This window comes from Pseudomonas sp. ADAK2 TE3594, from assembly GCF_053628675.1.
In genome coordinates, this window is the sequence record NZ_JBRJGV010000001.1 from 5,356,445 (window position 1) to 5,471,787 (window position 115,343).

The following is a 115,343-nucleotide window of genomic DNA, read 5'->3' on the forward strand; positions in this document are numbered from 1 at the left end:
CTGTAGAGCCGCCCACCCTGGCCGCCTTGCGCACGTTGCTGCATCACCCGCAACTGGCTGAGAAAGTCGAGGATGCGGGGCACTTCGCTGCCGAGGATCATACCAACACGCAACTGTTGGTAGCCCTGCTCGAAGCCGTACAGAAGAATCCCAAGCTAAACTCATTTCAACTGATTGCGCGCTGGCACGGCACCGAACAAGGCCGACTGCTAAAAGCGCTGGCAGAAAAGGAATGGCTGATTGATGGAGATAACCTTGAACAACAGTTTTTCGACACCATTACTAGCTTGTCAGCCCGCCAACGCGAGCGGAACCTGGAACAACTTCTTCGAAAAGCACGTCAAAGTGAATTGAGCGCCGAAGAGAAAAATCAACTGCGCGACCTTTTAAGTCGCAATGTTTCCGTATCAAGCCCGACCTCAACTGGCGCGTGAGGTCATAGCTCAGGTATAATCCTCGGCTTGTTTTTTGCCCGCCAAGACCTTCAGTGGATAGGGTGTTATGTCCGGAAAAGCGCAACAGCAGTCTCGTATCAAAGAGTTGATCACACTTGGTCGTGAGCAGGGCTACCTGACTTACGCGGAGGTCAACGACCACCTGCCGGAGGATATTTCAGATCCGGAACAGGTGGAAGACATCATCCGCATGATTAATGACATGGGGATCAACGTATTCGAGGTTGCGCCAGATAAGGATTCCCTTATGCTGGCCGACGCCGATACCGACGAAGCCGCGGCCGAAGAGGCAGCAGCAGCGTTGGCAGCGGTCGAGACCGACATTGGTCGCACCACCGACCCAGTGCGCATGTACATGCGTGAAATGGGTACGGTAGAGCTCCTCACACGTGAAGGCGAAATCGAAATCGCCAAACGTATTGAAGAGGGCATCCGCGAAGTGATGGGCGCAATCGCGCACTTCCCTGGCACGGTTGACCATATTCTCTCCGAGTACACTCGCGTCACCACCGAAGGTGGCCGCCTGTCCGACGTCCTGAGCGGTTATATCGACCCGGACGACGGCATTGCGCCGCCTGCTGCCGAAGTGCCACCGCCTGTCGACCCGAAAGCCGTGAAAGCGGATGACGACACCGACGACGATGACGCCGAAGCGACCGACGACGAAGAAGAAGCCGAAAGCGGTCCGGATCCGGTCATCGCCGCACAGCGCTTTGGCGCTGTCGCCGATCAGATGGAAATCACCCGCAAGGCCCTGAAAAAGCACGGTCGTGGCAACAAGCTGGCAATCGCCGAGCTGATCGCCCTGGCTGAGCTGTTCATGCCGATCAAACTGGTGCCGAAGCAATTCGAAGGCCTGGTCGAGCGTGTTCGCAGTGCCCTGGATCGTCTGCGTCAGCAAGAGCGCGCGATCATGCAACTGTGCGTTCGTGATGCCCGCATGCCGCGTGCCGACTTCCTGCGCCAGTTCCCGGGCAACGAAGTCGACGAAAGCTGGACCGATGCACTGGCCAAAGGCAAAAGCAAATACGCTGAAGCCATTGGTCGCCTGCAACCGGACATCATTCGTTGCCAGCAGAAGCTGACCGCGCTGGAAACCGAAACCGGTTTGACGATCGCCGAGATCAAGGACATCAACCGTCGCATGTCGATCGGTGAGGCCAAGGCCCGCCGCGCGAAGAAAGAGATGGTCGAAGCGAACTTGCGTCTGGTGATCTCCATCGCCAAGAAGTACACCAACCGTGGTCTGCAGTTCCTCGATCTGATCCAGGAAGGCAACATCGGTCTGATGAAAGCGGTAGACAAGTTCGAATACCGCCGCGGCTACAAATTCTCGACTTATGCCACCTGGTGGATCCGTCAGGCGATCACTCGCTCGATCGCCGACCAGGCCCGCACCATCCGTATTCCGGTGCACATGATCGAGACGATCAACAAGCTCAACCGTATTTCCCGGCAGATGCTGCAGGAAATGGGTCGCGAACCGACCCCGGAAGAGCTGGGCGAACGCATGGAAATGCCTGAGGACAAGATCCGCAAGGTATTGAAGATCGCTAAAGAGCCGATCTCCATGGAAACCCCGATCGGTGATGACGAAGATTCTCATCTGGGTGACTTCATCGAAGACTCGACCATGCAGTCGCCAATCGATGTCGCCACTGTTGAGAGCCTTAAAGAAGCGACTCGCGAAGTACTGTCCGGCCTCACTGCCCGTGAAGCCAAGGTTCTGCGCATGCGCTTCGGTATCGACATGAATACCGACCACACCCTCGAGGAGGTTGGTAAGCAGTTCGACGTGACCCGTGAACGGATTCGTCAGATCGAAGCCAAGGCGCTGCGCAAGCTGCGCCACCCGACGAGAAGCGAGCATTTGCGCTCCTTCCTCGACGAGTGATCACAGAACCCCCGGCCCAGGCCGGGGGTTTTGCTTTATACAGATTAAATGCCCCGTACATCCCCCCCGCCGAATAGCCCGTCTACACTCGAAACATTCCCCCCCAGCCATAACGAGACCGTTATGCCCAGATGGCCGACCGTGCTTTTTTTGCTGTCGCTGATGACCTGGACCGCAACGGCTGGTGCGTTGACTCTTACCGACGAAGAACGTAACTGGCTGACGGCTCATCCCGAATTGCGCCTGGGCGTGGACGCGTCCTGGCCGCCGTTTGAATTTCGCGACGAACATGGGCGTTATCAGGGCCTGGCAGCGGACTACATCAACGTTATCCGCCAACGGCTGGCCATCAAACTCACGCCCATCGAGCCGGTCAGCTGGACCGAGGTCCTGAAGCAGGCCAAACAAGGCAAGCTGGACATCTTGCCCGGCATTATGTCGACCCCCGAGCGCCAGACGTATCTGTCGTTCACCCGCCCCTATCTCGACTTTCCGATTGTCATTCTGGCTCACGTCGGAGGCCCCCAACCGCGCAAACTCGGAGACCTATACGGGCTGAAGATCGCCGTGGTGGAAAACTATGCCCCCCATGAACTATTGCGCACCCACCATCCCGACCTGAATCTGGTGGCCATGCCCAACGTCAGCTCGGCGCTGCAGGCGCTCGCCACCGACGCTGTGGACGCCGTAGTGGGCGATCTCGCCTCCAGTGTCTGGAGTCTGCGCCAGCTCAAGCTTGATGGGCTCTACGTCAGCGGTGAAACCCCCTATCGCTACCAATTGGCGATGGCCGTGCCCCCGAACAACAAACTGCTGGTCAGCATCCTGGACAAAGTCCTGGCAGACATGACCCCGAGTGAAATCAGTGCCATCCAGGAACATTGGGTCGGTAATGTCCTGGACCATCGAACCTTCTGGCTGGACGCGCTGAGTTACGGCCTGCCAGGCTTACTGTTTCTGATGATCGTGCTGGCGGTGGTTATCCGGATCAACCGCCGACTCAGTTCGGAAATTGCCCGTCGGGTCGCTCTGGAACAGGAGCTGCGCAGCAGCGAATACCATTACCGTGGGCTGGTGGAGAGTCTTTCAGCCATCGCCTGGGAAGCGCGGATCAGCGATTACACCTACAGTTACGTGTCACCTCACGCTCAGGACCTCCTTGGTTATCCCCTGCCCCATTGGCTGATTCCGGGCTTTTGGCGCAACATCATCCACCCTGCGGATCTGACCCGGGCCCAGACCTTCTGCGACCGCGAAGTGGCGGCCGGACGCGATCACAGCGTCGATTACCGGGTCATCACCGCCGACGGCCGCTGCCTTTGGGTCCGCGATATCGTCAGCCTGATCGAGCACGCCCATGAACCAGTACTGCGCGGGCTGATGATCGACATCAGCGAAGCCAAGCGCACTGAAGAGGCGCTGCGCCTGTCGGAACAGAAGTTCGCGTCGGTGTTCCAGCAATGCCCGGATATTCTGGTGATCGCGCGGCTTTCCGACGGTTGTCTGCTGGAAGTCAATGAAGCGTTCGAAGAGCAGATTGGCCTCAAGGCCGAAGACGTCATAGGCCAGACCGCCACCGACCTGAACATCTGGGGCGTACCCGGCGTGGGGCCGGGTTTGTTGCAGCGATTGCAGGCCGGCAGCATCCGCAACCTGGAGATGCCCTTTCGCCGCAGCAATGGCCAGGTGTTTACCGGCCTGATTTCCGCCGAGCCTTTCGATCTCGATACGACCCCGGCCCTGGTGGTCGTCGTGCGGGACATCAGTCAGCTCAAGGAAACCCAGCAACAACTGCAAACCTCCGAAGAGAAATTCGCCAAGGCCTTTCATGCGTCTCCCGACGGCTTGCTCTTGTCCCGGCAGAGCGACGGTTTGCTGTTGGAAGTCAACGAAGGCTTCAGCCGTATTACCGGTTTCAACAGCGCGATGTCCGTGGATCGATCGGCCCTGGACCTGGGTATCTGGGTCAATCTCAACGAGCGCAAACAGATGCTCGAGTTGCTGCACCGAGATGGTTTCGTCCGTGACTTCAGTTGCCACATCCGCCGCAAAGACGGGCAGATCCGGCTCTGTGAGGTTTCAAGCCGTCCATTGCCCATCGGCGATGAAGACTGCATGTTGACCATCGCCCGGGACATTACCGAGCGGCATCTGATGCAGGAGAAATTGCAGCAGGCCGCCACGGTGTTCGAGAGCACTGCCGAGGGTGTATTGATCACCGACACCCAGCAGCACATCAGCGCGGTCAATCGTGCGTTCACCGAAATTACCGGCTACAGCGAGAGCGAAGCGCTGGGCCACACCCCTCGCCTGCTCGCCTCGGGCCTGCATGACAGCGCATTTTATGCGGCGATGTGGCATCAATTGACCGCCGACGGTCACTGGCAAGGCGAGATTTCCAACCGACGCAAGAACGGCGAGCTCTATCCGAGCTGGCTAACCATCAGCGCAGTGCGCAACCGGGATAAATTCATCACCCACTTTGTTGCGGTGTTCGCGGACATTTCCAGCCTCAAGCACGCGCAGGCCAAGCTCGACTACCAGGCACATCACGACCCGCTGACTGGCCTGCCAAACCGCACACTGTTCGAGAGTCGGCTGTTGACCGCGCTGAACAGCCAACAGGAAAACGGTGGCCAGGGCGCGGTGCTGTTCCTCGACCTGGACCGCTTCAAACACATCAACGACAGCCTCGGCCATCCGGTCGGTGACCTGCTGCTCAAAGGCATTGCCGTGCGCCTCAAGGAGCAGTTGCGCGATATCGATACCGTGGCGCGGCTGGGGGGCGACGAATTCATCATCCTGCTCCCCGGCCTGCAACAATCCAGCGACGCCGACAACATTGCCACCAAACTACTCAATTGCTTCGCCGCCCCTTTCCAGGCCGGCGAGCACGAATTTTTCATCAGCGCCAGCATCGGCACCAGCCTGTATCCCAAGGACGGCTGCGACGTCGCTACACTGGTCAAGAACGCCGATGCGGCGATGTATCGCTCCAAGGCCAAGGGCCGTAACCGAGTTGAAAGCTACACCCGCGACCTCACCGCCCAAGCCAGCGAGCGCGTGGCGCTGGAACATGAACTGCGGCGCGCCATCGAGCGTAATGAGCTGTTTTTGTACTACCAGCCCAAAATCAGTCTGGACGATCATCGAGTGGTCGGCGCCGAAGCGCTGATTCGCTGGCATCACCCCACCTTCGGCGATGTACCTCCCGAGCACTTCATTCCCCTGGCCGAAGAAAACGGCATGATCCTGCAAATCGGCGATTGGGTGCTTGAGACCGCCTGCCGACAGATGTACGAGTGGAATCAGGTCTATGAGTGCCTGGGCCCACTCTCAGTCAACCTCGCGGGTGCGCAACTGCGCCAGCCGAACCTGCTTGGCCGGATCGAACAATTGCTCAAAGACAACCACCTCAAACCCGGCTTCCTGCAACTGGAGATCACTGAAAACTTCATCATGAGCCAGGCCGAAGAAGCGCTGGCGGTGCTGCACCAACTCAAACGCCTGGGTGTGCAACTGGCGATCGATGATTTCGGCACCGGCTATTCGTCCCTGAGCTACCTCAAACGCCTGCCGCTGGACATCCTCAAGATCGACCAATCCTTCGTCCGCGGCCTGCCGGACGACCCACACGACGCGGCGATTGTTCGCGCAATCATCGCCCTGGGCCGCAGCATGCAATTCACCGTCATCGCCGAGGGCGTCGAAACCCAGGCGCAGCAGCAATTCCTGGCTGCGGAGGGCTGTGAACAGATCCAGGGTTACATTGTCAGCCTGCCGCTTCCCCCCGACGAATTCGCCGCGACGTTTCTTCGTACAGCCATATTGGATTTTTCGGATAGCACAGCCGAGAAACCGTCGCTATAATCCGCGGCCTACTGAGGGCCTATAGCTCAGTTGGTTAGAGCAGGGGACTCATAATCCCTTGGTCGTAGGTTCGAGTCCTACTGGGCCCACCAAACTCAAAGCCGCGCATTGCGCGGCTTTCGTGTTTTCTGGTCGGCCACCGCTGATACAATCCTATGGACACCGTCGCGATCCAGGACTGGTGACCCCCTCGCTGTAAAGGCTTGCGTGATCCGCCTTAACTCGATTGGTGAACTCCCTTTCAGCCGGTGCAAGTTCGGGGAACTCCACCAGCAGTGCCTTGTTACCTCTGGCGATGTGTTCCATCACCGCCATGGCGATGTTTTCACGCACCATCCCGATCGAGACGTAATACATGGCCCAGGCTTGTTCGGGCGTGCAGTGGCCGATCTGCTCCTCAATCTCCTTGTAGGCTTTGTATTCGTCCGACTCCAAGTAGCATTGGCAATCACCTTGGTACATGATTTTTCTCCTTCCCTAGAATCTTTGTGACAACCCCTAAGTAAGTCGGCTGATAAGGGCTGCCCCTGCTCCCTACGTGATTACCAGTGCACCAAACAAACGCGGGCTATTGCAGGTGACGCACCCATTTCGCAATAATTTCGCTTTTAATTTCTCTGTAGCATCCACAGCACCCTCACATAAAATAAAGATCCTCATAGAACAACAAAGATCACGTACCACTCTTCACTTTGGTCCAAACTCGAGTGCGGATTCGCTCCAACTTCAATGGCAGCGGCTCAAGTGGAACAAGTGTAGCAACGGTCTTTTTGTCTGGATAAATCCAAGTATTGTCACGCAGTTTCTGCTCAACAAACTCTGTGGCATCTTTATTAGCGTTAGGATACAACGTGTGATTTGAGCTCTTGGCAATAATTTCTGGTCGCAACATATAATTAATAAATGCCATGCCTTCCTTTGGGTGGGGAGCATCTTTTAACAGAACCAAATTTTCTGACCAAACCAGCGCTCCCTCACGAGGAAGACTGTATGCAATCTTGCGTCCAGTATTAGCCTTCTTGTTGATGGCCTGCGCAGCAAGGGCGCCATTGGCCCATCCTACAACTGCACAAATATTGCCATCAGCCAGGTCAGAGTCGATTCTGGATGAGTCGAAATAGAGGACGTAGGGACGGATTTTTAACAACAGGGCTTGGGCTTTCTGGTAATCATCCGGGTTCCTACTGTTGCTAGGGAGCCCAAGGTAATGCAAAGCAATTGAAATGATCTCACTTGGAGAATCGAGCATTGCCACACCGCACGACTTGAGTTTGCTGATGTTTTCTTCTTTGAAGATCAAGTCCCAGCTATTCACCGGAGCATTATCACCCAATGCCGCTTTGACTTTATCAACGTCATAGCCAATGCCGGTGGTGCCCCATAAATAGGGAACAGCGTAGCGATTACCAGGGTCATTGACCGCAACCTGGGACAAGATATCAGGATCGATGTGTGACAAATTACTCAGTTGATTACGATCCAACGGCTGAAGAACTCCCGCCTGGATCAGGCTTGGCAACACGTTGGAGGTAGCCACAACCACGTCGTACCCCGTGCGCCCAGCCATCACTTTACTCTGCATGATTTCGGCACTGTCGAACGCATCCATATGGACGCTGGTGCCGGTTTCCTGCTCAAACTCCTTTGGGGTCTCCGGTGCGATAAACCCGAACCAGTTATACAGATACACCCCTGGCTCTACAGCCCCCACTGATGTGCTTATCCCTGCACAGAGAAGCGAGGCTGCAAAAATGGTTCGCAAAGGTGATTTGCTCATACAACTATCCTTGTCAAGACGACATGCCCTCATGGCCATCGTGAATCCTGATCGTGAATATACCCGGCATTGACGAATAGTAAATACCTACGAATACTTAGCCGCGACCTACGAATCCCTAACCCTAAAGGGGTAGAAAATGCCACTCGACCTTCATAGCCTGGCTTGGCACCGATCGATTGGAAAGCTGATCATGCAGTTGAACCGTCCAGAATTCTGGAGCTCACTTATTCGTACGTTAAATGAATATGTGCAAATTGATAACTGGGTCGTATTAATATTTAGCAATCAGCAAGTGAAAGTTGTTAGTCTTCCTGAAGTAGCAGACACAGAAGAGCTAGATGCATTCATTCATCGCTACGTGAAGGGACTCTATATGCTGGATCCATTTTATATAGCTAATCGAGAAAACCCGCAGAGCGGTTTTTTTCATATGCTGGATATTGCACCGGAGCACTTTCTTGAAACCGAGTATTATCACCAATACTTCGCACAGTATATTTCTGTAGATGAAGCGCAGTACAATGTTCAGCTCGACGCCGATAGAACGCTATGCATTTCCCTTGGCAGCAACGCCCGCTTCAACCAAGAGCAAATAACAATACTTGACATCATCAAACCATGGGTAACTGCATTAATGCATCAACGCATGTGTTTTGAAATTGACATAGAAAAAGACCTCCCCGAACCAACTCTATGGCCAGAAACAATTCTCCAGCTTGGCACACAAATAACAACACGCGAAAAGGACGTGCTCAAGTTATTACTTAGCGGATTCTCTAACAAACAGATAGCAGGAAAACTTTCCCTGTCGGCAGAAACGATAAAAGTTCACCGCCGAAATATTTACGCCAAATTAAACATCAAGTCACAACCCGAATTGTTTGCTCGATTTTTTATGCCAAAACAGGATATCTGCCCTGTAAATTGAAGTCAGCGCTTGGCACTTTTCAGGCCCAAATACTCAACGATGGAATGGCCTGCACTGGCTGTAACCGTTCAAGCATTTCCCTCGTCAACACGACCTCATAAGTATCCGCCGGCCTACCCCATTGCTCCACGATGACCATGCCGTCTACCAGCGCCGCGCCCAGTCCGGTAATCGTATCGGCCAATTCCTCTACGAGTTGTTGAGTCCGCAGCCACACACGATCAGTGATCTCTTTAAGTTCGGCAGTTATGCGCTCGGATGACGCTGGATCCGTATCAGGGTAGGAGATATTTCGCAGCAATTGCCGTAACTCCCTTACTTTTGCGTAATCCTGTTCCGCCCCAAGCTCTCCATTCAGGATGGCTGTCGCTTTCGATTTATCGACGAGTTTCCTGGTTGAATGCTTTGCAGGTAAGGTCTGACTCATGGCTCCTGCAAAGAGGACGATCAGCCGACCTTCCAGATGTTCCTTCATCTCTTCTATCGAGGAGATCGACCGCGTCAAGATAATGGAAGCCCCGGCCTGATGCCTCAAGTCCATGGTGACTTTCAAGGTCACATCACCCGTTTCAAATCCCAAGGCTCGGGCAATCACGTAGTGCCCCATCTCGTGATTCGCAATCTGCAATGCATGTTCCCGTACCGCGGGAGGCATCTTCTTCATCATTCCCATCATCTCCCGTCACAGCCCTCCGTTGCGCATTCGACTATGAGAGTAACGGCTCGTGTCCATGCTATCGATGTAGAACCCGTTCCGCATCATTACTCCAGGCATTCCGCCAGCTTAAATCAACCATTAACCATTTCGTTACATCGGTGTCCTGGTAACCCGACCGAGGCGTTCTGATGATCCGAAAAAGGAAGTTTTATAGTTGATGTCACGCGTCGTTCGCTGATGGGGGGTTGCTGCCGCCCTGCCGTTTTTGGCGCATACACCGTGGGTTCGCGCGCGGATGCGGCGATTTCGCGAGGCGTTTGCGCAGGTCATCCAAGGCTAGTCCAGACAACCGCCACGAGCACCGCGCAGGATGTGCCTGTAACATGCCTGCCCACTGCTCTATACCGCTGGAGATGCCCCTTTGCCTGACACTCGCCCGCCCGCTCTCGACGAAATCGACCGCCAGTTGATCGCGGCCTTGCAGATCAATGCCCGCGAAAGCGTGGCCATGCTCGCCCGGCAACTGGGTATCGCCCGCACCACGGTGACGTCGCGTCTGGCGCGGCTGGAAAAGGCCAAAGTAATCACCGGTTACGGTGTGCGCCTGGGGCAGCGCGTGGTGGATGGCGGATTGCAGGCTTACGTCGGGATCACCGTACAACCGAGGTCCGGCAAGGAAGTGTTGCGTCGTCTTAGCGCCATGGCTCAGGTGCAGCAGCTGTGCGCGGTGAGTGGTGAATTTGATTATGTGGCGTGGTTGCGCACCGATTCGCCGGAGCAGCTGGATCAGTTGCTGGATCAGATTGGCAGTGTGGATGGAGTGGAAAAGACGACGACTTCGATCATCTTGAGCAGCAAGATTGATCGGGGGCAGCCGGTTTGAGTTTCTGCCGGTAGGTCTTCGGTGTCTGGTTGGGCCTCTTCGCGGGCAAGCCTCGCTCCTACAGTGTGTAGCGATATGTCGTCATATTGATCAAGTAATTAGCAAAACGACGACACATTGCGTCTTATTAACGTGTTCTACGCTCTCTAGAATGGCTGCCATCTTTTCCTATACTCAGACGCGCACTCTGCGTCAGGTCGCCAGCAAGGTCAGCCATGAACAAGAACAATCGCCATCCTGCAGACGGTAAAAAACCGGTCACCGTTTTCGGCCCGGACTTTCCTTTCGCTTTCGACGACTGGATCGAGCATCCGGCCGGGCTGGGCAGCATTCCGACGCACAATCATGGCGCCGAAGTGGCGATTGTCGGGGCAGGCATTGCCGGTCTGGTGGCTGCCTATGAGTTGATGAAACTGGGCCTCAAACCCGTCGTCTACGAAGCCTCGAAGATGGGCGGCCGTCTGCGCTCCCAGGCCTTCAACGGCGCTGAAGGCATCATCGCCGAACTCGGCGGTATGCGTTTCCCGGTGTCGTCCACTGCGTTTTATCACTACGTCGACAAGCTCGGCCTCCAGACCAAACCCTTCCCGAACCCGCTGACGCCTGCGTCGGGCAGCACGGTGATCGATCTGGAAGGCAAAACTCATTACGCACAGAAACTGGCGGATCTTCCTGCACTGTTCCAGGAAGTCGCTGACGCCTGGGCGGATGCTCTGGAAGCCGGTTCGCAGTTCTCCGATATCCAGCAAGCCATCCGCGACCGCGACGTGCCGCGCCTCAAGGAACTGTGGAACACCCTGGTGCCGCTGTGGGACGACCGCACGTTCTATGATTTCGTCGCCACCTCCGAAGCCTTCGCCAAGCTCTCGTTCCATCACCGCGAAGTGTTCGGCCAAGTCGGTTTCGGCACCGGTGGCTGGGACTCGGACTTCCCCAACTCGATGCTGGAAATCTTCCGCGTGGTGATGACCAACTGCGACGATCACCAGCACTTGGTAGTCGGCGGCGTGGAACAAGTGCCGCTGGGCATCTGGCGCCATGTGCCGGAACGTTGCGTACACTGGCCTGAAGGCACCAGTCTCAGCTCGCTGCACAGCGGTGCGCCGCGCTCTGGCGTGAAAAAAATCGCCCACGCACCGAACGGGCGTTTTACCGTCACCGACAACTACGGCGACACACGCGAGTACGCTGCCGTACTGACCACCTGCCAGAGCTGGCTGCTGACCACCCAGATCGAATGCGACGAAAGCCTGTTCTCGCAAAAGATGTGGATGGCCCTGGACCGCACCCGCTACATGCAATCGTCGAAGACTTTCGTGATGGTCGATCGCCCATTCTGGAAGGATAAGGACCCGGAAACCGGTCGCGACCTGATGAGCATGACCCTCACCGATCGCCTGACCCGCGGCACGTACCTGTTCGATAACGGCGACGACAAGCCAGGGGTGATTTGCCTGTCGTACTCGTGGATGAGCGACGCGCTGAAAATGCTCCCGCACCCGGTGGAAAAACGCGTGAAACTGGCGCTGGACGCGTTGAAGAAGATCTACCCGAAAGTCGACATCGCCGCGCGTATCATCGGCGATCCGATCACCGTTTCATGGGAAGCCGACCCGCATTTCCTCGGCGCTTTCAAAGGCGCCCTGCCCGGTCACTACCGTTACAACCAGCGCATGTACGCGCACTTCATGCAGGACGACATGCCGGCCGAGCAGCGCGGGATTTTCATCGCCGGCGATGACGTTTCGTGGACGCCGGCCTGGGTCGAAGGCGCGGTGCAGACGTCGCTCAACGCGGTGTGGGGCATCATGAAACACTTCGGTGGTGAAACTCACGCCGAAAACCCGGGTCCAGGAGATGTGTTCAACGAGATCGGTCCGATCGCCCTGCCCGAGTAAGAGGAATCCGAAATGCGCGTAGCCCTTTACCAATGTCCACCGCTGCCCCTGGATGTCGCAGGTAATCTGCAACGCCTGCATCAACTGGCACTGGAGGCCAACGGCGCAGACTTGCTGGTGCTGCCGGAGATGTTCCTGACCGGCTACAACATCGGCATCGATGCGGTCAGCGTGCTGGCGGAGGTGCATAACGGTGAATCGGCGCAGCAAATCGCGCGCATTGCCAAAACGACGGGGATCGCCATTTTGTATGGCTACCCGGAGCGTACCGAAGACGGGCAGATCTACAACGCCGTGCAGTTGATCGACGCCAATGGCGAGCGGTTGTGCAACTACCGCAAGACTCACTTGTTCGGCGACCTCGATCACTCGATGTTCAGCCCCGGGCCGGATGAGTTTCCGCTGGTTGAGCTCAACGGCTGGAAGCTTGGCTTTTTGATCTGCTACGACCTGGAGTTCCCGGAAAACGCCCGCCGCCTGGCCTTGGCCGGTGCCGAGCTGATTCTGGTGCCGACGGCAAACATGATTCCCTACGATTTCATTGCCGACGTCACCGTCCGGGCACGGGCCTTCGAAAACCAGTGTTATGTGGCCTACGCCAACTATTGTGGGCACGAAGGCGACATCCCGTATTGCGGCCAGAGCAGCATCGCCGCGCCGGATGGCAGCCGCATCGCCCAGGCCGGACTTGATGAAGCGCTGATTGTCGGTGAACTGGATCGTCAGCTGATGATCGATTCCCGCGCCGCCAATCGCTACTTCCTCGACCGCCGTCCCGAGCTATACGGCGAGCTGAACAAGCCCTAATCCGCTAGCATTAGCGCTTCTCTGTTCTGGAAGTGCTCATGCCTGCGCTGAATCACCCTCGCCTTCATACTGAAACCCTCGCCAACGGCCTGCGGGTGACGCTGCGTCATGCTCCCGATTTGAAGCGTTGCGCCGCTGCCTTGCGGGTCGCCGCCGGCAGTCACGACGTGCCACTGGCCTGGCCGGGGCTGGCGCACTTTCTTGAGCATTTGCTGTTCCTGGGTACAGAGCGCTTTCCCGCAGAGCAAGGGCTGATGGCCTACGTGCAAGGTCATGGCGGGCAGGTGAATGCGCGAACCAGCGAACGTACGACGGACTTCTTTTTCGAGCTGCCGCCTCAGGCGTTTAACGGTGGGCTGGAGCGTTTGTCAGACATGCTCGCTCATCCGCGTATGAATCCGGACGATCAGCGGCGGGAACGGGAAGTGCTGCACGCCGAATTTGTCGCCTGGTCGCGGGATGCGGCGGCCCAACAACAGTTCGCGCTGTACGATGGACTCTCGGCGGCTCATCCGTTGCGGGCGTTTCATGCGGGAAACCGTTACAGCCTGCCGGTGCCGCAGCCCGAGTTTCAGCAAGCCTTGAAGGACTTCTATCAGCGGTTTTACCAGGCCGGGCAGATGACGCTGAGTTTGGCCGGGCCACAGAATCTCGATGAATTGAAGCAGATGGCACAGGCGTTTGCCGTTGCTATTCCCTCCGGCGAGAAAGTTCCTCAGACAAAACCCACCCTGTTGATGGATTCTTCAGACAATAGTTATCCACAGGCGGGAGAGCGTCGGCTGGATCTGCTGTTCGCCTTCGAAGCGCTGCCCGACTCATCGCCCGAAGCGCTGGCGTTCCTGTGCCACTGGCTGAACGCCAAAAAATCCGGAGGCCTATTCGCGCAGCTGCGAGAGCATGGGCTGACGGACAACCTGAAAGCCGCGCCGCTCTATCACTACGCTGGCCAAGCCTTGCTGCTCGTCGAATTCACACGGCCCGCCCACGCCACGCAACCGGACAATGTGATCCGCGAACGGCTTCTGGATTGGCTGGGCTTTTTTGCCTCCCGTCAGGATTGGGCCGAATTACGCGAAGAGTACGCCGCCCTGCTGCAACGCCAACAGCAAGTCAGTAGTGCCTTGCAATTGGCCCAACGAGACAGCGAACAGCTTGAACACGGACTATCCGAACAGGGCGTCGTCGCCCTCAAGGCAATCCTCAAACAAATCGGCGCTGTGGATAACTTCACTGGCCAGTGGCAACTGCCACCTCCCAACCCGTTTTTGCGCGCCGAGACCCCAGCCCCGAATGCCGGATTGATTCGCGGCCAGACCAGCGCTCACCGCGGCCTGCGGACGTTTGCCCAGGATCGCTCCCGCAGTCGCCGCGAACGATCGCCGATGCAGTTCAGCCAGGCGTTGCCGGATAACACGGATGAAGGTGCGGTTTATCTGCGCTGGCGCCTGGAGTTCGCTCCTCACAGCCGACTTCAGTCGAATCTGGAAAACAACCTGCGGATGTTGCGTGAAGATGCGCGTCAGGCCGGTGTCGGCTTTTCCTTCAGTGCTTCGAGCAACGAGTGGCTGTTGAAAATGACGGGGCTGCAGGAACCGATGCCGACAGTCCTCGAACATGCGCTGAAAGAACTGATAAAACCTGATGCCGATTTCTCACAGGAAGAGCCGGCGGCCGTTGCATTGATGCCGATTCGGCAATTGCTCAAGGCACTGCCCGATCTATGCCTTGAGCACACCGTAGTCTCGGATGACCTACGGCAACTCTGGTCAAGCGCACGCTGGGATGGTCTGGCGACCGGCCTGTCTGCCCAGACACAAGCGGCGATGGGGCTTGCCTTGAGTCGTATTCCCGGCACTGCGGACAGTCAATTGACGCCGCCTCCGTCGATTCGCTCGCAGCATCTCTGGAACTTCGTCGATACCGCCTCCAGCGAACACGCGCTGTTGCTCTTTTGTCCGACAGCAACCCATGACATCGCCGATGAGGCCGCCTGGCGTTTGCTCGCGCACGTGTGCCAGACGCCGTTCTACCAGCGCTTGCGGGTGGAGCTGCAGCTCGGTTACGCCGTATTCAGTGGACTACGCCAGCTAAACGGTCAGACCGGGCTGCTGTTTGGCGTGCAATCGCCGAGCGTTGCGCCTCTGGATTTGCTGGAGCACATCGAACAGTTCCTCAGCGAATTGGAAGGGATGATCGAAAGCATCGATGACGCGACCTTCATCGCTCAGCGCCAAGCCTTGGCCGATCAATTCGACAGCACTGCCCTGCCCAACGCCCAGGCCGCCGAACTGCTCTGGCAAGGCAAACTGGCCGGCCATTCGTCTGATTACCTGAAACATCTGCCTCAGGCGATTCTGATGATCGACCGTGAAGCCTTGCTGGCGGCGGCACTACGACTGAATCGGGCCGAAGGTGGCTGGCGCTGCCTGGCCAGCGGGCCTTGCCCACTACGCTTTGGCAAGTGGCAAAATGATCATTACCGGTGCTGCAATTAGCTTTCTCAAAGATTCGTGGCCAATCGCTCTGTAATTTTGAGTAACATAGCCACCTAACTATCTGAACATCTCCGGCTGGAGGTGGACTATATGTATAGGTCTCAACTGTCCCATCCACCTGAAGGAGCGCTTCTATGTCCTGGTCCAAACCTGCTTACACCGACCTGCGTATCGGCTTCGAAGTCACCATGTACTTCGCAAGCCGCTAAGCTCTGCCGTCTGGTAGAGAATGCAGTGCTACGCCTCGGCTCGCCGGGGCGTTTTTATTTTCAGCTTTCAATGATGGAGCGGCCATGTTTGTCCAGATTCTAGGTTCCGCCGCCGGCGGCGGTTTCCCCCAGTGGAACTGCAACTGCGTGAACTGCGCAGGTTTTCGCGACGGCAGCCTGCGGGCCGAGGCGCGTACCCAGTCGTCCATCGCAATTTCCGATGACGGTGTGAACTGGGTGCTGTGCAATGCTTCGCCGGACATCCGCGCCCAGCTCCAGAACTTCGCTCCGATGCAGCCGGGCCGCGCGCTGCGTGACACCGGCATCAGCGCAATCATCCTGATGGACAGCCAGATCGACCACACCACCGGCCTGCTCAGCCTGCGCGAAGGTTGCCCGCATCAGGTCTGGTGCACCGACATGGTCCACGAAGATCTGAGCACCGGTTTCCCGTTGTTCACCATGCTGACTCACTGGAATGGCGGGTTGAACTGGAACCGTATCGAACTCGATCAGAGCTTCACCGTCCCGGCCTGCCCGAACCTGCGCTTCACCCCGCTGCCCCTGCGTAGCGCCGCACCACCGTACTCGCCGCACCGTTTCGATCCGCATCCGGGCGACAACATCGGCCTGATCGTCGAAGACCTGGGCACCGGCGGCAAACTGTTCTATGCACCGGGCCTGGGCAAGGTCGACGCAGCGCTGCTGAAGATCATGGCCAGCAGCGATTGCCTGTTGGTGGATGGCACGATGTGGGACGACGACGAAATGCAGCGTCGTGGCGTCGGCACGCGTACCGGCCGGGAGATGGGCCACTTGGCGCAGAACGGCCCCGGCGGCATGCTCGAAGTGCTGGAGCAGCTACCCAAACAGCGCAAAGTGCTTATCCACATCAACAACACCAACCCGATTCTCGACGAGGATTCGCCAGAGCGTGCGGAGCTGGTTCGACGCGAGGTCGAAGTGGCGTATGACGGCATGAGTATTGTGTTGTAGCGGATGGCCTCTTCGCAGGGGAGCCTCGTTCCTACAGAGCGATAACGCCGACCTGTAGGAGCGAGGCTTGCCCGCGAAGGCGTCCCACCAGACACACCAGAATCCACCGGTTGTACCCCGGAGAACCGCAATGACTGACACCGCAATGTCCCCCGCCGAATTCGAAGCGGCCCTGCGCGCCAAGGGTGCCTACTACCACATCTATCACCCGTATCACGTGGCGATGTATGAAGGCCGGGCGACGCGCGAGCAGATCCAGGGTTGGGTCGCTAACCGTTTCTATTATCAGGTGAACATCCCGCTCAAGGACGCCGCGATCCTGGCCAACTGCCCGGACCGGGAGATTCGTCGCGAGTGGATTCAGCGCCTGCTGGACCATGACGGTGCCCCCGGCGAAGAGGGCGGCATCGAAGCCTGGCTACGCCTCGGCCAAGCGGTCGGCCTCGACCCGGATCAGCTGCGCTCTCAGGAACTGGTGCTGCCTGGCGTGCGTTTCGCCGTCGACGCCTACGTCAACTTCGCCCGCCGGGCTCGTTGGCAAGAAGCCGCCAGCAGTTCGCTGACCGAGCTGTTCGCGCCGCAGATCCACCAATCGCGCCTCGACAGCTGGCCGCAGCATTACCCGTGGATCGACCCGACCGGTTACGAGTATTTCCGCACTCGCCTGGGCCAGGCTCGCCGGGATGTGGAGCACGGTCTGGCGATCACTTTGCAGCACTACACTACGCGGGAAGGCCAGGAGCGCATGCTGGAAATTCTCCAGTTCAAACTGGACATTCTTTGGAGCATGCTCGATGCCATGAGCATGGCTTATGAACTGAACCGCCCGCCCTACCACAGCGTGACCGAACAGCGGGTCTGGCATAAAGGAATCACCTTATGAGTTTCGATCGCAGCAAAACCCCGACCTGGCGTCCCGGCTACCGTTTCCAGTACGAACCGGCGCAAAAAGGCCATGTGCTGCTCTACCCGGAAGGCATGATCAAACTCAACGACAGCGCCGCGCTGATTGGCGGCTTGATTGATGGCCAGCGGGATGTCGCGGCGATCATCGCCGAACTGGGCGCGCGGTTCCCCGACGTGCCTGAGCTCGGTGACGACATCGAGCAATTCATGGAGGTTGCCCGTGCTCAGCACTGGATCGAACTTGCCTGATTCCGTGTCAGACAAGTTACCGCCCAAGCCCGAAATCGGCCTGCCACTGTGGTTGCTGGCCGAGCTGACCTATCGCTGCCCGCTGCAGTGTCCGTACTGCTCCAATCCATTGGATTTCGCCGAACAAGGCAAAGAACTGACCACCGAGCAGTGGCTCAAAGTCTTTCGCGAAGCCCGGGAGATGGGCGCAGCGCAATTGGGCTTTTCCGGCGGTGAGCCGCTGGTGCGCCAAGACCTCGCCGAACTCATCGCTGAAGCGCGCAAGCTGGGCTTCTACACCAACCTGATCACCTCGGGCATTGGCCTCACCGAGCAGAAAATCAGTGATTTCAAAAAGGCCGGGCTCGATCATATCCAGATCAGTTTTCAAGCCAGCGACGAGCAGGTGAACAACCTCTTGGCCGGTTCAAAAAAGGCCTTCGCGCAAAAGCTCGAAATGGCTCGCGCCGTGAAGGCTCACGGCTACCCGATGGTGCTGAATTTCGTCACCCATCGGCACAACATCGATAAAATCGACCGGATCATCGAGCTGTGCATCGCCCTTGAAGCGGACTTCGTCGAACTCGCGACGTGCCAGTTCTACGGGTGGGCCCAGCTCAATCGGGTTGGCCTGTTGCCGACCAAAGAACAATTGGTGCGCGCCGAACGTATCACTAATGAATACCGCGCCAAACTGGAAGCCGAAGGGCATCCGTGCAAGCTGATTTTCGTGACGCCGGACTATTACGAAGAACGTCCGAAAGCCTGCATGAATGGCTGGGGCAGTATTTTTCTGACAGTCACGCCGGACGGAACCGCTCTGCCTTGTCACGGTGCACGACAGATGCCGGTGCAGTTTCCCAACGTGCGCGACCACAGCATGCAGCACATCTGGTACGACTCGTTCGGCTTCAACCGTTTTCGCGGTTACGACTGGATGCCCGAGCCGTGCCGCTCCTGCGACGAGAAAGAAAAAGACTTCGGCGGCTGTCGCTGCCAGGCGTTCATGCTCACGGGTGACGCGAGCAACGCCGACCCGGTGTGCAGCAAGTCAGAACATCACGGCGTGATTCTCAAGGCCCGCGAAGAAGCCGAACACGCGACCCAGACCATTGAACAACTGGCCTTTCGCAATGAACGAAACTCACGCCTCATCGCCAAAAGCTGAACCCTTGAGCGCCGCCAAGGCTGTCGCGGCCGGCATCGACTTCGCCGAGTTACAAGTCGGGCAACATGGCCTGTTCTGGAACGAATACCGCCCCGAGGACGCCGCCTGCCGGATCTGGCAGTGGCGCGACGGCCAGGCTCGTTGCCTGACGCCGCCCACCTTCAGTGTGCGCAGCCGGGTGTACGAATATGGCGGCGGCGCGTTTTGTCTGACCGATGACGGGCTGGTTTTCGTCAACGAGGCCGATCAGCAGCTGTATCGGCAATCGCTGACGGGTGAGGCACCTGAGGCCCTGACTTCAAATGAATGCCGTTACGGCGATCTGCAATTCGCCAACGGACAAGTACTGGCCGTGGAAGAGAACCGCGATCGACATCGCCTGGTGACTATCAATCTGGCTGACGGCCAACGTCATCTGCTGGCCGAAGGCTCCGACTTCTATGCGGCACCGACCGTGAGCCCTGACGGTCAGCGTCTGGCCTGGATCGAATGGAACCGCCCGGATCAACCGTGGACCGCTACTCGCCTGATGGTTGCCGAACGCCAGAGCGATCACACCTTCGCGCAACCGCGCTGTATAGCTGGCGATAGTGTCCAGGAGTCACTGCAACAACCACGATTCGATGACCGCGGCCGTCTGTTTTGTTTGACGGATCGCGGCGGTTTCTGGCAGCCGTGGGTGGAATCGGGCAACGGTCTGAGTCCACTCCCGAGTGCTGCCGCCGACCATGGACCGGCGCCTTGGCAACTGGGTGGTTGCACCTGGTTGCCGTTGAGCGAAGACTCTTATCTGGCGAGTTGGAGCGAAGGCGGTTTTGGTCGACTGGGGCTTTGTCATGACGATGGTTCCTGTGACGATTTCACTGGCGACTACAGCCGCTTCCGCCATCTCGCACAGGATGAGCACTTCATCTACTGCATCGCCGCTTCGCCGGTCAGTCCATCGGCAATCATTGCCATCGACCGTGAAACACGCCAGGTCAACGTTCTGGCCGGCGGTATTGCACCACTGCCAGCCGAACAGATCAGCCGCCCGCAAACCCTGCGTTATCCAAGCGGTTTGGGCGAGGCCCATGGTTTCTTCTACCCGGCGATGACCAACGACACGAAACCGCCATTGGTAGTGTTCATTCACGGCGGCCCGACTTCAGCCTGCTACCCGATGTTCGACCCGCGAATCCAGTATTGGGCGCAACGCGGCTTCGCCGTGGCCGACCTCAATTACCGAGGCAGCAGCGGCTACGGCCGCGCCTATCGCCAGGCACTGCATTTGAGCTGGGGCGAGGTGGATGTGGAAGATGCCTGTGCGGTGGTGGCCTACCTCGCCGATCAGGGACTGATCGACGGCGACAAAGCGTTTATTCGTGGAGGCAGCGCCGGTGGCTACACCACGTTGTGCGCACTGGCCTTTCACAAGGTCTTTCGTGCGGGCGCCAGCCTGTATGGCGTCAGCGATCCCGTTGCGCTAGGCCACGCCACCCACAAGTTCGAAGGTGATTATCTGGATTGGTTGATCGGCGACCCGGTGCAGGACGCCGAACGCTACGCCGCGCGCACGCCATTGCTGCACGCGAACAACATCAGCGTTCCGGTGATTTTCTTTCAGGGTGAACTGGACGCCGTGGTGGTGCCGCAACAGACCCGCGACATGGTCACTGCGCTACAGGACAACGGCATTCTGGTCGAAGCGCATTACTACGCCGACGAGCGCCATGGCTTTCGCAAGGCCGGCAATCAGGCCCATGCGCTGGAGCAGGAGTGGTTGTTTTATCGGAAGGTGATGGCGCTCGCGGGCTGAAACCGTGTCGCACCCTTCGCGGGCAAGCCTCGCTCCTACAGAACGTAACCCCGTAGGAGCGAGGCTTGCCCGCGAAGGCTATTTACCTGACGCAGCAAAACTCAGCGCTTGGCGATGATATACACCGCATGCACGATCCCTGGAATGTAACCGCACAACGTCAGCAGAATGTTCAGCCAGAATGCCCCAGCGAAACCGACTTGCAGAAACACACCCAGTGGCGGCAACAAAATAGCGATGATGATTCGAATAAAGTCCATGGGATAGCTCCTGATTGAAGTTGGCTCTTGTGAAACCATACAGCTAATCGACCTGCGGCGTTCTTCAGGGTTCATTGCAGCTCTTCAAGCCAGTATCTCGAGACCGTACTTCTGAACGATGCTCAGCAACTTCAACGCCATGCCACTGGGGTGTTTGTCTCCCGCCTCCCATTGCTTAACCGTCGAGGCGCTGGTGTTCAGATAACGCGCGAACACCGGCTGACTGACGTTGTTGCGTTCGCGCAGCGCTTTGATCTGCTCTGCCGGGATCGCGTCCGGCACCCTTGCAAGGCATGACTCATCGAATTCGCGCATGGTCGCCTTGCTGATTGCACCGACGGTAAGCAAGGCACTGGCCGATTCGTGTATCGATTCAAATACTTCGCTTTTGAATTTTTTACTCATGAGGTATCTCCAAAAACTCCTTAATGTCCAGCAAGCGCCAGACTTGCACATCTGTCAGTCCTGCGTAGGACTTAGCCAGCTTGCGTAAATCACTCAGCTCCGTCGGACTGATATTGCTCCGATCCTGCTTGGCAAACAGCATCTGATAAATCCAGTAACGCCCACCCTTGGCCAGAACAATCGACCGATGGCGATTGGCATTCAAACGTTTCTTCCAGACTCCGCCGCCGAGATTATCCGCTTGGCCATTGAGCATCTCGGCGAACGCCTCCCGAAGTTCCTCATCACTGATCCACGCCTTACCGGCTTGTATCGCAAAACTTTTTGTCTTGAATAGCCTTGGTGACATCGGCATCCCTTACCAGAACATACCACCCAGTGGTATAGATTTCAAAATCAGCTCTTCAACAAAGTTGTTCCGCTGGAACCGGCATTCCCTGCCGGTTCCCACTAAAAAGCCATTGATCCAGCAATCACTCAAGCGCCGAGATACGTTTGGCAAAACGCAGCCACAAAAAAACGCCCCACGCCAAAAGAATCAGGCGTAGGGCGCTGCGTTATACCGCGAGACGGTTCTGGAATTCGTGTAGGACGGATCTGATCAGACCGCAATACCTTTGCGGCACTGCAGTTGTGCGGTGCGTACGCGGGAGAAGGCGCGAGCCAGGCGCAGGAGCATTTCGTCGATATTGGCCTTGCTGACGGTGAGGGCTGGGGTAAAGCGCAAGCAATCGGGTTGCGGGGCGTTGAGCAGCAATCCTTCGTACAGCGCAGCCTTGACTACGGCCTCAGCCGAATCGTCGGACAAATCAAGCCCCCAGAGCAGTCCTTGCCCGCGTAACTCACCGTGACCGTAGCGATGAGCCAGACGACTCAAGCCTTCACGCAGATGCTGACCAACCTCGCGCACATGATCGAGATGGCCCTTGTCCTGCACGTTGTCGAGGACGACGAGACCGGCAGCACTCATCAGCGCATTGCCGTGATGGGTGCCGGTCAGTTCGCCGACTTCGAAACAGCAGGCTTGGCCTCGCGCCAGCAATGCCGCCAATGGCACGCCACCGCCAAGCCCTTTGCCGAGCACGACGATATCTGCCCGCACGCCGTAGGACTGTTCGGCGAGCAAGCTGCCGCAGCGACCGATGCCGGTTTGCACTTCGTCGAGTATCAGCAAGATGCCAAGCTCACGACACAGGCGCTCGACACCTTTGAGGTAGTGTTCGGTGGCGGGAATCACTCCGGCCTCGCTCTGGATCGGCTCGAGCATGATTGCGACAGTCTGGGCGTCCACGGCCGCATGCAACGCCGGCAGGTCATTGAACGGAACATGACTGAAGCCCGGCAGTTGTGGCTCGAATCGGTTGATCAGATTCGAACTGTCCGACGCTGAAATCGTCCCGAGACTACGGCCATGACAACCTTTACTGGCAACAATGATCCGCGAAGCACCGCCGCGATGCCGCTGACCCCATTTGCGCGCCAACTTGATCGCTGCTTCACAGGCTTCGCTGCCACTGTTGAGCAGATACGCCTGGTCACTGCCGGTGCTGGTACAGAGCCGTTCCGTGAGGTTGAGCATGCCACGGTTATGCAAACTGAAACCTGGGTTGATCAACGACTGAGCCTGTTCCGAAATGGCTTTGACCAGTGCCGAAGGGCTATGTCCAAGGCTGTTGGCGCCGCCACCCTGTGAGAAATCAAGATAAGCGCGGTCATCGCTGTCCCACAGCCATGAGCCTTGGCCCCGCACGAAAATCTGTTTCGGCCGTTCGACACTGGGCATCAGGCACTCGCTGGATAAGTTGTCGCTTCTGGACGACAGGGAGGTGTCCATCGCCAGGTCATCAAGGCTCGGTGGTTTGCGTCGCAGGTTGAACAGATTCATTGGATAAAACCTCGTTTGAGGTTTTCTGTCTTGCCTATGTAAACACCATCGTCGTAAACGCTATTCATCGTGCGCTCTGGCCCTGTAAGCCCTGTGAATGCGGTTAGACTAGGCTTAGGCAAGGCACTGAGCCATTTCGATTTCCCAGTATTTTCGATAAGTATTACTTATGGATTTCAAGCAACTGCGTTATTTCGTCGCGGTCTACGAAGAAGGCCACGTCGGCCGGGCCGCCGAGCGACTTTCAATCTCCCAGCCAGCGTTGTCCCAGCAGATTCGCCAACTCGAAAAAAATCTCGATGTGAGCTTGTTCGAACGCAGCAGTAAACGCCTGCTGCCCACTCTGGCTGCCCATACGTTGTACAACCATGCCCTGCCCTTGCTTGATGGCCTGCAGCGCGCACGCGAAGCCTTGGGCAACTTCAAGGGAAAGGCGCTACGAACCTTGGCCATCGGCGTACTGCAGACCGTCCACTCCAGCCTCGTGCCGCAAATGCTCGAACGCGTGCGCAAGGCACAGCCACATTTGGTGGTGCAGATCTATGAACTGACCGGCCTGGAAATCGAGCGGCGGCTACTCAACGGTTCACTGGACATCGGCATCAGTTACCTGCCGCCCCGTCAGCCGGGTTTGCACGGCGTGCAGTTGTACGAAGATGAACTGACCCTTGTCATCCCGGCGGATCACCCGTTGCGCGAATTCAAGAAAGTCTCCATGAGCCAGGCCGCCGAGTTACCGATGTTGCTACTGGGTGAGGAGTTTCAGGTGCGGCAGATCTGGCAGGCACAACTGGCCAATCTGGGACGTCGCCCGCAGGTGCAGGCTGAGCTGAACAACATGGCGGGGATTCTCGACAGCCTGCCGCACACGCGACTGGCGACGGTTCTGCCTGGGCGCTCGCAAAAGACCCATGGTGATCAGGCCTTGCTGTGGAAGCCACTGAGCGAGCCGCGGGTGCCGCTGAAAGTCGGATTGGTGTGTCGGGATGTGCAGCGGCAGCAGGCTTCGCTGACGTTGTTGCGGACATTGCTGGAAGAAGTGATGAATGGGCCGGATGACCACTTGAATGGCCCGGCAAAACTGGACGGTTTGAGCTGAGCACTTTTTTCCAGGCAAAAGAAAACCCCGCCGAAGCGGGGCTTTGCAGACTGTTTCCCTGACATCCATTTCACTCCGCCATCCTGGCAGAATCCTACGTGTCCGTGTTGTTGCTTTGCGCTTCCTGCGCGACGTCCATGTGAAGTAGATTAGCTCTGGATCCAATCTTCGCCTATGGGAAAACAGCAGCACGTTATGTAAGAGAATGCTTACATAACGTCAAAGGGTCAGAATTGTCCTGCGTCCAGCAGGAACAGCGATTCGCTGCCCGCCTTTACCGACGCGCTCAACGAGTGAATACGCGGCAGCAGACGTGCGAAATAGAACCGCGCCGTACCGAGTTTGCTCGCGTAGAAATCGTCTTGCGCTTCTTTGCCGAAGGCTGCCTTGGCCATCAGTGCCCACATGTAGGCGTAGGCCATGTAGCCGAATGCTTGCAGATACTCCACCGACGCCGCACCGATCTCGTTCGGGTTGTTTTTTGCCCGGTCCAGCAGCCACGCAGTCAGTTCGTCGAGGGTGTCCACCGCATCATTCAGCGGCTGGGTGAACTCCGCCAGGTCAGCATTGGCTGTCGCGGTGAAATGACGAATCTCGTCGGCGAACAGTGTGTAGAACGCCCCGCCGCTGCCGACGATCTTGCGTCCTACAAGGTCCAGCGCCTGAATACCGTTGGTGCCTTCGTAGATCTGAGTGATCCGTACATCACGAACCAGTTGCTCCTGGCCCCACTCACGAATGTAGCCGTGACCGCCAAAAACCTGCTGGCCGTGAACCGTTGTTTCCAGACCCAGATCGGTCAGGAATGCCTTGGCCACCGGCGTCAGCAGTGCAACCAGATCTTCTGCGCGCTTGCGGGTGGTGGCGTCTTCGCTGAACTTGGCGGTGTCCAGTTGCATCGCCACGTAAGTCGAGAAAGCACGGCCGCCTTCGTTCGAGGCTTTCATGGTCAGCAGCATGCGGCGCACGTCCGGATGCACGATGATCGGGTCAGCGACTTTGTCCTTGTTCTGCGCGCCGGTCGGCGAGCGGCTTTGCAGACGGTCGCGAGCGTATTCGATAGCGTTCTGGTACGAGCGCTCGCCAGTGGCCAGGCCCTGGATGCCGACGCCCAGACGCTCGTAGTTCATCATGGTGAACATCGCCGCCAGGCCTTTGTTCGGCTCGCCGACCAGGTAACCCACGGCTTCGTCGAAGTTCATCACGCAGGTCGCGGACGCCTGGATGCCCATTTTGTGTTCGATCGAACCACAATTCGCCGGGTTGCGCGCGCCCAGGCTGCCATCGGCATTGACCATGAACTTGGGCACCAGGAACAGCGAAATGCCTTTCGGCCCCGCCGGTGCGTCCGGCAGTTTGGCCAGTACCAGGTGAATGATGTTCTCGGTCAGGTCGTGTTCACCGCCGGTGATGAAGATTTTGGTGCCGCTGACTTTGTAGGAACCGTCGGCCTGAGGCTCGGCCTTGGTGCGGATAATCCCCAGGTCAGTACCGGCGTGCGGCTCGGTCAGGCACATGGAACCGGCCCATACACCGGCGTACATGTTCGGCAGGTACGCGGCTTTCAGCTCTTCGCTGGCGTGGGCGTTGATCGACAGGCAAGCGCCGGCAGTCAGCATCGGGTACAGACCGAACGACAGGCTCGCGGAGTTGACCATTTCTTCGACCTGCGCCGAAACCGCCTTGGGCATGCCCATGCCGCCGTAGGTCGGATCGCCACCGACCCCGACCCAACCGCCTTCAGCATAGGTCTGATAAGCCTGTGGGAAACCGGCCGGGGTGGTGACGGCACCGTCGGCCCAGTGGCAACCTTCTTCGTCAGCCGCACGGCTCAGGGGCGCGATGCTTTTGCTGGTGACCTTGCCGGCTTCTTCCAGAATGGCTTCGACCGTTTCAGCGTCGACAGTCTCGGCCAGCGCAGGCAGTTCGGCCCAGAGTTTGGCGACCTCGAAAACTTCATTGAGGACGAAGCGCATATCGCGCAGGGGCGCTTTGTAGTCAGCCATGGCAAACCTCGCAAGATCTAAACAGGTGGTTCGTAGAATAGTGATTTCGTTGTGTCCGAGTGTACCTCAACAACTTTTACGACACATAGGGTCAACTCATGACTGTTTTGTTATTTTTAGTCATCAGCATTTCAGCTGAGATAGTTCTCGCCTGCCAGAACGCATTCGCGGACAAGCCTCGCTCCTACGGTCGTGTCGCACGCATTTCACGTGAACGACCTAGAACCGTAGGAGCGAGGCTTGCCCGCGAAGCTTTTCGGGTAACCGTCAGAGCGCAAACAACTCCGCCGGCAGCTTCATCAGACAATCACTGCCCGCCTCGATGGCTGCCCGATGTGCGGCGGTACGTGGCAGCAAACGCTTGAAGTAAAACTCGCTGGTCGCCAGCTTGCCCTGGCAGTAATCGGCATCGCCGCCCGCCTCCAACTGCGCCTGGGCCACCAACGCCATGCGTAGCCACAGGTAGCCGAGGATGATGTAGCCGCTGTACATAAGGTAATCCACCGAGGCGGCACCGACTTCATCCGGATTTTTCATCGCCGCCATGCCGACCTTGGTGGTCAACTCGCCCCACTGCTGATTCAGACTATTGAGCTGCGCCACATAGCTGCCGAGTTGCGGATGCTCAGCGTTTGCCGCGCAGAACTTGTGGACGATTTTGGTGAAGCCGCGCAGCAGTTTTCCCTGACTGCCAAGGACTTTGCGCCCAAGCAAGTCCAGCGCCTGAATGCCATTGGTGCCTTCGTAGATCGGCGCGATCCGGCAGTCACGAACCAACTGCTCCATGCCCCACTCACGAATGAAACCGTGACCACCAAACACCTGCATGCCGAGGTTGGTCACCTCCAGCCCGGTGTCGGTCATGAAGGCTTTGCAGATCGGCGTCAGGAATGCCAACAGGTCTTCGGCATCCTGACGCGCCGTTTCATCCGGGCTCAGATGTGCAGCATCCAGCAACTGTGCGGTGAAGTAAGTCAGCGCCCGGTTGCCTTCGTTGAAGGCCTTCATGGTCAGCAACATCCTGCGCACATCGGGATGAACGATGATCGGGTCGGCGACTTTTTCCGGCGCTTTCGGACCGGTCAGAGCGCGCATTTGCAGACGATCATTGGCGTATTTGATCGCGCCCTGGAAGCTCGCCTCACCCAGACACAAACCTTGCATGCCGGTACCGAGCCGCGCGTGGTTCATCATGGTGAACATGCAGTTCAGGCCCTTGTTCGGCTCACCGATCAAGAAACCCTTGGCGTCATCGAAATTCAGCACACAGGTGGCCGAGGCCTTGATGCCCATTTTGTGTTCGATCGAACCGCAGGAAACGCCATTGCGCTCGCCCGCCTCGCCCTCGGCATTGGGTAAGAATTTAGGAACGATAAACAGCGAAATGCCTTTGGTACCGGCAGGAGCGTCCGGCAGTTTGGCCAGCACCAGATGAATGATGTTGTCACTCATGTCGTGTTCGCCGGCGGAAATGAAAATCTTGCTGCCGGAGATCGCGTAACTGCCGTCAGCCTGAGGCACGGCGCGGGTCTTGATGATGCCCAGATCAGTGCCGCAATGGGCTTCGGTCAGGCACATGGTGCCGGTCCATTGGCCAGCGGTGAGCTTGCTCAGATAGGTTTGTTTCTGTTCTTCGGTGCCATGGGCGTGAATCGCCGACATTGCACCGTGAGTCAGGCCGGGGTACATGCCCCAGGAGGTGTTGCTGGAACCGACCATTTCACTGATGACCAGCCCCAAAGAACTTGGCAAACCCTGGCCGCCGTAAGCCGGATCCGCCGCCAGACCATGCCAGCCGCCTTCCACGTACTGTGCGAAAGCCTGCTTGAAACCTGTAGGCGTTGTGACCACGCCGTTGTCGAAATGGCAGCCTTCCTCGTCGCCGCTTCGGTTCAGCGGTGCGAGAACGTTCTCACAGAATTTCGCGCCTTCTTCAAGGATCGCATTGATCATGTCCGGGCTGGCATCGGTGGCGCCCAGCGCGGCGTAGTTGCGGTGAAAATCGAAGACGTGGTCGATCAGAAAGCGCATATCGCGCAGGGGAGCTTTGTACTCGGGCATGGTCATTTCTCCGGCAGCAGATTGCTCAAACCTACTGCCGCGCACCACGCCTCACAATCACAGTCCAGACGCTGAATGCGCCATCATCACTCAACCCGCAGCGGCGTCCATGCGCACCGCGCCACGGCGGTTCTGACCGAAAGCCATCACACAGTTTCGCCCCGCGCCTTTGGCGCTGTAGAGCGCCTGGTCAGCGGATTTGAGCACTTCTTCCGGCGTGCGCTGCTCCAACCGCTCGGCGACACCGATGCTGACGGTGACCGATACACTCGAGGCGCCTGAACCGGCGCGGCGCTGGCGTCCCTGCTGGTCATCCTGGGGACGGTTGTCCTGATTGCGCAGCTGGATGTTGTAGGTGGCGATGGATTCGCGGATGACTTCCAGGTGTGGCATGCACTCTTCAAGGGTTTTGCCTGCGAACACCAGAGCAAATTCTTCACCGCCGTAGCGATACGCCCTACCGCCCCCGCTGATTTTCGACAGCTTGCTGGCAACCAGGCGCAGCACTTGGTCGCCGACATCGTGACCATGTGTGTCGTTGAATTTCTTGAAATGATCGACGTCGCCCATGGCCAGCACGTAATTGCGCCCCAGCCGTTGCATGCGTTCGTTCAGGGCGCGGCGACCCGGCAGGCCGGTGAGCTCATCGCGGAACGCCATCTGATAGGCCTCATGGGCAACCGCCGCGGCAATCATCAACATCACCTGGCTGCACATGATGTTCAGGGTGAATGGCAGGATGAAGGTTTTCGGCAACATCCAGAACAATCCCAACAGCCCCACCAATTGCGCAGCATGCAAGGGTCTCGGGTTGCGCCAGTATTGCCAGGCCAGTAACAGGAATGAGGCGATGAATACCGGGTAGGACAACTGGATCAGGCTCATCCAGGCACCATGCAGGGCTGGCCAGCGGATCTCCGACAGCCACATCAACAGCGCGTGTGGGTAACTTTGTTCCAGCCCCAGCGCCACGCTGCCGAACGCCAGCAACACAGCAAAGCGCGCCACCATGTCCTGGAACAGGTGAGTGCGCTCTTGCCAGGCGGCGAACAAGCCAAACAGCAACGGGAGCAGCAGACAGCACAGGTGGAAGACCACGGCGGCGTCTTCACGAACTTTGCCGTTGTCGCGGTAGTAGTCGGTCTGGGTGTCGAGCAGGAAGTAGGCGATGTACACCGTGACCATCAGAAACAGTTCACGCTGACGTCGGTAAACCGCGCAATACGCCCCGCCGAGCAACAGCACCAACGTAGGCAGCACGTTAAACAGCGAAGTGAAGAAGACGTTGAGATCCTTGACGTAGGCAGCCGCAAGCCCCGCCAGCAACAACAGCAGTGATGGCAAAAAATGGCTGAAACGTACTGCGGAAGAACGCGGCAAGGGTAAAGCTCCGACCCGGCAAACAAAGATGGCATTGTGCCTGCATTTAGGGCAGCTAAGCACGTGCAATGTGACGTGTGTCACATCGCCATCCTCTTTAACGGCAGCAATGGCGTTCTTCTTAGCGTTTTAGTCAGGAATATTTACAGGCAACGCGGTTTTCATCAGACACAAAAAAGCCGCTGCTCCCGAGGAAGCAGCGGCTTTATGAAGGACTGCGTAGGGCTTAGTAACCCAGTGCGAAGTCTTCTTCTTTCATGTCCATCAGGTTGTTGGCACCCGACAGCATGGTTACGACGTGAGTGCGGGTACGCGGCAGGATACGCTGGAAGTAGAAGCGCGCAGTTTGCAGCTTGGCGGTGTAGAACGCCTCTTCGGTGGTGCCGGCAGCCAGTTTCTCGGCAGCCAGACGCGCCATGTCAGCCCAGAAGTAGGCAAGGCAGGCGTAACCGGAGTACATCAGGTAGTCCACCGACGCGGCGCCAACTTCTTCGCGGTCTTTCATGGCAGCCATACCGACCTTCATGGTCAGCTCGCCCCACTCTTTGTTCAGCGCTGCCAATGGCTCGACGAACTCTTTGACCGCGTCGTTGCCTTCGTTGGTCTGGCAGAACTTGTGGACGATCTTGGTGAAGCCTTTGAGCGCTTCGCCTTGAGTCATCAGCACTTTACGGCCCAGCAGGTCGAGTGCCTGGATACCGGTGGTGCCTTCGTACAGCATCGAAATGCGGCTGTCGCGAACGTTCTGCTCCATGCCCCACTCGGCGATGAAGCCGTGGCCGCCGTAGATTTGTACGCCGTGGTTAGCGGATTCGAAACCGACTTCAGTCATGAAGGCTTTGGCGATCGGCGTCATGAAGGCCAGCAGTGCGTCGGCTTTCTTCTTCTCTTCTTCATCTACACCGTACTTGACGATGTCGACTTGCTTGGCGGTGAAGTAAACCATCGCACGGTTGCCTTCGGCGAAAGCCTTCATGGTCAACAGCATGCGACGTACGTCAGGGTGAACGATGATCGGGTCAGCGGCTTTGTCCGGCGCTTTTGGGCCAGTCAGGGAGCGCATTTGCAGACGATCGCGAGCGTATTTCAGGCCGCCCTGGAAGCCGATTTCGGCGTGAGCCAGACCTTGCAGCGCGGTGCCCAGACGTGCGGTGTTCATGAAGGTGAACATGCAGTTCAGGCCTTTGTTCGCCGGGCCGATCAGGTAACCGGTGGCCGCGTCGAAGTTCATCACGCAAGTGGCGTTGCCGTGGATGCCCATCTTGTGTTCCAGGGAACCGCAGGTCACAGCGTTGCGTTCGCCGATCGAGCCGTCTGCGTTGGGCAGGAATTTCGGAACGATGAACAGGGAAATGCCTTTGGTGCCGGCTGGTGCATCCGGCAGACGTGCCAGAACGATGTGGACGATGTTGTCGGCCATGTCGTGTTCACCGGCCGAGATGAAGATCTTGGTGCCGGACACTTTGTAGGAACCGTCGGCCTGAGGCTCGGCCTTGGTGCGCAGCATGCCCAGGTCAGTGCCGCAGTGCGGTTCGGTCAGGCACATGGTGCCGGTCCATTCGCCGGAAACCAGTTTGGTCAGGTAAGCCTCTTGTTGCTCAGGCGTGCCGTGCTCGGAAATGGTGTTCATCGCGCCATGGGACAGGCCTGGGTACATGCCCCACGACCAGTTGGCTTCACCAACCATTTCGCTGACGGCCAGCCCCAGAGACTCTGGCAGGCCTTGGCCGCCGTGCTCTACGTCGTGAGCCAGGCTTGGCCAGCCACCTTCGACGAATTGCTTGTAGGCTTCTTTGAAACCGGTCGGCGTTTTCACGCCGGACTCGCTCCAGGTGCAGCCTTCGGTGTCACCCACGCGGTTCAGCGGAGCCAGCACCTGCTCACAAAACTTGGCGCCTTCTTCGAGAATGGCGTCAACCATGTCCGGAGTTGCGTCTGCACAAGCCGGAAGGCTCTGATAGTGCGCTTCGTAGCCGAGCAGTTCGTCACGAACGAAGCGAATATCACGCAAGGGGGCCTTGTAGTCAGGCATAGCGATAAACCTCTGCTGATGTAACCGGGAATGAACGACCGCGTTGATTTGTTGTGACGGTCAAACAGTTGTTTGAAACATACGTTTACGCCCAATTCTTGTCAAGCGCCGATCTTTTGCCGTTCGTCATCGCCCCATGAAAAGCTCGGCCACGCAGTTGCGCGCCGCCGTTGACTGAGCAACACGTCATGTAGGAGAGATTAGTTGAGGAAGAAGGACTTACGCAGAAAAACGCCGCGAACAGGCGCGGCGTTGGAGTAGCGGATTCAGCGAGGGATCACGCGTAGGTATCGATCAGCGTCCCAAGCATTTCATCGGATGCCTTGGCGACTTTGACGCCCAGTTCCACCTGGAACTTACCCTGAGACATCTCGACCATATTGCTGGCCAAGTCCGATTGTTGGCTGCGGTCTACCGAACGCAGACGATCGACCTGAGTCTCGGAGGACTGACTGGTGACCGAGCGCTCGATGGTGTTGTTGGCGATCTGACCCGAAGCCTGATCGACACGGTTCTGCCCTGTCTGAATAGTGCTCAGACCTGCATAAAAAGCGGTGTTTCCTGAGATTTCCATGGGGGAACTCGTCCGACAAAGGATCAACAGCGGCCATTGAACCAGACACGCCGACAAAAGGCCCGACAAAAACACTAATGGCACAGTGCCTTGTCATAGGTAAAACCCACGTTAAAACTTCAGTCCAGCAGATCCAGTTGTAGATACTCGGCCACCGCTTCGGCTGTTACCGATTTGAGTTTCGGCACCCGTCCCAGACACGGTGCGGGAATACGCTCGGCCAGCGTCGCGAGGTTCTCTTCCAGTCGCGAGGTTTTCGGATCGATGATATTGGCGACCCACCCTGCCAACTGCAAACCATCCCGTGCGATAGCCTCGGCTGTCAGCAGTGCATGATTGATACAACCCAGCCGTATGCCGACCACCAGGATCACCGGCAGACCCAGCGCCATTGCCAGGTCCGACAGATTGTCCTGATCCGCCAACGGCACTCGCCAGCCGCCAGCGCCTTCGATCAAGGTGAAGTCCGCCTGCATATCGAGAATCTGCCGCATCGGTGTCAACAGTGATTGCACGGTCAACGCCACGCCAGCCTCCCGCGCTGCCAGATGCGGTGCAATCGCCGGTTCGAACGCGACCGGATTGACCTGTTCGTAGGTCAACGGTATCGAACACTCGGCGAACAGGGCCAGCGCATCGGCGTTGCGCAATCCCTTCTGTGTCAGATCGCAGCCGGAGGCCACCGGCTTGCCCGCTGCCGTGCTCAAGCCCGCCAACCGTGCGGCATGTAGCAAACCTGCGGCGACGGTGGTCTTGCCGACATCGGTGTCAGTACCGGTAATGAAATAGGCTGCGCTCATAAGGGTTTCTCCAACACGGCGTAAACCACTTGATAAGTCGCCGGCAGTCCCTGTGCCTGACGAAATTGCTCGTAAGCCTCGATCAGGCCGAGGATCCGCGCCCTGCCGGTCAAACCGCCCGGCCGACCGGGGTTCAGGTTATGCGCCCCAAGCGCCTTCAGCTCATGGGTCAGGCTGCGGACATCGGGGTAATGCAGCACATGCGGACGCGTTTCGAGGCTGACGACCTTCAAGCCGCTGCCCGCGCAAAGCTGTTGGTAAACACCGAACTCGCGGAAGCGGTTGACGTGCACCAAGCCGTCCACCTGACGCCAGCTGTCGCGCAATTCGTACAGAGTGCCTACACACAGACTAGCAAACGCGAAAATCCCGCCCGGTTTCAGTACCCGATACGCTTCATTGAGCACCGAAGCGAAATCCGCGCACCATTGCACCGCCAGGCTGGAGAAGACCAGGTCGCAGGTCGAATCCTGCAACGGCAAGCGCTCGGCATCGCCCGCGATGAAATGAGTCGCGCCGCCCAAGGGCCGGGCGTGATTGAGCATGCCTTCTGCGATGTCCAACGCCACTCCGGCGCACGCAGGAAACTTCTGCGCCAAGGCTCGGCTGAAATACCCTGTGCCGCAGCCCATATCCAGCCAACGAGCAGGGACAAAATCTTCCGGTAATCGACGCAACAACTCGCTGCCCACGTCGCGCTGCAGTTCGGCCACGCTGTCGTAGCTCGCCGCCGCACGGGAAAAGGACGCCGCCACCTGGCGTTTGTCAGGCAAGCCGCCGGGCAGGTTGGGAAGGGATAAATCAGTCATCACCGAACTCATGCAAAAAGGCCTGAATCGCCCCCGCCACACCGTGAGGGTCTTCCAGTAGAAACGCGTGACTGGCCTGTTCAATCAGACCGATTTCGACATCCGGCAGTAGCGTCAGCAAGTCCCCCGCCGCTTCGGCCGGGACCAGCCCGTCGAGGCCGGCGAACAAGTGCAATTGCGGGCCGCGAAACGCTTGCAACGCTTGCCGGGTATCCAATTGTGCGAGCAACTCCAGGCCGCTCATCAGCACCGGCGAAGACGTATGAGGTGCGCCAGCGAGCAACAGTCGCGACATCCCGCGCGGGTCTTCGGCACCTTGGGCGCACAGCAGCGAAAAACGTTTCAACGTCATGCGCGAGTCAGCCTTGCAGCCGGCCAGAAACGCATCGAAGGTTTCGCCGAGCATCGCGCTCGACCATCGTTCATGGGCGACAAAAGAAGGGTTGCTCGCCAGGGTCACCAAGCCGCAGCAGCGGTCACCGCGTCGCGCCGCCAACTCGGACGCCAGCATGCCACCCAATGACCAGCCACCGAGCCAGGCATCCTGCGGCAACGTCGAGTCCAACTCATCGAGCCATTCTTCGAGGTCGCTCGATTCCAGTTCCGGCAATGGCTCGATCTCGACGCGCAGGTGCTCATCCAAACCCTGCAAGGCAGCTGCCAAGGGTTCCAGTGGCGAAATCCCGAGACCCCAGCCCGGCAGCAGAATCAGACGATCACGCATGGCTTGGCTCCGGTCCCAGTTGTTGAAAACAATCGGCCAGTCTATTTAACAATAGCTGTACCTGCGCCTCGCTGTGAGCGGCGGTCAGGGTTACACGCAAGCGTGCGCTGCCCGCGGGCACGGTCGGTGGACGAATCGCAGTCACCATCAGCCCGCGTTCGCGCAGCATCTGCGACAGTCGAACTGCGCGCCCGGCATCGCCAATCATGATCGGCTGGATCGGCGTGAAGCTGTCCATCAACTCCAGGCCAATCTGTTCGGCGCCTTGGCGGAACTGACGAACAAGCGTCTGCAGATGCTCACGTCGCCAGTGTTCGCTGCGCAACAGCTCCAGGCTTTTCAGCGTCGCGCAGGCCAGCGCTGGTGGTTGGCTGGTGGTGTAGATGTAAGGCCGAGCGAACTGGATCAGGCTTTCGATCAGCTCTTCACTGCCAGCCACAAATGCACCGGCCGTACCGAAAGCCTTGCCGAGGGTGCCGACCAACACCGGCACATCTTCCTGGCTCAGACCGAAATGCTCGACGATCCCGCCGCCATTGGCCCCCAGCGGACCAAAACCGTGCGCGTCATCGACCATCAGCCACGCGCCTTTGGCCTTGGCTTCCCGCGCCAGCGCCGGCAAGTCGGCGACGTCACCGTCCATGCTGAACACACCGTCGGTGACCACCAGCGTATTGCCGGTGGCCTTCTCAAGGCGCTTGGCCAGACTGGCCGCGTCGTTATGCAGATAGCGATTGAAACGCGCGCCGGACAACAACCCCGCGTCCAGCAACGACGCGTGATTGAGCCGGTCTTCGAGCACCGTATCGCCCTGCCCGACCAATGCGGTGACCGCGCCGAGGTTGGCCATGTAACCGGTGGTGAATAGCAGAGCTCGCGGACGGCCGGTGAACTCGGCGAGGGCTTCTTCCAGTGCGTGATGCGGGCCGCTGTGGCCGATCACCAGATGCGAAGCGCCACCGCCCACGCCCCAGCGCGACGCGCCGGCGCGCCAGGCTTCGATCACTTGCGGGTGATTGGCCAGGCCCAGGTAATCGTTGTTACAGAACGCCAGCAACGGCTGACCATCGACCACCACTTCCGGGCCTTGCGGGCTTTCGAGCAATGGGCGCTGGCGATAAAGGTTTTCGGCACGACGGGAAGCAAGGCGTGCGGCGAGATCGAAAGACATGCAGGCCTCACGGGTCAGGAAAACAAACAACTCCTGTAGGAGCGAGGCTTGCCCGCGAAGGGATCACCACGGTCAGTCAGATAGACCAAAGTGCCTCATTCGCGGGCAAGCCTCGCTCCTACAGGGCGGGGTGAAGTCAGACAGCCGCGTTATAGAACATCTCGCTGCTCTTCTGCTCCACCAGTGCCTGTTCGATGGCGGCCTGATGCACTTCGTCTGCGTGCTCTTCACGTGCTTCCGGCAGGATGCCCAGGCGTGAGAACAGTTGCATGTCCTTGTCCGCCTGCGGGTTGGCGGTGGTCAGCAGTTTTTCGCCGTAGAAAATCGAGTTGGCGCCGGCGAAGAACGCCAGGGCCTGCATCTGCTCGTTCATCGCTTCGCGGCCGGCGGACAGGCGCACGTGGGATTTTGGCATCAGGATCCGTGCGACAGCGAGCATGCGGATGAAGTCGAACGGGTCTACGTCGTCGGCATTTTCCAGCGGCGTACCGGCGACTTTGACCAGCATGTTGATCGGCACCGACTCTGGATGCTCAGGCAGGTTGGCCAGCTGGATCAGCAGATTGGCGCGGTCGTCGAGGGACTCGCCCATGCCGAGAATGCCGCCGGAACAGATCTTCATCCCCGATTCACGCACGTAAGCCAGGGTTTGCAGGCGCTCGCTATACGTACGGGTGGTGATGATGCTGCCGTAAAACTCCGGCGAGGTGTCGAGGTTGTGGTTGTAGTAATCCAGGCCGGCTTCGGCCAGGGCGACGGTCTGGTCCTGATCGAGACGACCCAGTGTCATGCAGGTTTCCAGGCCCATGGCTTTCACGCCTTTGACCATCTCCAGCACGTAAGGCATGTCTTTGGCCGACGGGTGCTTCCACGCCGCGCCCATGCAGAAACGGGTCGAACCGATGGCCTTGGCGCGAGCGGCCTCTTCGAGGACCTTCTGCACTTCCATCAGTTTTTCTTTTTCCAGGCCGGTGTTGTAGTGGCCGGACTGCGGACAATATTTGCAATCTTCCGGGCAAGCACCGGTCTTGATCGACAGCAGCGTCGAGACCTGGACGCGGTTGGCATCGAAATGCGCGCGGTGCACCGTCTGGGCCTGGAACAACAGGTCGTTGAATGGCTGAACGAAAAGTGCTTTGACTTCGGCCAAAGACCAGTCATGACGCAGGGTTGCAGTGGTGCTGGCGCTCATGGGCGTTTCCTTGTTTATGCTTGGCAAGCGGCTGGGGAATGGAATACCCACAGACGCGACACGGATGTTCGGCATATTTAAGGAAGAGCGATGCGCTGTCAACCACGATACGAAGGACCGGTTTACATCTGGTTAAAAAATAAACAAATCTGTTTGCTCTGCGCAGAAACCGCGGACGACATCACCCCAATCTGCATGGCCTGCGAAACCGAGTTGCCCTGGCTGGGCGAGCACTGCCAAACCTGCGCCCTGCCGTTGCCTGCCACGGGCCTGACCTGCGGCCAATGCTTGAAACAACCGCCGGCCTTCGAGCGAGTCGCCGCGCCCTGGACTTACAGCTTTCCGGTCGACAGTTTGATCACCCGCTTCAAGCACAGCGCGAAGTGGCCGTTAGGCCGCCTGCTCGCCGAACTTCTCGCTCAGTTTCTGCAACATCGCTTCGATGAAGATCTGGATCGGCCCGATGTGCTGATACCCGTACCGCTGGCCTCCAAACGTCTGCGTCAGCGGGGTTTCAACCAGGCGGCGATGCTCGCCCGCTGGCTCAGCGTTAGCCTCGACATTCCTTGCAATGAAACGCTGTTGCTGAGGATTCAGGACACCAGCGCGCAACAAGAACTGAATGCCGACGCCCGTAAAAAGAACCTGCGGAACGCCTTTGCCCTGGCGCCCGCGGCCTCGATCAAGGGTCGCCACTTCGCATTGGTCGACGATGTACTGACTACCGGCGCCACCGCCCAGGCCCTGGCTCGCTTGTTAATGGATGCGGGCGCCGCGCGAGTCGACGTCTACTGCCTGGCCCGTACCCCAAAACCTGGCGACGTGACCTGACTTGACTCTCGTGCGCCAAGCCGCCAACGTCCTCCCCATCGCCACAGCCCAAAGCGCCTTGCCATGTCCTTGCCTACGTTGTTGTCCCAGCACATTGTCCGTCGCCCGCAGCGCATCGCGTTGCTGCAACACATCGCCGAACAAGGCTCAATCACCCGCGCCGCGAAAAGCGCAGGTTTGAGTTACAAGGCGGCATGGGACGCCATCGACGAGCTGAACAACCTCGCGCAGAAACCGCTGGTGGAGCGCAGCGTCGGCGGCAAGGGCGGTGGCGGCGCCAAACTGTCCAGCGAAGGCGAACGCGTGTTGCGCCTGTATCAAAAGCTGCAAGCCTTGCAGGCTCAGGTGCTGGAAGCCGCCGAGGATGCCAGCGACCTGGACCTGCTCGGTCGGCTGATGCTCAGAACCAGTGCGCGCAATCAACTGCACGGCAAGGTCGTGGCGATCGATGCGCAAGGACGCAACGACCGCATCCGTCTTGAACTGGCCGAAGGCTTGCGTATCGATGCGCAGATCACTCACGACAGCACTCTGCGCCTGGAACTGCAAACCGGCACCGAAGTGGTGGCACTGATCAAGGCCGGTTGGCTGGAACTGCTGGGCATCGATCAAGCAGCGACGCCCGGCAACAATTGCCTGAAGGGCATGATCGAAGAAATCCTCGACGCCGACGACGGTCCCAGCGAAGTGCGCATCGGCCTGCCCAATGGCCAGACACTTTGCGCCCTGGCCGAGCCGCTGCATCTGAAAACCCTCGAACTTACCGCTGGCAAACCCGTTCTTGTGCAATTCGCACCGTCGAACATCCTCCTGGGTACACCGCTCTAGCCCAAGTGCATCGCGCCCCTGTAGGAGTGTGTTGTGGCGATGCAACAAAAGCTTCATCAACCACCATTAAGGTGACTGCAAAAACCCGCAGGGAGCCTGATGTGAGCCTATTAGAAGACAACCAATCCACCGACCTCGAAAAGATGGTCGGCCTCAGCCGTCGTGGCTTCATCAGCGCTGGCGCCCTCTGCGGTGCAGCGATGTTTCTCGGGGGCAACCTGCTGAGCCGCAGCGTGCTGGCCGCCAGCGTCAGCGCCGGCTCCAGCAAACTGTTGGGTTTCGACAGCATCGCTGCCGCCACGACCGACGCCATTACCCTGCCGCCGGGCTACAAATCCTCGGTGCTGATCAGCTGGGGCCAGCCACTGCAAAAAAATGGCCCGGCGTTCGACCCGAGCGGCAACGGCACGGCCCAGGCGCAGGAAGTCCAGTTCGGCGACAACAACGACGGCATGAGCCTGTTCGAATTCCCCGGTGACAAAGACCGGGCACTGATGGCGATCAACAACGAATACACCAACTACCGTTACCTCTACCCCCACGGCGGTACGCCGCAATCGGCGGAAGATGTGCGCAAGGCCCTGGCCTGCGAAGGCGTGTCGGTGATCGAAGTGCAGCGCAAGAACGGCCAGTGGCAGTTCGTCCAGGGCTCGCGCTACAACCGCCGCATTCACGGCAACTCGCCGTTGCGCCTGAGCGGTCCGGCGGCCGGTCACGAGCTGATGAAAACCAGCGCCGACAAACACGGCAAGAAAGTCCTCGGCACCTTCCAGAACTGCGCCAACGGCAAGACGCCGTGGGGCACTTATCTGACCTGCGAAGAGAACTTCACTGACTGCTTTGGCAGCAGCAATGCCGAGCAGAAGTTCGACGCCGCGCAGAAACGCTACGGTGCGGTGGTGGCCAGTAAAGACATCAACTGGCATCCACACGATCCGCGCTTCGATCTGGCGAAAAACCCCAACGAACTCAATCGTCATGGCTGGGTGGTGGAAATCGACCCGTTCGATCCGCAGTCGACGCCGGTCAAACGCACCGCGCTGGGCCGCTTCAAACATGAAAACGCCGCCCTGGCCGAAACCAATGACGGTCGCGCCGTGGTGTACATGGGCGACGACGAACGTGGCGAATTCATCTATAAATTCGTCAGCCGCGACAAGATCAACCACAGAAATCCCAAAGCCAACCGCGACCTGCTGGACCATGGCACCTTGTACGTGGCGCGTTTCGACGCGGGCGACGGCAACACCGATCACCCGAAAGGCCAAGGCCAGTGGATCGAACTGACCCACGGCAAGAATGGCATCGATGCCAGCAGCGGTTTTGCCGATCAGGCTGAAGTGCTGATTCATGCACGCCTCGCAGCCAGCGTCGTGAGCGCCACGCGCATGGACCGTCCGGAATGGATCGTCGTCAGCCCCAAGGACGGCCAGGTTTATTGCACCCTGACCAACAACGCCAAACGCGGCGAAGAAGGCCAACCAGTGGGCGGCCCGAACCCGCGCGAGAAGAACGTCTACGGGCAGATCCTGCGCTGGCGCACCGACCGCGACGATCACGGCTCGAAAAGCTTTGCCTGGGATCTGTTTGTGGTCGCTGGCAACCCGGGCGTCCACGCCGGTACGCCAAAGGGCGGTTCGTCGAACATCACCCCGCAGAACATGTTCAACAGCCCGGACGGCCTGGGCTTCGACAAGGCCGGGCGCTTGTGGATCCTTACGGATGGCGATTCGAGCAACGCAGGCGACTTCGCGGGCATGGGCAATAACCAGATGCTCTGTGCCGACCCCGTGACGGGCGAGATCCGTCGTTTCATGGTCGGGCCGGTGGGCTGCGAGGTGACGGGGATCAGCTTCTCGCCAGATCAGAAAACCCTGTTTGTCGGGATTCAGCATCCGGGGGAAAACGGTGGGTCGACGTTCCCTGAGCATCTGCCCAACGGCAAGCCGCGGTCTTCGGTGATGGCGATTTCCCGCGAGGATGGCGGGATCGTCGGCGCCTGATAGGCCCTCTTCGCGGGCAAGCCTCGCTCCTACAGGTACAGCGTGATCCCTTGTAGGAGCGAGGCTTGCCCGCGAAGGCGTCATCCCAAACACCACTGATCTCAACCCCACCCCCTAAAGAAGCCCCGTCTGCGCTACCATGCTTGGCCGGACGCGGCAGCCTGCTGCGCGCAGGAGTCAGCATGGCCCACCCGTTTGCAACGCTCACCCCAGACCTCGTGCTCGATGCCGTCGAAAGCATCGGCTTTCTCAGCGACGCACGCATTCTGGCGCTCAATAGCTACGAGAACCGTGTGTATCAGGTCGGGATCGAAGACTCCGAGCCGCTGATCGCCAAGTTCTACCGCCCGCAGCGCTGGACCAACGAAGCGATTCTCGAAGAGCACCAATTCACCTTCGAACTCGCCGAGTGCGACGTACCGGTGGTCGCGCCGATGATTCACAACGGTGCCAGCCTGCACGAACATAACGGTTTCCGTTTCACCCTGTTCCCCCGTCGTGGCGGCCGTGCACCGGAACCGGGCAATCTCGATCAGCTGTATCGCCTGGGCCAACTGCTGGGTCGTCTGCATGCGGTCGGCACTACAAAACCGTTCGAACACCGTGAAGCGCTTGGGGTAAAGAACTTTGGTCAGGACTCGCTGACGACTCTGCTCGAAGGCAATTTCGTACCCAAAAGTTTGCTGCCGGCCTACGAGTCCGTGGCCCGCGATCTGCTCAAGCGGGTCGAAGAGGTTTACAAGGCCACGCCGCACCAGAACATCCGCATGCATGGCGATTGCCACCCCGGCAACATGATGTGCCGCGACGAGATGTTCCACATCGTCGACCTCGACGACTGCCGCATGGGCCCGGCGGTGCAGGATATCTGGATGATGTTGGCGGGTGATCGTCAGGAATGTCTCGGTCAGTTGTCAGAATTGATGGACGGCTACAACGAATTCCACGACTTCGACCCGCGGGAACTGGCGCTGATCGAACCGCTGCGCGCCTTACGCCTGATGCACTACAGCGCCTGGCTCGCCCGGCGCTGGGACGACCCGGCCTTCCCTCGCAGCTTTCCGTGGTTCGGCACCGAGCGTTATTGGGGCGATCAAGTGCTGGCGTTGCGTGAGCAACTCGCCGCACTCAATGAAGAACCACTGAAACTCTTCTAAACACCACAACCCCTGTAGGAGCGAGGCTTGCCCGCGAACAACGATGACGCGGTACGTCAGGCAGACCGCGTCATCGTTGTTCGCGGGCAAGCCTCGCTCCTACAAAAAATCAAACACATCTATACAATCCCCTCTTTGTTAGCTGCCTAAGCAAGGATTCTCATGCAAGCCGCCAACCCGCGTCGCGGGTACATCCTGGGCCTGAGTGCCTACATCATCTGGGGCCTGTTCCCGCTCTACTTCAAAGCCATCGCCAACGTGCCCGCCGTGGAAATCATCATCCACCGAGTGCTTTGGTCTGCGCTGTTCGGCGCTTTGCTGCTGCTCGTCTGGAAACATCCCGGCTGGTGGCGCGAACTGCGTGAGAACCCGCGACGGCTGGCAATCCTGGCCCTGAGCGGCACGTTGATCGCCGCCAACTGGCTGACCTACGTCTGGTCGGTGAACAACGGTCGCATGCTCGAAGCCAGCCTCGGTTACTACATCAACCCGCTGGTAAACGTGCTGTTGGGAATGCTGATCCTCGGCGAACGGCTTCGGCGCATGCAATGGCTGGCGGTTGGCCTGGCGGCGGTCGGTGTTGCGCAGCAAGTGTGGCAAGTCGGCAGTCTGCCGTGGGTGTCGCTGGTACTGGCATTGACCTTCGGCTTCTACGGACTGATCCGCAAGCAGGCCCCGGTCAAGGCGCTGCCGGGGCTGGTGGTGGAAACCTGGATGCTGGTGCCGATTGCTGTCGCCTGGTTGCTGTTCAATCCGACGGCGACCAGCGCGCAAGCCGAATTCTGGACCACCTCTGAAGCCTGGTGGCTGGTGGCGGCAGGTCCAGTGACGCTGGTGCCGCTGGTATGTTTCAACGCCGCCGCCCGGCACTTGCCCTACACCACCCTCGGATTTCTCCAGTACCTGGCGCCGACACTGGTGTTGTTGCAAGCCGTTCTGCTGTTTGGCGAGCACTTGTCGTCCAGCACGCTGGTGGCGTTCATCTTTATCTGGGCCGGTCTGGCGGTTTACAGCGTCGATGCGTGGATAAGTCTGCGCCGCCGCAGCTGATCAGAAAACGCACAAACCTCTACAGGCCACGTATCCCGTGGCCTGCATCCATCCTTCCCAAGGTTATCCACAGTGTGATCCCCGGCGTTTGTGCGCAAGTCACTGAAACTGCTGGTTTTTTGATCAGATCCTGAAGAGCACCGGCCGACGTGGCCTGGCGAGGTGTCTCTACAGGTTATCCACAGGCAGGTGCACGTATAACTTGGATAACCTTTCAGGGTTCGCTGCGCAGCACCAATTCGACCATCAGATCGTCCGCCAGGGTTTCCAGGCGTGATTGCAGCACCTCCAGCGACAAGGTCAGTGGCACCGCGAGAATCGCCTCGGCATGGAACAGCGGCTCGCTGCTCATCGGCGCCGGGCGTACTTCGGTCACCAGACTTTCCAGGTTCACGCCCTGTTCGCTCAGCAAACGCGTAATGTCTCGAACAATGCCCGGCCGATCATTGCCCACCAGTTCCATGGCAATCGGCTTCCAGGTGCAGGATTGTTCAATGCCGCTTTCGGCGATCAGCACGCGGATACCCTGGGCCGACATTCCCTGTAGGGCGTCTACCAGTTCGTCGTAGGCCTCGGCCGGCACACCCACCCGAAGAATCCCCGCGAACTGTCCGGCCATGCGCGACATGCGGCTCTCCAGCCAGTTACCGCCGTGCTCGGCAATGCATTGAGCAATGCGCTCGACCTGCCCGGGCTTGTCTGGAGCAATTACAGTGAGTACGAGATGGTCCATGGCGCAGCCCTCTGGTCATGACTTTTATTATAGAAAAACAAGTATAGGCAAGGGTTGATGGGTGCCTGGAGTAGATTCGATTGTGTGTTGAATCGACCGGCCCTTTCGCGGGCAAGCCTCGCGCCTACAGGTCCACGTCGTTCCCATAATCGTGGATTACCCCAACCCTGTGGGAGCGAGGCTTGCCCGCGAATGGGGCACCACCAATAATCCTGCCGAACCATAAATCGTGTACAAGTTTTTATATTTAACTGGAACAATCCAATAGTTTTTTGAGAACATCCCGTTCCCCGACATGACTGCAATGCGTCATGGGGTCGCAGAACGACGTAATTAGTCTAATTTTCACAACCGCAATTCATCATGTAGTATGCCGCAGCGCGCACTACATAACGCTGGATCGATGTCTGCCGCAGGTGCCGTCGCAACCCCTGAAAGCCCTGTCAGCAAGGCCGCAAAGCCGTTGATCGGATCGAACCCAGCCGCCAGCAATGGCATGTACTGGTAGATGGGTTTGTGGTTTAAATGGCCAGAGGCTTCATTGTTAAATTGAAGAGCTGAAAAGCGAAATAGCTGAGCAGAGTGAGGCAAGCAATGACTGAACACGTTCAAGTCGGTGGCCTGCAGGTCGCCAAAGTCCTGTTCGACTTCGTGAACAACGAAGCCATTCCCGGTACCGGCCTCACCGCCGATAAGTTCTGGGCCGGTGCCGACAAGGTCATCCATGACCTGGCGCCGAAGAACAAAGCCCTACTCGCCAAACGCGATGATTTCCAGGCTCGTATCGATGCCTGGCACCAGGCTCGTGCAGGTGTTGCGCACGATGCGGTGGCCTACAAAGCCTTCCTGCAAGACATCGGTTATCTGCTGCCAGAAGCGGCTGATTTCCAGGCAACGACACAAAACGTCGATGACGAAATCGCCCGCATGGCCGGTCCACAGCTCGTGGTGCCGGTGATGAATGCACGCTTCGCGCTCAACGCCTCGAACGCCCGCTGGGGTTCGCTGTATGACGCGCTCTATGGCACCGACGCCATCAGCGAAGCGGACGGCGCGGAAAAAGGCAAAGGCTACAACAAGGTTCGCGGCGACAAGGTCATCGCCTTCGCCCGTGCCTTCCTCGACGAAGCGGCGCCATTGGCTGCCGGCACTCACGTCGATTCCACCGGCTATAAAATCGTTGACGGCAAACTGGTCGTCGCCCTTAAAGGCGGTAGCAACACAGGCCTGCGCGATGATGCGCAACTGATCGGTTTCCACGGCGATACAGCGGCTCCAACCGCGATCCTGCTGAAGAACAACGGCCTGCACTTCGAAATCCAGATCGACGCCAGCACCCCGGTCGGCCAGACCGATGCGGCCGGCGTCAAAGACATCCTGATGGAAGCCGCGCTGACCACCATCATGGACTGCGAAGACTCGGTCGCCGCAGTCGATGCCGATGACAAAGTGGTGATCTACCGCAACTGGCTCGGCTTGATGAAGGGCGATCTGTCGGAAGAAGTCTCCAAGGGCGGTCAGACCTTTACCCGCACCATGAACGCCGATCGCACCTATACCGCCCTCGATGGCAGCGAACTGAGCCTGCACGGTCGCTCGCTGTTGTTCGTGCGCAACGTCGGTCACCTGATGACCATCGACGCGATCCTCGATAAAGACGGCAACGAAGTACCGGAAGGTATTCTCGACGGTCTGGTGACTTGCCTCGCGGCGATTCATAGCCTCAACGGCAATAGCTCGCGCAAGAACAGCCGCACCGGCTCGGTCTATATCGTGAAGCCGAAGATGCACGGCCCGGAAGAAGCTGCGTTCACCAACGAGCTGTTCGGTCGTATCGAAAACGTCCTCGATTTGCCGCGCAACACCCTCAAAGTCGGGATCATGGACGAGGAACGCCGTACCACGGTCAACCTCAAGGCCTGCATCAAGGCTGCCGCCGAGCGCGTGGTGTTCATCAACACGGGCTTCCTCGACCGCACGGGCGACGAAATCCACACCTCCATGGAAGCCGGCCCGATGGTGCGCAAAGCGGACATGAAGGCCGAGAAGTGGATCAGCGCCTACGAGAACTGGAACGTCGACATCGGCCTGAGCACCGGCCTGCAAGGTCGCGCCCAGATCGGTAAAGGCATGTGGGCCATGCCGGACCTGATGGCAGCGATGCTCGAGCAGAAAATCGCTCATCCGCTGGCGGGTGCCAACACCGCCTGGGTTCCATCGCCGACCGCCGCCGCGTTGCACGCGCTGCATTACCACAAGGTCGACGTGTTCGCTCGTCAGGCCGAACTGGCCAAACGCGCACGCGCTTCGGTGGACGACATCCTGACCATCCCGTTGGCTGTCAACCCAGACTGGACCGCGGAGCAGATCAAGAACGAACTGGACAACAACGCCCAGGGCATTCTCGGTTACGTGGTGCGCTGGATCGACCAGGGCGTGGGCTGCTCGAAAGTGCCGGATATCAATGACGTCGGCCTGATGGAAGACCGTGCGACGCTGCGTATTTCCAGCCAGCACATCGCCAACTGGCTGCGCCACGGCATTGTCACTGAAGATCAGGTGATGGAAAGCCTCAAGCGCATGGCGCCGGTGGTTGACCGTCAGAACGCCAGCGACCCGCTGTACCGTCCGCTGGCACCGAACTTCGACAGCAACATCGCCTTCCAGGCGGCGGTCGAACTGGTGGTCGAAGGCACCAAACAGCCGAACGGCTACACCGAGCCGGTTCTGCACCGTCGTCGTCGCGAGTTCAAGGCTGCCAATGGCCTTTGAGTAAACGCTGATGTCGGACATGAAAAAGCCCTGATCGAGAGATCAGGGCTTTTTCATTTGTGCATGCTATTCCTGTGGCGAGGGGGCTTGCCCCCGTTGGGCTGCGAAGCGGCCCCCATGCATTTTTTCAGTGAGAATCTACGACTGCTGCGCAGCCGAACGGGGGCAAGCCCCCTCGCCACAACAGCCCCTTGCCACAACAGCCCCTCGCCGCAACTGAGAGCCGCTACACATCCATCCCCAGCTCATGCTTGACCAATTCAAGCAGTTTGCCGCTATCGATGGGCTTGAGCAGAAAGTCCACTACGTGCAAGTGCATGGCTTCGATCGCATCCTTCACGTCGGCGTCGCCGGAGACGATGATGATCGGCAATGCCGCACGAGCCGACTCCCGCACCTGACGGATCAGTTCCAGACCATCGACGTGCCCCATCCGCAGGTCGGTAATCACCAACCCGATTGATGACTTCGTCTCCAGCAATTTGAGCGCTGTTTCGCCACTGGCCGCCATCATGCAGTGAATGCCGTCCAGCCCCAGAATTTCCGACAGCAATTCCCTGGAGTCCTTATCGTCATCGACGATCAGCACCCGCTGCGGCGGCAAGTCTGGTTCCAACATAACGGCACTGAGCGCTTCGCGCTCGGCATCACTCAAAATATCGTGGTCGGACATGGTTTTCTCAACGTTTTCGATTCGATCCCTGACACAGTGGTCAGACATCGCTCAGCAGACTTCAATGTGCACTTCGTCGGAAACTTTTCCAATAGACAATGTAGGAGGTTTTTCCCTCAGTTGTGTCAGACATTTCCCATATTCCGACGGTGGCACTGCCTACCTAGACTTACGTCCAATGGGCACCCTGCTCTTAGGGGCCGACCATGCCTGTAACGATCTAACACATCGATCCGACACAACAATCAGAAAAAGACTGCGGTAATGGTTATGAGTAAAGCGGACGCCTTCACCCAGGCAGGGAAAACCGCGGTGTTGCAGAACATCCAGGGCACTTTGCAATTCCTACAGCGCTTCCCGCCGTTCAATCAGATGGAAAACGCCCACTTGGCCTATCTGGTCGAGCAATGTCAGCTACGTTTCTATGCCCCCGGCGAAAGCATCATCAAACCTGCCGATGGCCCGGTTGAGCATTTCTACATCGTCAAACAGGGCCGGGTCGTGGGCGAACGTCCGCACACGGCCAAGGGCGGGACCGAAACCACCTTCGAAATCACCACCGGCGAATGTTTCCCCCTCGCCGCGCTACTGGGGGAACGGGCGACTCGCACCGAACACCTGGCGGCCGAAGATACCTTCTGCCTACAGCTGAATAAGCTGGCGTTCATCAAACTGTTCGCACTTTCCAGTCCGTTTCGCGACTTTTCCCTACGCGGTGTCAGCAGTTTACTGGATCAGGTCAATCAACAAGTTCAGCAAAAAGCCGTGGAAACCCTCGGCACCCAGTACTCCCTCAATACCCGGCTGGGTGAACTGGCCATGCGTCACCCGGTGACCTGCACCCCGATCACCCCCCTGCGTGAAGCCGTGACGCTGATGCACGATCAGCAAGTCGGCAGCATCGTAGTGGTCGATGAGCAAAAGGCGCCCCTGGGCATTTTCACCCTGCGCGACTTGAGACATGTGGTGGCCAACGGCACCAGCGACTTCGATGAAGCCATCGAAGGGCATATGACCCGGGCGCCGTTTTACCTGACGCCGGACCACAGTGCCTTCGACGCCGCGATTGCCATGACCGAGCGGCATATCGCCCACGTCTGCCTGGTCAAGGACCAGCGCCTGTGCGGCGTGGTCTCGGAACGCGACTTGTTTTCCCTGCAACGGGTCGATCTGGTGCATCTGGCGCGGACTATTCGCAGTGCCCAGAAGCTGGAAAACCTGGTGGCGATGCGCGGCGAGATCGGCCAATTGGTGGAGCGGATGCTGGCGCACGGAGCATCCTCGACCCAGATCACCCACATCATCACCCTGCTCAACGACCACACCGTGTGCCGGGTGATCGAACTGGTGCTCGCAGAAAAGGGTGACCCCGGCGTGCCGTTCAGTTGGCTGTGTTTCGGCAGCGAAGGCCGCCGCGAGCAGACGCTGCACACTGATCAGGACAACGGCATTCTGTTCGAAGCCCGCGACGCGGCGCACGCCGCCGAGATTCGCGGCAAGTTGCTGCCCATTGCCCAGCAGATCAATCAGAACCTGGCGCTGTGCGGCTTCACCCTGTGCAAGGGCAACATCATGGCCGGCAACCCCGAGCTGTGTTTGTCCCGGGCCGAATGGGCGCGACGCTTTGCGGCGTTTATCCGTGAGGCGACACCGGAAAACCTCTTGGGGTCGAGCATCTATTTCGACCTGCGCGTGGTCTGGGGTGACGAGCGAGGCTGCGAGCAGCTGCGCCAGGGCATCCTCGATCAGGTCGGCGACAACCGCTTGTTCCAACGCATGATGGCCGAAAACGCCCTGCGCAACCGTCCGCCCGTAGGCCGTTTCCGCGAATTCGTGCTGGCGCGCAAGAATGGCGAGAAAGCCACCCTCGATCTGAAACTCCAGGGCTTGACCCCGTTCGTCGATGGCGCTCGAGTACTGGCCTTGGCCCACGGTATCGACGCGAACAATACCTTGGAGCGCTTTCGCCAATTGGTGGAAAAAGAGGTCATCGAGAAATTGGATGGTGCTGCCTATGAAGAGGCCTATCACTTCATCCAGCAAACCCGCATGCAGCAACATCAGCTACAGACCCGAGAGAATTTGCCCTACTCCAACCGTGTCGATCCCGACAGCCTCAATCATCTGGACCGCCGCATCCTGCGTGAATCCCTGCGCCAGGCGCAACGCCTGCAAAGCAGCCTGACCCTGCGGTATCAGCTATGAGCCTGTTTTCATGGCTGCGCCCGGTCAGCCCCATTTTGCCGGGTGAACTGCAACAACGTCTGGAGCACTTGCCGGCCGTGGCCGAGCTGGGTGATTGCAGCCTGCGCGAGCAACGCTGGGTGGTACTCGACCTGGAAACCACCGGGCTGAACCTGAATAAGGATCGGCTGTTGTCCATCGGCGCGGTGGTGATCGAGGACGGGGCGATCGATTTCAGCCAGCAATTCGAACGCACGCTGCAATGCACCGAACTCAAACTCGGTCCCAGCGTGTTGATTCACGGTCTGGGCCCGAGCGCCATCGCCGCCGGCAGCGACCCCGCGCAAGCCTTGCTCGAGTTCATGGAGTTCGTCGGCGACAGTCCGGTGCTGGCCTTTCATGCGCCATTCGACCAGCACATGCTGGGGCGGGCGCTGAAAGAACATCTGGGCTACAAGTTGCAGCATCCGTTTCTGGACGTGGCCGACATCGCGCCACTGCTGTGCCCACAGGCACACTTTCGTGAAGCCGGGCTGGACGAGTGGATCGACTGGTTCAAGCTGCAGGTTTTCGAACGGCACAACGCCAGTGCCGATGCCTTGGCGACGGCGGAATTGGTGCTGATTTTGTTCAGCCGGGCGCGACAGCAGCAGATTCATAGCCCGTTGAATTTGCAGCAGCGGCTGAGTCAGTGGAAGCGGCGGCGGCAAGCGCCGTCTTTCTAGATCTTCGGTGACTGTTCGGGCCCCATCGCGGGCAAGCCACGCTCCCACAGGTTTTGTGCCGTTTGCGAAATCGGCGGACGACGAAAAACCTGTGGGAGCGTGGCTTGCCCGCGATGAACGATAACTCGGTCTGACTGGAATACCCCCCCGCCAAAACCACCCGACCAGCGCCAATTGCTTACCTCCCCCGCCTCTGCCACAATCGCGAACAATTCTCGTTACTTAACACTTCCCATTCGGTGATGTTGCGTGTCGTCAGTCCAAAGCCCTCACAGTGAGCTCGTTGGTGCGTTGTATCGCGACCATCGCGGTTGGCTATTGGCCTGGCTACGGCGCAACGTGGCCTGCCCGCAACGGGCCGAAGACCTGAGCCAGGACACGTTCGTGCGCTTGCTGGGCCGTGATGAACTGCAGGCGCCTCGCGAACCCCGGGCGTTTCTGGTGGCGATCGCCAAGGGCTTGCTGTTCGACTATTTCCGTCGCGCCGCGCTGGAACAGGCCTACCTTAGCGAGTTGATGCTGATCCCCGAAGGCGAACAACCCTCGGTGGAAGAACAGCAACTGATCCTCGAAGACCTCAAAGCCATCGATCGCCTGCTGGGCAAGCTCTCGAGCAAGGCCCGGGCGGCGTTTCTCTATAACCGTCTCGATGGTCTCGGCCACGCAGAAATCGCCGAGCGTCTGGGGGTGTCGGTGCCGCGGGTTCGTCAGTACCTGGCCCAGGGCATTCGTCAGTGCTACATCGCGTTGTACGGTGAGCCGGTATGAGCCCGGTCAGCTCCGAACCCGTGTCAGCACAAGTGCTGGATGCCGCGATTGCCTGGCAACTGTCGCTGGATTCCGGCAACGCGGTCGAGCGCGAAGAGTTTGCCAAATGGCACGCCGCCCACGAAGAACATGCTCGGGCGTGGCGTCAGTTGGGCATGCTCGACCAGCGTTTCAGCGTCGCCAATGGCCCGGCCCGCACTGCCCTGCTGCAATCGCGCGAAAGCATCCGGCGACGGGTGCGCAAGCTCGGCAGCGGTCTGGCCAGCGTCGTCGCGGTGATCGGCCTGGCGCTGTTCGCCGGTGATCGTTATCTGCCCATCGACTATTGGCTGGCCGACCAGCGCACCGCCACCGGCGAGCAGCGCACCCTGCGCCTGACCGACGGCACGCAGATCAACCTCAACACCCATAGCGCAGTGGATGTGCGTTTCGATGAGAAGCAGCGGCTGATCGTCCTTCAGGAAGGGGAAATCCTCGTCGAAACCGGCCATGGCGATGCCCGGCCGTTTATCGTCGAAACTCGCGAAGGCAGCATGCGAGCACTGGGGACACGCTTCCTGGTCAAGCGTGAAGATGAAGGCACGCGCCTGAGCGTGTTGAAATCAGCGGTAGCCGCCCATCCCGAATCGAGCCCCGAGGAACAGATCCTGCGCGAAGGCCAGCAAGTGCTGATGCGCAGCAATGGCCTGGGCCCCATCATCACCCTTAACCTCGGCGCCGATGCCTGGACCCGCGGCATGCTGGTGGTGGACAACGCGCGATTGGAGGATCTGGTCCACGAGCTCGGCCGCCATCGTCGTGGGCATCTTGGTGTCATGCCAGAGGTCGCCGACCTGCGCATCACTGGCAGCTTCCCCTTGAACGATACCGACAAGGCGCTGAGTGCGCTTTTACCGACCCTGCCGGTGCAGATCGAACAGCACACGCCATGGTGGGTAACGGTGGCGGCGAAGACTGAGGCCAAGCCCTAAAAGGCGCTGCGCCTGATCCGCCGCCTTCGCGGGCAAGCCTCGCTCCTACAGGTTTTGTGCCGTTCACAGAATTCCCGCTCGACACAAAACCTGTGGGAGCGTGGCTTGCCCGCGAAGAGGCCGTCAGCGTCACTGCGATTGATGAATAGAAATTATTTTCATCCACCCCTATCACTTTTGAATTCTCGTCCGGCACCTAGGCAATTGAGAAATATTTCCATTCAGGAGCCGCTGTATGTCCCGTTCGCTAGACACCGTGTTGCGCCCCCGTTTGCTGGCGGTCGCCATTGCCCTTTGCGCCCCTCTGGCCAGCAGCCAACTGATCGCCGCTGAACAGGCGTCCAGCGTTCGCGCCTACAACCTGCCGGCTGCGCCATTGGCCAGCACCCTGAATCAGATTGCCAGCCAGGCCGGCCTGGCGCTGTCGTTGAATCCATCGCTGGCGGCGGGCAAGACTTCGGCGCCGGTGAAGGGCCAGTTCGACGCCACCGGCGCCCTGCGGGAAGCCTTGCGCGGCACCGGCCTGCAACTGGAACAGAGCAGCGCCGGCACCTACAGCCTGGTGGCCGTGCCCGAGGGCGTGATGGCCTTGCCGGAAACCGCCGTCATTGGCCTGGAAAATGCGGAAACTGCCTGGAGTCCGGTCGAAGGTTACGTGGCCACGCGCACCACCGCAGGCACCAAGACCGACACCGCACTGGTCGAAGCGCCGCGTTCGATTTCCGTCGCCACCCGCCAGCAAATGGAAGATCGCGGTGTGCAAAACATCGATGACGCCGTGCGCTACATGCCCGGCATCGTCGCCAGCAGCTACGGCAGCGACACCCGCGCCGACTGGTTGCTCGTGCGCGGTTTCGAACCGACGCAATTCCTCGATGGCCTGCCACTGCCAAAAGGCGTGTACGCCAATCCGAAACAGGAAACCTGGAACCTTGATCGCCTCGCCCTGTTGCGCGGCCCGGCCTCTTCGGTTTACGGCCAGACCCCGCCGGGCGGCCTGCTGGACATGGTCAGCCGCCGTCCCAGCGCCGAGTCGAGCAATGAAATCCAGCTGCAATACGGCAGCGACAACCATCGTCAAATCAGCTTCGCCAGCACCGGCAAGATCGATGACGAAGGTCGGTTTACCTATGGTCTGAGCGGTGTATTGCGCGACAGCGGCACACAGGTCGATCACATCGACAACAAACGCTACAACATCGCACCGAGCCTGACCTGGAACATCGACCCTGACACCAAGTTCACGCTGCTGACGCAATTTACCCGCGACGACACAGGCATCACCAGCCAGTTCCTGCCAGTGCAAGGCACGAAGATCCATTCGCCGCTCGGCAATATCTCCCATCACAAAAACCTCGGTGACCCGGACTGGGAATACTACGACCGCACCTATTACGCGCTGGGCTACGCCTTTGAACATCGTTTGAACGATGTCTGGCAGTTCAAGCAAAACCTGCGGTACACCAAGTCGGACCTGTCTTTCCAGGCCCTCACGCCGGGCGCCTACCCGTTCACTCAGGTCGACGCCCAGGGCAACGTGGGTCGTTCGAGCACCAGTGTCGACGAGGACATCAGCCAGTTCGCCGTGGACAACAACTTTCAGGGCGACTTCGCGACCGGCGACATCCGCCACACCCTGCTGATCGGCCTCGATCACCAGCGCACCAATACCAACTACACCTCGATCTTCGGTGACGGTCTGACCACCAACGTCAACAACCCGATCTATGGCCAGCCAATCGTTCGCCCGTCACGCTCGACGGCGTTCTATGACTATGACCAGAAGACCTACCAGACCGGTTTGTACGTCCAGGACCAAATGGCCCTCGATCAATGGCGTCTGACTCTCGGCGGTCGTGAGGACTGGATCCACACGGGCACCAAATTCTTCAACAAGGGTGATGCCACCAACACCGAACGGGACAAGAAATTCAGCGGCAACGCAGCGATCAGCTATGTGTTCGACTCAGGTCTAGTGCCCTACCTGTCCTACGCCGAGTCGTTCCAGCCGACCAGCAAAGCCACGGCATCGCCGACCGATTCGTTCAAGCCGACTGAAGGCAAGCAGTGGGAGCTGGGCATCAAGTACCAACCGCCGGGCAGCAACACCCTGCTGACGGCTGCGGTCTATGACCTGACCCAGAAAAACGTCTCCGTCCCCACGACCAACTCGAACAACGTCTCGATTACCAGCCAGACCGGCGAAGTGAAGGTCAAAGGCCTGGAGCTGGAAGCCGTTTCCGACGTCACCGACAACCTGAAAGTCATCGCCGCCTACACCCTGGCCAAGTCCGAAGTACAAAAGGGTGACTTCAAGGGCAATCGCCTGCAACTGATGCCTAACCAGCAAGCCTCGCTGTGGGCCGATTACACCTGGCACAACGGTGTGCTGGATGGTTTCGGTATCGGTGCCGGCGCACGCTACACCGGCAATACTTATGGCGACCAGGGCAACACCTGGCTGGGCAAGGCTGATGCCTACACGGTGTTCGACGCAGCGGTCCATTACGACTTGGGCCGTCTGGATAACAGTCTGAAAGGTGCATCACTGGCACTCAATGCCACCAACCTGTTCGACAAGGATTACATCTCCACTTGCGACAGCTTCTACTGCTACTACGGCGACCAACGCAGCGTCGTCGCCAGTGCGACGTACAAGTGGTAATCGCCTGAACTGACACGCGCCACGACCAGGCCGTCCTTCGAGGACGGCTTTGGTCTTTCTGAAGGCCATGAAATGAAAAGCAAAACCATCCGCCGCTGGTCCTGCATTCACACCTGGACCAGCCTGATCTGCACAATATTCCTGTTGATGTTGGCCCTCACCGGCCTGCCGTTGATCTTCCACCACGAGATCGACCATCTGCTGGGCGATGCCGCCGAGTTGAAATCGATGCCGGCCGATACCCCTCAGCTGGATTTGCAGCAGTTGGTGCACGCGGCTGAAAAGCATCGTCCCGGCGAGGTCATGCAGTATTTCGGCTACGACGACGAAGACCCCAACGGCCTCATCGCGATCATGGCGCCCACTGCTGGCACCGAGCCGAACTCGTCCCACACCTTCATGCTCGACGCTCGCACCGGCGAAGCATTGGAAATGCCATCGGCCAATGGCGGGTTGATGATGGTCATGTTGCGCTTGCACGTAGACATGTTCGCCGGCCTGCCGGGCAAGTTGCTGCTGGCGTTCATGGGGATTCTGTTTGTGCTGGCGATCATCTCCGGAACGGTGCTGTACCTGCCGTTCATGCGGCGCTTGAAGTTCGCCACCGTGCGCCACGACAAATCCACCCGCCTGCGTTGGCTCGACCTGCATAACCTGATCGGCGTGGTGACGCTGACTTGGGCCTTGGTGGTCGGCGTGACCGGCGTGATCAGCGCCTGCGCCGACTTACTGATCGCCGCGTGGCGCAACGACAGCCTGAGCGCGATGATCGCGCCTTACCGCGATGCGCCGCCGCTGACTCAATTGGCGCCTGCAACTCGCTTGCTCGACATCGCCAAAGACGTCGCGCCGGGCATGCAGCCCGACTTCATCGCCTTCCCCGGCACGCGGTTTTCCAGCGAACACCATTACGCCGTGTTCATGAAAGGCAGCACCCAACTGACTTCGCACCTGCTGACGCCGGTGTTGATCGACGCCAGCACCCTGCAAGTCACGGCGGTGGCCGAACGGCCGTGGTACATGGACGCCATGGGCATGTCGCAGCCGCTGCACTTCGGAGATTACGGCGGCATGCCGATGAAAATCCTCTGGGCGACCCTCGATGTGCTGACCATCATTGTGCTCGGCAGTGGGGTTTACTTGTGGGTGGTGCGGCGCAAGGTCGCAAAACCGGTACTCGAAAACGCGGAGAGCCCAGCATGAGACCGAGACAGTCGAATTTCTGGAAGGTCTTCGCCACGCCCACCGTCATTGCCCTGCTCAGCGCCGCGGGTCTGTTTGCCGCGTTGCTGGGCGATGGCGTGTGGGACGCATTGAGTTGGCTCGGGCTGGGGATCCCTGCCTTCCTCGCCATGCGCGGATTTCTGCAACACCGCTAAAAACCTACAAGGGTTAAAGCCATCTTGAGCTATCGGGTCAACGCGCTATGCTGCCGACACTGCCCACGATCGAGATGCTGCCATGTCCGCTCCCAGCATGACCTTGTTCCACAGCCCCGCGTCGCCCTTCGTTCGCAAAGTCATGGTGCTACTGCACGAAACCGGTCAAACGAACCGCGTGGCGCTGCAAGCCAGCCAGCTCACGCCGGTCAGCCCGGATCCGGCGCTCAACGAAGACAACCCGCTGGGCAAGATTCCGGCGCTACGCCTGGCCGACGGCAATGTGTTGTATGACAGCCGGGTGATTCTCGATTACCTCGACTATCAGCACGTCGGCAATCCGCTGATTCCTCGTGAAGGCTCGGCGCGCTGGCGGCGCATGACGCTGGCTTCTCTGGCAGACGGAATCATGGACGCAGCGGTGATGATTCGCTATGAAGTGGCCCTGCGCGCCCCGGAAAAACATTGGGACGCATGGCTCGACAGTCAGCGCGACAAGATTCGTCGCGCCCTGGCCCTGCTGGAAGCCGACGCGATTGCCGAGCTGACCAGTCATTTCGATGTCGCGGCAATCAGTGTGGCCTGTGCCTTGGGTTACCTGGATCTGCGCCATTCGGATCTGGAATGGCGCAAAGAGAATCCGAAGCTGGCAGAGTGGTATTTTGAGGTGAGTCAGCGGCCTTCGATGATTGCTACGATGCCCAAGGTCTGAAACTTTCGGTGACTGGTCTGCAGTCTTCGCGGGCAAGCCTCGCTCCTACAGGGGATTTGTGTTGTTCACACCCTGTGTGCAGCAACTCAGCTCTCATGTGGGAGCGAGCCTGCTCGCGATGGCACCACACCGAATCAACCGGAAACAACCCCGCAATCCGCATCGCCAACACCTCGCCCACCCGCTGATCCTCACGCAACCCCAACGACCGGCTCATTCCACGGCTCCAATATCAAAGTCCAGAGGTTTCGCGGTTTTCTGCCCGATCCCGTACCAGTCCAGCTTGCGGGTCAGCACCATGAACACGCCCAGTAGCCCGAACAACAGCAGCGAGCCCATCAACAACGCGTAATCCTCGGCACTCAACAAGCCATAGAGCAACCCATACAACGCCGCCAATCCCGCCGAAAAACTCAAGCCGTGACGCACGCTGCGCAGCACATGGCAGACATAGAAACCGATCAACGCCACACAGCCACTCGCCGACAGCAGATACGCCAGGGCGAAGCCGATGTGTTCGGACAGCGACAACAGCAACAGGTAGAAGAACGCCAGTGCCACGCCCACCAGCGCGTATTGCACCGGGTGTACCGCCAGGCTTTTCAGCACTTCGAAGAGGAAGAAACCGGCGAAGGTCAGGACGATGAACAGCAACGCGTATTTGATTGCCCGATCGCTTTTCAGGTACTGGTCCACCGGGTCGATGAAACTCACGCCGAAGCTGCGACCGCTGAACGCCTCGCACTGGCCGCCAGACACACAACTGTTCAACGCCTCTTGCAGGTTGGTGGAGAAAAACGAGGTCTGCCAATTGGCGGTGAAACCCTGATCGGTGATTTCACGCTGGGCCGGCAGGTAGTTACCGATGAAGCTGGGATGAGGCCAATTGGCGGCCAGTGAAACCTTGCTGGTCTTGCCCACCGGGAGAACCTGCAACTGGCCGGTGCCTTGCAGGCGCAAGTCGAAACCGAAGGCCAGTTCCGTGGCCTGCCTGGTATCCAGCGCTGGCAGCGTCACGTGCACACCCTCGCCCAACCAGCGCACTTGGCTACCCGGTACAAAGTCCAGGCTCTGGCCATTGAGTTCGAGTTTCAATGCATTCTCGATGCCGCGAATGTCGCTGATGCCAACGGCCAGGAACGGTTGGTCAAACCGGTAGTCGGCGAAGTCCTCCTTGATGCCCAGTTGCGCCGGGACCGAGAAATGCCCGCTAATGCGGTTGTCGGCATGAAACAGTCGTGCTTCGTAGATACCCCGGGCGCGCAGTTCGGTCTGGACCTGGCCGTCCAGTTCGAAGCGCTCCGGCAGGAAATACAATCTGCCGCGCTCCTCGCCGACGTCCTGGTAACGCTGGTTGGTTTTTTCGTTGGTTTTCCAGGTGCGTACCGTTTTGCGGTAGGGCACCACCATCAGCGGGCCGCTCAATTGCTGGCTGTAACTGGAACTGCGGGCGATGTCTTCGAGCACACCGTCGCGCAGTTGTTGCCGCTCCTGGATCACGCCGTTGATCATCAGTAACGGGATCAGCAGCAACAGAATCAAAAGGCCAATCGCCCCGAGTTTTAGGGTCAGGCTACGGTTCATGGGACTCTCCCTGTTTGGATGGGGAAAGTCTGGCGTTGGTGTGTGGGAGATTTATGGGGGGAATGTGGAGACTTTGTGGAGACTGGGCCCGCCCCATCGCGAGCAGGCTCGCGATGGCTGCGACTCGGTCCTAAGGCAGGCTCAATTTGACTTCAACCCCACCATCGACATTACCGACACTCATCTCCCCGCCATGCAACTTGACCACTTCTTCAACGAAGTTAAGCCCCAACCCCGTGCTTTTGCGCCCACTGTCCGGACGCGGTAGTGAGTAGAAGCGCTCGCTCAAGCGCGGCAATGCATAGTCGGGAATCGCCTCGGCCTGGTTGAACAGCCTGAACTCAATCTGTTCACCGACTCGTTCGGCGCGCAAGCGCAGCACACCGCGAGTCGGGGTGAAGTCCAAGGCATTTTCCAGCAGATTGCCCAGCGCCTGACGTAACAGAAACGGCTCACCGAGCAGGTTCAGATCCGCCGCAATTTGCAGTTCCACACGCAACTGCTTGCCTTCGATTCGTGCCGCCTGCGCGCTTAACAGTTCATCCACCAAACCCGCCAACGGCACGGCCACCCGCTCTTCCAGCCCTTGGCGTTGCTCCACCTGCGCCAGGTTCAACAGTCGTTCGATCAACTGCTGCATGCGCGCACTTTCGCTGTCGATGTTGCTGACGAAACGCTGCTGCTGAGCCAGCGGCATCTCACCTTGCAGTAACTCCGCCGCGCCACGGATCGCCGCCAGCGGGCTTTTCAATTCATGGGTCAGGGTGTGTACATAACGCTCGACGTAGGCTTTGCCTTCGAGCTGGGTGCGCATCTGCTCCACCGCCGTGGCCAGTTGTTCCAGCTCGCCGCCACGATAATGCGGCACCTCGACCCGCCGGCCTTCGCTGACGGCTTGGGCATACGCCGTCAACCGCCGCAGCGCCGCGCTCAGCCACCACGACAACAGCGCACCGAACAGCAAACCGAGGCCAATCAGCCCGGCGCCATAAATCAGCAATCGCCGCTCGGTGCGATCAACATAAGGCTGCAGCGAGCTGTTGGGCTTGGCCACCGTCACCACGCCGATGATCTGACCGTTGTCGCGAATCGGCGCACCGACGTGCATCACCGACGAGTTCGAATCATCTGGATTGCTGCGAGTCGAACGCGCACCGTACTCGCCGCGCAGGGTCAGGTAGACGTCGTTCCAGCGCGAGTAGTCCTGGCCTACCGCGATGCCACTGGAATCCAGCACCACGATGCCCTTGGCATCGGTCACGTAAATCCGGTGGTTGACCTGATTCTTCGGCATTCCCCAGATTTTCGCCTTCGGTTGCCGTTCACCGTAAGCCTTGAGCAACTCGGGCCAGCGGTTCTGGCTGAGGGTGCCAGCCTTGAAGTCGTCCCGCAGGATCTCGGCCATCAGGTTGGCGGTGTCGACCAGGGTTTCTTCGGTGGACTGGCGCACGCCGGGGCGGATTTCTTCCATCACGGTGTTGAGCACAAAGTAGCCGGTCAGGCCGATGAACAGCACGTAGACCAGAAAAATCCGGATCCCCAGTGACATCAGCTGTGCCCCGGGCTGTAGCTGTAACCGAGGCCGCGATGAGTCTGGATCGGCTCGGCGTCAGCCTTCACCTGGCGCAATTTGGCGCGCACGCTCTTGATGTGGCTGTCGATGCTGCGCTCGTAACCGGCATCGGCGGCCACACCCAGTGCATCGAGCAATTGCTCGCGGCTGAAAACTCGTTCAGGTTGTTCCAGCAGGCATTGCAGCAAACGAAACTCATGGCGAGTCAGGCTCAGCGGCTGGTTGCGATAGCTGATCTGCACCCGTTCGCTGTCGATGCGAAACAGCGCTGAAGCCACCTCCGCCACCGGTCGTGGCGCCATGCGCTTGAGAATCGCCCGGACCCGCGCCGCCACTTCCCGAGGGCTGAACGGCTTGACCACGTAGTCGTCGGCGCCGATCTCCAGGCCCACCACGCGGTCGATTTCGGCATCACGGGCGCTGAGGAACATCACCGGCACTTCGCTGAAACGCCGCAATTGCTTGCAGGTCTCAAAGCCGCTGATGTCTGGCAGGCCGATATCGAGGATGATCAGGTCGGCCGGCGTGGCGCGCTGATGCTCGAGCGCCGCTGCGCCAAGGCTCAACCACGTGGTGGTGAAGCCCTCGCCCTGCAAGGCGAAAATCAGGGTGTCGGCAATCGCCGCTTCGTCTTCGACAATCAGGATATGAGGCATGGCGTCCGAGCCCGCTAGTTAAGTGGGCGAACGGTGCCCCAAGGCTGATTCGCCGTCAATCAGCAGTCGGGTTTGTCTGCCGTGAAACGCCGTGCCGGGTTCACCGCCGCACCGAATTCACGCAATGCTTTGGCGCCGATCAACAACGGGTAATTGAAGCTGCTGCGGTCGGTGAGGTTGACTTCGACGGTGCGCTTTACGTTACCCAGGCACAGTTCCAGATCGACCACCGGACGCTTGGTGGGCTCGATCGCGTCCTTGTCATCTTCGTCTTCTTCGGAGCGGGTCTTGATCTTGCTGATCCGCGCGATTTTGTGTTCGTAGACCTTGTTGCTCGCGCCTTTGGTGGCGAGGCGGAAACGCACCCACTCGTCGCCGTCACGGGTGAAGGTTTCGATGTCTTTGGCCGACAGGGACGCGGTCAGGGCGCCGGTGTCCATTTTGGCCTTGAGGACTTCGCCGCCGATTTCCGGCAGCGCGATGTATTCGTAACGCCCGTACAGGGTCGGCTCAGCGGCCAGGACCGGCAGGGCCACGAGGGAAAGCAGTGCAAGGAGAGATTTCACGTAATGGGCTTCCTTGAGGAGTGGGCAGCGGGATTTTAGAACCCCTGCCTTTGAATTCGTTCGTTCTTGAGATCGCTTCGCGGGCAAGCCTCGCTCCTACAGATACGTGTCGTTCGCGATAGTGCATATGACAGGAACTCTGTAGGAGCGAGGCTTGCCCGCGAAGAGGCCAGATCAATCAATACAACAGCCTGCCCCATTCAAATTCGCTCAAGCATACCGCCGCAAACGTGAAACATTCGTCACCACCGATTTGGCCTGTCGCCTGAAGCTGCTTATCATGGCGCGCCCAAACGCTTTCAAGAGTTGCTTATGCGCCGCCTGCTCACCGGCTGTTTCGTTACCCTGCTGCTGTTGCTTAACACCCTGGTGCTGTTCGGGCCTTTGATGGTGTTCGCCTTGCTGAAACTGCTCTTGCCCGGGCGCTTTCGCGATGATGCCTCGGCGGCGGTGATGTGGATTGCCGAAACCTGGGCCGAGATCGACAAACTGATCTTCCGACTGTGCATCCCCACCCGATGGGACATCCGCGGCGGCGATGATTTGCGCCGCGACACCTCATATCTGGTGATCGGCAACCATCAATCCTGGGTCGATATTCCGGCGCTGATCCAGACGCTTAACCGGCGCACGCCGTTCTTCAAGTTCTTCCTCAAGAAAGAACTGATCTGGGTGCCGTTCCTGGGCTTGGCCTGGTGGGCGTTGGACTATCCGTTCATGAAGCGCTACACCAAGGCGTTCCTGGCAAAGAACCCGGAGCTGGCCGGCAAGGACCTGGAGATCACCAAACAAGCCTGCGAGTTGTACAAGAGTCAGCCGGTGACGGTGGTCAATTATCTGGAAGGCACTCGATACACCACAACGAAAAGCGCCCAGCAGCAGTCACCCTTCACCCACCTGCTCAAGCCCAAGGCTGGCGGCGTGGCTTTTGTGCTGGCGGCGATGGGCGAACAGCTGGATGCCATTCTCGATGTGACGGTGGTGTATCCACAGCAGAAAATCCCAGGGTTCTGGGATTTGATCAGCGGCAATGTGCCGAGGGTGATCATCGACATCCACACACGCGAACTGGACCCGGCGCTGTGGCAAGGCGATTACGAAAACGATCCGGTGTTTCGCGAACACGTCCAGAACTGGGTCAACCAGCTCTGGATCGAGAAGGACCGGCGCATCAAGGCACTGCGCGCCGAGGGCTGACTCAGCTACCTATGCCGTTGCCGGTGCCCCAGATCCCGCCAAGGTTTTGCAGCAGCGAACCGGCGACGCCTTGCTGACCGAGGTATTGCAGAATCACCGGAGCAAACATGCCGATCATGCCGGTGTCCATGCCCAGGGCACTGAACGCGTTGTTCAGGTCCTTGGTGTCCTTGACGTTACCCAGCAAACCATTGAGCAAAGGGTTCTTGTCGACACCACCGCCGAGCAGCCCGCCCAGCCCACCCAGCCCGCTCAAGCCACTGATGGCGCTGTTGCCGGCGATCTGATCGAGGCCCGGCACATTTTTGCTCAGTTCGGTGAAGTCCTGGCCGCTGAGTTGGTTCCTGGCCAGCCCCAGCATCGCACCGGCACCACCCATGGCCTGTTCTGGCGTGACATTGAGCTGAGACCCCAGGGAAGTGAGCAAACCGGCAGCCTTGGGTAGCGCCGCCACGGCATCTTCGCTCTCGTCGCTGTCATCGTCCTCGTTACCCTGCATCGCCGTAACCGCATTGGCCGCATCGCTGAGGCTGAACTGTGCAAAGGCCGGGCTCGCGGCCAGCGTCGTCAACGAAGCAACAGCCATGAGCGATGCCAGCGCAAAACCGCGTGAAACGTTCATCCAGACATCCTCTTGTGCCATGAGAACCACCCGGCAGGGCAGCAAAACTGCCGATTTGACCGGGCATCTGCTGGCATGTTCCCCCCCGGTCGTGGAACCCCGAACCCATACGATGAATGGCACGCCCGCTCCCGCCGAACAGGCCTGTGAACAACCCGACAGAACCTGAAAGCGCGGGACAGCTCCCATAAAAAAGGGCGACATCACTGTCGCCCTTCTTCCCGTCTTGCTCCCAGCCTTACGCCGCGCTGAACAACTTGTGCGGATCGATCACAAACTTCTTCGGCACGCCCGCATCGAACTCGCCATAACCACGTGGCGCGTCATCCAGGCTGATGACTTCAACACCCACGATGTCGGCAATCTTGATGCGGTCCCACATGATCGCCTGCATCAGCTGGCGGTTGTACTTCATCACTGGCGTCTGGCCGGTGTGGAAGCTGTGGGATTTGGCCCAGCCCAGACCGAAGCGAATGCTCAGGCTGCCCATTTTCGCGGCCGCATCCACAGCACCCGGATCTTCAGTGACGTAGAGGCCGGGGATACCGATTTTGCCCGCCACGCGAACCACGCCCATCAGCGAGTTGAGCACGGTGGCCGGAGCCTCGTGCTTCACGCCGGCATGGCCGTGACCGCGAGCTTCGAAGCCTACGGCATCGACGGCGCAGTCCACTTCCGGTTCGCCCAACAGTGCAGCGATTTGTTCGTGCAGTGGGGTGTCTGTCGACAGGTCGGCGATTTCGAAACCCTGAGACTTGGCATGGGCCAGGCGGATCGGGTTGACGTCACCGATGATCACCACCGCAGCACCCAGCAGACGAGCGGAAGCAGCAGCTGCCAGGCCAACCGGGCCGGCGCCGGCGATGTACACGGTGCTGCCAGGGCCAACGCCGGCAGTCACTGCGCCGTGGTAACCAGTGGGCAGGATGTCGGAGAGACAGGTCAGGTCACGGATTTTTTCCATGGCCCGGTCGCGATCTGGAAGTTTCAGCAGGTTGAAGTCGGCATACGGCACAAACGCGTATTCGGCTTGGCCACCGGTCCAGTCACCCATGTCGACGTAACCATAGGCACCGCCCGGACGCGCCGGGTTAACGCTCAGGCAGACGCCAGTATGTTGCTCTTTGCACGAACGGCAACGGCCACAGGCAACGTTGAAAGGAACCGACACCAAGTCGCCGATCTGCAGGTTTTCGACACCGCTGCCCTTCTCGATCACTTCACCCGTGATCTCGTGGCCCAGCACCAGACCGGTCTGAGCGGTGGTACGCCCGCGCACCATGTGCTGATCGGAACCACAGATGTTGGTGGACACTACGCGCAGGATGACGCCGTGCTCGATCTTCCTGCCGCGCGGGTCCTGCATTTTGGGATAGTCGATTTTCTGTATTTCGACCTTGCCATTGCCGAGATACACCACACCACGATTGCCAGACATGCTTTCACCTCGCTGTTGTTTTTATGTAGCGGTCGCGTCGCCATGGAGCGGCGGCGCGTTGATTGCTCGGGTTATTGCCTGTGTGTCTTGTGTTGTTTGTTATGGCGCCATCGCGGGCAAGCCCGCTCCCACAGTAGATCGGGTGTACACAAGGTCTGTGAACAACACAAAACCCTGTGGGAGCGGGCTTGCCCGCGAAGGCGATCTAAAGAACAACGGTGCGATTGGCGTTCAAAAACACCCGTCGTTCAATGTGATAACCAACGGCCCGCGCCAGTGTCAGCCCTTCGATATCCCGCCCTTTGGCGATCAAATCTTCTGGGTAATGACTGTGATCCACAGCCTCCACACCCTGGGCGATGATCGGGCCTTCGTCCAGGTCGTTGTTGATGTAATGCGCCGTGGCGCCGACCAGTTTCACGCCCTTGTTGTAGGCCTGGTGATACGGCTTGGCGCCCTTGAAACCCGGCAGCAAAGAGTGATGGATATTGATCGCCTTGCCATCGAGTTTGCGGCACAGCTCTGGCGACAGAACCTGCATGTAACGGGCAAGAATCACCAGTTCGGCACCGGACTCTTCGATAACCTGCCAGACCTGACGCTCCTGGGACGGCTTGTCGTTCGGGTCCAGCGGAAAATGGTAGTACGGAATCTGGTGCCAGTCGGCCAACGGCTTGAGGTCCGGGTGGTTGGAAACCACGGCGACCACGTCCATCGACAACTGGCCGATGCGCTGGCGATAGAGCAAGTCGTTGAGGCAGTGATCGGCCTTGGAAACCATGATCACCACTTTTGGCCGGTGGTGCGGCGGGGTCAGTTCGAAGACCATCCCGAAGGCGTCACCACGTTCCGCCAAACCGGCGCGAAAGGCTTGTTCGTCGAAGCCATCAGGCTGACGGAACTCCACGCGAATGAAGAAACGGCCCGAGAGCCGGTCATCGAAGGAATGGTGTTCGGTGACGTAGCAGCCCTGCTCGAACAGAAAGCGGGTCACCGCATCCACGGTGCCGAGGACGCTGGGGCAGTCGGCGGTCAGAATCCATGTGTCTGGTGCGCGGCTCATAGTGCGGTGACTCCTGTTGTTATGGGCAACCGCTTCGCGGTTGATCGCGGGCAAGCCTCGCTCCTACAGGATTGATGTCGGCCATGAAATAACGGGGCGACACGGTCAATTGTAGGAGCGAGGCTTGCCCGCGAAGGCAATCTCAAGCCTGGACGCTAAGCCCGTACTCAGCCGCCGCATCCTGCAACCACAACCACCAGTAATCCGAGAAGCTGCGGCGAATCAGCAGTTCCCAGGTGTCTTCGGCGGTGTGGCGGATCATCAATTGCGACTTGGCGAACACCGTGCCGACAGCCTTGCCCACCGGGAAGCTGTTGGGGTGCACGTCATAGCTGGTGGATTTCATCAGCACCTGGCGTACGTTCGGGCCGCTGAGTTCGAGGATCTGCTGGCCGCCGCTGACGTTGACGATCTGGATGTGCAGGTCGCCCAGTGCTTCACGAAGTTTTTTCTCGGCAGCGAATTCTTCACCGGTCGGCACGATCAGCAGCCATTCATCCGGCCCCATCCATTGCAGGCTGGTTTCGCCTTTGATCACCACGGTCAGCGCGGCTGGCAGTTCCAGGCCGAGGGCCTTGTGTACGCCGGCAGCGAACGCGGCATCGTGACCATCGCCACGGATGGTCAGGTGACCGAGGAGTTTTTTCTCACGCACGATCACGCCGGCGTTCTTGCGACCCTTGCCCACCAGGCTGGCGAGGTCGGCATGATGCAGCGACGACTCGGCCTTGGCCCCGGTGGTTGGGCGTTGTTGGTAAACATTGGCTGCGGTCATAAAGCACCTGTTCCTGTATTCGTATTCCTGTGGGAGCGTGGCTTGCCCGCGATGGGAGCAACTCGGTCTGCCTGTGGCACCGCGTTATCGTTCATCGCGGGCAAGCCACGCTCCCACAGGTACTGTGGTGTTACACGTTCTGGCGATCGCCTTTCGGATCGAAGAACACCGAAGAAACGATTTCCGCCTCGATCACGCTGCCGTCGGCCAGCGGTGCGAACACCCGCTCACCCATGCGCTTCAAGCCGCCCTTGACCACACCCATGGCAAACGAATAGCCCAGGGAGTTGTGCAGGTAACTGGAAGTCACGTGACCGACCATGGTCATCGGGATGGTTTGCTTGGTGTTGAACACCAGTTGCGCCCCTTCCGGCAGCCACTTGGTCGGATCGATCGGCTTCAGACCGACCAATTGCTTGCGCTGATCACGTACGCAGTCTTCGCGGTTCATGCCACGCCAGCCGATCCACGAGAACGGTTTGGTGCGACCGACACACCAGCCCATGTTCAGGTCGTCCGGGGTCATCGAGCTGTCAGTGTCCTGACCGACGATGATGAAGCCCTTCTCTGCCCGCAGTACGTGCATGGTTTCAGTGCCATACGGGGTCAGGTTGTACTGCTTGCCGGCCTCGACGATTTTTTCCAGCACGCCCATGGCGTAGTCGGCCTGCACGTTGACTTCGTACGACAGCTCACCGGTAAACGAAATCCGGAACACCCGCGCCGGCACACCACCGACCAGACCTTCTTTCCAGGTCATGAACGGGAAGGCTTCGTTGCTCAAGTCGATGTCGGTGACTTCGCTGAGCAGCTTGCGGCTGTTCGGCCCCGACAGGGTCATGGTCGCCCAGTGATCCGTCACGGAAGTGAAGTACACCTTCAGCTCTGGCCATTCGGTCTGGTGGTAGATTTCCAGCCATTGCAGCACGCGTGCAGCGCCGCCGGTGGTGGTGGTCATCACGAAATGGTTGTCGGCCAGGCATGCAGTCACGCCGTCGTCGAACACCATGCCGTCTTCTTTACACATCAGGCCGTAGCGGGCCTTGCCCACGTCGAGCTTGGTCCAGGCGTTGGTGTAGATGCGGTTGAGGAACTCACGCGAATCCGGGCCCTGGATGTCGATCTTGCCCAGGGTCGAAGCGTCCAGCAGGCCGACGCTGTCGCGCACGGCTTTGCATTCGCGTTTTACCGCGGCGTGCAGGTCTTCACCGTTTTTCGGGAAGTACCAAGGACGTTTCCACTGACCGACGTCTTCGAATTCAGCACCGTTCTTCACGTGCCAGTGATGCAGCGCGGTGAAGCGAACCGGCTCGAAGATGTGCCCACAGTGACGACCGGCCACGGCGCCGAAAGTCACCGGCGTGTAGTTCGGACGGAACATGGTGGTGCCCATCTGCGGAATGGTCACGTTCAGCGAACGGGCGGCAATGGCCAGGCCGTTGACGTTGCCGAGCTTGCCCTGGTCGGTGCCGAAGCCCAGCGCCGTGTAACGCTTGACGTGCTCGACCGACTCGAAGCCTTCGCGGGTCGCCAGTTCGATGGCGGCAGCGGTGACGTCGTTCTGCAGGTCGACGAATTGCTTCGGCGCACGGGCAGTGGCTTTTTCGTGAGGCACCTGGAACAGCGCCAGAGTCGGCTCTTCCAGACGGCTCAAGGCTTTCGGCAAGGTGCCTTCGACCCCGCTGAAACCGGCTTCGCTGGCGGCGCGAGCACCACCTTCAAAACCATCGGCCAGCGAATCGCCGAGGCCGTAGACGCCGTTGATGCCACCGACGCACACGCGTTTTTGCGGTGCTTCGCCCGGTACGAAACCGAGGATGTCTTCACGCCAGATCGGCTTGCCGCCCAAGTGCGACGCCAAGTGAACCACCGGGCTGTAACCGCCGGAACTGGCAACCAGGTCGCAATCAAGCCACTCGCCCGGGCTGGTCACGGTGTGTGCTTTTACATCAATCGCGGCAACACGAGCGGCGGTGACGTGCTTGCTGCCACGGGCCTCGATCACGGCGCTGCCGGTCAGGATGCGGATGCCTTTGGCGCGTGCTTCTTCCACCAGCGCACCACGCGGGTTGCTGCGGGCGTCGGCGATCGCGACCACTTGCAGACTGGCGTCGAGCCAATCCAGCGCTACGCGGTAGGCGTGATCATTGTTGGTCGACAGCACGAGTTTCTTGCCCGGTGCCACGCCGTAACGACGAACATAAGTCGACACAGCACCAGCGAGCATGTTGCCCGGCACGTCGTTGTTGCCGTAAACCAGTGGACGCTCGTGAGTACCGGTCGCCAGCACTACACGCTTGGCGCGAACCCGGTGGATGCGCTGACGCACCTGGCCAATCGGGGCACGGTCACCGAGGTGATCGGTGAGGCGCTCGTGAATGGTCAGGAAGTTATGGTCGTGGTAACCGTTGACCGTGGCGCGCGGCAACAGCAGCACGTCCGGGGTGTTTTTCAGCTCGGCGATGACGCTGGCGACCCATTCGGTAGCAGGCTTGCCATCAAGGCTTTCGCGGGAATCGAGCAGGCTACCGCCGAACTCTTCCTGCTCATCGGCCAGGATCACACGCGCACCGCTGCGGGCAGCCGCCAGCGCAGCCGCCAGACCCGCAGGGCCAGCGCCGACGATCAGCACGTCGCAGTGCTGGTTCATGTAGTCGTAGGTGTCCGGATCGTTCTCGGTCGGCGAGCGGCCGAGGCCGGCAGCCTTACGAATGTACTTCTCGTAGGTCATCCAGAACGATTGCGGGTACATGAAGGTTTTGTAGTAGAAGCCCGGCGGCATCAGCTTGCCGCCGACCTTGCCGAGAATCCCCATCATGTCGTTGTTCACGCTCGGCCAGCCGTTGGTGCTGGTGGCGACCAGGCCTTGATACAGCGCTTGTTGCGTGGCGCGTACGTTCGGGATCTGCGTGGCTTCGGTCGCACCGATCTGCAGCACAGCGTTCGGCTCTTCGGCACCGGCGGCGAAGATGCCGCGCGGACGCGAGTACTTGAAGCTACGGCCGATGATGTCGACACCGTTGGCCAGCAGGGCTGCAGCCAGGGAGTCGCCTTCAAAGCCTTTGTAGACCTGGCCGTTGAAGGTGAAGCTCAGCACTTTGTTGCGGTCTATCCGTCCGCCGTTGGACAGGCGATTGATCTGGCTCATACCTTCTCTCCCAGAGCCGTGGCGGCCGCTTTCGGGCTGTCGGTCTTGTCGGTGAACTGCGGCTTGGCGCCGATCTTGTAGGTTTCGAGAATCTCGTAGGTCACGGTGTCACGGGTAACGTTGAAGTACTGACGGCAACCGGCGACGTGATCCCACAGTTCGTGGTGCAGACCGCGAGGGTTGTCGCGGAAGAACATGTAGTCGCCCCACTCCTCGTCGGTGCAGCTGTTCGGGTCCAGCGGGCGTGGGATGTGCGCCTGGCCGGATGCATGGAATTCCTCTTCGGAGCGCAGTTCGCCACAGTGAGGACAGAAGATATGCAACATAGGGATTTCTCCTGTTAGTGGGCGACTGCTGCAGCGCCGTGTTCGTCGATCAACGCACCGCTATGGAAACGGTCGATGGAGAAAGGTGCAGCCAATGGGTGCATTTCACCCTTGGCCAGACTCGCGGCAAACACGTTGCCCGAGCCAGGTGTGGCCTTGAAGCCACCGGTGCCCCAACCGCAGTTGAAGAACATGTTCGGTACCGGGGTTTTCGAGATGATCGGGCATGCATCCGGCGTGGTGTCGACGATGCCGCCCCACTGACGGTTCATGCGTACGCGGGACAACACCGGGAACATCTCGACGATGGCCTGGATGGTGTGCTCGATCACCGGGTACGAACCACGCTGGCCGTAGCCGTTGTAGCCGTCGATACCGGCGCCGATCACCAGGTCGCCCTTGTCGGACTGGCTGATATAACCGTGTACGGCGTTGGACATGATCACGCTGTCGATAATCGGCTTGATCGGCTCGGACACCAGCGCTTGCAGCGGGTGCGATTCGATCGGCAGACGGAAACCGGCGAGTTTGGCCATGTGCCCGGAGTTACCTGCGGTGACCACACCGACGCGCTTGGCGCCGATGAAGCCCTTGTTGGTTTCAACACCGATGCACACGCCGTTTTCCTTGCGGAAGCCGATCACTTCGGTTTGTTGAATCAGGTCCACGCCAAGTGCGTCGGCGGCACGGGCAAAGCCCCACGCCACGGCATCGTGACGGGCCACGCCGCCGCGACGCTGGACGGTTGCGCCCATCACCGGGTAGCGAGTGTTCTTGGAGCAGTCGAGGTACGGAATCTCGTCGGCTACTTGTTTGGCATCGAGCAGTTCGCCGTCCACGCCGTTGAGGCGGTTGGCGCTGACCCGACGCTCGGAATCACGAATGTCTTGAAGCGTGTGGCACAAGTTGTAAACGCCACGCTGGGAGAACATCACGTTGTAGTTCAGGTCCTGGGACAGGCCTTCCCACAGTTTCATCGCGTGTTCGTACAGGTGCGCCGACTCGTCCCACAGGTAGTTGGAGCGAACGATGGTGGTGTTGCGCGCGGTGTTACCGCCGCCCAGCCAGCCTTTCTCGACCACGGCCACGTTGGTGATGCCGTGTTCCTTGGCCAGGTAGTAGGCGGTCGCCAGACCATGCCCGCCACCGCCGACTATGACCACGTCATAGACCTTTTTCGGGGTCGGCGTGCGCCACATCTTCTGCCAGTTTTCGTGATGGCTGAGGGAGTGTTTGAAGAGGCCGAAGCCCGAATAGCGTTGCATAGTCATTTACTCCAAAACCGCGCTCAGCGATAAACCGGGAAGTCCGCGCACAGGGCTGCCACTTGCTGCGCGACATTGGCCTCGACATCGGCGTCGCCGAGGTTGTCGAGGATGTCGCAGATCCAGCCGGCCAGTTCAACGCACTGGGTAACCTTGAAGCCGCGAGTGGTCACCGCCGGGGTGCCGATACGCAGGCCGGAGGTCACGAACGGCGACTGTGGATCGTTCGGGACAGCGTTCTTGTTCACAGTGATATGGGCGCGACCGAGTGCTGCGTCCGCCTCTTTACCGGTGAGGCCCTGACGGATCAGGCTGACCAGGAACAGGTGGTTATCGGTACCGCCGGACACTACATCGTAGCCGCGTTTGATAAATACGCCGGCCATGGCTTGGGCGTTGTCGATCACTTGTTGCTGGTAAGCCTTGAAGCCTGGCTCCAGCGCTTCCTTGAAGCACACGGCTTTACCGGCGATGACGTGCATCAGCGGGCCGCCCTGAGCGCCGGGGAACACGGCAGCGTTGAGCTTCTTCTCGATTTCTTCGTTGGCCTTACACAGGATCAGGCCACCACGCGGACCGCGCAGGGTCTTGTGGGTGGTGGTGGTGACCACGTCAGCGTAAGGCAGCGGGTTCGGGTACAGGCCGGCAGCGACCAGACCGGCAACGTGAGCCATGTCGACGAACAGCAGCGCACCGACCTTGTCGGCAATCTGCCGGAAGCGCGGGAAGTCGAGGGTCTTGGAGTAGGCAGAGAAGCCGGCGACGATCATCTTCGGCTTGCACTCGACGGCCAGGCGCTCGACTTCGTCGTAATCGATCAGGCCGGTCTTGGTGTCGATGCCGTACTGCACGGCGTTGTACAGCTTGCCCGAGGACGACACTTTGGCGCCGTGAGTCAGGTGGCCGCCGTGGGCCAGGCTCATGCCGAGGATGGTGTCGCCGGCTTGCAGCAGGGCCAGGTACACGGCGCTGTTGGCCGAAGAGCCGGAGTGCGGCTGAACGTTGGCATAGTCGGCACCGAACAATTGCTTGGCGCGCTCGATGGCCAGGGCTTCGACCTTGTCGACGTGCTCGCAGCCACCGTAGTAGCGCTTGCCCGGATAGCCTTCAGCGTATTTGTTGGTCAGGCCGCTGCCTTGCGCTTCCATCACGCGCTTGCTGGTGTAGTTCTCTGACGCGATCAGCTCGATGTGATCTTCCTGGCGTTGCTCCTCGGCATTCATCGCCGCCAGCAGTGCATCGTCGTAACCCTTGATCTGGTCTTGCTTGCTGAACATCGCGTCTCTCCCAGCGGCATCTATGCGCCATTCGTCTCGGTAAGGCACTGGCGTTACGGCAGTGCCCTTTGGATGCGATGGTATGACCGGCGCAGACAGGTCAAATGCCTATGGACGCCACGCAAAGGTGCGTTTACGACATAGGCCGAAAAGGCTGGCCGGACACAATCTTCAAATCAGAAAGGATCCCCTGTGGGAGCGGGCTTGCCCGCGATAGCGGTGGGTCAGCTGGCATCAATGCTGGATGTGATGCCGCCATCGCGGGCAAGCCCGCTCCCACAGGGTTTTGCGCGCATCTGTAGAAGCTCAGGGGTCAGGCGATGAGTTGGCGCAAGGCCAGAAGCACGAGGAAATGCACGGGATAGAGCGCATACGCCCAGCGACGCATCGGCGGTGGCTGGATGCCTTGGGCCTGTCGCAATAACAATATCCCCAACAGTGGCGCAATCAGACAAGCGGCAATGCCGAGGATCGCCGCACCGCTGCCGAGCCGGGCGGCGTAATACAGCACTTGCCATTGATTGGCCGCCAGGCAGACCAGCCCCGGCAGCAGGCTGAAATACCAGGGACGCCTGATCACCAGCAACATCGCCAGCGGCAACAGCACGCCGAAGAATCCGAACATCAGTCGTTCCGGGAACAGCGCCGCCAGCAACAAGGCACCCGCCGCTAATAGCCGCGGCTGAAGCAGCCTGAGCTGCCAGCCACGGGCGACCAACAAACCCAGAACCAACGTGGGCAACACGTTCAAGGTGTTGTGATCAGGAATGTACAGCCGGTAGGGAATTTCGCTCAGAGCGCTAAACAGCGATAACCAACCGAGGTAGCGCCATTGGCCGTCGGTCGTTACTGCCTGTGCCCGCGACAGATTTGCCGCCATCGCCAAACAAAACCACGGGAACGCCAATCTACCCGGCACATACAGCAGATCGATGGAGTAACCGACATATCGCAGGTGATCGAGCACCATGCTCAGCAGCGCCAGCCACTTGAGCAGATCCAGCGCCCCATCCCGTTGAGTCATGTGCATAATTGCCCGTCAACCGTGTATTTTTCTGACAGCAACATCCCGTGTGCTCCCCGGACGATCTTCGGTAAAGTGCGCACCATCATTGACCACGATGCTCTTCACCATAAGAGCCTCGACCACGGAAGCCGTCCATGACCGATAAGAGCCAACAATTCGCCAGCGACAACTATTCCGGTATCTGCCCTGAAGCCTGGGCTGCCATGGAACAGGCCAACCACGGCCACCAGCGCGCTTATGGCGACGATGAGTGGACCGCACGCGCATCTGATCAATTCCGCAAACTGTTCGAAACCGACTGCGAAGTGTTCTTCGCCTTCAACGGCACCGCGGCCAACTCGTTGGCCCTGTCATCGCTGTGCCAGAGTTACCACAGCGTGATCTGCTCGGAAACCGCCCACGTCGAAACCGACGAATGTGGCGCACCGGAGTTTTTCTCCAACGGCTCCAAGCTGCTCATCGCCCGCACCGAAAACGGCAAGCTGACGCCGGAGTCGATCCGCGAAATCGCCCTCAAGCGCCAGGACATCCACTACCCCAAACCCCGCGTAGTGACCCTGACCCAGGCCACCGAAGTCGGCAGCGTGTACACCCCGCAAGAAATCCGCGCCATCAGCGTCACCTGCAAAGAACTGGGCCTGAACCTGCACATGGACGGCGCACGCTTCTCCAATGCTTGCGCATTTCTTGGCTGCTCACCGGCAGACCTGACCTGGAAGGCCGGGGTCGATGTCTTGTGCTTCGGCGGCACGAAAAACGGCATGGCGGTGGGTGAAGCGATCCTGTTCTTCAACCACAAACTGGCTGAAGACTTCGATTACCGCTGCAAACAGGCCGGGCAACTGGCGTCGAAGATGCGCTTCCTCTCGGCGCCGTGGGTCGGGATCCTGGAAAACGACGCCTGGCTCAAATACGCCCGCCACGCCAACCACTGCGCGCAGCTGCTGGCCGAACTGGTGAGCGATATCCCTGGCGTGGAACTGATGTTCCCGGTGCAAGCCAACGGCGTATTCCTGCAACTGTCGGAACCGGCAATTGCCGCGCTGACCGCCAAGGGCTGGCGCTTCTACACCTTCATCGGCAACGGCGGCGCACGCTTCATGTGCTCGTGGGACACCGAAGAAGAGCGCGTGCGCGAATTGGCGACGGATATTCGGCACGTGATGTCGGCCTGATCGTACTGATCGTTCCCACGCTCTGCGTGGGAATGCCTCTTGGGACGCTCCGCGTTCCTGCCTCAACGCCGACGCAATGCCCAATACCGCAGTGACGCAGAGCGTCACGAGCTGCATTCCCACGCAGAGCGTGGGAACGATCACAGTGGCGCATCGCAATTTCTTACTCACTGCGCGGCGCTGTCCTCTAGCCCCCTCACACAACCCCGCTCACCCTAGTCATTCCCCCGCAAAGGAATGCATCCATGGGCCGAAGCCGCTACACCATCACCGAACCCGACAAACCGCATTTCCTGACCTGCACAATCATGGAATGGCTCCCACTGTTTATCCGCCCCTACATTGTCGATCACCTGCTCAATTGCTGGCGCTATCAACAAACCTACCAAGGTCTAAAGCTGTATGGTTACGTCGTCCTGGAAAACCATTTGCATTTCGTTGCCGAAGCTCCAGACCTGAGCAAATGTCTCCGCCAGTTCAAATCCTTCACCACCCGCCAAATCATCGACGATCTGCAAAACAAAGGCGCAGAGCGCGCGTTGCAGCGCCTGCGTTTCAGCAAACGTGCACACAACAGGACAGGGTTTATCAGCTGTGGCAGGAAGGGTCACACGCGGAAATGGTGTACAGCGAAACCGTGATGCGCCAGAAACTGGATTACATCCACTACAACCCGGTGAAGCGTGGGTACGTGGATTTACCTGGGCACTGGCGCTATTCCAGCGCGATGAATTATGCAGGGATGGAGGGGCTGATCGAGATTCAGCGTTGGTATTGAAGCTCATAGCACTCCCCAACCTGATCATTCCCACGCGGAGCGTGGGAATGATCAGGTTGGGGAGTTGGTCTACATTGACTGGCGAGCTGTTTCGATCCGCTCAGATAACAACAATCAGGAGCGTATGCATGTCACTACAAGGCAAAACCCTGTTCATCACCGGCGCCAGCCGTGGCATCGGGCGTGAGATTGCGCTGCGGGCAGCAAAGGACGGGGCCAACATCGTGATTGCCGCTAAAAGCGCCACCCCTCACCCCAAACTGCCCGGCACCATCTTCAGCGTGGCGGCGGAAGTCGAAGCCGCCGGCGGCAAGGCGTTGGCCTTGCAGGTGGATGTGCGCGATGAAGTTGCCGTGCGCCAGGCCATGGCCGACGCCAGTGCACATTTCGGCGGCATCGATGCGCTGATCAACAATGCCGGGGCGATCAAGCTGACCGGGGTGCAACACATCGAACTCAAGCGCTTCGACCTGATGCACCAGATCAACACCCGCGCGGTGCTGCTGTGCAGTCAGGCCGCCCTGCCCTATCTGAAAAAAACCGCCGGCCACATCCTCAACCTGTCACCACCGCTGAACCTGGCCACCAAATGGTTCGCCCAGTACAGCCCCTACACGGTGACCAAATACGGCATGAGCATGCTGACGCTAGGCATGAGTGAGGAATTCGCCAACTACGGCATCAGCGTCAATTCCCTGTGGCCGCAGACCATGATCGCCACTGCCGCCATCGAGTTTCAGCTGGGGTCGCGCGAGTCGTTCAAACATGCGCGCACGCCGGCGATTATGGCGGATGCGGCTTACGCGATTCTGAGCAGCAGTGGTCGCAGCATCACCGGTCGGTTGCTGATTGATGAGGAGATTTTGAGGGAAAACGGGATGACGGATTTCGAGGGGTATCGGTTTGAACCGGACTCCACCGACAAACTGATGCCGGACCTGTTTATCGACTGAAACACCGTTCCTGTGGGAGCGAGCTTGCTCGCGATAGCGGTGGATCAGCCAACATTGATGTTGAATCTGATTCCGTCATCGCGAGCAAGCTCGCTCCCACAGGTGGCGTGGCGTGTATCAGAACTCGATCCGCACGTCACCCTTCGGCACGCTGCAGCACGACAGGATGAACCCTTCGGCCTCGTCTTCTTCGGTAATCCCGCCGTTGTGGTCCATTTCGACCTCGCCCCCCAGTTTCATCACCTTGCAGGTCCCGCAAATCCCCATCCCGCAGGCTTTCGGAATCAGCAAGCCAAGCTTGGCCGCCGCCGCATGCACGGTCTCCCCTGGCGCCACGCGAATACTTTTGCCGGACGCGGTGAATTCCACCTGATGCAGATCCGCCGCGTCGATTTCTGGAGCGTCCGCCGCTTGCTCGGCTTGCTCCACCGCATCGGCACGGGCTTCCGGCGGCGTCGCGCCGAAGGATTCCTCGTGATAACGCTTCATGTCGAAACCCGCCGCCTCAAGCATGCGCTTGACCGCGTTCATGTACGGGGTCGGACCGCAGCAGAAGACTTCACGTTCAAGGAAGTCCGGCGCCATCAGTTCGAGCATCTTGTGGTTCAGGTAACCGCGATAACCGGCCCACGGCTCGCCCAGACCATGTTTCTCGCAGATCAGGTGCAGGCTGAAGTTATCGATCCGCGACGCCATGTGTTCCAGCTCGCGGTGGTAAATGATGTCTTTCGGTGAGCGGGCGCTGTGGATAAACACCATGTCGACATTGCCGTTGGTGTCATAGAACCAACGGGCCATGGACATGCACGGTGTAATACCGACGCCGCCGCTGAGGTAGAGCACTTTCGGCGCGGGGAAGTCCATGGCGTTGAACAACCCGACCGGCCCGTGCACCGCCAGCTCCTGGCCTTCATGCAGGGTGTCGTGCAGCCAGTTGGACACCTTGCCGCCCGGCACGCGCTTGATGGTCACCGAAAAGCTGTACGGCACCGACGGCGAGCTGGAGATGGTGTAGGAGCGCATGATCGGCACGCCGTCGATTTCCAGCTCCAGGGTGACGAACTGCCCAGGCTTGAAGAAGAACAGGATCGGCTGGTCGGCCATGAAGCAGAAGGTGCGCACATCCCAGGTTTCCTGGATGACTTTGACGCAACGGACAATGTGTCGACCATTGGCCCAGGTCTGGGTGGTTACCGGATTCAGGAAGCTGTTGGACATGCTGTTCTCCACCGCCGATGGTCGGCCTTATGTTGGCGATTCTGCGTAACGTGCGAACCACCCATTTACCTATCTGCGACATTCACATACTTATCGCGACCAGCCCGCATCTACCGGGGGTTGCGCGTCGGGAACAGATTGGGCCATGTCGCCCATGGATAAGGTTCTGGCTAGCGCCGGCCCCACACTCGCTCCATACCAAGACACAACCTTTACACCTTGCGTAGCAAACCTGATTAGCCACTTTCGCCGGCCACACAGAATGGCCTTGAGGATTAAATGATGGACGTCACCACTACCCTGAGCCTGGGCGATCCACTGGAACCCGCACGCAAGGCCACCGCGCAGATGCTGCAAGAGCGCGAGCGCACTTTCTCGCTGCCGCAGCCGTTTTACTCTGACGAGCGGCTGTTTGATATCGACATGCAGGAAATCTTCCAGAAAGAGTGGTTGATCGCCGGCATGACCTGCGAGATCCCGACCAAGGGCAACTACCTGACCCTGCAAGTCGGCAAGAACCCTATCATCGTGATTCGTGGTGCCGACGGCGTGGTCCATGCGTTCCACAACGTCTGCCGTCACCGTGGTTCACGGCTGTGCACCAGCGAAAAAGGCAAAGTCGCCAAACTGGTCTGCCACTACCACCAGTGGACTTACGAGCTGGACGGTCGCCTGCTGTTCGCCGGCACCGAGATGGGCGCCGACTTCGACATGAAGCAGTACGGCCTCAAGCCGGTGAATGTGAAAACCGCTGGCGGTTACATCTTCATCAGCCTGTCGGAGAACCCGCCGGCCATTGATGACTTCCTGTCGACGCTGAACCATTACATGGAACCGTACGACATGGAGAACACCAAGGTGGCGATCCAGACCACCTTGTTCGAAAAGGCCAACTGGAAACTGGTGCTGGAAAACAACCGCGAGTGCTACCACTGCAACGCATCGCACCCGGAACTGCTGAAAACCCTGCTGGAATGGGACGACGTCACTGACCCGCGTGCCGACCAGGCCTTCAAGGACCACGTCGCTGCCTCCGCCGCAGCCTGGGAAGCCGAGAAGATCCCTTACGCCCACGCCAGTTTCGGCCTGCGTAACCGCATCGTGCGCATGCCGCTGCTCAAGGGCACCGTGTCGATGACCATGGACGGCAAACAGGGCTGCGCCAAACTCATGGGCCGCATCAAGAACCCGGACCTGGGTTCGATGCGCATCCTGCACCTGCCGCACTCGTGGAACCACTGCATGGGCGACCACATCATCGTGTTCACGGTGTGGCCGATCAGCGCTCAGGAAACCATGGTCACCACCAAGTGGATCGTGCACAAGGACGCGGTCGAAGGCGTGGACTACGACGTGGAGCGCATGCGCCAGGTCTGGGATGCGACCAACGACCAGGACCGTCGCCTGGCCGAAGAAAACCAGCGCGGGATCAACTCCACCGCGTACCAGCCAGGGCCTTACTCCAAGACCTATGAGTTTGGCGTGGTGAACTTTGTGGATTGGTACAGCGAGCGGTTGCTGAACAACCTTGGGGCCGAGCCTGCGCCGTACCTCAAAGGCGTTCCGGTTCAAGGCTAAGAGCAAAAGCATCGCGGGCAAGCCCGCTCCCACAAGGATCGGCGGTGTTCACAAACTCTGTGAACACCCCAATCACTGTGGGAGCGGGCTTGCCCGCGATGAGGCCGTAACATTCACTCCATCAACTTGAAGACCACCGCACCGACCCATCCTCCCCAATAAACGTCTCTTCGATGTTTTCCCCCACCAGCCGCACCTTCACATAACCGTTCAACACCCGATCCGGGTACGCCTCATCCTGCGCATTTTGCGTTTCCGACCACAGCACCCGCGCATGCCCGTTCAGCTCGCTGGCATTGCCGTAGGGAATCGCCCCATGCCCGGCGCAGCGTGCATGCAACCCGCCTTGAGCGGCGTAGCAGATGCCGTTGTGCAAATGCCCCCAATACCAATAATCCGGCTCGCGGCCCAAGGCATCGCACACCGGTTGATACAGCGCCGTCTTGTTGTGCCCGGTAATGTCGATACCCTGGTGATGACTGAGCACCATGATCTTCTTGCGCTGGGGCAAGTCTTTCATCCAGTCGATCTGCTGTTTGTTCAGTGCACCGTCCATGTACAGGTTGATCGCATCCGAGGCGTAAGCCGTGTCGAGCCCGATCACCAGCCAGTCATCGTTGTACAACGCAAAATAACTGGTGCCCTGCTGCGCCGGGAAACGCTTGGCCAGTTCCTTGAAGTAGCCATGGGCGCCGCTGTACATCTCGTGATTGGAATTGAGGGTGAACGAGCCGTGCTTGCCCATGGGCCAGCCGACCATGTCGACGTCTTCCTGAGAGCGGGTGCCGGCGTAGTACACGTCCCCCAGGTGAACGGTGAAATCAGCCTGGGCCAGTTGCATCTGGTTGGCGACTGAGACCGCCGGGGCGTGGCTATCGAACGGCCCGGTGCCCCAGTCACCGGCAATGGCCAGGGTCACGTCACTGTCCATGCGCATCAACGCCGGGGTGGTGGCGAACGGCGCGTGATGCCGCAGGTTCTCGATCCACTTGAGCAATGCCTCGCTCCACAACAGATCCAGCAGCTCCCATTTGCGACAACCGAGCAGGCTGCCGTCCTTGAGCACGCGGGTTTGCAGTTCGTCTACCGATTGCGGCAAGGGGCTGGCGTTGCCGATGTGCAGGATCGACAAGCCATGGGCCAACTCCCACGGCACACTCGGCTGATCGTCGGGCACATCGCCGTGCTTGAGCACGTATTGTGCCTGATCGTGGCCCCGTTGCAGCAGTGCGACAATGGCCTGGTACTCCTCCGGCTCAAGCTCGCTGACGAGCTTTTTCCAGGCCATTTCCAAACGGGTGAACAAGCCATGTACGCGTAGCTTGACCTTGTCGTACTCGTGTTCCCAATGACTGACCAATGACATGTCGCTTTCCTCCATCCGTAGTGGAATCACAGGGTTTTCATGAACTCGATGAGCGCCCGCTTATCGAGTTCCGACAGCTGCGTGCCGTACAGGTGGCCGCCATTGTGGTTGCCCTCCAGACGGGTGTCGTACTTGAAGTCCGCCGAGGCCTTCATCTGCTGGCCACTGGTGACGAAGCCGACCTTGTCCTGGTCGTACACATCAGAGCCGGTGAAGAACACCAGCGGCCTCTTTTCCGGTGGTTGCAGCAAGTCCCACAGGGTCGGTACCGAACCGTTGTGCAAGTACGGCGCACGCAACCAGACGCCGTCGGTGGGCGTGTTGCTGTAGCTCTGGGTCTTGCGATAGGCGCCAAAGTCGAACGGCGATTTCTTGAAGCCATGGAAAGCCGTCACTAAACCATTGGTGAACGAGTTCAGCCGATGGGGATCGGTGCCCAGTTCATCAATGCTGGTGGTGACCTGACCGGTGTCCGTGCGGCCGAAATCATGGCAACCGGCGCAGTTGTTTTCCCAGACCGGTCTGCCCCGCGCGACTTTGGCCTGATCCAGCGTGAACGGCCATGCCGGCGCCTTGTGGCCCAGCAACCAGTTGGTCACCCGGTTGAAACTGTCCGGCAACACTGACTCTGGCGTCGCGCCCACGGCCATGGCTGCCGCGTAGTTGCGCTCATGAATGTCGTTGTTGTTGCCGTCCCAGTGCAGGTACAGCGACTCCCGAGGCTTCTGGTTCCAGACTTGCGGCAAGTCGACGGTGCCGATGGTCGAGTCATCCGGGAAGCCGAACACCACCATTTTCGTCGGGTTGAAGGTGTCGGTGCGCCCCGGCCCTTGCGGTGCGCGCAGTCGTTGCCAGGCATAGGCCTGTTTCTGCTTGATCAGCGCGCTCGTGGCCATCGGAATGATCACGTAGCGGTTGTACAACCGCTCGAAGAACCCGAGCTGGAACTTGCTGTTGATCGCCGTCATCACCGCGTCGGGGGTGAATTTCGGGTCGCTGGCGCAATTGTAGGCGAACCACTGGAAGGCCTGCAGTTGCAGGGTATTGGCCGGCGCGGTGGCCACCGGGATGGCGACGTCGCTGGTATTGGCCCGGTAGGAACCGGTGTGGCACAGGGCGCAGTTGGGCTCCACGGTCGGGTAGCCGATCTGCCGCTTGGCCATGCCGATCGGCAGGTCCTTGCCGTTCTCGTAGAGGAAACCGAAGACTTCATAGCCGCCGGGTTTCGGCAGCTTATCCGGACACATCTGCGGCAATACGGCGAACAGGTAATAGGGAATCCGCGCCTCGATGCCCAGGCCGATGGCGCCGTACTTGTAGTGGTCCTCATCGGAAGCGTATTGCTCTGCCGGCACCACCCGCAGCATCTGGTACCAGGTTTCGTAGCCGATAAACCCCAGCGCCAGCACCACGACCAGCGTGGCGACTTTGAAGCTGTGCCGCTGCCAGCGTCGCGCCCACGCTGCGCGCCACTCAACCCAGCCATCGCGAAGCAACGCCAAGGGCCGATTGGCCGGCGCGCTGCCCAGGTACAGCAGAACCCCGAGGATCAGGAACATGCTCAGATCGCCCAGCAGCATCGGCACGAACACTTGAGCCTGGTTGCTGGTGTTGATCAGGTAGATCCAGAACGCCACGGCGACCAGTCGCGACAACACGCACAGCCACGAATGCACGACGTATCGTGGCGCGTTGAAGCCTGACGGCATGTAGAACAGGCTGATCCCGACCAGCAGCATGCCGGCGTTTTCCAGCCACGGATCGGAGAGTTGCGGCGGCATCCCGAGCATCGAGGTCAGCAACGCCGGCGCGAACAGCGCCGGAATCGCGAAGACCATATTCATCACGATGCCTATCCAGATGAAGCGTTGAAACCAGCGGATGTAACTGTCCATAGCATCCATTTCCTTGTGCATGACCACGAGGTGTAGCGCCTGATAGATCGTCTTCGCGGGCAAGCCTCGCTCCTACAAAAGCGACGCGAAACCTGTAGGAGCGAGGCTTGCCCGCGAAGAATCCAACTCGGTCTAACGACTAGCCGAGGGCGGTTTTCTCCAGGTGTTGCAGGATGATCGGGTACACATCGACCACTGCATTTTTGCCGAACATGCAGTCGATATGCCCGTAACCCGGCACTACATGCCGGCTGTAGCGCTCCGGTCCATGGGCTTTGCACACGCGCTCATAGGTCTTGAGCGTGCTTTCCGGCAGGTAGCACTGGTTGTCTTCGCCGCTGATGAAGCAGATCGGCATGGTCAGCCGGTCGAAGTGCGGCATGTAGACGTCCTGACCCTTGAAGTCCACCAGATGACCTTTGCGCAGGATCAGCGCCAAGTGCTCGAAGGTCTGCATGTTCGATTCGCCGAACAGCTCATGCAGATTGTCATGCAGGGTCTCGTTGAGCGTGTCATGGCGGTACAGCGACGCATACATGAAGGTGATGCGATGGCATACCGGGTTGGTGCAGTAGCCCTGGGCCTCGATGCGGGCGTAGACGTTGAGGGCCTTGTCGTAGAGTTTGTTGAACCAGCTCTCCTTGTTGTCGGCATACGCGGTGAGGGATTTGATGCCAATGGCGTCGAGCATCCCCGGAAGGTGCAGACCGGCCTTGAGCCCCGTTGCCGTGGCGACCACCGTATCCGCGGCAATTTGCGAACACACCACCGAACGCACCCCCTGCAACCCGGCCAGCAGCGACATGAAGAAAGTCGTCGCGCCGTAGCAATGCACCACGCATTGCACGTCCGCCGCCTTGGTTGCCTGCTGGATCTGCGCGATGGCAGCCTTGAAGTCGTACTGCGCAATCTGATCGCCGTTCCATTCGTGCTTGCTGGCCGGTATCAGAATGCTGACCCGGAAATCCAGCAGCCAGACGTCGTACTCGTGCTTGCACAAGAACTCCAGCAGGTTGGTCTGGATGGTGTCGGTGGAGAAAATATTCGAGCCCACGCCCAAGCCATGCACCAGCATCACCGGCCCTTTGCTGCCGCCCTGATAGCGGGTCAGGCGTAGCTGGACGCTGTCTTCGGTCTGGAAGAAATGCACGCTCGGCGTCGGCGCATCCAGCGGGCGTTTCTGCCGGGGTGGCGCATCGGGGTTGAAGTAGATGTCGCCGGCGAACACGCCGCCGTAGCTCTCCCACAAGATGCCGGCGAAGAACTTGCCGAACCGCGCCAACCCTTCGATGCGTTCGCGTTCGTTGCGCGCGTTAAGCACCTTCATAGTGGTCATCTGCTTGGCAAAATCGGCCGGTTGAATGTGCATCACACCCGAGCCAATCACCTCACCGGTTTTGTCCGGCCCGCGATACAGCGTCACGTAGAGGGTGCTGGTGTCGTGCCAGACGTTCAGCACGCCATTGTCTTCGGGCACGGTCTTGAACGCGCTGAAGTAATAATCGCTGCCGTCCTCGGCGGTCAGTTTCATGTCGTAATTCATGTGCCGCACGCCGACCTGTTCCTGATATTCCTCGAACAGGTTGAACACGCCATTGCTGGCGGTCAGCGGTTCCGGCGACAGACCCGGCGCATTGAGCGTGCCGACCAGCGTCGCCGCGTGCTCCGGCTCCTTGATCATGCGGTTGAGATCGTTGGCGGTGATGGTCAGGGTGAACGCGATCGGCGAGTTATCCGACTCGCCACGTTTGGCGGCCGCTTCATAGAGCTTGAGATCTGTGCCCTGAGGCTGAGTGAAGTTTTTGGAGAAATAACCCTTCATGGTTTCGGTGAACTGCACGCCGAGGGTCGGCGGCGCCACCTGTTTACGCGGCGCCGAGGGCAGCGTGTAGTCGATGTGCCAACCGCGATCGGCCGCCAGCAGGCTCATGTTGCGCTCGCTCACGGCGGAGATGGTCAGCAGCGGATTGACCGCCAGGGAGGTCGGAATCACCGCGCCGTCGGTCACGTACAACCCGGCATAGACATTGGTGCCACTGGCGCTGCTGAATACCTGCCCCTTGTGGTTGACCACCCCTTGCTCCGCGTCCTCGCCCATGACGCAACCGCCCAGCGGGTGAACGGAAACGATGCTGTGTTTGAGCAGCTCGGTCCAGATCGGGTTCTCGACCCAGATCCCGCCCAACGCCTTGGTGCTCTGGTGCAGCCGGTCGTTGCCAATCTTCACGTTTTCCTGCTCGCCGACGCCCGGCCAGTCGATGCGCAATTGATCCTTGCTGTCGAGCACCATGCGACCCTTGCCGTCGTCGTGGCTCATGATCAGGTAGGTCTGCATGTTGTGCAGGGCGCCGTGATACGGGCCGCGCAGGAAGCTTTCGGTTTCGCGCTCCGCGTACTTGAGCTTGCCGGTGAAACTGTCGTCGGTGGGCTTGCCGATCAACCCGGCGAACGCCGCCATGCTCGGCACCATGGGCCCGCCGAGCGCGCCGGGGATCGAGCCTTCTTCGATGACCATGCGGCTGCGCCAGTCGCCTTCGGTGCGCATGTCGATGATCGAGGTGATGCACGGGCCGACCGGTTTCATTTCACTAGCCGGATGCGCGCCGAAACCGATGCCGTTGATCGGCTGGTCGCAGTTGTGGCCAAAGCCAAGGATGTCACCGTTGCCGCTCATGTTCTCGCCAAGCTGATTGGACGTCGCCAGACCTTTGTCCCGGGAGCGCAGGAGGATTTCGGTGGAGCCCAGCGTGCCCGCCGACACCACGACAATGTCAGCCTTGACGAACAGCGTCGGCGCGGAGAATTTCTCGCGGCCACTGTCCAGGTACTGGAAGTGCACGATCCAGCCGTCGCCGTCGCGCTCCAGGTGCCGCACCTCGGCCTGGCAGAAAATCTCCGCACCGTGGTTCCAGGCATCCGGCAGGTAATTCATCAACGTGGTGTTCTTGGCCTTGTTGTTACAGCCCGACACGCAGTCGCCGCAGTGGTTGCACGGTAATTGCTCGACACCGACGTGGTTGAGGTTGTTCGGCAGTTTGTCGAAGGTCACATTGATCGGCGGCTTGTAGAAGTGCGCGCCTTGCTTGAGGTAGTCGGCGGACTTCTGGTTAGCCTCGAGTTTGGGCAAGGTCGGAGCGGTTTTCGGGTAGGGATTGGGCTTGAGCATCTCCCGAGCCCGGGCGTAACCGTCCTTGAGCAAGGTGTCGCGATGCTCACGTACCGCCAGCGGCCAGCGCGGATCGTCGAACACACCGGGCTCCGGCTCCAGCGCGACGTTGGCGTTGATCAAGGATGTGCCACCCAGACCACAACCGACTACCACGTTTTGCTGGGCGTTGACGTGCAGGTCGAACAGCCCGGTGCGCGAACCGATGTGCCCGTCCGGGTCATGGACTTGCAGCTCTTCGGTGGCCGCCAGCATCGTATTGGGGTATTCGCCGGGCTGGATTTCCCGGCCTCGCTCCAGCAGGCACACCTGCTTGCCGGCCCGGGACAGGCGCGACGCCGCGATCCCGCCACCGTAGCCGGAGCCGATGACGATCACGTCGTAATGTTCCTTGATGTCGCTGATGGGCGTGGCAATCCGTGTCATGACTCATTTCCTCTCAGGCAGATGGGCAACTCTGTGGTTGCCTGCAATCGATAGATGAACGAACACCTGGTCACCGGGCACGGTCGGGCCTCAATGGCAGCTGCGTTTTGGCATGGATAAAAGGCTCAGGCGCTATAGGCGAGCGCGCTGATTGGCGGCGCGACGATGAATTCGTTTACGCAGCAAGGAGGCAGGTTTTGGAACACAGGTCATGCAGGGGCTTGGGTGCGAGCGATATCGCTGGCTATCCATCACGCGTTCTCCCTGAACCAGATGTGGATAAGAGACGGCTGTCCTTATGCCGTGAAAGTGAAGACAGGCGACAGATCGAAGTCAAGGAAGCGCCTTAGACCTGTATGAAATCTGATCTATCGCGTTCGGGCCTATACAGACCGTGGCTTGCAGGGTTCAGCGAACAAGTTATCCACATCTCCACCCACAGCTATTGGGGACAACTGTGGATGACGTGCCAAATATATTCACAAAAAACCAAGAAAAACCGTGACTTATCCAGAAGCAGAGTTTTGCGCAAGCGTTGGTCGTTTTTTGATCAGAAGCCTGCAAGGCACGGTTTATATGGTCTGTAGAGGATGGCGAACACCTTATCCACAGAAGCACCAACAGACTTTGGGGGCAACTTTGCAGGCTCTGTGGAAAACTGCTGAAAGCCGTGAGAATTCGGGGTTTGCGGGAGGATTAACGAGGAAAAAGCGCGAATTGAACATTATTTGATCAACCCACTGAAAGCCACGGTTTGTATAGCCTGTAGCGGACAGCGAACATCTTATCCACAGAAGCGCCAACAGAGATTGGGGGCAAGTATCGGCGTGTGAGCGACGTTACTCTGTGGAAAAAGCTCGAAAAAACCGTGGGTTAGGCTGGTTGTTTTTTGTACGGAGGGCTGCAGGGCTTGATTGGCATGGGGTGTAGCGAGGGGCGAACATGTTATCCACAGAAGCGCTAACAGGGATTGTGGGTAAATGCGCAATCCCAGATCAGGCAACATCGATGGTGAATGTCAGTCCGTCATCGCGAGCAGGCTCGCTCCCACAGGTGTTCGATGTCCTTACGGCCGATACATCAAATAAGCCTCACCCGTAACCCGAATCATTGGGTGGGGCGTGATCTGGCAGGTATCGACGATCCGGAAGCCATGGCGCTCATAAAATCGCCGGGCGCCGGTGTTCGCCGCATAGTCGATCAGGCTCAAGCCATTGAGCCCCAACCGGTTGGCACGGTCGTAGGCGTAGGCGAGGAACTGTTTGCCCAAACCCTGATTGCGCCACCCCTCATGCAGCGCCAGGCTCGAAATATAGAGGGTGTCGGGGATTTCCATGGTGGCATACGGCGCCAGGACCGGGTCGGTCACGGGAGCGGCCTGAGGATCGTGGCGCATCACGTAGCTGTGCAGCATGCCGATGACCTCTCCCTCAGCCTGCGCGATCAGGCAGTTTTGATAGGAAAAATCGACATCTTCACGGGCGTAACGAGTGGCACCCACTTCCAGCAGATCCTGCCCGGGCTCCGCCAGCTGGCTCCAGATGTAATCCGAAGCACCCTCTGATGAAATCTGGAACAAACGGGCAATCTCGCGCGCATCCGTGCGCAAAGCCGGACGAAATTCAACTTCCATTGATGTGACTCCACAGAATACGAGCGACCTTTTTAGCGTGCAGGTTGATGCGTCACAACCGGCCAGGCCAACGGTTTTATGACCGGTTGTTGCAGTCGCTCAACCCTGACGGACCACGCCTTCTTCAATCAGCAACTTGAGAATGGCTTCGGCGCCCGCTTGCGCGGTCACGCCCTTGAGCACCTGCCCGCCTCCGCCACTGGCCTTGGCCGTCGCGGCCTTCATGCGATCTGCACCGCTCTTGGCCTTGATCACTTTCAAGCGTTTTGGCCGTGGTTTGGCCGGTTGCAGCGTGGCCACCGCCAGCAGTTCATCGTCGATCACCTCGACTTCATCCGCCTGCAACACCCCGCGCCGCGCTGGACCGTAGGCACTCTGCCGAGGCTTGGGCGCTGCGTTATCCACAGTCGCCAGAAACGGCAGGCGCACTTTCAAGCGACGGCGCTGACCGCGAGGCAAGGCCTGCAGCACCAGCGCCGAACCACCGTCGATGGATTCGACTTGCGCCAAACCCACCACCAGCGGCCAACCGAGGCTTTCCGCCAACAGGAACGGCAACATCCCCGAGCCTTCGCCGGTTTCCGCCTGGCTGCCGGTCAGCACCACCTGCGCCCCGGCATCGCGCAAATACGCGGTCAATGCTGGCAACGCGTCAGCACCTTCCGGTTGCTCCAGCACATGCAACTGTTCCAGGCCCATGCCCAGATAAGCGCGCAGTGCCGGTTCTGCAACATCGCCGGCATGCAGCACTTGCAGGTTATCCCCAGCCAGTTGCAGGCCCAGTTCAACTGCTCGTGCATCCTGCTCGGCGCGGCGCGGCCGGCCGGAGGTCGGGTGGGCGCCGATGGACACCAGGCTGATGATTTTCGTGCTCATAACCCTTTCCTTCCCTTAAGCCGCATCGCGCTTGGCTTCATTGCGGTAAGCCTCGACCGCATCGATCAAGGCTTGAAGAATCTCGGCGCTCTCACCGATCACCGACAGGTCGGCCCGTTTGATCATGTCGCAGCCAGGATCGAGGTTGATCGCCACCACCTTGTCGCAGGCACCGATGCCTTGCAGGTGCTGGATCGCCCCGGAAATGCCCACCGCCACGTAAACCCGTGCCGTGACCCAAGTGCCGGACGCACCGACCTGACGGTCGCGGGCCATGAAGCCATCGTCCACCGCCACGCGCGATGCACCTTCGGTCGCACCCAACGCCTCGGCCGTCCTGTGGAAAAGTCCCCAGTCCTTGACCCCGTTGCCACCCGAGAAGATGAACTCGGCTTCGGCCATCGGAATCGCCGCCGGGTCCACCGCCACCGCGCCCAGATCTTCGATCCGCGACAGGCTGCGGGCGACTGCTGTGGATAACTCCACTGGCAAGGCTTCGTGACGGGTTTCGCTGACCGGTTCGGCGCATTCGGCAGCCGCCAGAATCAAGCGGGCGACCGGACGTGCAAGGTCCTGCAAACCAGCACCGGCGCGGCCGATGCACTGCTGATCCTTGACCTGCCAGACCCGCGTGGCCGGGCGTTCGCCCAGTGCGGCGGCAAAGCGTCGACCCAGTTCGCCACCACCGCTGCGGCTGTCCGGCAGCAACCAGTGACGAGGGTTGAACTGGTTATCCACAGCCCGCAGGCCCTGGACGCGTTGCTCTGGTGCATAACCGCTGAATTCGTCGCCTTCCAGTACCAGCAAGCGGTCAACGCCCGCCGTGGCGAAGGCGTTTTCCTTGTGCTCACCGAAGACCACGGCCAGTACCGCGCCGTCCTTGCCGGCCAACTGATGGGCCAGGCCGAGCAAGTCGCGGTCGTGGCTGCTCAAGCGGCCGCCGACCATGTCCGGCACCACACTGATGTAGAACGCAGGAGCAGCGACTTGATGCAGCGGCAATTGCACTTCAACCGCGGCCGAGCGTTTGGTCGCCCCGCCCTGCTGAGCACCGCTGCGGTCAATCCGCTTGATGCCGTTGGGGCCGATAAAACCGATCCCGTGAGGGTTCTTGCGGATGAGACCGTTAGGTCCCATCCAGCTGTGTTGCGCCGGTTGCATGGCCGCGTGCAGCGGGTGCAGACGGTTGCGGGCGATCCATTCGGCGCGTGGGTCGCGGCGGATAATGTCGCTCATCAATGCACCTCCGCAGGTTCACGTTTGGCCGGTGCCGAAGGCTTTCCCGGCGCGGCGTCTTCGAGCAAGGCGTCGGCCACCAGTTCGGCGATGTCCTTGATTAGTGGACGCGGTTCGACCACGCCTTCGAGCATCGCGGTGCACTGTGGGCAACCCACGGCCACCAGTTCGGCGCCGGTTTCGCGGATGTCTTCCATGCGCATGTCGGGGATCCGCTGCTTGCCCGGAATGTCGGTAATCGGTGCACCGCCACCGCCGCCGCAGCAGCGTGAACGGAAACCGGAGCGTTGCATTTCCTTGATCTCGATGCCCAGGGCGCGCAGCACTTCGCGCGGCGCCTCGTACTCGCCGTTGTAGCGGCCGAGGTAGCACGGGTCGTGATAGGTCACGCTGCTGCCTTTGTGCTGGCCGAGGTTCAGGGCGCCTTCGCCAATGATCTCCGCCATGTAGGTGCTGTGGTGCTGCACGAGGTAGTTGCCGTCGAAGGCGCCGTACTCGTTTTTCAGCACGTGGAAACTGTGCGGGTCGCAGGTGACGATGCGGTTGAAGCTGTATTTGGCCAAAGTCTGGATGTTGCGTTTGGCCAACAGCTGGAAGGTCGCTTCATCGCCCAGACGCCGGGCCACGTCACCGCTGTCGCGCTCTTCAAGCCCCAGCACCGCAAAGTCGACCTTGGCCGCTTTCAGCACTTTGACGAAGGCACGCAGGGTGCGCTGGTTGCGCATGTCGAAGGCACCGTCACCGACCCAGAACAGCACGTCGGTGGATTTCTTCTCGCTCAGCAGGTTCAGGTTCAAATCCGCCGCCCAGTTCATCCGCCCGCCCGGCGCGAAGCCGCCAGGGTTATCGGTGGCGATCAGGTTTTCGAGGACTTCGGCGCCCTTGTTCGGGGTCGCGCCTTTTTCCAGGGTCAGATGGCGACGCATGTCGACGATGGCGTCGACGTGCTCGATCATCATCGGGCATTCCTCGACGCAGGCACGGCAAGTGGTGCAGGACCACAGGGTTTCAGCGTCCACCAGACCGTTGACGATCGGTTGATGCGGATTGCCACCGTGTTCGCCAATGGCTTTGCCCGGATACGGACTGCCCGCGAATTTGGCGTCGGTACCACCGGCCAGGCCAACGACCATGTCCTGAATCAGTTTTTTCGGGTTCAGCGGCTGGCCAGCGGCGAACGCCGGGCACGCGGCTTCGCATTTACCGCACTGCACGCAGGCGTCGAAGCCGAGCAGTTGGTTCCAGGTGAAATCCTTGGGTTTTTCCACACCGAGTGGCGCGTTCGGATCATTCAGATCCAGCGGCTTCAAACCGGTGGAACGACCACCACCAAAGCGTTCGGCGCGACGGTGCCAGGCCAGGTGCAGTGCGCCGGCAAAGGCGTGCTTCATCGGCCCGCCCCAGGTCATGCCGAAGAACAGTTCCGACACGCCCCAGAGCACGCCGACGCCGAGGATCGCCGCCACCACCCAACCACCGAAGTTTTCCGGAAGGATGCCGGCGACCGGCAGGGTCAGCAGGAAGAACGACGCCGAGAACGCCATCAGGCTTTTCGGCAGGCGCATCCACGGGCCTTTGGACAAGCGGGCCGGTGGGTTGCGACGGCGCAGGAACATAAAGATCGCGCCGACAAACATCACCGCCGACATCAGCAGCAATGCATAACCGAGGATGCGGTTATGCAGGCCAAAACCATGCACCAGAATCGCCAGCACAATGGACGCCACTGCACCACCGGCCGTGGCAACGTGGGTGTTGGCAATGTATTTGTCCCGCGCGACGACGTGGTGCAAATCGACCATGTAGCGTTTGGGCATGGCGAACAGACCGCCGATCAGGTCGACTTTCGAAGCCCGGCCCTGACGCCACATAGCCACCCGCCGCAACGCGCCCAGGACAGCCAGGCCCAAGGCAGCGAACAACAGGATTGGAAGAAGGGTGTTCAACATGTGGAGCTCCCAAAGACCGCAGGGTCTTGCAGGCCAAACTACCTGGATGCCTTGCTCGAATCCCTGTAGGAGCGAGGCTTGCCCGCGAAGGCGATGGATCAGCCAACATCAATGTTGAATGTCAGTCGGCCTTCGCGGGCAAGCCTCGCTCCTACAGGTTATCCACAAGCTCTTAGAAATCCTTGCACAACCGCAACGCGTCATAAATCGCCGCGTGGGTGTTGCGCTGGGCCACGCAGTCGCCGATACGGAACAGCAAGTAGCCGTCGCCCGCCTGGCTCAACGAAGGTTGTGGCTTGATCGCGAACAGGGCTTCGATGTCCATCTGGCCTTTGTTGCGCGAGCCTTCCTTCAGCGCGTAGTAGATTTCTTCGTCCGGACGCACGCCGTTTTCGACGACGACCTGGTCCACCACCCGCTCCTCTTTGGCGCCGGTGTATTCGTTTTCCAACACCGCCACCAGCTTGTCGCCTTCGCGGTAGACCTTCTCCAGCATCATGTCGCCGGTCATGATCACTTCTTTCGGGTACATGCTGCGGTAGTAAGTCGGGAACGACGTACCGCCGATGGCCACGCCCGGTTTGATGTCGTCGGTGACGATCTCGACCTGGCTGCCCTTGTCGGCGAGGAAGTCAGCCGTCGACATCCCGGTGAACTCGCAAATGGTGTCGTAGACCAGCACGTTCTTGCCCGGTGCAACCTTGCCGTCGAGGATGTCCCAGCTGCTGACCACCAGGCCTTCAGCCGCGCCCCAATGTTCGTTCTGCTCCAGGAACGGATGACCGCCGACAGCGAGTACCACCACGTCCGGACGCAGGTCGAGAATGGTCGCCGCATCCGCCGCCACGCCCAGGCGCAGATCGACTTTCAAGCGCGCCAGCTCCAGTTGGAACCAGCGGGTGATGCCGGCGATCTGGTCCCGTTGCGGAGCTTTCGACGCGGTAGTGATCTGCCCGCCGATGAATTCTTTCTTCTCGAACAGGGTCACGTCGTGGCCACGTTCGGCTGACACGCGAGCCGCTTCCATCCCGGCAGGACCGGCACCGACCACCACGACTTTGCGCTTCACACCGGTCGACTTCTCGATGATGTGCGGCACGCCCATGTATTCACGGGAAGTCGCGGCGTTCTGGATGCACAAGACGTCCAGGCCCTGGTACTGACGGTCGATGCAGTAGTTGGCGCCCACGCATTGTTTGATCTGGTCGACCTGGCCCATCTTGATCTTGGCGATCAGGTGCGGGTCAGCGATGTGGGCGCGGGTCATGCCGACCATGTCGACGTAGCCGCCTTCCAGAATACGGGTCGCCTGGTTCGGATCCTTGATGTTCTGCGCGTGCAAAACCGGAGCCTTCACCACTTCTTTGATACCGGCGGCCAAGTGCAGGAATGGCTCCGGTGGATAACTCATGTTCGGGATAACGTTGGCCAGGGTGTTGTGGGTGTCGCAACCCGAGCCCACGACGCCGATGAAGTCGATCATGCCGGTGTCGTCGTAGTACTTGGCGATCTGTTTCATGTCCTCGTGGGACAAGCCGTCCGGGTGGAACTCATCACCGCACAGACGAATGCCGACGCAGAAGTCAGGACCGACTTCCTTGCGCACAGCCTTGATCACTTCCAGGCCGAAACGCATGCGGTTTTCGAAGCTGCCGCCCCATTCATCGGTACGCTTGTTGACCCGCGGGCTCCAGAACTGGTCGATCATGTGCTGGTGCACGGCAGACAGCTCGACGCCGTCCAGGCCACCGGCCTTGGCTCGTGCGGCTGCGCTTGCGTAGTTGCCGATTACCCGCCAGATTTCTTCCGGTTCGATGGTTTTGCAGGTCGCGCGGTGCACCGGTTCACGGATGCCCGACGGCGACAGCAGGGTTGGCCAATGCTCGCCATCCCAGCGCGAGCGTCGGCCCATGTGGGTAATCTGGATCATGATCTTGGCGCCATGCTTGTGCATGGCATCGGCCAGGTTCTGGAAGTGCGGAATGATCCGGTCGTCGGCCAGGTTGACCGACTTCCACCAGCCTTGCGGGCTGTCGATGGCCACACTGGAGGAACCGCCGCAAATCGCCAGGCCGATCCCGCCCTTGGCTTTCTCTTCGTAATATTTGACGTACCGGTCGGTGGTCATGCCGCCGTCGGTGGCGTAGACCTCGGCGTGCGCGGTGCTGAGCACGCGGTTGCGGATGGTCAGTTTGCCGATTTGAATCGGTTGAAACATTGCTTCGAAAGCCATGGCGGGTTCCTCGACTTACAACGGCTTGACGGTGAACAAACCGTCGTCGTGGCCTTCTTCGGAGCCACCGTAAACCTGTTCTGCAACGGTGCGGATCGAGCTGCCACGGGCCTGAAGAATCTGGTCCATGGCGCCGGCGAACCAGCCAGTGAACATGTAGTCGACCTTGCGCCCGACCTTGCCGTACACGTAGACAAATGCGGAGTGTTCAAGCTTGACGCTGGCGGTGCCTTTGTCGAGGTCGATGTCCTGGATCTTGAACAGGCCCCAGCCGCGTTGCGACAGACGCTTCATGTAATGCTCAAACACTGCGACGCCTTCCAGACCGTGGCATTCAGCTTCTTTTTCACACCAGTGCCAGGCGGACTTGTAGCCGGCCTTGTAGAGGATTTCAGCGTAGGCGTCGGCGCCCAGCACTTCCTCGATGCCCATATGGTTATTGACGAAGAAATGGCGCGGTACGTACAGCATCGGCAGGGCGTCGGAGGTCCAGACACCGGTTTCGCTGTCGACTTCGATTGGCAATTGCGGGGCGATCTTGGCCATGGAAACTTAACTCCAGAAAAATTTTGGTGTTGCCCCCGGCGCGGACGGCCGGGGGAAAGGATTCAGAGGTGCTGTGGCTTACTCGCCCCAGACGTCCTTCAAGATGTTGACCCAGTTCTCGCCCATGATCTTGCGGACCACGCGCTCGGAATGGCCACGCTTGAGCAGGGTTTCGGTCAGGTTCGGGAACTCGCCGACGGTGCGGATGCCCAGCGGGTTGATGATCTTGCCGAAGCTGGTCAGACGGCGGGCGTAGCCCTTGTCATGGGTCAGGTATTCGAAGAAGTCCTGGCCATGGCCCTGGGTGAAGTCGGTGCCGATGCCGATGGCGTCTTCGCCGACGATGTTCATGGTGTATTCGATCGCTTCGGCGTAGTCGTCGATGGTCGAATCGATGCCTTTGGCCAGGAACGGCGCGAACATGGTCACGCCGACGAAACCGCCGTGATCGGCGATGAACTTCAGTTCTTCATCGGATTTGTTGCGCGGGTGCACTTTCAGACCCGACGGCAGGCAATGGGAGTAGCAGACCGGCTTCTTGGATTCGAGGATGACTTCTTCGGACGTCTTCGAGCCGACGTGGGACAGGTCGCACATGACGCCGACACGGTTCATTTCAGCGACGATTTCACGACCGAAACCCGACAGGCCGCCGTCGCGCTCGTAGCAACCGGTGCCCACCAGGTTTTGGGTGTTGTAGCACATCTGCACGATACCGACGCCGAGCTGCTTGAAGACCTCGACGTAGCCGATCTGGTCTTCAAAGGCGTGAGCATTCTGGAAACCAAAGAGGATGCCGGTCTTGCCCTGTTCCTTGGCCTTGCGGATATCGGCGGTGGTGCGCACCGGAATCACCAGGTCGCTGTTCTCGCGGATCAGCTTCTGGCTGGCGGCGATGTTGTTGACAGTGGCCTGGAAGCCCTCCCACACCGACACGGTGCAGTTGGCCGCGGTCAGACCGCCCTTGCGCATGTCTTCAAACAGCTCGCGGTTCCACTTGGCAATAATCAGCCCGTCGATAACGATGCTGTCGGCGTGCAATTCGGCTGGGCTCATCAGGCTGTCCCCTATTAGCGATTCATGCGCCGAATCGTGTGCCGGCGCTTTGGGGCCAGCATATGCCTCGGTGCAGGGGTAGCCGGGTGCAAAAACGACAGGGGGTTTGCCGAAAGCGTCAATCCGCGACAAAGGGTCGTCAAAGGGCGTCATTGCCTACCTATCCAACGCCGCCCGCTTGGGCCAGAATTCGCCGCATCACTGGATGTTTTACTGAATGCATTACTGGATTAAGGGGCGGCGGCGCAATGAAATCGATCTTCCTGGCTTTGGCACTGATGGCAACTGGCGTACAAGCAGCTGAAGAGGCCGACAACAACCCCTGCGACGCCGTCGAAAACGAAATCCAGACCCTGGAATGCTCGGCCTACAGCAGAACCACCGCCGAACAGCTGCTGAGCGACAACTACCAGAGCCTGACCGAGCGCATGCAAACGCTTTACGGCAACAACAAGGCGCAACTGACCGACATCACCGCCAAAATCAAGACCGCGCAACAGCAATGGCTGAAAACCCGGGATGCCGATTGTGCAGTGGACGCATTTCCGGCGACCAGCGGTAGCAAAGCGTTCACCATTGCGCAAAATGATTGCGTGGCGCGCATGAGTGACGAGCGGTCGGAGTTTTTGGAGTCTATTGGGCAGGAGTAAAAGCATAAGAATGGAGAATTATTTGATCCCCCACGAAGTAGTGAGCCGTATCGTCGTTGGAGCACTTCCTATTCGCGCCTGGCGCGAGCACCTGAACCTTACGCAAGATGAAGTTGCCAAGCGCATGGGTATTTCCCAACCGGCTTTCGCCCAGCAAGAAACGGTCTCCAAGCCCCGCAAGGCAACCCGTGAAAAAATTGCCGCAGCTTTTGGCATCACCGCCAACCAACTAGAGTTGTAAGCTGAACGCCAGCATCAGGAAAAGGGATTGAAATGAAAATCTGCGGCATCGAAATCAAAGGCAGCGAAGCGATCATCGCCGTGGCCTCCCTCGACGGTCAGGCGCTCAGTCACGTCGCCCTCGCCACCAAGAAAATCGCCCTCGATGAGGACGACGAAGCCGCCAACGTCAAAGTCTTCGCCGCTCAGGTGGCGTCGTTTGTCCGTGAGAACTCCATCGACCGGATCGCGATCAAGAAGCGCAGCAAGAAAGGCGAGTTCGCCGGTGGGCCGACTACGTTCAAAATCGAGGGGATTTTCCAGCTGCTGGAAAATTGCGAGGTGACGCTGCTGTCGCCGCAGACCATCAATGCGCAGAACAAAAAGTTCGATTTTGCACTGCCGGAGACGCTGAACAAGTATCAGCATGAGGCGTACAAGGCGGCGTGCTCGGTCTTGATGAAGAAGTAACATTTTCTCTCACCCTCAGTCTAATTCCTGCTCAAGACACAAGCGGGCTTGCCCGCGATGGCGGTGTGTCAGTCAACATCAACATTGAATGTGCCGGCCTCATCGCGGGCAAGCCCGCTCCCACAGGTTTCTCGGGTGTCGTCAGAATTACGCTTTAGCCGTACGTCGGTCTTCACGCGGGCACCGCTCAAATCTCGCCCGATAACTGCGGGTGAAATACGACGGCGATTCAAACCCGCACGCGATGCTCACTTCCAACACACTCATGTTCGTCTGACGCAGCAACTGCCGCGCCTTCTCCAGCCTTAACCGCAGGTAGAAATTGCTCGGCGTGTCGTTCAGATGCAGGCGAAACAAGCGTTCCAGCTGGCGCCGGGTCACTTTGATCGATTCCGCCAGCTCCAGGGTACTCAGTGGCGGTTCGCTGTGCTGCTCCATCTCCCCAATCACCTGCACCAGTTTCTTGTTGCTGATGCCATAACGCGTGGCGACTTCCATGCGCTGGTGGTCTTTGCGCGGACGGATGCGCCCGAGTACGAATTGTTCGCTGACCTGGATCGCCAGTTCCGGGCCGTGGGCCTGGCCGATGAGGTCGAGCATCAGGTCGATGGAGGCCGTGCCGCCGGCGGAGGTGATGCGTCGGCGGTCGATCTCGAACAGCTCCTGAGTGACGCTGAGCTGTGGATAAGACTCCTTGAAGGCGTCGATGGCTTCCCAGTGCAAGGTCAGGCGATGGCCATCGAGCAGACCGGCTTCAGCGAGGATGAAGCTGCCGGTGTCGATGGCGCCGAGGGTCACGCCTTCGATGTCCAAACGACGCAACCAGTGCTCCAGTGCCGGAGTGGCGAACTTCAGCGGCTCGAAACCGGCGACCACCAGTAAGGTCGCGCCTTTCTTCAGGGGTTCCAGCGCGGCATCGGCGTTGACCGACATGCCGTTACTGGCCAAAACCGCCCCACCATCGGCGCTCAACACATGCCAGCGATACAACTCGCCGCGAAAGCGATTGGCGACCCGCAGCGGCTCGATCGCCGAGATAAAACCGATCGCCGAAAAACCCGGCATCAACAAGAAGTAGAAATCCTGGGACATGGAGCGCACTCGCTTAGCAGGTAAAAAGAGGCCAGGTAACGAGAGGGCGGTTAGCGTGTGGACGTTGATACGCCACTTGCAACGAGCATTCAAGGGCTCAGGTCGCTGCAGTGCAAGAGCTGGTCGCCGCAGTGCGTTTTTACGGGGGCTTTGCTGCGTAACTTGGCATCACCGGCGCATCAGACACCGGAACCCACAATAACGACCTGCCGAGGAACCCGACATGAAACGACTGATCAGCAGCTGTGTTCTTGCACTCAGCGGTACCGCTTTCTTGAGCGCCAGCGTCATGGCGGCCGAACCCGCGTCGTGCCAGAACGTGCGCATGGGCGTAGTGAACTGGACCGACGTGATCGCCACCAGCGCCATGACCCAGGTGTTGCTCGACGGCCTCGGCTACAACACCAAACAGACCAGTGCCTCCCAGCAAATCATCTTCGCCGGGATTCGCGACCAGCGCCTGGACTTGTTCCTCGGTTACTGGAACCCGCTGATGACCCAGACCATCACGCCGTTTGTCGATGCCAAGCAGGTCAAAGTGCTTGAAGCGCCAAGCCTCAAGGATGCTCGCGCCACCCTCGCCGTGCCGACTTACCTCGCCGACAAAGGCCTGAAAACCTTCGCCGACATCGCCAAGTTCGAAAAAGAACTGGGCGGCAAGATTTACGGCATCGAGCCTGGCTCGGGCGCCAACACCCAGATCAAGGCGATGATCACCAAGAATCAATTTGGCCTGGGCAAGTTCCAGCTGGTCGAGTCCAGCGAGGCCGGCATGCTTGCGGCGGTGGATCGCGCCGTGCGGCGCAAGGAAGCCGTGGTGTTCTTCGGCTGGGCCCCGCACCCGATGAACGTCAACGTGCAAATGACCTACCTCACCGGCAGCGAAGACGCCCTCGGCCCGAACGAAGGCATGGCCACCGTGTGGACGGTCACCGCGCCGAAATACGCCGAGCAATGCCCGAACATTGGTCGCTTGCTGAGCAACCTGACCTACACCGCCGAAGACGAGAGCCGGATGATGCAGCCTCTGCTGGATCACAAGGACGCTTTCGAATCGGCGAAGCAATGGCTCAAGGATCACCCGCAAGACAAGCAACGCTGGCTCGAAGGCGTGACCACCTTCGATGGCAAACCGGCGGCTGAAAACCTGAAACTGACCAGTAAATAAACCGATTGAACCACCGATTCGCAGCCCGATGCGGGCTGCGAGCGGAATCGTCATGCCCTGAGCCACACCTAAAAATCACGCCTGTAAGGAACCTGCCTCATGAACCACGACGTCATCATCACCTGCGCACTCACCGGTGCTGGCGACACGACCGCCAGAAGCCCACACGTGCCGGTCACCCCAAAACAAATCGCCGCGGCTGCCGTGGAAGCCGCCAAGGCCGGCGCTACCGTGGTTCACTGCCACGTTCGCGACCCGCAAACCGGCAAGTTCAGCCGTGACGTGGCGCTGTACCGCGAAGTGATGGAGCGTATCCGCGAGGCCGACGTCGACATCATCGTCAACCTCACCGCCGGCATGGGCGGTGACCTGGAAATCGGCGCGGGCGAGAACCCGATGGAATTCGGCCCGAATACCGACCTGGTCGGCCCGCTGACCCGTCTCGCCCACGTCGAAGAACTGCTGCCGGAAATCTGCACCCTGGATTGCGGCACCCTGAACTTCGGTGACGGCGACACCATTTACGTGTCTACCCCGGCCCAGCTACGCGCTGGTGCCAAACGCATTCAAGAGCTGGGCGTTAAGCCTGAGCTGGAAATCTTCGACACCGGCCACCTGTGGTTCGCCAAGCAGATGATCAAGGAAGGCCTGCTGGATAACCCGTTGTTCCAGCTGTGCCTGGGCATCCCGTGGGGCGCGCCGGCCGACACCACCACCATGAAAGCCATGGTCGACAACCTGCCGGCCGACGCGGTCTGGGCCGGGTTTGGCATCGGTCGCATGCAGATGCCGATGGCGGCGCAAGCGGTGCTGCTCGGCGGCAACGTGCGGGTCGGCCTGGAAGACAACCTGTGGCTGGACAAGGGTGTTCTGGCGACCAACGGCCAACTGGTCGAGCGCGCCAGCGAAATCCTCAGCCGCCTCGGCGCCCACGTTCTGACGCCGGCTGAAGGCCGGGCAAAAATGGGCCTGACCAAGCGCGGTTAACCCCCACACACAAAACCCTGTAGGAGCGAGGCTTGCCCGCGAAGGCGGTTTTCCTGCCGCCAGAGATGCGTTGGATGTACCGGCCTCTTCGCGGGCAAGCCTCGCTCCTACAGGGCTTACCGAAATTCTTTAGGACGTCGCCATGAGCTTTATCACTGATATCAAAACCTTCGCAGCCCTGGGCAGCGGTGTCATCGGCAGCGGCTGGGTGTCCCGCGCCCTCGCCCACGGCCTCGACGTAGTGGCCTGGGATCCGGCGCCCGGTGCCGAAGCGGCCCTGCGCAAGCGCGTCGCCAATGCTTGGGGCGCGCTGGAGAAGCAAGGCCTGGCACCCGGCGCGTCGCAAGATCGTCTGCGCTTTGTCGCCACTATCGAAGAATGCGTTCGCGACGCAGATTTCATTCAGGAAAGTGCTCCCGAACGATTGGACCTGAAACTGGAACTGCACAGCAAAATCAGCGCAGCGGCCAAGCCCAATGCCTTGATCGGTTCCAGTACTTCGGGGTTGTTGCCGAGCGAGTTCTACGAGAGCTCGACCCACCCGGAACGCTGCGTGGTCGGGCATCCGTTCAACCCGGTTTACCTGCTGCCGTTGGTGGAAGTGGTCGGTGGCAAAAATACCGCGCCGGAAGCGGTTCAAGCGGCAATGAAAGTCTATGAATCCTTGGGTATGCGCCCACTGCATGTGCGCAAGGAAGTACCCGGTTTTATCGCCGACCGTTTGCTCGAAGCGCTGTGGCGTGAGGCGCTGCATCTGGTTAACGACGGTGTGGCGACCACCGGTGAAATCGACGATGCGATTCGTTTTGGCGCAGGCCTGCGCTGGTCGTTCATGGGTACTTTCCTGACTTACACCCTGGCGGGTGGCGACGCGGGCATGCGGCACTTCATGGCGCAGTTCGGGCCGGCGTTGCAGTTGCCCTGGACCTATCTGCCGGCACCGGAGCTGACCGACAAATTGATTGATGATGTGGTGGATGGCACCAGCGAGCAGTTGGGCAAGCACAGCATCTCGGCGCTGGAGCGCTATCGTGATGATTGCTTGCTGGCGGTACTGGAGGCGGTGAAAACCACCAAAGAGAAGCATGGAATGGCGTTCGCAGACTAAACGCCCCCCCTGTAGGAGCGAGGCTTGCCCGCGAAGAACGATTACACGGTGCATCAGGTAGACCGAGTTATCGTTCTTCGCGGGCAAGCCTCGCTCCTACAGGCCTCAACCATTTCGGATGTGACATCATGCCCACCCTCACCACCTACCAAACCAAAATCATCCCCGATTGGGTCGACTACAACGGCCACCTGCGCGATGCCTTCTATCTGCTGATTTTCAGCTACGCCACCGACGCGCTGATGGATCGACTGGGCATGGACAGCAACAACCGCGAAGCCAGCGGCAATTCGCTGTTCACCCTCGAGTTGCACCTCAACTACCTGCACGAAGTGAAGCTCGATGCCGATGTCGAAGTGCACACCCAGATCATCGGCCATGACCGCAAGCGCCTGCACCTCTACCACAGCCTGCATCTGGTGGGCGGTGACAAGGAGCTGGCGGGCAATGAACAAATGCTGCTGCACGTCGACCTGGCCGGGCCGCGATCCGCACCGTTCAGCGAAGAAACCTTGAGCAAGCTGCAGGCCATTGTCGCCGAGCAAGCCGATCTGCCCGCCCCCACCTGGATCGGCCGAGTGATTGCTTTACCCCCCGAAAAATAACAAGGAGCTCGTCATGAACACCGCCGCCGCTTTTGCCGATTTCCGCACCTACCCGTTGATCAGCGCGTTGACCGCCGTGCACACCCTGGCGGACCGAATTCAAGTGCAGTGGGCGGACGGTCGGGTCAGCCCTTTTCATCATCAATGGCTACGGGATAACTGCCCGTGCCCGCAGTGCGTCTACACGGTGACCCGCGAGCAAGTGCTGGAAATCGTCGATGTCGCGGAAAATCTGATCCCCGACAGCGCTCGAATCGATACCGATGGTTGTCTGTGTGTCGATTGGCAGGACGGCCACCTCAGCCGCTTCGACCCGGGCTGGCTGCGAGCCCACGCCTATGACGACGAAACCCGCGCCGAACGCCGGGCCGCCAAACCGAAAAGCAAGCTGTGGGACAGCCAGCTGAAGTTGCCGGTGTTCGACTATCAGGCGTTGATGGACGACAACGATGCCTTGCTGCAATGGCTGCTGGCCGTGCGCGATACCGGCCTGACTCAGGTCCGCGGTGTGCCCCCCGAGCCGGGCTCGCTGAAGCTGATCGCCCAACGGATTTCGTTCATCCGCGAGAGCAATTTCGGTGTGCTGTTCAACGTGCAATCCAAGGCCGACGCCGACAGCAATGCCTACACCGCCTTCAACCTGCCGCTGCACAGCGATCTGCCGACCCGGGAGTTGCAACCGGGGCTGCAATTTCTGCATTGCCTGGTCAATGACGCCGACGGTGGCGAGAGCATTTTCGTCGACGGTTTTGCCATCGCCCAAGCCTTGCGCCAGGAAGATCCCGAGGCGTTTCAAGCCTTGTGTGAAATTCCCGTGGAGTTCCGCAACAAGGACCGCCACAGCGACTACCGCTGCCTGGCGCCGATCATCGCCCTGGATGCTTTCGGGCAGGTGTCGGAAATCCGCATGGCGAACTTTCTGCGTGGGCCGTTCGATGCTTCAGTCGAGCAGATGCCCAAGCTGTATCGCGCTTACCGTCGCTTCATTGGGATGACCCGCGAGGCGCGCTTCCGGGTGATGACGCGGCTCAAACCCGGTGAGCTGTGGTGCTTCGACAACCGCCGCACCCTCCACGCCCGCAACGCTTTCGACCCCGCTACCGGTGCCCGGCATTTCCAGGGTTGCTATGTTGATCGGGATGAATTGCTGTCGCGGATTTTGGTGTTGCAAAGATAAACCGCGTCATCGTTCTTCGCGGGCAAGCCTCGCTCCTACAGGAATCACGCAAAACTCTGTAGGAGCGAGGCTTGCCCGCGAAAGCGTCAGCCCAATCAACACTTTCATCACTGATTCACAGGCAAAAAAAACCCCGATCAAGCCGTGACAGGATCGGAGCTGAGGAGGGTACTGTTGAGGAGCTGTTGCGCGAGGGTGACCAAACCTTCGTGAATCCAGCTGAATCCAGTGTGCCCATTCCCATGCATGGCAAGTTAGCCGAAAACGACCTGTTCATAGGTATTGCGGCCATTGCGACAAATCGTCCTTGCCGCCATCCCCAGCCCCTACCAGAATCGAGCCACGACACCGTTCCCTGAAGAAGGATTGCGTCATGATGCACGCCGATTTGATTGACCAGGAAGACCTGTTGGGCCAGCTGAAATCGTTGGGCTTTCAAGTACCGAGCGGCTCCACGGCCGAACAGGCTTGCGAGTGTGCGGTGCGAGGCTTGAACGATGAACGGGCGATGACACTGCGGACCATGGTCAAGCAGATGTACACCAGCAGCGCGACCATCCTGCCGGCCGTGCGCCAGGCGATCGACAAACAATTGCTGCCGGCGCTGGCGGCGTATCAGCAGAGCCGTAGCGCCTGATAGATTGCCTTCGCGGGCAAGCCTCGCTCCTACAGGTTTGGCGTCGTATCGAACAATCGCGATCGACATCAGTCCTGTAGGAGCGAGGCTTGCCCGCGAATGAAGCCCGCGCGGTTTAGAGCCTTACGCTCGCGAAAGTCGACTCATTGCGCGCCTGACTCAACGCCGACAGCGGCCCGGACAATGGCGACAACACCAAGGCTTGCGGCAGCGGCATCATCGCCACTTGTTGTGTGGTGTTGGAACCCACGCGCTCGTCGCGCGGCGGAATGCCGAAGTATTCGCGGTAGCACTTGGAGAAGTGCGGCGTAGACACGAACCCACATACCGACGCCACTTCGATGATCGACATCGGCGTTTGCTTGAGCAGTTGCCGAGCGCGGATCAGGCGCAGTTTCAGGTAGTAACGCGACGGCGAGCAGTGCAGGTATTTCTGGAACAACCGCTCCAGCTGACGACGCGACACGGCGACGTATACTGCCAGTTCGTCGAGGTCGATCGGTTCTTCGAGGTTGGCTTCCATCAGCGCGACGATTTCCTGCAACTTCGGCTGGTTGGTGCCGAGCATGTGCTTGAGCGGCACGCGCTGGTGGTCCTGCTCGTTGCGGATGCGCTCGTAGACGAACATTTCCGAGATCGCGGCCGACAGTTCACGACCGTGATCGCGGCTGATCAGGTGCAGCATCATGTCCAGCGGCGCGGTGCCGCCGGAGCTGGTGAAACGGTTACGGTCGAGGGTGAACAGTCGGGTGCTCATGGCTACCCGCGGGAAAGCTTCCTGCATCGACGCCAGGCATTCCCAGTGCACGCTGCAATCGAAACCGTCCAGCAGGCCGGCGCACGCCAGAGCCCAGCTACCGGTGCAGACCGCGCCGAGACGTCGGGACTGACGCGCCTGGCTTTGCAGCCACGACACATGCTCGCGGGTCACGGTGCGCTGAATGCCGATACCGCCGCAGACGATGATGGTGTCCAGGGGAGGTGCTTTGTGCATGGAGGCGTCGGGGGTGATCTGCAGACCGTCACTGGCCCAGACCTGACCGCCATCGACGGTGAGTGTGGTCCAGCGATACAGCTCGCGGCCGGACAATTGGTTGGCCATGCGCAGAGGTTCTACTGCGGAGGCCAGAGAAATAAGCGTGAAATTGTCCAGCAGCAAAAAGCCGATGGATTGAGGCGCACGGTTCTGGGGTTGGGCCCCGGAGTTGAACGTCGTCATCGCGGTATCTCCTCACACAAAGCGGGTGATGGCCTCAGGCGGAGGCTCTTTTTATTGCCATCGTTCTCGCGTGGGAGACGGGCTTTGTAATGACAGAGCAATTGCCATGCCTAAACTTGAATACGCGTTCAATAACTCCTGAAAACGACGTCGCGATGTGTCTAAATATGACATGCAGAGACGGGAGGTTATAAGTGCCATCAAGGGCCGCAGCCCCTCTGCCCCGTTGCGTGTGAGCAAATCGGTAGCACTTGTGGGAACAGGGCTGCGACCCTCTCCGGGAGAGTGTCACCGCAAGCACGGGTGACGGACGGTCAAGGCTGGTTTGGATCCCTGACCTTGGGTGAGGCGCTTATCTGTAAGCGACGCGCCAAAAGGTGGCGCGTTTTGGTGCGAGTGTTCACTTGGTGCGCAGTTTTGACTGGTCTGGCGCTATCGCGGGCAAGCCCGCTCCCACAAGGATCTGTGGTGTGCCTTGGTTCTCGGCCACACAACGAATTCTGTGGGAGCGAGCTTGCCCGCGATGGGGTCAACCCGGTCTCAACACTCAACCGCGCTAACCGCCAACCCACCGCGCGATGTCTCTTTATATTTGTCATGCATGTCGGCACCGGTATCACGCATGGTGCGGATCACCCGGTCCAGCGAGATAAAGTGCTGACCGTCGCCGCGCAGCGCCATCTGCGCCGCGTTGATCGCTTTCACCGCGGCAATCGCATTGCGCTCGATGCACGGCACTTGCACCAGCCCGCCCACCGGGTCGCAGGTCAGGCCCAAGTTATGTTCCAGGCCGATTTCCGCCGCGTTGCACAGTTGCTCCGGTGTGGCACCGAGAATCTCCGCCAACCCGGCCGCCGCCATGGCGCAGGCCGAACCGACTTCACCCTGGCACCCGACCTCGGCACCGGAAATCGAGGCGTTCTTCTTGCACAGAATCCCCACCGCTGCGGCACTGAGGAAGTAGTCGACCACGTTGGCGTCGGTCACTGCCTCGCTGAACTTCATGAAGTAGTGCAACACCGCCGGAATGATCCCCGCCGCGCCATTGGTCGGCGCCGTAACCATGCGCCCGCCAGCAGCGTTTTCTTCGTTGACCGCCAGGGCGAACAGGTTGACCCACTCCATGGCGCTCAAGGTCGAGCCGATCACGTTGGGCTTGTTCAACTCCTGCAGGCTACGGTGCAGTTTGGCTGCGCGACGACGCACATTCAGGCCACCGGGCAGGATGCCTTCGTGCTTGAGGCCTTGCTCCACGCAATCTTGCATCGCGCGCCAGAGTTTCATCAGGCCGGCGCGAATTTCCTCTTCGCTGCGCCAGACTTTCTCGTTGGCCATCATCAGCTCTGCAACGCGCAGGTTGTGCTGCTTGCAGAGACTGAGCAGCTCGACGGCACTGGAGAAGTCGTAAGGCAGCACGGTGCGATCCAGATCCACCACGCCGCTGGAAGCCTGTGCCTCATCGACGACAAAACCGCCGCCGATGGAATAGTAGGTGTCGCGATGCAACTCGCCGTGATCGCCTTCGGCAACCAGGGTCATGGCGTTGGGATGGAACGGCAGGTTCTCGTCGATCAGGCGCATGTCCCGGGCCCAGATGAACGGGACCGACAAGCGACTGTCGAGCAATAGCGTGCCGGTTTCACGCAAGGTCTCGATGCGGATGCCGATTTGCGACGGATCAATTGCGTCCGGCCATTCGCCCATCAACCCCATGATCACCGCGTTGTCGCTGCCGTGACCGATGCCGGTGGCCGAAAGCGATCCATAAAGCTGAACTTCGACGCGACACACCTGCTCCAGAAGCCCCCGCTCGCGCAAATTCTGCACGAACAGCGCCGCGGCGCGCATAGGCCCCACGGTGTGCGAACTGGAAGGGCCGATGCCGATTTTGAACAAGTCGAAAACGCTGATAGCCATTACTGCTGAACTCCTGGATGTGCCTGCTCCAGGCGCAAAAGCGCCCAGTGACGGAGCTGCTACGCTCAAGCTGCAATCCGCCGAGATGGCCGCATCATCAGGCTTTTGTCATGTCGCTCAACGTCTCACACCGACGCACTCATGCCCGCTAGCGCCGCAGGCCGCTTACGCTGTGTTTTCGCCGTTTTTTTGCGGATCAGAGGGGCAAAACGGGCTGAAAAAAGCTGTAAACGACGTTACCAACACTGGATGCGACCATCCCTGTACTGGTTACGACGCACCCTGTAGGCGTCAGATTTTCACTGGTACATGATCGTATCGACTCGATTGCAAGGCGCCGTGGTAGAGCTGTCTCCAAAACGCCATCCAACCGCAACAGATAAGTGCGGTGGTCCAGTCGGAACACTGCCAAAAAAAACACCAAGGAGTCGCCCCTTATGAAAGGTTCCCCGTCGTTGTTGTTGGCCGCCATGCTGAGTCTGCCGTTTCTGGCTCAAGCCGCAGAACCGGCCCAATGCAGCACCGTAAACTTCTCCGATGTCGGCTGGACGGACATTACCGTCACTACCGCCACCACCAGCGTCGTTCTCGATGCCCTGGGCTACAAGACCAAGACCACGATGATTTCCGTGCCGGTGACCTACAAGTCCCTGGCCGACGGCAAGAACATGGACGTGTTCCTCGGCAACTGGATGCCGACCATGGAAAACGACATCAAGGCCTACCGCGATGCCGGCACCGTGGACACTCTGCGCGCTAATCTGGAAAACGCAAAATACACACTCGCCGTGCCCGAAGAGTTGTATAACAAAGGTCTGAAAGATTTCGCCGACATCGCCAAGTTCAAGAAAGAACTCGACGGCAAGATCTATGGCATCGAACCGGGTAACGACGGCAACCGCCTGATCCAGAGCATGATCGACAAGAACGCCTTCGGCCTGAAAGACGCCGGCTTCAAGGTGGTCGAGTCCAGCGAGGCAGGCATGCTCTCGCAAGTCGATCGCGCCCAGCGCCGCAACACCGCCGTGGTGTTCCTGGGCTGGGAACCGCACCCGATGAACACGCGTTTCAAGATGAAGTACCTGACTGGCGGCGACGAGTACTTCGGCCCGAACTTCGGCCAGGCAACCATCTACACCAACACCCGCAAGGGTTACGCACAGGAATGCAACAACGTTGGTCAGTTGCTGAAAAACCTGGTGTTTACCCTCGACATGGAAAGCACGCTGATGGGCAACGTCCTGGACGACAAAATGAAGCCTGACGCGGCCGCCAAGGCCTGGCTGAAGAAGAATCCACAGGTGCTCGATACCTGGCTTGCTGGCGTGACCACCATTGACGGTAAACCTGGCCTGGAGGCCGTGAAAGCCAAGCTTGCGCAGTAATGCTTACGCCGGGCGAGTTCGCTCGCCCGGGCTGTTTATTCCCTTGCATGCGGACGTTCACTACCATGCTGATTGATCAGAAAATACCTTTAGGCCAGTACATCGCGGGCTTCGTTGAATGGTTGACGCAAAACGGCGCCAGCACCTTCGACGCAATCGCCGTGTCACTGGAAACGATGATCCACGGCGTGACTTTTGCGCTGACCTGGTTCAACCCGCTGGCATTGATCGGCCTCATCGCGCTACTGGCACACTTCATCCAACGCAAATGGGGCCTGACCGTTTTCGTCATCGCCTCCTTTCTGCTGATCCTCAATCTGGGGTACTGGCAGGAAACCATGGAAACCCTCGCCCAGGTGTTGTTCGCCACCCTGGTGTGCGTGCTGATCGGCGTGCCGTTGGGCATCGTCGCCGCGCACAAACCGATGTTCTACACAGTGATGCGGCCGGTGCTCGATCTGATGCAGACCGTGCCGACCTTCGTGTACCTCATTCCTACCCTGACCCTCTTCGGTCTGGGTGTGGTCCCGGGTCTGATCTCGACGGTGGTGTTCGCGATTGCCGCGCCCATCCGCCTGACCTACCTGGGTATCCGCGATGTTCCAGACGAACTGATGGACGCCGGTAAGGCCTTTGGCTGCTCGCGCCGTCAGCTGCTCTCGCGAATTGAACTGCCCCACGCCATGCCAAGCATCGCGGCCGGTATCACCCAGTGCATCATGCTGTCGTTGTCGATGGTGGTGATTGCGGCACTGGTGGGCGCCGATGGCCTGGGCAAACCCGTGGTCAACGCACTGAACACTGCTGATATCGCCCTGGGCTTCGAAGCAGGCCTGGCGATCGTACTGCTGGCGATCATGCTCGACCGTATCTGCAAACAACCCGACGCTAAAGTAGGGGGTGACGCATGAGCATTATTCGCTTCGAAGACGTGGACGTGATCTTCTCCAAAGACCCGCGCGCGGCCCTCAAACTCCTCGACCAGGGCATGACCCGCAACGAGATTCTGAAAAAGACCGGGCAAATCGTCGGTGTCGAAAAGGCCAGCCTGGACATCGAAAAAGGTGAAATCTGCGTACTGATGGGCCTGTCCGGCTCCGGTAAATCCAGCCTGCTGCGTTGCATCAACGGCCTCAACACCGTCAGCCGTGGCAAGTTGTTCGTCGAGCACGAAGGCAAGCAGATCGACATCGCCTCGTGCACGCCGGCGGAACTGAAAATGATGCGCACCAAGCGCATCGCGATGGTGTTCCAGAAGTTCGCCCTGATGCCTTGGCTGACGGTGCGCGAGAACATCAGCTTCGGTCTGGAAATGCAGGGTCGCCCCGAGAAGGAACGCCGCAAACTGGTGGACGAGAAGCTTGAGCTGGTGGGCCTGACCCAGTGGCGCAACAAGAAACCCAATGAGCTCTCCGGTGGCATGCAACAGCGTGTCGGCCTGGCCCGAGCACTGGCGATGGACGCCGACATTCTGCTGATGGACGAACCGTTCTCGGCCCTCGACCCGCTGATTCGCCAAGGTCTGCAAGACGAACTGCTGGAGCTGCAACGCAAACTGAGCAAGACCATCGTTTTCGTGAGTCACGACCTCGATGAAGCCCTGAAGCTTGGCAGCCGTATTGCGATCATGAAGGACGGCCGGATCATCCAGTACAGCAAACCGGAAGAAATCGTCCTCAACCCTGCGGATGATTACGTGCGTACCTTCGTCGCCCACACCAACCCGCTGAACGTATTGTGCGGTCGCAGCCTGATGCGCACCCTGGACAACTGCAAACGCATCAACGGTTCGGTGTGCCTCGATCCGGGCGGCGATTCGTGGCTGGACCTGGCCGAAGGCAACACCATCAAAGGCGCACGCCAGAACGGCTCGAGCCTGGACCTGCAGAACTGGATACCAGGGCAAGCGGTTGAAGGTTTGGGGCGTCGGCCAACTCTGGTGGACTCCAACATCGGCATGCGCGATGCGCTGCAGATTCGTTACCAGACCGGCAACAAGCTGGTGCTGCACGACAACAACAAGGTTGTCGGAATCCTGGGCGACAGCGAGCTGTATCACGCGCTGCTCGGCAAGAACCTGGGGTAAGAAGCAGCAGACACAAAAACGCCGCGAGAGATCGCGGCGTTTTTGTTTGCGGGATATCGGGGCATGCGGTTTTGCGGCTGATGGCCCCTTCGCGGGCAAGCCTCGCTCCTACAGGTTAGGGGTTGAATCATAAATAGGTGATCAACCGAATACCTGTAGGAGCGAGGCTGCCCGCGAAGAATACGACACGGTGTCACTGGAACACCGCGCCACTCACCTCTTAGCTATAAACCCGGCCAAGCAATTGCCGATGGCTTTCAAACTGATCGAGCACGTCACGGGTGATCTGATCCTGAGTGAAGCCCATCAAGTCGTAATCCTGGCTGCCGTTGTGCAGGTACACCTCGGCGCGGTAGTAACGTGCGCGCGGTTCATCAGCGCTTTCAGCAGACACCGTGTCACTCGCCGCCGCCAGATAACCGTCCAGGCTCACTTCGTAGACAAAAGGGTTGCCCTCTTCCATCTCGATCCGCACGCCCATGCAGCGTTTCGACTTGCCCAGCAACGTCTGCACATCCAGGCCCTGGGCACGCAATTGCACAGCTGCATCTTCCAGCGCCGGGCTGACTTGCTTGTCCATGAAACGCTGAACGATCGACTGGTTCGGTTGCAGGTCCAGCTGGGTCAAACGCTCGCTGAATCCACGACGACCACGCGCTGCCAGTTCCGCTTGCTCCTGTTCGATTTGCACGTCCTGGCGCATGGCCTTGTGCAAACCAAACATGAAGAACACCAGCACTACGGAGAACGGCAGACCGGCCAGCACCACCATGGTTTGCATGGCTTCGAAGTTACCGGCGAACAACAGACCGATGGTCACCAGAGTGATCACTGCCGACCAGAAAATCCGCAGCCAGTGCGGCGCATCTTCGTCAACATTGCCGCCCTTGCAGGAAAGGTTGGCCATCATCACCGCGCCGGAATCCGCCGGGGTCAGGAACAGCACGAAGCCGACAAAAATCGACACGCCGATCACGATCTTCGACGCCGGGTAATGCTCAAGCAACTGGTAGATCGCCATCGACGGCTGTTCCAGCGCCGTCTTCCCGAGTTCCACCGCCCCATGGTTCATCACCAGGTCCAGGGCCGAGTTACCGAAGATCGACAGCCATGCCAAGGTGAAGCCCAGCGGAATCAGCAACACACCGGCCACTAACTCACGCACCGTGCGACCACGGGAAATACGCGCGATGAACATGCCGACAAATGGGGCCCAGGAAATCCACCAGGCCCAGTAGAACAGAGTCCACAGGCCGAGCCAGCGGTCAGACTTCTCACTGTCGCCTTCGTACACGTAGAGGTCGAAGGTCTTCAGCACCACGCCGTTCAGGTAGTCGCCGATGTTCTGCACAAAGCCGTTAAGCAGGTGCAGGGTCGGGCCGAACAGCAGCACGAAAATCAGCAGACCGCTGAACAACACGATGTTCAAGTTGGACAGGCGGCGAATACCGTTTTCCACGCCAGACACAGCGGCGATGGTCGCCACGGTGCTCATCACGATGATCACGATCAGCAGGTTGGTGTTGCTGTGCTCCATGCCGAACAGGTTTTCCAGCCCCGACGACACTTGCAGCGAACCGATCCCCAGGTTCGTCACCAGCCCCAGCAAGGTCACGAACATGCCGAAGCCGTCCACCGCATGACCAGCCGCGCCTTTGACCCAACGCTCGCCGACCAGCGGATACAGCGCTGACCGCAACGCCAGCGGCTGGTTATGCCGGTAGGCAAAGTACGCCACGGCCAGGCCGACCAGTGCGTAGATCGCCCAGCCATGCAGGCCCCAATGCAGGAATGTCAGTTGCACCGCCTGACGGGCCGCAAGGTTGCTGCCGGCCACGCCTTCCGGCGGATTGAAATAGTGGTCCAGCGGCTCGGATGCACCGAAGTACAGCAAGGAAATGCCGATGCCCGACGAGAACAGCATCCCCGCCCAGGCGCCGTAGCTGAAATCAGGGGTATCGTCCTTGCTGCCCAGCTTGAGTTTGCCGTAGGACGAAAACGCCAGGCCAACCACAAAAACCAGGTAGGCGGCGATCACCACCATGTAGTACCAGCCGAAGCTGCGGGACAACCACGCCTGGGCAATGCCGAGCATTCTGCCGGCCTCTTGCGGGGCGATGATCAGAATGGCGGTCAACAGCAGAATCAACGCGGTAGAGGTGTAGAACACCCAACCGTTGACCGTCACCTTCTCGGGTGGGGTCTTTATTAGAGAGGCAGAACTCATGGCACAGATGCTCCAGGCAGTGCGAGAGAAGAACACAAGGCAACGCGTTACCCGACCAATCGGTTAGTTGGCAGCCGACCGGCGGGTGATATAAAGACACCCCGAAAAAAGCCCGAAACCCTTGGAACGCCTGCGCGTATAGGTTTCGAGCATTTTTGGATGTCGGGTTATCGCCATTTACACGTAGGAAAAATCTGTAAGCAGCGACGATTTGTCGCAGATCTTATTCTTTGTTGATTGAACGTTCAATCAAAACAAAATAGACTGGCCCTCAACCCGGTAGCCGTTATTCGTCTACGGGAAGGCCTAAGGAGATGTGCAAGATGCCCAAGGTCGGTATGCAACCCATCCGCCGCCAGCAATTGATCGAAGCCACGCTACAGGCCGTCGATCAGGTCGGCATGGGGGACGCCAGCATTGCGCTGATCGCCCGTTTGGCCGGTGTCTCGAATGGCATCATCAGTCACTACTTTCAGGACAAGAACGGCCTGATCGCCGCCACGGCGCAGTATCTGATGAGTGTCCTCAGCGAGAACGTCACCGCGCGCCGTCAGGCGCTGGAGGACACCAGCCCACGGGCTCACCTTCAGGTGATTATCGAAGGCAACTTCGACGCCAGCCAGGTCAATGGCCCGGCAATGAAAACCTGGCTGGCCTTCTGGGCCACCAGCATGCACCACCCGTCATTGCACAGGTTGCAGCGGATCAACGATCACCGTCTGTATTCCAACCTGTGCTGCCAGTTCCGCCGTGTGTTGCCGCTTGATCAAGCGCGCAGCGCCGCCCGTGGCCTGGCAGCCCTCATTGATGGTTTGTGGTTGCGCGGCGCGCTGTCGGGAGATGCTTTCGACACCGGGCAGGCGCACCAGATCGCTTACGAATACATGGATTTCCAACTGGCCAAGCAGGTGAGTTAGAGCACACAGAACCGCTCAGCACCTGAACCGCCACTGACCAGCGTTGCCAAGGCTTTACGGCACGCCCGGTGGTTAACGCCAACTAACTTATGCACTTGCGAGGACTTTATGGCCCGTTTCGAACTGCAAAAACTCTACATCGATGGCGGTTACTCCGACGCCAGCAGCGACGCCACTTTCGAAGCCATCAACCCGGCTAACGGTGAAGTCCTCGCAACCGTACAACGTGCGACCAAGGAAGACGTTGAGCGCGCTGTGGTCAGTGCCGAAAAGGGCCAGAAAATCTGGGCTGCGATGACTGCCATGGAGCGTTCGCGCATCCTGCGTCGTGCCGTCGACATCCTGCGCGAGCGCAACGATGAACTGGCCGCCCTGGAAACCCTGGACACCGGCAAGGCGTACTCCGAAACCCGTTACGTCGACATCGTTACCGGCGCTGACGTGCTGGAGTACTACGCAGGCCTGGTGCCGGCCATCGAAGGCGAACAGATTCCGCTGCGCACCACGTCGTTCGTCTACACCCGTCGCGAGCCGCTGGGCGTCGTGGCCGGTATCGGCGCGTGGAACTACCCGATCCAGATCGCTTTGTGGAAATCCGCACCGGCCCTGGCAGCCGGTAACGCAATGATCTTCAAGCCAAGCGAAGTCACCTCCCTGACCACGCTGAAACTGGCCGAGATCTACACCGAAGCAGGCCTGCCAGCCGGCGTGTTCAACGTACTGACCGGCAGCGGCCGTGAAGTCGGCACCTGGCTGACCGAGCACCCACGCATCGAAAAAATTTCCTTCACCGGCGGCACCGACACCGGCAAGAAGGTCATGGCCAGTGCTTCTGCCTCGTCGCTGAAAGACGTGACCATGGAACTGGGCGGCAAATCCCCGCTGATCATCTTCGACGACGCCGACCTCGATCGCGCCGCCGACACCGCGATGATGGCCAACTTCTACAGCTCCGGTCAGGTCTGCACCAACGGCACTCGCGTGTTCGTACCGAGCCACCTGAAAGCTGCGTTCGAAGCCAAGATCGTTGAGCGCGTTGCCCGCATTCGCGTCGGCAACCCGGAAGACGAAAACACCAACTTCGGCCCGCTGGTCAGCTTCGCCCACATGGAAAGCGTGCTGGGTTACATCGCCAAAGGTAAGGAAGAAGGCGCCCGCCTGCTGTGCGGCGGCGATCGTCTGACCGACGGCGAATTCGCCAAAGGCGCGTTCGTGGCACCGACCGTGTTCACCGACTGCACCGACGAGATGACCATCGTTCGCGAAGAAATCTTCGGCCCGGTGATGAGCATTCTGGCTTACGAAACCGAAGAAGAAGTGATCCGTCGCGCCAACGACACCGAGTTCGGCCTGGCCGCTGGCGTCGTCACCAAAGACCTGAATCGCGCTCACCGTGTGATCCATCAACTGGAAGCCGGTATCTGCTGGATCAACGCCTGGGGCGAGTCCGACGCCAAGATGCCGGTCGGCGGCTACAAGCAGTCGGGTGTGGGTCGTGAGAACGGCATCAGCTCGCTGAATAACTTCACACGCATCAAATCGGTACAGGTCGAACTGGGCGATTACGCCTCGGTTTTCTAAGGCGGAATTTGCTTCGCCTGCGAGATCGCTATCGCAGGCAAGCCAGCTCCCACAGGTTTGGCGTCGTTCGCCAAATCTGCGGTGCCCCCGATCCCTGTGGGAGCGTGGCTTGCCCGCGATCGAGTGCGAAGCACTCGTCGACCTGACCACTTTCAAAGAGGGTGCATTCAATGTCCCAAGAATTCGATTACATCATCATCGGTGCCGGCTCGGCCGGTAACACCCTGGCGACCCGTCTGACTGAAGACGAAGGCGTCACCGTCCTGCTGCTCGAAGCGGGCGGCCCGGACTACCGTCTGGATTTCCGCACGCAAATGCCGGCCGCCCTGGCGTTCCCGCTGCAAGGTCGTCGCTACAACTGGGCGTATGAAACCGATCCGGAGCCACACATGGACGGTCGCCGGATGGAATGCGGTCGCGGCAAGGGCCTGGGTGGTTCTTCGCTGATCAACGGCATGTGCTACATCCGTG

At 59.5% G+C, this 115,343-nt stretch carries 94 protein-coding genes, 1 tRNA gene and 3 pseudogenes (2 of these 98 running past the window's edge); 50 read left to right on the forward strand and 48 right to left on the reverse strand.

What is annotated here, in order from left to right; genetic code table 11:
- The 4 genes from dnaG to AB7M22_RS24115 form a co-directional block, all read left to right on the forward strand.
- Positions 1-434: the 3' portion of a DNA primase gene (gene dnaG / locus AB7M22_RS24100; protein ID WP_454187983.1), read on the forward strand. Its footprint begins 1,540 nt before the window's first position; only the last 434 of its 1,974 coding nucleotides appear in the window; the start codon falls outside the window, past its left edge; the stop codon is at positions 432-434.
- Positions 435-501: 67 nt separating this feature from the next.
- Positions 502-2,349, forward strand: a complete 1,848-nt coding sequence (gene rpoD, locus AB7M22_RS24105; RefSeq protein WP_123719577.1) for an RNA polymerase sigma factor RpoD — start codon at positions 502-504, stop codon at positions 2,347-2,349.
- A gap of 123 nt (positions 2,350-2,472) precedes the next feature.
- Positions 2,473-6,219: a bifunctional diguanylate cyclase/phosphodiesterase gene (locus tag AB7M22_RS24110; protein ID WP_008008289.1), complete on the forward strand. Its 3,747-nt coding sequence runs from the start codon at positions 2,473-2,475 to the stop codon at positions 6,217-6,219.
- A gap of 15 nt (positions 6,220-6,234) precedes the next feature.
- Positions 6,235-6,311 (forward strand) — tRNA-Ile (locus AB7M22_RS24115).
- Between the two features lie 61 nt (positions 6,312-6,372).
- Here the strand turns inward: AB7M22_RS24115 and AB7M22_RS24120 are convergent.
- On the reverse strand, positions 6,373-6,681 hold the full coding sequence (locus tag AB7M22_RS24120) for a hypothetical protein (protein WP_192344800.1): 309 nt from the start codon (positions 6,679-6,681) through the stop codon (positions 6,373-6,375).
- Positions 6,682-6,892: 211 nt separating this feature from the next.
- The gene (locus AB7M22_RS24125) at positions 6,893-7,996 is read right to left on the reverse strand and encodes a polyamine ABC transporter substrate-binding protein (protein WP_454187984.1); all 1,104 of its coding nucleotides are present in this window, start codon (positions 7,994-7,996) and stop codon (positions 6,893-6,895) included.
- A 139-nt stretch (positions 7,997-8,135) separates the two neighbouring features.
- Between AB7M22_RS24125 and AB7M22_RS24130 the strand changes: the two genes are divergently transcribed.
- Complete coding sequence (locus AB7M22_RS24130; RefSeq protein WP_454187985.1) at positions 8,136-8,927, forward strand: helix-turn-helix transcriptional regulator; 792 nt, start codon at positions 8,136-8,138, stop codon at positions 8,925-8,927.
- A 19-nt stretch (positions 8,928-8,946) separates the two neighbouring features.
- Here AB7M22_RS24130 and AB7M22_RS24135 read toward each other — a convergent pair whose 3' ends face one another.
- On the reverse strand, positions 8,947-9,594 hold the full coding sequence (locus tag AB7M22_RS24135; RefSeq protein ID WP_454187986.1) for a peptidase M41: 648 nt from the start codon (positions 9,592-9,594) through the stop codon (positions 8,947-8,949).
- Positions 9,595-10,006: 412 nt separating this feature from the next.
- On the opposite strand from AB7M22_RS24135, the gene AB7M22_RS24140 reads away from it, so the two are divergent.
- From AB7M22_RS24140 to AB7M22_RS24185, 10 genes and pseudogenes are all read left to right on the forward strand, one after another.
- On the forward strand, positions 10,007-10,468 hold the full coding sequence (locus tag AB7M22_RS24140) for an Lrp/AsnC family transcriptional regulator (protein ID WP_007904219.1): 462 nt from the start codon (positions 10,007-10,009) through the stop codon (positions 10,466-10,468).
- Positions 10,469-10,683: 215 nt separating this feature from the next.
- Positions 10,684-12,366, forward strand: a complete 1,683-nt coding sequence (locus AB7M22_RS24145; RefSeq protein ID WP_454187987.1) for a flavin monoamine oxidase family protein — start codon at positions 10,684-10,686, stop codon at positions 12,364-12,366.
- A 12-nt stretch (positions 12,367-12,378) separates the two neighbouring features.
- On the forward strand, positions 12,379-13,173 hold the full coding sequence (locus AB7M22_RS24150) for a carbon-nitrogen hydrolase family protein (protein WP_454187988.1): 795 nt from the start codon (positions 12,379-12,381) through the stop codon (positions 13,171-13,173).
- A gap of 38 nt (positions 13,174-13,211) precedes the next feature.
- Positions 13,212-15,649: pseudogene (gene pqqF / locus AB7M22_RS24155) on the forward strand (pyrroloquinoline quinone biosynthesis protein PqqF).
- Positions 15,650-15,805: 156 nt separating this feature from the next.
- The gene (gene pqqA, locus AB7M22_RS24160; protein WP_009045898.1) at positions 15,806-15,880 is read left to right on the forward strand and encodes a pyrroloquinoline quinone precursor peptide PqqA; all 75 of its coding nucleotides are present in this window, start codon (positions 15,806-15,808) and stop codon (positions 15,878-15,880) included.
- 84 nt (positions 15,881-15,964) lie between these two features.
- Entirely contained in the window at positions 15,965-16,876 is a 912-nt protein-coding gene (pqqB, locus tag AB7M22_RS24165) for a pyrroloquinoline quinone biosynthesis protein PqqB (RefSeq protein ID WP_454187989.1), read from the forward strand.
- Between the two features lie 130 nt (positions 16,877-17,006).
- Positions 17,007-17,759 carry a pyrroloquinoline-quinone synthase PqqC gene (gene pqqC / locus AB7M22_RS24170; RefSeq protein WP_008008220.1) on the forward strand — a complete coding sequence of 251 codons (753 nt, stop codon included), beginning with the start codon at positions 17,007-17,009 and terminating at the stop codon, positions 17,757-17,759.
- Complete coding sequence (gene pqqD / locus AB7M22_RS24175) at positions 17,756-18,031, forward strand: pyrroloquinoline quinone biosynthesis peptide chaperone PqqD (protein WP_454187990.1); 276 nt, start codon at positions 17,756-17,758, stop codon at positions 18,029-18,031. Before pqqC ends, pqqD begins: the two co-directional genes overlap by 4 nt.
- A gap of 4 nt (positions 18,032-18,035) precedes the next feature.
- Positions 18,036-19,178: a pyrroloquinoline quinone biosynthesis protein PqqE gene (gene pqqE, locus AB7M22_RS24180; RefSeq protein WP_454188850.1), complete on the forward strand. Its 1,143-nt coding sequence runs from the start codon at positions 18,036-18,038 to the stop codon at positions 19,176-19,178.
- Complete coding sequence (locus tag AB7M22_RS24185) at positions 19,144-20,976, forward strand: S9 family peptidase (protein ID WP_454187991.1); 1,833 nt, start codon at positions 19,144-19,146, stop codon at positions 20,974-20,976. The genes pqqE and AB7M22_RS24185 overlap by 35 nt, the downstream gene beginning before the upstream one ends.
- Before the next feature lie 101 nt (positions 20,977-21,077).
- Here the strand turns inward: AB7M22_RS24185 and AB7M22_RS24190 are convergent, their stop codons facing one another.
- From AB7M22_RS24190 to AB7M22_RS24205, 4 genes are all read right to left on the reverse strand, one after another.
- A complete protein-coding gene (locus tag AB7M22_RS24190) occupies positions 21,078-21,236 on the reverse strand; it encodes a YqaE/Pmp3 family membrane protein (protein WP_007904205.1) in 159 nt (52 codons plus the stop codon).
- Positions 21,237-21,320: 84 nt separating this feature from the next.
- Positions 21,321-21,641 carry a helix-turn-helix domain-containing protein gene (locus AB7M22_RS24195; RefSeq protein WP_454187992.1) on the reverse strand — a complete coding sequence of 107 codons (321 nt, stop codon included), beginning with the start codon at positions 21,639-21,641 and terminating at the stop codon, positions 21,321-21,323.
- Positions 21,634-21,990: a type II toxin-antitoxin system RelE/ParE family toxin gene (locus tag AB7M22_RS24200; protein WP_454188851.1), complete on the reverse strand. Its 357-nt coding sequence runs from the start codon at positions 21,988-21,990 to the stop codon at positions 21,634-21,636. Before AB7M22_RS24200 ends, AB7M22_RS24195 begins: the two co-directional genes overlap by 8 nt.
- Positions 21,991-22,242: 252 nt before the next feature.
- Entirely contained in the window at positions 22,243-23,526 is a 1,284-nt protein-coding gene (locus AB7M22_RS24205; RefSeq protein WP_454187993.1) for an aspartate aminotransferase family protein, read from the reverse strand.
- Positions 23,527-23,695: 169 nt separating this feature from the next.
- On the opposite strand from AB7M22_RS24205, the gene AB7M22_RS24210 reads away from it, so the two are divergent.
- Positions 23,696-24,625 (forward strand): LysR family transcriptional regulator, encoded by a 930-nt coding sequence (locus AB7M22_RS24210; protein WP_454187994.1) that lies wholly within the window; start codon positions 23,696-23,698, stop codon positions 24,623-24,625.
- Positions 24,626-24,852: 227 nt separating this feature from the next.
- Here the strand turns inward: AB7M22_RS24210 and AB7M22_RS24215 are convergent, their stop codons facing one another.
- The 10 genes from AB7M22_RS24215 to bioB form a co-directional block, all read right to left on the reverse strand.
- Positions 24,853-26,631, reverse strand: a complete 1,779-nt coding sequence (locus AB7M22_RS24215; RefSeq protein ID WP_008076387.1) for an acyl-CoA dehydrogenase C-terminal domain-containing protein — start codon at positions 26,629-26,631, stop codon at positions 24,853-24,855.
- Between the two features lie 267 nt (positions 26,632-26,898).
- Entirely contained in the window at positions 26,899-28,692 is a 1,794-nt protein-coding gene (locus tag AB7M22_RS24220; protein WP_454187995.1) for an acyl-CoA dehydrogenase C-terminal domain-containing protein, read from the reverse strand.
- 90 nt (positions 28,693-28,782) lie between these two features.
- Complete coding sequence (locus tag AB7M22_RS24225; protein WP_007904190.1) at positions 28,783-30,072, reverse strand: GGDEF domain-containing protein; 1,290 nt, start codon at positions 30,070-30,072, stop codon at positions 28,783-28,785.
- Positions 30,073-30,298: 226 nt separating this feature from the next.
- Positions 30,299-32,104 carry a phenylacyl-CoA dehydrogenase gene (locus AB7M22_RS24230; RefSeq protein WP_008008211.1) on the reverse strand — a complete coding sequence of 602 codons (1,806 nt, stop codon included), beginning with the start codon at positions 32,102-32,104 and terminating at the stop codon, positions 30,299-30,301.
- A 277-nt stretch (positions 32,105-32,381) separates the two neighbouring features.
- On the reverse strand, positions 32,382-32,678 hold the full coding sequence (locus tag AB7M22_RS24235; RefSeq protein ID WP_454187996.1) for a pyrroloquinoline quinone biosynthesis protein PqqE: 297 nt from the start codon (positions 32,676-32,678) through the stop codon (positions 32,382-32,384).
- Between the two features lie 119 nt (positions 32,679-32,797).
- Positions 32,798-33,478, reverse strand: coding sequence for a dethiobiotin synthase (gene bioD, locus AB7M22_RS24240; RefSeq protein WP_454187997.1), 681 nt, complete (start codon positions 33,476-33,478; stop codon positions 32,798-32,800).
- A complete protein-coding gene (gene bioC, locus AB7M22_RS24245; protein ID WP_454187998.1) occupies positions 33,475-34,287 on the reverse strand; it encodes a malonyl-ACP O-methyltransferase BioC in 813 nt (270 codons plus the stop codon). Before bioC ends, bioD begins: the two co-directional genes overlap by 4 nt.
- A complete protein-coding gene (locus tag AB7M22_RS24250) occupies positions 34,280-35,011 on the reverse strand; it encodes an alpha/beta fold hydrolase (RefSeq protein ID WP_454187999.1) in 732 nt (243 codons plus the stop codon). Before AB7M22_RS24250 ends, bioC begins: the two co-directional genes overlap by 8 nt.
- Complete coding sequence (bioF, locus tag AB7M22_RS24255; RefSeq protein ID WP_454188000.1) at positions 35,004-36,182, reverse strand: 8-amino-7-oxononanoate synthase; 1,179 nt, start codon at positions 36,180-36,182, stop codon at positions 35,004-35,006. The genes AB7M22_RS24250 and bioF overlap by 8 nt, the downstream gene beginning before the upstream one ends.
- 136 nt (positions 36,183-36,318) lie before the next feature.
- Entirely contained in the window at positions 36,319-37,374 is a 1,056-nt protein-coding gene (bioB, locus tag AB7M22_RS24260; RefSeq protein ID WP_454188001.1) for a biotin synthase BioB, read from the reverse strand.
- Positions 37,375-37,464: 90 nt separating this feature from the next.
- Here bioB and AB7M22_RS24265 point away from each other — a divergent pair, with 90 nt between their 5' ends.
- The 5 genes from AB7M22_RS24265 to rarD all read left to right on the forward strand — a co-directional run bounded on the left by AB7M22_RS24265 (position 37,465) and on the right by rarD (position 43,243).
- On the forward strand, positions 37,465-38,205 hold the full coding sequence (locus tag AB7M22_RS24265) for a ComF family protein (RefSeq protein ID WP_454188002.1): 741 nt from the start codon (positions 37,465-37,467) through the stop codon (positions 38,203-38,205).
- Positions 38,206-38,268: 63 nt separating this feature from the next.
- A complete protein-coding gene (locus AB7M22_RS24270; protein ID WP_454188003.1) occupies positions 38,269-39,033 on the forward strand; it encodes a TOBE domain-containing protein in 765 nt (254 codons plus the stop codon).
- Positions 39,034-39,134: 101 nt separating this feature from the next.
- On the forward strand, positions 39,135-41,036 hold the full coding sequence (locus AB7M22_RS24275) for a PhoX family protein (RefSeq protein ID WP_454188004.1): 1,902 nt from the start codon (positions 39,135-39,137) through the stop codon (positions 41,034-41,036).
- Positions 41,037-41,218: 182 nt separating this feature from the next.
- Positions 41,219-42,193 carry a serine/threonine protein kinase gene (locus AB7M22_RS24280; RefSeq protein ID WP_454188005.1) on the forward strand — a complete coding sequence of 325 codons (975 nt, stop codon included), beginning with the start codon at positions 41,219-41,221 and terminating at the stop codon, positions 42,191-42,193.
- Positions 42,194-42,355: 162 nt separating this feature from the next.
- Positions 42,356-43,243: an EamA family transporter RarD gene (gene rarD, locus AB7M22_RS24285; protein ID WP_454188006.1), complete on the forward strand. Its 888-nt coding sequence runs from the start codon at positions 42,356-42,358 to the stop codon at positions 43,241-43,243.
- A gap of 214 nt (positions 43,244-43,457) precedes the next feature.
- Here the strand turns inward: rarD and AB7M22_RS24290 are convergent, their stop codons facing one another.
- Positions 43,458-43,976: a glycine cleavage system protein R gene (locus tag AB7M22_RS24290; RefSeq protein ID WP_454188007.1), complete on the reverse strand. Its 519-nt coding sequence runs from the start codon at positions 43,974-43,976 to the stop codon at positions 43,458-43,460.
- 345 nt (positions 43,977-44,321) lie between these two features.
- Positions 44,322-44,588, reverse strand: coding sequence for a hypothetical protein (locus AB7M22_RS24295; protein WP_131816009.1), 267 nt, complete (start codon positions 44,586-44,588; stop codon positions 44,322-44,324).
- Between AB7M22_RS24295 and AB7M22_RS24300 the strand changes: the two genes are divergently transcribed.
- Positions 44,571-46,748 carry a malate synthase G gene (locus AB7M22_RS24300; protein WP_454188008.1) on the forward strand — a complete coding sequence of 726 codons (2,178 nt, stop codon included), beginning with the start codon at positions 44,571-44,573 and terminating at the stop codon, positions 46,746-46,748. The two genes, AB7M22_RS24295 and AB7M22_RS24300, sit on opposite strands and share 18 nt — an antisense overlap.
- A gap of 226 nt (positions 46,749-46,974) precedes the next feature.
- Here AB7M22_RS24300 and AB7M22_RS24305 read toward each other — a convergent pair whose 3' ends face one another.
- Positions 46,975-47,421: a response regulator gene (locus tag AB7M22_RS24305; RefSeq protein ID WP_007904163.1), complete on the reverse strand. Its 447-nt coding sequence runs from the start codon at positions 47,419-47,421 to the stop codon at positions 46,975-46,977.
- Between the two features lie 264 nt (positions 47,422-47,685).
- Here AB7M22_RS24305 and AB7M22_RS24310 point away from each other — a divergent pair, with 264 nt between their 5' ends.
- From AB7M22_RS24310 to AB7M22_RS24345, 8 genes are all read left to right on the forward strand, one after another.
- Positions 47,686-49,626, forward strand: a complete 1,941-nt coding sequence (locus AB7M22_RS24310) for a putative nucleotidyltransferase substrate binding domain-containing protein (protein ID WP_454188009.1) — start codon at positions 47,686-47,688, stop codon at positions 49,624-49,626.
- Positions 49,623-50,330, forward strand: a complete 708-nt coding sequence (locus tag AB7M22_RS24315) for a 3'-5' exonuclease (protein WP_454188010.1) — start codon at positions 49,623-49,625, stop codon at positions 50,328-50,330. The genes AB7M22_RS24310 and AB7M22_RS24315 overlap by 4 nt, the downstream gene beginning before the upstream one ends.
- A 249-nt stretch (positions 50,331-50,579) precedes the next feature.
- Positions 50,580-51,098 (forward strand): RNA polymerase sigma factor, encoded by a 519-nt coding sequence (locus tag AB7M22_RS24320; protein WP_454188011.1) that lies wholly within the window; start codon positions 50,580-50,582, stop codon positions 51,096-51,098.
- Positions 51,095-52,069, forward strand: a complete 975-nt coding sequence (locus AB7M22_RS24325; protein WP_454188012.1) for a FecR domain-containing protein — start codon at positions 51,095-51,097, stop codon at positions 52,067-52,069. The genes AB7M22_RS24320 and AB7M22_RS24325 overlap by 4 nt, the downstream gene beginning before the upstream one ends.
- A 235-nt stretch (positions 52,070-52,304) precedes the next feature.
- Positions 52,305-54,734, forward strand: coding sequence for a TonB-dependent siderophore receptor (locus tag AB7M22_RS24330; RefSeq protein ID WP_454188013.1), 2,430 nt, complete (start codon positions 52,305-52,307; stop codon positions 54,732-54,734).
- Between the two features lie 72 nt (positions 54,735-54,806).
- Positions 54,807-55,937, forward strand: coding sequence for a PepSY-associated TM helix domain-containing protein (locus tag AB7M22_RS24335; protein WP_454188014.1), 1,131 nt, complete (start codon positions 54,807-54,809; stop codon positions 55,935-55,937).
- Positions 55,934-56,113 (forward strand): hypothetical protein, encoded by a 180-nt coding sequence (locus AB7M22_RS24340; RefSeq protein ID WP_008008164.1) that lies wholly within the window; start codon positions 55,934-55,936, stop codon positions 56,111-56,113. The genes AB7M22_RS24335 and AB7M22_RS24340 overlap by 4 nt, the downstream gene beginning before the upstream one ends.
- Positions 56,114-56,195: 82 nt before the next feature.
- Complete coding sequence (locus AB7M22_RS24345) at positions 56,196-56,825, forward strand: glutathione S-transferase (RefSeq protein ID WP_454188015.1); 630 nt, start codon at positions 56,196-56,198, stop codon at positions 56,823-56,825.
- Positions 56,826-57,038: 213 nt separating this feature from the next.
- Here AB7M22_RS24345 and creD read toward each other — a convergent pair whose 3' ends face one another.
- The 4 genes from creD to rloA2 form a co-directional block, all read right to left on the reverse strand.
- Entirely contained in the window at positions 57,039-58,409 is a 1,371-nt protein-coding gene (creD, locus tag AB7M22_RS24350; RefSeq protein ID WP_454188016.1) for a cell envelope integrity protein CreD, read from the reverse strand.
- A 130-nt stretch (positions 58,410-58,539) separates the two neighbouring features.
- Positions 58,540-59,958, reverse strand: a complete 1,419-nt coding sequence (creC, locus tag AB7M22_RS24355; RefSeq protein WP_454188017.1) for a two-component system sensor histidine kinase CreC — start codon at positions 59,956-59,958, stop codon at positions 58,540-58,542.
- Positions 59,958-60,638: a two-component system response regulator CreB gene (gene creB, locus AB7M22_RS24360; protein WP_008008153.1), complete on the reverse strand. Its 681-nt coding sequence runs from the start codon at positions 60,636-60,638 to the stop codon at positions 59,958-59,960. Before creB ends, creC begins: the two co-directional genes overlap by 1 nt.
- A gap of 59 nt (positions 60,639-60,697) precedes the next feature.
- Positions 60,698-61,204: a retropepsin-like aspartic peptidase RloA2 gene (gene rloA2 / locus AB7M22_RS24365; protein ID WP_454188018.1), complete on the reverse strand. Its 507-nt coding sequence runs from the start codon at positions 61,202-61,204 to the stop codon at positions 60,698-60,700.
- Positions 61,205-61,516: 312 nt separating this feature from the next.
- Here rloA2 and AB7M22_RS24370 point away from each other — a divergent pair, with 312 nt between their 5' ends.
- The gene (locus AB7M22_RS24370; protein WP_454188019.1) at positions 61,517-62,401 is read left to right on the forward strand and encodes an acyltransferase; all 885 of its coding nucleotides are present in this window, start codon (positions 61,517-61,519) and stop codon (positions 62,399-62,401) included.
- A gap of 1 nt (position 62,402) precedes the next feature.
- Here the strand turns inward: AB7M22_RS24370 and AB7M22_RS24375 are convergent, their stop codons facing one another.
- The 9 genes from AB7M22_RS24375 to AB7M22_RS24415 form a co-directional block, all read right to left on the reverse strand.
- Positions 62,403-63,023, reverse strand: a complete 621-nt coding sequence (locus tag AB7M22_RS24375) for a DUF2780 domain-containing protein (protein WP_454188020.1) — start codon at positions 63,021-63,023, stop codon at positions 62,403-62,405.
- A gap of 238 nt (positions 63,024-63,261) precedes the next feature.
- Positions 63,262-64,461, reverse strand: coding sequence for a formaldehyde dehydrogenase, glutathione-independent (gene fdhA, locus AB7M22_RS24380; RefSeq protein WP_454188021.1), 1,200 nt, complete (start codon positions 64,459-64,461; stop codon positions 63,262-63,264).
- Between the two features lie 205 nt (positions 64,462-64,666).
- Positions 64,667-65,524, reverse strand: a complete 858-nt coding sequence (gene purU / locus AB7M22_RS24385; protein WP_008008144.1) for a formyltetrahydrofolate deformylase — start codon at positions 65,522-65,524, stop codon at positions 64,667-64,669.
- A gap of 142 nt (positions 65,525-65,666) precedes the next feature.
- Positions 65,667-66,299: a sarcosine oxidase subunit gamma gene (locus tag AB7M22_RS24390; RefSeq protein ID WP_007907568.1), complete on the reverse strand. Its 633-nt coding sequence runs from the start codon at positions 66,297-66,299 to the stop codon at positions 65,667-65,669.
- A gap of 130 nt (positions 66,300-66,429) precedes the next feature.
- Positions 66,430-69,447, reverse strand: a complete 3,018-nt coding sequence (locus AB7M22_RS24395) for a sarcosine oxidase subunit alpha (protein WP_454188022.1) — start codon at positions 69,445-69,447, stop codon at positions 66,430-66,432.
- Positions 69,444-69,773 carry a sarcosine oxidase subunit delta gene (locus tag AB7M22_RS24400; RefSeq protein WP_008008142.1) on the reverse strand — a complete coding sequence of 110 codons (330 nt, stop codon included), beginning with the start codon at positions 69,771-69,773 and terminating at the stop codon, positions 69,444-69,446. The genes AB7M22_RS24395 and AB7M22_RS24400 overlap by 4 nt, the downstream gene beginning before the upstream one ends.
- 14 nt (positions 69,774-69,787) lie before the next feature.
- Positions 69,788-71,038, reverse strand: coding sequence for a sarcosine oxidase subunit beta (locus AB7M22_RS24405; protein ID WP_007907561.1), 1,251 nt, complete (start codon positions 71,036-71,038; stop codon positions 69,788-69,790).
- 23 nt (positions 71,039-71,061) lie between these two features.
- On the reverse strand, positions 71,062-72,315 hold the full coding sequence (gene glyA / locus AB7M22_RS24410; RefSeq protein ID WP_008008141.1) for a serine hydroxymethyltransferase: 1,254 nt from the start codon (positions 72,313-72,315) through the stop codon (positions 71,062-71,064).
- A 313-nt stretch (positions 72,316-72,628) separates the two neighbouring features.
- Positions 72,629-73,345, reverse strand: coding sequence for a TraX family protein (locus AB7M22_RS24415; protein ID WP_454188023.1), 717 nt, complete (start codon positions 73,343-73,345; stop codon positions 72,629-72,631).
- Positions 73,346-73,476: 131 nt separating this feature from the next.
- On the opposite strand from AB7M22_RS24415, the gene AB7M22_RS24420 reads away from it, so the two are divergent.
- The 3 genes and pseudogenes from AB7M22_RS24420 to AB7M22_RS24430 all read left to right on the forward strand — a co-directional run bounded on the left by AB7M22_RS24420 (position 73,477) and on the right by AB7M22_RS24430 (position 76,248).
- Positions 73,477-74,517, forward strand: coding sequence for a threonine aldolase family protein (locus tag AB7M22_RS24420; protein WP_192344843.1), 1,041 nt, complete (start codon positions 73,477-73,479; stop codon positions 74,515-74,517).
- Positions 74,518-74,762: 245 nt separating this feature from the next.
- Positions 74,763-75,295 (forward strand): annotated as a pseudogene (locus AB7M22_RS24425) (REP-associated tyrosine transposase).
- Positions 75,296-75,423: 128 nt separating this feature from the next.
- On the forward strand, positions 75,424-76,248 hold the full coding sequence (locus tag AB7M22_RS24430; RefSeq protein WP_454188024.1) for an SDR family oxidoreductase: 825 nt from the start codon (positions 75,424-75,426) through the stop codon (positions 76,246-76,248).
- A gap of 117 nt (positions 76,249-76,365) precedes the next feature.
- Here AB7M22_RS24430 and gbcB read toward each other — a convergent pair whose 3' ends face one another.
- On the reverse strand, positions 76,366-77,466 hold the full coding sequence (gene gbcB, locus AB7M22_RS24435) for a glycine-betaine demethylase subunit GbcB (protein WP_305424803.1): 1,101 nt from the start codon (positions 77,464-77,466) through the stop codon (positions 76,366-76,368).
- A 282-nt stretch (positions 77,467-77,748) separates the two neighbouring features.
- On the opposite strand from gbcB, the gene gbcA reads away from it, so the two are divergent.
- Positions 77,749-79,044: a glycine-betaine demethylase subunit GbcA gene (gene gbcA / locus AB7M22_RS24440; RefSeq protein ID WP_454188025.1), complete on the forward strand. Its 1,296-nt coding sequence runs from the start codon at positions 77,749-77,751 to the stop codon at positions 79,042-79,044.
- A 121-nt stretch (positions 79,045-79,165) separates the two neighbouring features.
- Here gbcA and AB7M22_RS24445 read toward each other — a convergent pair whose 3' ends face one another.
- From AB7M22_RS24445 to AB7M22_RS24490, 10 genes are all read right to left on the reverse strand, one after another.
- Positions 79,166-80,410 carry a metallophosphoesterase family protein gene (locus tag AB7M22_RS24445; RefSeq protein ID WP_454188026.1) on the reverse strand — a complete coding sequence of 415 codons (1,245 nt, stop codon included), beginning with the start codon at positions 80,408-80,410 and terminating at the stop codon, positions 79,166-79,168.
- Positions 80,411-80,436: 26 nt separating this feature from the next.
- On the reverse strand, positions 80,437-82,305 hold the full coding sequence (locus tag AB7M22_RS24450) for a c-type cytochrome (protein WP_454188852.1): 1,869 nt from the start codon (positions 82,303-82,305) through the stop codon (positions 80,437-80,439).
- Positions 82,306-82,444: 139 nt separating this feature from the next.
- Positions 82,445-85,897 carry a GMC family oxidoreductase N-terminal domain-containing protein gene (locus tag AB7M22_RS24455; RefSeq protein WP_454188027.1) on the reverse strand — a complete coding sequence of 1,151 codons (3,453 nt, stop codon included), beginning with the start codon at positions 85,895-85,897 and terminating at the stop codon, positions 82,445-82,447.
- A gap of 1,066 nt (positions 85,898-86,963) precedes the next feature.
- On the reverse strand, positions 86,964-87,530 hold the full coding sequence (locus tag AB7M22_RS24460; RefSeq protein WP_454188028.1) for an N-acetyltransferase family protein: 567 nt from the start codon (positions 87,528-87,530) through the stop codon (positions 86,964-86,966).
- 99 nt (positions 87,531-87,629) lie between these two features.
- The gene (etfB, locus tag AB7M22_RS24465) at positions 87,630-88,406 is read right to left on the reverse strand and encodes an electron transfer flavoprotein subunit beta (RefSeq protein ID WP_237884707.1); all 777 of its coding nucleotides are present in this window, start codon (positions 88,404-88,406) and stop codon (positions 87,630-87,632) included.
- 15 nt (positions 88,407-88,421) lie between these two features.
- Complete coding sequence (gene etfA, locus AB7M22_RS24470; RefSeq protein ID WP_454188029.1) at positions 88,422-89,642, reverse strand: electron transfer flavoprotein subunit alpha; 1,221 nt, start codon at positions 89,640-89,642, stop codon at positions 88,422-88,424.
- The gene (dgcB, locus tag AB7M22_RS24475; RefSeq protein ID WP_008008116.1) at positions 89,642-91,591 is read right to left on the reverse strand and encodes a dimethylglycine demethylation protein DgcB; all 1,950 of its coding nucleotides are present in this window, start codon (positions 91,589-91,591) and stop codon (positions 89,642-89,644) included. The genes etfA and dgcB overlap by 1 nt, the downstream gene beginning before the upstream one ends.
- A 172-nt stretch (positions 91,592-91,763) precedes the next feature.
- Positions 91,764-93,824 (reverse strand): dimethylglycine demethylation protein DgcA, encoded by a 2,061-nt coding sequence (gene dgcA / locus AB7M22_RS24480; RefSeq protein WP_008008115.1) that lies wholly within the window; start codon positions 93,822-93,824, stop codon positions 91,764-91,766.
- 15 nt (positions 93,825-93,839) lie between these two features.
- Entirely contained in the window at positions 93,840-94,370 is a 531-nt protein-coding gene (locus AB7M22_RS24485; protein WP_007907543.1) for a DUF5943 domain-containing protein, read from the reverse strand.
- Between the two features lie 78 nt (positions 94,371-94,448).
- Positions 94,449-95,426 carry a dipeptidase gene (locus AB7M22_RS24490; RefSeq protein WP_454188030.1) on the reverse strand — a complete coding sequence of 326 codons (978 nt, stop codon included), beginning with the start codon at positions 95,424-95,426 and terminating at the stop codon, positions 94,449-94,451.
- A 248-nt stretch (positions 95,427-95,674) separates the two neighbouring features.
- Between AB7M22_RS24490 and AB7M22_RS24495 the strand changes: the two genes are divergently transcribed.
- The 3 genes and pseudogenes from AB7M22_RS24495 to AB7M22_RS24505 all read left to right on the forward strand — a co-directional run bounded on the left by AB7M22_RS24495 (position 95,675) and on the right by AB7M22_RS24505 (position 96,766).
- Positions 95,675-96,076: a lysozyme inhibitor LprI family protein gene (locus tag AB7M22_RS24495; RefSeq protein ID WP_454188031.1), complete on the forward strand. Its 402-nt coding sequence runs from the start codon at positions 95,675-95,677 to the stop codon at positions 96,074-96,076.
- Between the two features lie 7 nt (positions 96,077-96,083).
- Positions 96,084-96,317: pseudogene (locus tag AB7M22_RS24500) on the forward strand (helix-turn-helix domain-containing protein); the annotation flags it as partial.
- A gap of 32 nt (positions 96,318-96,349) precedes the next feature.
- Positions 96,350-96,766: a DUF3010 family protein gene (locus tag AB7M22_RS24505; protein WP_007907538.1), complete on the forward strand. Its 417-nt coding sequence runs from the start codon at positions 96,350-96,352 to the stop codon at positions 96,764-96,766.
- A gap of 147 nt (positions 96,767-96,913) precedes the next feature.
- Here the strand turns inward: AB7M22_RS24505 and AB7M22_RS24510 are convergent, their stop codons facing one another.
- A complete protein-coding gene (locus AB7M22_RS24510) occupies positions 96,914-97,858 on the reverse strand; it encodes a GlxA family transcriptional regulator (protein WP_454188032.1) in 945 nt (314 codons plus the stop codon).
- Positions 97,859-98,081: 223 nt separating this feature from the next.
- Between AB7M22_RS24510 and AB7M22_RS24515 the strand changes: the two genes are divergently transcribed.
- The 6 genes from AB7M22_RS24515 (at position 98,082) to AB7M22_RS24540 (ending at position 103,540) form a co-directional block, all read left to right on the forward strand.
- Positions 98,082-99,026, forward strand: a complete 945-nt coding sequence (locus AB7M22_RS24515; protein ID WP_427625029.1) for a choline ABC transporter substrate-binding protein — start codon at positions 98,082-98,084, stop codon at positions 99,024-99,026.
- A gap of 99 nt (positions 99,027-99,125) precedes the next feature.
- A complete protein-coding gene (locus AB7M22_RS24520) occupies positions 99,126-100,013 on the forward strand; it encodes a 3-keto-5-aminohexanoate cleavage protein (RefSeq protein WP_454188033.1) in 888 nt (295 codons plus the stop codon).
- 142 nt (positions 100,014-100,155) lie between these two features.
- The gene (locus AB7M22_RS24525; RefSeq protein ID WP_008008096.1) at positions 100,156-101,121 is read left to right on the forward strand and encodes an L-carnitine dehydrogenase; all 966 of its coding nucleotides are present in this window, start codon (positions 100,156-100,158) and stop codon (positions 101,119-101,121) included.
- A 128-nt stretch (positions 101,122-101,249) separates the two neighbouring features.
- Positions 101,250-101,726, forward strand: a complete 477-nt coding sequence (locus AB7M22_RS24530; protein ID WP_008008094.1) for a thioesterase family protein — start codon at positions 101,250-101,252, stop codon at positions 101,724-101,726.
- Between the two features lie 13 nt (positions 101,727-101,739).
- Entirely contained in the window at positions 101,740-102,903 is a 1,164-nt protein-coding gene (locus AB7M22_RS24535) for a gamma-butyrobetaine dioxygenase (RefSeq protein ID WP_454188034.1), read from the forward strand.
- A 373-nt stretch (positions 102,904-103,276) separates the two neighbouring features.
- A complete protein-coding gene (locus AB7M22_RS24540; protein WP_007907528.1) occupies positions 103,277-103,540 on the forward strand; it encodes a hypothetical protein in 264 nt (87 codons plus the stop codon).
- A gap of 115 nt (positions 103,541-103,655) precedes the next feature.
- Here the strand turns inward: AB7M22_RS24540 and gbdR are convergent, their stop codons facing one another.
- Both gbdR and AB7M22_RS24550 read right to left on the reverse strand, forming a co-directional pair.
- Entirely contained in the window at positions 103,656-104,759 is a 1,104-nt protein-coding gene (gene gbdR, locus AB7M22_RS24545; protein WP_007907526.1) for a choline metabolism transcriptional regulator GbdR, read from the reverse strand.
- Between the two features lie 540 nt (positions 104,760-105,299).
- Positions 105,300-106,676, reverse strand: a complete 1,377-nt coding sequence (locus tag AB7M22_RS24550) for an L-serine ammonia-lyase (RefSeq protein WP_008008090.1) — start codon at positions 106,674-106,676, stop codon at positions 105,300-105,302.
- A 437-nt stretch (positions 106,677-107,113) separates the two neighbouring features.
- On the opposite strand from AB7M22_RS24550, the gene AB7M22_RS24555 reads away from it, so the two are divergent.
- From AB7M22_RS24555 to choV, 3 genes are all read left to right on the forward strand, one after another.
- Positions 107,114-108,061 carry a choline ABC transporter substrate-binding protein gene (locus AB7M22_RS24555; RefSeq protein ID WP_008008089.1) on the forward strand — a complete coding sequence of 316 codons (948 nt, stop codon included), beginning with the start codon at positions 107,114-107,116 and terminating at the stop codon, positions 108,059-108,061.
- 65 nt (positions 108,062-108,126) lie between these two features.
- Complete coding sequence (gene choW / locus AB7M22_RS24560) at positions 108,127-108,972, forward strand: choline ABC transporter permease subunit (RefSeq protein ID WP_007907521.1); 846 nt, start codon at positions 108,127-108,129, stop codon at positions 108,970-108,972.
- Positions 108,969-110,147, forward strand: coding sequence for a choline ABC transporter ATP-binding protein (choV, locus tag AB7M22_RS24565; RefSeq protein ID WP_008008084.1), 1,179 nt, complete (start codon positions 108,969-108,971; stop codon positions 110,145-110,147). Before choW ends, choV begins: the two co-directional genes overlap by 4 nt.
- A gap of 220 nt (positions 110,148-110,367) precedes the next feature.
- Here choV and AB7M22_RS24570 read toward each other — a convergent pair whose 3' ends face one another.
- Positions 110,368-112,317 carry a BCCT family transporter gene (locus tag AB7M22_RS24570; RefSeq protein ID WP_238541979.1) on the reverse strand — a complete coding sequence of 650 codons (1,950 nt, stop codon included), beginning with the start codon at positions 112,315-112,317 and terminating at the stop codon, positions 110,368-110,370.
- A gap of 380 nt (positions 112,318-112,697) precedes the next feature.
- Between AB7M22_RS24570 and betI the strand changes: the two genes are divergently transcribed.
- The 3 genes from betI to betA form a co-directional block, all read left to right on the forward strand.
- A complete protein-coding gene (gene betI, locus AB7M22_RS24575) occupies positions 112,698-113,291 on the forward strand; it encodes a transcriptional regulator BetI (protein ID WP_008008079.1) in 594 nt (197 codons plus the stop codon).
- A gap of 108 nt (positions 113,292-113,399) precedes the next feature.
- The gene (gene betB / locus AB7M22_RS24580; protein WP_454188035.1) at positions 113,400-114,872 is read left to right on the forward strand and encodes a betaine-aldehyde dehydrogenase; all 1,473 of its coding nucleotides are present in this window, start codon (positions 113,400-113,402) and stop codon (positions 114,870-114,872) included.
- Positions 114,873-115,042: 170 nt separating this feature from the next.
- Positions 115,043-115,343, forward strand: partial view of a choline dehydrogenase gene (gene betA, locus AB7M22_RS24585; RefSeq protein ID WP_008010281.1) — the beginning only. It continues 1,403 nt past the right edge of the window; only the first 301 of its 1,704 coding nucleotides appear in the window; its start codon is at positions 115,043-115,045; its stop codon lies beyond the right edge, outside the window.

Coding starts and splice junctions, on each gene's coding strand:
- rpoD (WP_123719577.1), top strand. CDS start 502: ATGTCCGGAAAAGCGCAACAGCAGTCTCGTATCAAAGAGTTGATCACA.
- AB7M22_RS24110 (WP_008008289.1), top strand. CDS start 2,473: ATGCCCAGATGGCCGACCGTGCTTTTTTTGCTGTCGCTGATGACCTGG.
- AB7M22_RS24120 (WP_192344800.1), bottom strand. CDS start 6,681: ATGTACCAAGGTGATTGCCAATGCTACTTGGAGTCGGACGAATACAAA.
- AB7M22_RS24125 (WP_454187984.1), bottom strand. CDS start 7,996: ATGAGCAAATCACCTTTGCGAACCATTTTTGCAGCCTCGCTTCTCTGT.
- AB7M22_RS24130 (WP_454187985.1), top strand. CDS start 8,136: ATGCCACTCGACCTTCATAGCCTGGCTTGGCACCGATCGATTGGAAAG.
- AB7M22_RS24135 (WP_454187986.1), bottom strand. CDS start 9,594: ATGATGAAGAAGATGCCTCCCGCGGTACGGGAACATGCATTGCAGATT.
- AB7M22_RS24145 (WP_454187987.1), top strand. CDS start 10,684: ATGAACAAGAACAATCGCCATCCTGCAGACGGTAAAAAACCGGTCACC.
- AB7M22_RS24150 (WP_454187988.1), top strand. CDS start 12,379: ATGCGCGTAGCCCTTTACCAATGTCCACCGCTGCCCCTGGATGTCGCA.
- pqqB (WP_454187989.1), top strand. CDS start 15,965: ATGTTTGTCCAGATTCTAGGTTCCGCCGCCGGCGGCGGTTTCCCCCAG.
- pqqC (WP_008008220.1), top strand. CDS start 17,007: ATGACTGACACCGCAATGTCCCCCGCCGAATTCGAAGCGGCCCTGCGC.
- pqqD (WP_454187990.1), top strand. CDS start 17,756: ATGAGTTTCGATCGCAGCAAAACCCCGACCTGGCGTCCCGGCTACCGT.
- AB7M22_RS24185 (WP_454187991.1), top strand. CDS start 19,144: ATGAACGAAACTCACGCCTCATCGCCAAAAGCTGAACCCTTGAGCGCC.
- AB7M22_RS24190 (WP_007904205.1), bottom strand. CDS start 21,236: ATGGACTTTATTCGAATCATCATCGCTATTTTGTTGCCGCCACTGGGT.
- AB7M22_RS24195 (WP_454187992.1), bottom strand. CDS start 21,641: ATGAGTAAAAAATTCAAAAGCGAAGTATTTGAATCGATACACGAATCG.
- AB7M22_RS24200 (WP_454188851.1), bottom strand. CDS start 21,990: ATGTCACCAAGGCTATTCAAGACAAAAAGTTTTGCGATACAAGCCGGT.
- AB7M22_RS24205 (WP_454187993.1), bottom strand. CDS start 23,526: ATGAATCTGTTCAACCTGCGACGCAAACCACCGAGCCTTGATGACCTG.
- AB7M22_RS24210 (WP_454187994.1), top strand. CDS start 23,696: ATGGATTTCAAGCAACTGCGTTATTTCGTCGCGGTCTACGAAGAAGGC.
- AB7M22_RS24215 (WP_008076387.1), bottom strand. CDS start 26,631: ATGGCTGACTACAAAGCGCCCCTGCGCGATATGCGCTTCGTCCTCAAT.
- AB7M22_RS24220 (WP_454187995.1), bottom strand. CDS start 28,692: ATGCCCGAGTACAAAGCTCCCCTGCGCGATATGCGCTTTCTGATCGAC.
- AB7M22_RS24230 (WP_008008211.1), bottom strand. CDS start 32,104: ATGCCTGACTACAAGGCCCCCTTGCGTGATATTCGCTTCGTTCGTGAC.
- AB7M22_RS24235 (WP_454187996.1), bottom strand. CDS start 32,678: ATGGAAATCTCAGGAAACACCGCTTTTTATGCAGGTCTGAGCACTATT.
- bioD (WP_454187997.1), bottom strand. CDS start 33,478: ATGAGCGCAGCCTATTTCATTACCGGTACTGACACCGATGTCGGCAAG.
- bioC (WP_454187998.1), bottom strand. CDS start 34,287: ATGACTGATTTATCCCTTCCCAACCTGCCCGGCGGCTTGCCTGACAAA.
- AB7M22_RS24250 (WP_454187999.1), bottom strand. CDS start 35,011: ATGCGTGATCGTCTGATTCTGCTGCCGGGCTGGGGTCTCGGGATTTCG.
- bioF (WP_454188000.1), bottom strand. CDS start 36,182: ATGTCTTTCGATCTCGCCGCACGCCTTGCTTCCCGTCGTGCCGAAAAC.
- bioB (WP_454188001.1), bottom strand. CDS start 37,374: ATGAGCGCCAGCACCACTGCAACCCTGCGTCATGACTGGTCTTTGGCC.
- AB7M22_RS24265 (WP_454188002.1), top strand. CDS start 37,465: ATGCGCTGTCAACCACGATACGAAGGACCGGTTTACATCTGGTTAAAA.
- AB7M22_RS24270 (WP_454188003.1), top strand. CDS start 38,269: ATGTCCTTGCCTACGTTGTTGTCCCAGCACATTGTCCGTCGCCCGCAG.
- AB7M22_RS24280 (WP_454188005.1), top strand. CDS start 41,219: ATGGCCCACCCGTTTGCAACGCTCACCCCAGACCTCGTGCTCGATGCC.
- rarD (WP_454188006.1), top strand. CDS start 42,356: ATGCAAGCCGCCAACCCGCGTCGCGGGTACATCCTGGGCCTGAGTGCC.
- AB7M22_RS24290 (WP_454188007.1), bottom strand. CDS start 43,976: ATGGACCATCTCGTACTCACTGTAATTGCTCCAGACAAGCCCGGGCAG.
- AB7M22_RS24300 (WP_454188008.1), top strand. CDS start 44,571: ATGACTGAACACGTTCAAGTCGGTGGCCTGCAGGTCGCCAAAGTCCTG.
- AB7M22_RS24305 (WP_007904163.1), bottom strand. CDS start 47,421: ATGTCCGACCACGATATTTTGAGTGATGCCGAGCGCGAAGCGCTCAGT.
- AB7M22_RS24310 (WP_454188009.1), top strand. CDS start 47,686: ATGGTTATGAGTAAAGCGGACGCCTTCACCCAGGCAGGGAAAACCGCG.
- AB7M22_RS24315 (WP_454188010.1), top strand. CDS start 49,623: ATGAGCCTGTTTTCATGGCTGCGCCCGGTCAGCCCCATTTTGCCGGGT.
- AB7M22_RS24325 (WP_454188012.1), top strand. CDS start 51,095: ATGAGCCCGGTCAGCTCCGAACCCGTGTCAGCACAAGTGCTGGATGCC.
- AB7M22_RS24330 (WP_454188013.1), top strand. CDS start 52,305: ATGTCCCGTTCGCTAGACACCGTGTTGCGCCCCCGTTTGCTGGCGGTC.
- AB7M22_RS24335 (WP_454188014.1), top strand. CDS start 54,807: ATGAAAAGCAAAACCATCCGCCGCTGGTCCTGCATTCACACCTGGACC.
- AB7M22_RS24340 (WP_008008164.1), top strand. CDS start 55,934: ATGAGACCGAGACAGTCGAATTTCTGGAAGGTCTTCGCCACGCCCACC.
- AB7M22_RS24345 (WP_454188015.1), top strand. CDS start 56,196: ATGTCCGCTCCCAGCATGACCTTGTTCCACAGCCCCGCGTCGCCCTTC.
- creD (WP_454188016.1), bottom strand. CDS start 58,409: ATGAACCGTAGCCTGACCCTAAAACTCGGGGCGATTGGCCTTTTGATT.
- creC (WP_454188017.1), bottom strand. CDS start 59,958: ATGTCACTGGGGATCCGGATTTTTCTGGTCTACGTGCTGTTCATCGGC.
- creB (WP_008008153.1), bottom strand. CDS start 60,638: ATGCCTCATATCCTGATTGTCGAAGACGAAGCGGCGATTGCCGACACC.
- AB7M22_RS24370 (WP_454188019.1), top strand. CDS start 61,517: ATGCGCCGCCTGCTCACCGGCTGTTTCGTTACCCTGCTGCTGTTGCTT.
- AB7M22_RS24375 (WP_454188020.1), bottom strand. CDS start 63,023: ATGAACGTTTCACGCGGTTTTGCGCTGGCATCGCTCATGGCTGTTGCT.
- fdhA (WP_454188021.1), bottom strand. CDS start 64,461: ATGTCTGGCAATCGTGGTGTGGTGTATCTCGGCAATGGCAAGGTCGAA.
- purU (WP_008008144.1), bottom strand. CDS start 65,524: ATGAGCCGCGCACCAGACACATGGATTCTGACCGCCGACTGCCCCAGC.
- AB7M22_RS24390 (WP_007907568.1), bottom strand. CDS start 66,299: ATGACCGCAGCCAATGTTTACCAACAACGCCCAACCACCGGGGCCAAG.
- AB7M22_RS24395 (WP_454188022.1), bottom strand. CDS start 69,447: ATGAGCCAGATCAATCGCCTGTCCAACGGCGGACGGATAGACCGCAAC.
- AB7M22_RS24400 (WP_008008142.1), bottom strand. CDS start 69,773: ATGTTGCATATCTTCTGTCCTCACTGTGGCGAACTGCGCTCCGAAGAG.
- AB7M22_RS24405 (WP_007907561.1), bottom strand. CDS start 71,038: ATGCAACGCTATTCGGGCTTCGGCCTCTTCAAACACTCCCTCAGCCAT.
- glyA (WP_008008141.1), bottom strand. CDS start 72,315: ATGTTCAGCAAGCAAGACCAGATCAAGGGTTACGACGATGCACTGCTG.
- AB7M22_RS24415 (WP_454188023.1), bottom strand. CDS start 73,345: ATGCACATGACTCAACGGGATGGGGCGCTGGATCTGCTCAAGTGGCTG.
- AB7M22_RS24420 (WP_192344843.1), top strand. CDS start 73,477: ATGACCGATAAGAGCCAACAATTCGCCAGCGACAACTATTCCGGTATC.
- AB7M22_RS24430 (WP_454188024.1), top strand. CDS start 75,424: ATGTCACTACAAGGCAAAACCCTGTTCATCACCGGCGCCAGCCGTGGC.
- gbcB (WP_305424803.1), bottom strand. CDS start 77,466: ATGTCCAACAGCTTCCTGAATCCGGTAACCACCCAGACCTGGGCCAAT.
- gbcA (WP_454188025.1), top strand. CDS start 77,749: ATGGACGTCACCACTACCCTGAGCCTGGGCGATCCACTGGAACCCGCA.
- AB7M22_RS24445 (WP_454188026.1), bottom strand. CDS start 80,410: ATGTCATTGGTCAGTCATTGGGAACACGAGTACGACAAGGTCAAGCTA.
- AB7M22_RS24450 (WP_454188852.1), bottom strand. CDS start 82,305: ATGGACAGTTACATCCGCTGGTTTCAACGCTTCATCTGGATAGGCATC.
- AB7M22_RS24455 (WP_454188027.1), bottom strand. CDS start 85,897: ATGACACGGATTGCCACGCCCATCAGCGACATCAAGGAACATTACGAC.
- AB7M22_RS24460 (WP_454188028.1), bottom strand. CDS start 87,530: ATGGAAGTTGAATTTCGTCCGGCTTTGCGCACGGATGCGCGCGAGATT.
- etfB (WP_237884707.1), bottom strand. CDS start 88,406: ATGAGCACGAAAATCATCAGCCTGGTGTCCATCGGCGCCCACCCGACC.
- etfA (WP_454188029.1), bottom strand. CDS start 89,642: ATGAGCGACATTATCCGCCGCGACCCACGCGCCGAATGGATCGCCCGC.
- dgcB (WP_008008116.1), bottom strand. CDS start 91,591: ATGTTGAACACCCTTCTTCCAATCCTGTTGTTCGCTGCCTTGGGCCTG.
- dgcA (WP_008008115.1), bottom strand. CDS start 93,824: ATGGCTTTCGAAGCAATGTTTCAACCGATTCAAATCGGCAAACTGACC.
- AB7M22_RS24485 (WP_007907543.1), bottom strand. CDS start 94,370: ATGGCCAAGATCGCCCCGCAATTGCCAATCGAAGTCGACAGCGAAACC.
- AB7M22_RS24490 (WP_454188030.1), bottom strand. CDS start 95,426: ATGAGCCCAGCCGAATTGCACGCCGACAGCATCGTTATCGACGGGCTG.
- AB7M22_RS24495 (WP_454188031.1), top strand. CDS start 95,675: ATGAAATCGATCTTCCTGGCTTTGGCACTGATGGCAACTGGCGTACAA.
- AB7M22_RS24505 (WP_007907538.1), top strand. CDS start 96,350: ATGAAAATCTGCGGCATCGAAATCAAAGGCAGCGAAGCGATCATCGCC.
- AB7M22_RS24510 (WP_454188032.1), bottom strand. CDS start 97,858: ATGTCCCAGGATTTCTACTTCTTGTTGATGCCGGGTTTTTCGGCGATC.
- AB7M22_RS24515 (WP_427625029.1), top strand. CDS start 98,082: ATGAAACGACTGATCAGCAGCTGTGTTCTTGCACTCAGCGGTACCGCT.
- AB7M22_RS24520 (WP_454188033.1), top strand. CDS start 99,126: ATGAACCACGACGTCATCATCACCTGCGCACTCACCGGTGCTGGCGAC.
- AB7M22_RS24525 (WP_008008096.1), top strand. CDS start 100,156: ATGAGCTTTATCACTGATATCAAAACCTTCGCAGCCCTGGGCAGCGGT.
- AB7M22_RS24530 (WP_008008094.1), top strand. CDS start 101,250: ATGCCCACCCTCACCACCTACCAAACCAAAATCATCCCCGATTGGGTC.
- AB7M22_RS24535 (WP_454188034.1), top strand. CDS start 101,740: ATGAACACCGCCGCCGCTTTTGCCGATTTCCGCACCTACCCGTTGATC.
- AB7M22_RS24540 (WP_007907528.1), top strand. CDS start 103,277: ATGATGCACGCCGATTTGATTGACCAGGAAGACCTGTTGGGCCAGCTG.
- gbdR (WP_007907526.1), bottom strand. CDS start 104,759: ATGACGACGTTCAACTCCGGGGCCCAACCCCAGAACCGTGCGCCTCAA.
- AB7M22_RS24550 (WP_008008090.1), bottom strand. CDS start 106,676: ATGGCTATCAGCGTTTTCGACTTGTTCAAAATCGGCATCGGCCCTTCC.
- AB7M22_RS24555 (WP_008008089.1), top strand. CDS start 107,114: ATGAAAGGTTCCCCGTCGTTGTTGTTGGCCGCCATGCTGAGTCTGCCG.
- choW (WP_007907521.1), top strand. CDS start 108,127: ATGCTGATTGATCAGAAAATACCTTTAGGCCAGTACATCGCGGGCTTC.
- choV (WP_008008084.1), top strand. CDS start 108,969: ATGAGCATTATTCGCTTCGAAGACGTGGACGTGATCTTCTCCAAAGAC.
- betI (WP_008008079.1), top strand. CDS start 112,698: ATGCCCAAGGTCGGTATGCAACCCATCCGCCGCCAGCAATTGATCGAA.
- betB (WP_454188035.1), top strand. CDS start 113,400: ATGGCCCGTTTCGAACTGCAAAAACTCTACATCGATGGCGGTTACTCC.